Annotated in this window: 91 protein-coding genes and 7 pseudogenes; 54 read left to right on the forward strand and 44 right to left on the reverse strand. The window is 60.3% G+C overall.

Annotation, left to right across the window (positions count from 1 at the left end):
- Positions 1-94 precede the first annotated feature (94 nt).
- The 6 genes from ABIA48_RS25220 (at position 95) to ABIA48_RS25245 (ending at position 8,628) form a co-directional block, all read left to right on the forward strand.
- Entirely contained in the window at positions 95-1,552 is a 1,458-nt protein-coding gene (locus ABIA48_RS25220; protein ID WP_429492120.1) for a serralysin family metalloprotease, read from the forward strand.
- A gap of 74 nt (positions 1,553-1,626) precedes the next feature.
- On the forward strand, positions 1,627-2,010 hold the full coding sequence (locus tag ABIA48_RS25225) for an AprI/Inh family metalloprotease inhibitor (RefSeq protein ID WP_429492122.1): 384 nt from the start codon (positions 1,627-1,629) through the stop codon (positions 2,008-2,010).
- Between the two features lie 98 nt (positions 2,011-2,108).
- A complete protein-coding gene (locus tag ABIA48_RS25230) occupies positions 2,109-3,869 on the forward strand; it encodes a type I secretion system permease/ATPase (RefSeq protein ID WP_429492124.1) in 1,761 nt (586 codons plus the stop codon).
- The gene (locus ABIA48_RS25235) at positions 3,866-5,200 is read left to right on the forward strand and encodes an HlyD family type I secretion periplasmic adaptor subunit (RefSeq protein ID WP_429492125.1); all 1,335 of its coding nucleotides are present in this window, start codon (positions 3,866-3,868) and stop codon (positions 5,198-5,200) included. The genes ABIA48_RS25230 and ABIA48_RS25235 overlap by 4 nt, the downstream gene beginning before the upstream one ends.
- Positions 5,201-5,202: 2 nt before the next feature.
- Entirely contained in the window at positions 5,203-6,570 is a 1,368-nt protein-coding gene (locus tag ABIA48_RS25240; protein WP_429492127.1) for a TolC family outer membrane protein, read from the forward strand.
- A gap of 204 nt (positions 6,571-6,774) precedes the next feature.
- A complete protein-coding gene (locus tag ABIA48_RS25245; protein WP_429492129.1) occupies positions 6,775-8,628 on the forward strand; it encodes a polyurethane esterase in 1,854 nt (617 codons plus the stop codon).
- Between the two features lie 121 nt (positions 8,629-8,749).
- On the opposite strand, the gene ABIA48_RS25250 is transcribed toward ABIA48_RS25245, so the two are convergent.
- Positions 8,750-9,430: an SOS response-associated peptidase family protein gene (locus ABIA48_RS25250; protein ID WP_429492131.1), complete on the reverse strand. Its 681-nt coding sequence runs from the start codon at positions 9,428-9,430 to the stop codon at positions 8,750-8,752.
- Positions 9,431-9,628: 198 nt separating this feature from the next.
- Between ABIA48_RS25250 and ABIA48_RS25255 the strand changes: the two genes are divergently transcribed.
- Positions 9,629-10,528, forward strand: coding sequence for a polysaccharide deacetylase family protein (locus tag ABIA48_RS25255; protein ID WP_429492133.1), 900 nt, complete (start codon positions 9,629-9,631; stop codon positions 10,526-10,528).
- Between the two features lie 61 nt (positions 10,529-10,589).
- On the opposite strand, the gene ABIA48_RS25260 is transcribed toward ABIA48_RS25255, so the two are convergent.
- Positions 10,590-11,477, reverse strand: a complete 888-nt coding sequence (locus ABIA48_RS25260) for a LysR family transcriptional regulator (RefSeq protein ID WP_429492135.1) — start codon at positions 11,475-11,477, stop codon at positions 10,590-10,592.
- A 124-nt stretch (positions 11,478-11,601) separates the two neighbouring features.
- On the opposite strand from ABIA48_RS25260, the gene ABIA48_RS25265 reads away from it, so the two are divergent.
- The 10 genes from ABIA48_RS25265 (at position 11,602) to ABIA48_RS25310 (ending at position 20,348) form a co-directional block, all read left to right on the forward strand.
- Positions 11,602-12,750, forward strand: a complete 1,149-nt coding sequence (locus ABIA48_RS25265) for a muconate cycloisomerase family protein (RefSeq protein WP_429492137.1) — start codon at positions 11,602-11,604, stop codon at positions 12,748-12,750.
- Between the two features lie 10 nt (positions 12,751-12,760).
- Complete coding sequence (catC, locus tag ABIA48_RS25270) at positions 12,761-13,051, forward strand: muconolactone Delta-isomerase (protein ID WP_008000516.1); 291 nt, start codon at positions 12,761-12,763, stop codon at positions 13,049-13,051.
- 55 nt (positions 13,052-13,106) lie between these two features.
- On the forward strand, positions 13,107-14,036 hold the full coding sequence (gene catA / locus ABIA48_RS25275; RefSeq protein ID WP_429492140.1) for a catechol 1,2-dioxygenase: 930 nt from the start codon (positions 13,107-13,109) through the stop codon (positions 14,034-14,036).
- Between the two features lie 196 nt (positions 14,037-14,232).
- Positions 14,233-15,192: an AraC family transcriptional regulator gene (locus tag ABIA48_RS25280; RefSeq protein ID WP_429492142.1), complete on the forward strand. Its 960-nt coding sequence runs from the start codon at positions 14,233-14,235 to the stop codon at positions 15,190-15,192.
- 272 nt (positions 15,193-15,464) lie between these two features.
- Entirely contained in the window at positions 15,465-16,829 is a 1,365-nt protein-coding gene (gene benA / locus ABIA48_RS25285) for a benzoate 1,2-dioxygenase large subunit (RefSeq protein ID WP_429492144.1), read from the forward strand.
- Positions 16,826-17,314, forward strand: a complete 489-nt coding sequence (benB, locus tag ABIA48_RS25290) for a benzoate 1,2-dioxygenase small subunit (RefSeq protein WP_429492146.1) — start codon at positions 16,826-16,828, stop codon at positions 17,312-17,314. The genes benA and benB overlap by 4 nt, the downstream gene beginning before the upstream one ends.
- A 10-nt stretch (positions 17,315-17,324) precedes the next feature.
- Positions 17,325-18,338: a benzoate 1,2-dioxygenase electron transfer component BenC gene (gene benC / locus ABIA48_RS25295; protein WP_310064919.1), complete on the forward strand. Its 1,014-nt coding sequence runs from the start codon at positions 17,325-17,327 to the stop codon at positions 18,336-18,338.
- 178 nt (positions 18,339-18,516) lie between these two features.
- Positions 18,517-19,290 carry a 1,6-dihydroxycyclohexa-2,4-diene-1-carboxylate dehydrogenase gene (locus ABIA48_RS25300; protein ID WP_429492148.1) on the forward strand — a complete coding sequence of 258 codons (774 nt, stop codon included), beginning with the start codon at positions 18,517-18,519 and terminating at the stop codon, positions 19,288-19,290.
- Between the two features lie 41 nt (positions 19,291-19,331).
- On the forward strand, positions 19,332-20,030 hold the full coding sequence (locus ABIA48_RS25305; protein WP_429492150.1) for an alpha/beta hydrolase: 699 nt from the start codon (positions 19,332-19,334) through the stop codon (positions 20,028-20,030).
- Positions 20,031-20,147: 117 nt separating this feature from the next.
- Complete coding sequence (locus tag ABIA48_RS25310) at positions 20,148-20,348, forward strand: DUF2188 domain-containing protein (protein WP_429492152.1); 201 nt, start codon at positions 20,148-20,150, stop codon at positions 20,346-20,348.
- A 140-nt stretch (positions 20,349-20,488) separates the two neighbouring features.
- Here ABIA48_RS25310 and osmE read toward each other — a convergent pair whose 3' ends face one another.
- Together osmE and ABIA48_RS25320 are read right to left on the reverse strand one after the other, a co-directional pair.
- Positions 20,489-20,839, reverse strand: coding sequence for an osmotically-inducible lipoprotein OsmE (osmE, locus tag ABIA48_RS25315; RefSeq protein WP_429492154.1), 351 nt, complete (start codon positions 20,837-20,839; stop codon positions 20,489-20,491).
- 13 nt (positions 20,840-20,852) lie between these two features.
- Positions 20,853-21,092, reverse strand: a complete 240-nt coding sequence (locus ABIA48_RS25320; protein WP_057396004.1) for a hypothetical protein — start codon at positions 21,090-21,092, stop codon at positions 20,853-20,855.
- 270 nt (positions 21,093-21,362) lie between these two features.
- Between ABIA48_RS25320 and ABIA48_RS25325 the strand changes: the two genes are divergently transcribed.
- The 4 genes from ABIA48_RS25325 (at position 21,363) to ABIA48_RS25340 (ending at position 25,151) form a co-directional block, all read left to right on the forward strand.
- Positions 21,363-21,698, forward strand: coding sequence for a hypothetical protein (locus ABIA48_RS25325; protein WP_429492155.1), 336 nt, complete (start codon positions 21,363-21,365; stop codon positions 21,696-21,698).
- Between the two features lie 216 nt (positions 21,699-21,914).
- Positions 21,915-23,204 (forward strand): NAD(P)/FAD-dependent oxidoreductase, encoded by a 1,290-nt coding sequence (locus tag ABIA48_RS25330; protein WP_429492157.1) that lies wholly within the window; start codon positions 21,915-21,917, stop codon positions 23,202-23,204.
- Positions 23,205-23,229: 25 nt separating this feature from the next.
- On the forward strand, positions 23,230-23,784 hold the full coding sequence (locus ABIA48_RS25335) for a helix-turn-helix domain-containing protein (RefSeq protein WP_007982493.1): 555 nt from the start codon (positions 23,230-23,232) through the stop codon (positions 23,782-23,784).
- Positions 23,785-23,804: 20 nt separating this feature from the next.
- Complete coding sequence (locus ABIA48_RS25340; protein WP_429492159.1) at positions 23,805-25,151, forward strand: glutamine synthetase family protein; 1,347 nt, start codon at positions 23,805-23,807, stop codon at positions 25,149-25,151.
- A 183-nt stretch (positions 25,152-25,334) separates the two neighbouring features.
- Here ABIA48_RS25340 and ABIA48_RS25345 read toward each other — a convergent pair.
- The 4 genes and pseudogenes from ABIA48_RS25345 to ABIA48_RS25360 all read right to left on the reverse strand — a co-directional run.
- Positions 25,335-25,658 (reverse strand): annotated as a pseudogene (locus ABIA48_RS25345) (cytosine permease); the annotation flags it as partial.
- Between the two features lie 112 nt (positions 25,659-25,770).
- Positions 25,771-25,911, reverse strand: coding sequence for a hypothetical protein (locus ABIA48_RS25350; protein WP_429492161.1), 141 nt, complete (start codon positions 25,909-25,911; stop codon positions 25,771-25,773).
- 108 nt (positions 25,912-26,019) lie between these two features.
- The gene (locus ABIA48_RS25355; protein ID WP_007982502.1) at positions 26,020-27,063 is read right to left on the reverse strand and encodes an LLM class flavin-dependent oxidoreductase; all 1,044 of its coding nucleotides are present in this window, start codon (positions 27,061-27,063) and stop codon (positions 26,020-26,022) included.
- A 231-nt stretch (positions 27,064-27,294) separates the two neighbouring features.
- On the reverse strand, positions 27,295-27,780 hold the full coding sequence (locus ABIA48_RS25360; RefSeq protein ID WP_057715451.1) for a flavin reductase family protein: 486 nt from the start codon (positions 27,778-27,780) through the stop codon (positions 27,295-27,297).
- A gap of 324 nt (positions 27,781-28,104) precedes the next feature.
- Here ABIA48_RS25360 and ABIA48_RS25365 point away from each other — a divergent pair, with 324 nt between their 5' ends.
- A complete protein-coding gene (locus ABIA48_RS25365) occupies positions 28,105-29,511 on the forward strand; it encodes a purine-cytosine permease family protein (protein WP_429492164.1) in 1,407 nt (468 codons plus the stop codon).
- Between the two features lie 70 nt (positions 29,512-29,581).
- Here the strand turns inward: ABIA48_RS25365 and ABIA48_RS25370 are convergent, their stop codons facing one another.
- A complete protein-coding gene (locus ABIA48_RS25370; protein WP_429492166.1) occupies positions 29,582-30,202 on the reverse strand; it encodes a glutathione S-transferase family protein in 621 nt (206 codons plus the stop codon).
- Positions 30,203-30,557: 355 nt separating this feature from the next.
- Between ABIA48_RS25370 and ABIA48_RS25375 the strand changes: the two genes are divergently transcribed.
- Both ABIA48_RS25375 and ABIA48_RS25380 read left to right on the forward strand, forming a co-directional pair.
- Positions 30,558-31,883 (forward strand): OprD family porin, encoded by a 1,326-nt coding sequence (locus ABIA48_RS25375; protein WP_429492168.1) that lies wholly within the window; start codon positions 30,558-30,560, stop codon positions 31,881-31,883.
- A 384-nt stretch (positions 31,884-32,267) separates the two neighbouring features.
- A complete protein-coding gene (locus ABIA48_RS25380; RefSeq protein ID WP_204933928.1) occupies positions 32,268-33,368 on the forward strand; it encodes a polyamine ABC transporter substrate-binding protein in 1,101 nt (366 codons plus the stop codon).
- A gap of 522 nt (positions 33,369-33,890) precedes the next feature.
- Here the strand turns inward: ABIA48_RS25380 and ABIA48_RS25385 are convergent.
- Positions 33,891-34,679, reverse strand: coding sequence for an AraC family transcriptional regulator (locus tag ABIA48_RS25385; RefSeq protein WP_429492170.1), 789 nt, complete (start codon positions 34,677-34,679; stop codon positions 33,891-33,893).
- 85 nt (positions 34,680-34,764) lie between these two features.
- Here ABIA48_RS25385 and ABIA48_RS25390 point away from each other — a divergent pair, with 85 nt between their 5' ends.
- Positions 34,765-35,763, forward strand: a complete 999-nt coding sequence (locus tag ABIA48_RS25390; RefSeq protein WP_429492171.1) for a bile acid:sodium symporter family protein — start codon at positions 34,765-34,767, stop codon at positions 35,761-35,763.
- Positions 35,764-35,806: 43 nt separating this feature from the next.
- Here ABIA48_RS25390 and ABIA48_RS25395 read toward each other — a convergent pair whose 3' ends face one another.
- The 6 genes from ABIA48_RS25395 to ribBA all read right to left on the reverse strand — a co-directional run bounded on the left by ABIA48_RS25395 (position 35,807) and on the right by ribBA (position 43,154).
- On the reverse strand, positions 35,807-37,522 hold the full coding sequence (locus ABIA48_RS25395) for an amidase (RefSeq protein WP_429492173.1): 1,716 nt from the start codon (positions 37,520-37,522) through the stop codon (positions 35,807-35,809).
- Positions 37,523-37,787: 265 nt separating this feature from the next.
- Positions 37,788-38,942 (reverse strand): ABC transporter ATP-binding protein, encoded by a 1,155-nt coding sequence (locus ABIA48_RS25400; RefSeq protein ID WP_429492175.1) that lies wholly within the window; start codon positions 38,940-38,942, stop codon positions 37,788-37,790.
- Between the two features lie 16 nt (positions 38,943-38,958).
- Positions 38,959-39,768 (reverse strand): ABC transporter permease, encoded by an 810-nt coding sequence (locus ABIA48_RS25405; RefSeq protein ID WP_007976227.1) that lies wholly within the window; start codon positions 39,766-39,768, stop codon positions 38,959-38,961.
- A 6-nt stretch (positions 39,769-39,774) separates the two neighbouring features.
- On the reverse strand, positions 39,775-40,719 hold the full coding sequence (locus tag ABIA48_RS25410; protein ID WP_429492178.1) for an ABC transporter permease: 945 nt from the start codon (positions 40,717-40,719) through the stop codon (positions 39,775-39,777).
- A complete protein-coding gene (locus tag ABIA48_RS25415; protein ID WP_007991905.1) occupies positions 40,716-41,741 on the reverse strand; it encodes an ABC transporter substrate-binding protein in 1,026 nt (341 codons plus the stop codon). The genes ABIA48_RS25410 and ABIA48_RS25415 overlap by 4 nt, the downstream gene beginning before the upstream one ends.
- A 303-nt stretch (positions 41,742-42,044) precedes the next feature.
- Complete coding sequence (gene ribBA, locus ABIA48_RS25420; protein ID WP_429492180.1) at positions 42,045-43,154, reverse strand: bifunctional 3,4-dihydroxy-2-butanone-4-phosphate synthase/GTP cyclohydrolase II; 1,110 nt, start codon at positions 43,152-43,154, stop codon at positions 42,045-42,047.
- Between the two features lie 71 nt (positions 43,155-43,225).
- Here ribBA and ABIA48_RS25425 point away from each other — a divergent pair, with 71 nt between their 5' ends.
- Positions 43,226-43,522: a DUF1330 domain-containing protein gene (locus ABIA48_RS25425; RefSeq protein WP_429492182.1), complete on the forward strand. Its 297-nt coding sequence runs from the start codon at positions 43,226-43,228 to the stop codon at positions 43,520-43,522.
- Positions 43,523-43,645: 123 nt separating this feature from the next.
- On the opposite strand, the gene ABIA48_RS25430 is transcribed toward ABIA48_RS25425, so the two are convergent.
- The 11 genes from ABIA48_RS25430 to ABIA48_RS25480 form a co-directional block, all read right to left on the reverse strand.
- Positions 43,646-44,209, reverse strand: coding sequence for an NUDIX hydrolase (locus tag ABIA48_RS25430; protein WP_429492184.1), 564 nt, complete (start codon positions 44,207-44,209; stop codon positions 43,646-43,648).
- A gap of 1 nt (position 44,210) precedes the next feature.
- Positions 44,211-44,963, reverse strand: coding sequence for a GntR family transcriptional regulator (locus ABIA48_RS25435; RefSeq protein WP_429492186.1), 753 nt, complete (start codon positions 44,961-44,963; stop codon positions 44,211-44,213).
- 88 nt (positions 44,964-45,051) lie between these two features.
- Positions 45,052-45,441, reverse strand: a complete 390-nt coding sequence (locus ABIA48_RS25440) for a carboxymuconolactone decarboxylase family protein (protein WP_429492188.1) — start codon at positions 45,439-45,441, stop codon at positions 45,052-45,054.
- 19 nt (positions 45,442-45,460) lie between these two features.
- Positions 45,461-46,912, reverse strand: a complete 1,452-nt coding sequence (locus ABIA48_RS25445; protein ID WP_429492190.1) for an NAD-dependent succinate-semialdehyde dehydrogenase — start codon at positions 46,910-46,912, stop codon at positions 45,461-45,463.
- 135 nt (positions 46,913-47,047) lie between these two features.
- On the reverse strand, positions 47,048-47,533 hold the full coding sequence (locus ABIA48_RS25450; protein ID WP_007991923.1) for a flavin reductase family protein: 486 nt from the start codon (positions 47,531-47,533) through the stop codon (positions 47,048-47,050).
- Between the two features lie 12 nt (positions 47,534-47,545).
- Positions 47,546-49,027, reverse strand: a complete 1,482-nt coding sequence (locus tag ABIA48_RS25455; RefSeq protein WP_429492191.1) for an aldehyde dehydrogenase — start codon at positions 49,025-49,027, stop codon at positions 47,546-47,548.
- Positions 49,024-49,857, reverse strand: a complete 834-nt coding sequence (locus ABIA48_RS25460) for an alpha/beta fold hydrolase (RefSeq protein ID WP_429492193.1) — start codon at positions 49,855-49,857, stop codon at positions 49,024-49,026. The genes ABIA48_RS25455 and ABIA48_RS25460 overlap by 4 nt, the downstream gene beginning before the upstream one ends.
- A gap of 44 nt (positions 49,858-49,901) precedes the next feature.
- Complete coding sequence (locus tag ABIA48_RS25465; protein WP_007978708.1) at positions 49,902-50,492, reverse strand: amino acid synthesis family protein; 591 nt, start codon at positions 50,490-50,492, stop codon at positions 49,902-49,904.
- Between the two features lie 230 nt (positions 50,493-50,722).
- Positions 50,723-51,163 (reverse strand): phage infection protein, encoded by a 441-nt coding sequence (locus tag ABIA48_RS25470; protein WP_277536887.1) that lies wholly within the window; start codon positions 51,161-51,163, stop codon positions 50,723-50,725.
- Between the two features lie 225 nt (positions 51,164-51,388).
- On the reverse strand, positions 51,389-52,021 hold the full coding sequence (locus tag ABIA48_RS25475; protein WP_007991952.1) for a response regulator: 633 nt from the start codon (positions 52,019-52,021) through the stop codon (positions 51,389-51,391).
- 33 nt (positions 52,022-52,054) lie between these two features.
- Positions 52,055-53,419, reverse strand: a complete 1,365-nt coding sequence (locus ABIA48_RS25480) for a cache domain-containing protein (RefSeq protein ID WP_429492196.1) — start codon at positions 53,417-53,419, stop codon at positions 52,055-52,057.
- A gap of 357 nt (positions 53,420-53,776) precedes the next feature.
- On the opposite strand from ABIA48_RS25480, the gene ABIA48_RS25485 reads away from it, so the two are divergent.
- Both ABIA48_RS25485 and ABIA48_RS25490 read left to right on the forward strand, forming a co-directional pair.
- Complete coding sequence (locus ABIA48_RS25485; protein ID WP_429492198.1) at positions 53,777-55,834, forward strand: carbon starvation CstA family protein; 2,058 nt, start codon at positions 53,777-53,779, stop codon at positions 55,832-55,834.
- A gap of 14 nt (positions 55,835-55,848) precedes the next feature.
- On the forward strand, positions 55,849-56,046 hold the full coding sequence (locus ABIA48_RS25490) for a YbdD/YjiX family protein (protein ID WP_007976534.1): 198 nt from the start codon (positions 55,849-55,851) through the stop codon (positions 56,044-56,046).
- A gap of 64 nt (positions 56,047-56,110) precedes the next feature.
- On the opposite strand, the gene ABIA48_RS25495 is transcribed toward ABIA48_RS25490, so the two are convergent.
- The gene (locus ABIA48_RS25495; RefSeq protein WP_429492200.1) at positions 56,111-56,317 is read right to left on the reverse strand and encodes a hypothetical protein; all 207 of its coding nucleotides are present in this window, start codon (positions 56,315-56,317) and stop codon (positions 56,111-56,113) included.
- 309 nt (positions 56,318-56,626) lie between these two features.
- Between ABIA48_RS25495 and katG the strand changes: the two genes are divergently transcribed.
- The 4 genes and pseudogenes from katG to ABIA48_RS25515 all read left to right on the forward strand — a co-directional run bounded on the left by katG (position 56,627) and on the right by ABIA48_RS25515 (position 60,511).
- A complete protein-coding gene (gene katG, locus ABIA48_RS25500; RefSeq protein WP_429492202.1) occupies positions 56,627-58,840 on the forward strand; it encodes a catalase/peroxidase HPI in 2,214 nt (737 codons plus the stop codon).
- A 61-nt stretch (positions 58,841-58,901) separates the two neighbouring features.
- The gene (locus ABIA48_RS25505; protein ID WP_429492204.1) at positions 58,902-59,558 is read left to right on the forward strand and encodes an OprD family outer membrane porin; all 657 of its coding nucleotides are present in this window, start codon (positions 58,902-58,904) and stop codon (positions 59,556-59,558) included.
- Positions 59,559-59,627: 69 nt separating this feature from the next.
- Positions 59,628-59,705 (forward strand): annotated as a pseudogene (locus ABIA48_RS25510) (TetR/AcrR family transcriptional regulator); the annotation flags it as partial.
- 29 nt (positions 59,706-59,734) lie between these two features.
- Positions 59,735-60,511, forward strand: coding sequence for a hypothetical protein (locus tag ABIA48_RS25515; RefSeq protein WP_429492206.1), 777 nt, complete (start codon positions 59,735-59,737; stop codon positions 60,509-60,511).
- 181 nt (positions 60,512-60,692) lie between these two features.
- On the opposite strand, the gene ABIA48_RS25520 is transcribed toward ABIA48_RS25515, so the two are convergent.
- Both ABIA48_RS25520 and ABIA48_RS25525 read right to left on the reverse strand, forming a co-directional pair.
- Complete coding sequence (locus ABIA48_RS25520; protein WP_429492208.1) at positions 60,693-62,048, reverse strand: amidase; 1,356 nt, start codon at positions 62,046-62,048, stop codon at positions 60,693-60,695.
- A 13-nt stretch (positions 62,049-62,061) separates the two neighbouring features.
- The gene (locus ABIA48_RS25525; protein ID WP_429492210.1) at positions 62,062-63,393 is read right to left on the reverse strand and encodes an MFS transporter; all 1,332 of its coding nucleotides are present in this window, start codon (positions 63,391-63,393) and stop codon (positions 62,062-62,064) included.
- A 212-nt stretch (positions 63,394-63,605) separates the two neighbouring features.
- Between ABIA48_RS25525 and ABIA48_RS25530 the strand changes: the two genes are divergently transcribed.
- Positions 63,606-64,643 carry a LacI family DNA-binding transcriptional regulator gene (locus ABIA48_RS25530; RefSeq protein WP_429492212.1) on the forward strand — a complete coding sequence of 346 codons (1,038 nt, stop codon included), beginning with the start codon at positions 63,606-63,608 and terminating at the stop codon, positions 64,641-64,643.
- Positions 64,644-64,703: 60 nt separating this feature from the next.
- Here ABIA48_RS25530 and ABIA48_RS25535 read toward each other — a convergent pair whose 3' ends face one another.
- The 5 genes from ABIA48_RS25535 to ABIA48_RS25555 form a co-directional block, all read right to left on the reverse strand.
- On the reverse strand, positions 64,704-66,920 hold the full coding sequence (locus ABIA48_RS25535; protein WP_429492214.1) for a DUF3604 domain-containing protein: 2,217 nt from the start codon (positions 66,918-66,920) through the stop codon (positions 64,704-64,706).
- Between the two features lie 39 nt (positions 66,921-66,959).
- Positions 66,960-67,958, reverse strand: a complete 999-nt coding sequence (locus tag ABIA48_RS25540) for a HupE/UreJ family protein (protein ID WP_429492216.1) — start codon at positions 67,956-67,958, stop codon at positions 66,960-66,962.
- Complete coding sequence (locus ABIA48_RS25545) at positions 67,958-68,866, reverse strand: peptidyl-prolyl cis-trans isomerase (protein WP_429492218.1); 909 nt, start codon at positions 68,864-68,866, stop codon at positions 67,958-67,960. The genes ABIA48_RS25540 and ABIA48_RS25545 overlap by 1 nt, the downstream gene beginning before the upstream one ends.
- Before the next feature lie 250 nt (positions 68,867-69,116).
- The gene (locus tag ABIA48_RS25550) at positions 69,117-70,250 is read right to left on the reverse strand and encodes an ATP-binding response regulator (protein WP_429492220.1); all 1,134 of its coding nucleotides are present in this window, start codon (positions 70,248-70,250) and stop codon (positions 69,117-69,119) included.
- 117 nt (positions 70,251-70,367) lie between these two features.
- Positions 70,368-75,191, reverse strand: coding sequence for a HAMP domain-containing protein (locus tag ABIA48_RS25555; RefSeq protein WP_429492222.1), 4,824 nt, complete (start codon positions 75,189-75,191; stop codon positions 70,368-70,370).
- A gap of 321 nt (positions 75,192-75,512) precedes the next feature.
- Between ABIA48_RS25555 and ABIA48_RS25560 the strand changes: the two genes are divergently transcribed.
- The 3 genes from ABIA48_RS25560 (at position 75,513) to ABIA48_RS25570 (ending at position 77,280) form a co-directional block, all read left to right on the forward strand.
- Positions 75,513-76,154, forward strand: a complete 642-nt coding sequence (locus ABIA48_RS25560; RefSeq protein ID WP_429492224.1) for a response regulator — start codon at positions 75,513-75,515, stop codon at positions 76,152-76,154.
- A gap of 252 nt (positions 76,155-76,406) precedes the next feature.
- Positions 76,407-76,955 carry a response regulator gene (locus tag ABIA48_RS25565; protein WP_429492226.1) on the forward strand — a complete coding sequence of 183 codons (549 nt, stop codon included), beginning with the start codon at positions 76,407-76,409 and terminating at the stop codon, positions 76,953-76,955.
- A gap of 25 nt (positions 76,956-76,980) precedes the next feature.
- Positions 76,981-77,280, forward strand: coding sequence for a hypothetical protein (locus ABIA48_RS25570; protein WP_429492942.1), 300 nt, complete (start codon positions 76,981-76,983; stop codon positions 77,278-77,280).
- Positions 77,281-77,409: 129 nt separating this feature from the next.
- Here ABIA48_RS25570 and ABIA48_RS25575 read toward each other — a convergent pair whose 3' ends face one another.
- Positions 77,410-78,075 carry a LuxR C-terminal-related transcriptional regulator gene (locus ABIA48_RS25575; protein ID WP_429492228.1) on the reverse strand — a complete coding sequence of 222 codons (666 nt, stop codon included), beginning with the start codon at positions 78,073-78,075 and terminating at the stop codon, positions 77,410-77,412.
- Positions 78,076-78,279: 204 nt separating this feature from the next.
- Between ABIA48_RS25575 and ABIA48_RS25580 the strand changes: the two genes are divergently transcribed.
- The 7 genes and pseudogenes from ABIA48_RS25580 to ABIA48_RS25610 all read left to right on the forward strand — a co-directional run bounded on the left by ABIA48_RS25580 (position 78,280) and on the right by ABIA48_RS25610 (position 94,375).
- The gene (locus ABIA48_RS25580; RefSeq protein WP_429492230.1) at positions 78,280-78,567 is read left to right on the forward strand and encodes a PilZ domain-containing protein; all 288 of its coding nucleotides are present in this window, start codon (positions 78,280-78,282) and stop codon (positions 78,565-78,567) included.
- Between the two features lie 589 nt (positions 78,568-79,156).
- Positions 79,157-79,846, forward strand: a pseudogene (locus ABIA48_RS25585) (VCBS domain-containing protein); the annotation flags it as partial.
- Positions 79,847-79,975: 129 nt separating this feature from the next.
- Positions 79,976-87,466: pseudogene (locus tag ABIA48_RS25590) on the forward strand (VCBS domain-containing protein); the annotation flags it as partial.
- A gap of 33 nt (positions 87,467-87,499) precedes the next feature.
- A pseudogene (locus ABIA48_RS25595) lies at positions 87,500-89,263 on the forward strand (beta strand repeat-containing protein); the annotation flags it as partial.
- Between the two features lie 45 nt (positions 89,264-89,308).
- Positions 89,309-90,733: pseudogene (locus ABIA48_RS25600) on the forward strand (beta strand repeat-containing protein); the annotation flags it as partial.
- 45 nt (positions 90,734-90,778) lie between these two features.
- Positions 90,779-92,221: pseudogene (locus ABIA48_RS25605) on the forward strand (VCBS domain-containing protein); the annotation flags it as partial.
- Positions 92,222-94,024: 1,803 nt separating this feature from the next.
- On the forward strand, positions 94,025-94,375 hold the full coding sequence (locus ABIA48_RS25610) for a calcium-binding protein (protein WP_429492944.1): 351 nt from the start codon (positions 94,025-94,027) through the stop codon (positions 94,373-94,375).
- 446 nt (positions 94,376-94,821) lie between these two features.
- Here ABIA48_RS25610 and ABIA48_RS25615 read toward each other — a convergent pair whose 3' ends face one another.
- The 5 genes from ABIA48_RS25615 to ABIA48_RS25635 form a co-directional block, all read right to left on the reverse strand.
- On the reverse strand, positions 94,822-95,133 hold the full coding sequence (locus ABIA48_RS25615) for a hypothetical protein (protein WP_429492232.1): 312 nt from the start codon (positions 95,131-95,133) through the stop codon (positions 94,822-94,824).
- A gap of 204 nt (positions 95,134-95,337) precedes the next feature.
- Positions 95,338-96,297, reverse strand: coding sequence for an alpha/beta fold hydrolase (locus tag ABIA48_RS25620; protein WP_429492234.1), 960 nt, complete (start codon positions 96,295-96,297; stop codon positions 95,338-95,340).
- A gap of 16 nt (positions 96,298-96,313) precedes the next feature.
- Positions 96,314-97,726: an NAD(P)-binding protein gene (locus tag ABIA48_RS25625; RefSeq protein ID WP_429492236.1), complete on the reverse strand. Its 1,413-nt coding sequence runs from the start codon at positions 97,724-97,726 to the stop codon at positions 96,314-96,316.
- Positions 97,727-97,926: 200 nt separating this feature from the next.
- A complete protein-coding gene (locus tag ABIA48_RS25630) occupies positions 97,927-98,412 on the reverse strand; it encodes an adenosine-specific kinase (protein ID WP_429492238.1) in 486 nt (161 codons plus the stop codon).
- Positions 98,413-98,577: 165 nt separating this feature from the next.
- Complete coding sequence (locus tag ABIA48_RS25635; protein WP_429492240.1) at positions 98,578-99,900, reverse strand: DUF1329 domain-containing protein; 1,323 nt, start codon at positions 99,898-99,900, stop codon at positions 98,578-98,580.
- Positions 99,901-100,245: 345 nt separating this feature from the next.
- Here ABIA48_RS25635 and ABIA48_RS25640 point away from each other — a divergent pair, with 345 nt between their 5' ends.
- From ABIA48_RS25640 to ABIA48_RS25665, 6 genes are all read left to right on the forward strand, one after another.
- The gene (locus ABIA48_RS25640; protein ID WP_429492242.1) at positions 100,246-100,491 is read left to right on the forward strand and encodes a hypothetical protein; all 246 of its coding nucleotides are present in this window, start codon (positions 100,246-100,248) and stop codon (positions 100,489-100,491) included.
- 237 nt (positions 100,492-100,728) lie between these two features.
- Complete coding sequence (locus ABIA48_RS25645; RefSeq protein WP_429492244.1) at positions 100,729-101,070, forward strand: hypothetical protein; 342 nt, start codon at positions 100,729-100,731, stop codon at positions 101,068-101,070.
- Positions 101,071-101,169: 99 nt separating this feature from the next.
- The gene (locus ABIA48_RS25650; RefSeq protein WP_429492246.1) at positions 101,170-102,426 is read left to right on the forward strand and encodes a TolC family protein; all 1,257 of its coding nucleotides are present in this window, start codon (positions 101,170-101,172) and stop codon (positions 102,424-102,426) included.
- Positions 102,423-103,907: an efflux RND transporter periplasmic adaptor subunit gene (locus ABIA48_RS25655; protein ID WP_429492248.1), complete on the forward strand. Its 1,485-nt coding sequence runs from the start codon at positions 102,423-102,425 to the stop codon at positions 103,905-103,907. The genes ABIA48_RS25650 and ABIA48_RS25655 overlap by 4 nt, the downstream gene beginning before the upstream one ends.
- Positions 103,904-107,062, forward strand: a complete 3,159-nt coding sequence (locus ABIA48_RS25660) for an efflux RND transporter permease subunit (protein WP_429492250.1) — start codon at positions 103,904-103,906, stop codon at positions 107,060-107,062. Before ABIA48_RS25655 ends, ABIA48_RS25660 begins: the two co-directional genes overlap by 4 nt.
- On the forward strand, positions 107,059-107,409 hold the full coding sequence (locus tag ABIA48_RS25665) for a copper-binding protein (RefSeq protein WP_429492252.1): 351 nt from the start codon (positions 107,059-107,061) through the stop codon (positions 107,407-107,409). The genes ABIA48_RS25660 and ABIA48_RS25665 overlap by 4 nt, the downstream gene beginning before the upstream one ends.
- 94 nt (positions 107,410-107,503) lie before the next feature.
- On the opposite strand, the gene ABIA48_RS25670 is transcribed toward ABIA48_RS25665, so the two are convergent.
- The gene (locus tag ABIA48_RS25670; protein WP_429492254.1) at positions 107,504-108,760 is read right to left on the reverse strand and encodes an MFS transporter; all 1,257 of its coding nucleotides are present in this window, start codon (positions 108,758-108,760) and stop codon (positions 107,504-107,506) included.
- 135 nt (positions 108,761-108,895) lie between these two features.
- Between ABIA48_RS25670 and ABIA48_RS25675 the strand changes: the two genes are divergently transcribed.
- The 4 genes from ABIA48_RS25675 (at position 108,896) to ABIA48_RS25690 (ending at position 112,837) form a co-directional block, all read left to right on the forward strand.
- The gene (locus ABIA48_RS25675; protein WP_429492256.1) at positions 108,896-109,354 is read left to right on the forward strand and encodes a winged helix-turn-helix transcriptional regulator; all 459 of its coding nucleotides are present in this window, start codon (positions 108,896-108,898) and stop codon (positions 109,352-109,354) included.
- 46 nt (positions 109,355-109,400) lie between these two features.
- Positions 109,401-109,835, forward strand: coding sequence for a GFA family protein (locus tag ABIA48_RS25680; protein ID WP_429492258.1), 435 nt, complete (start codon positions 109,401-109,403; stop codon positions 109,833-109,835).
- Between the two features lie 521 nt (positions 109,836-110,356).
- On the forward strand, positions 110,357-111,304 hold the full coding sequence (locus ABIA48_RS25685) for a lactate/malate family dehydrogenase (protein ID WP_429492259.1): 948 nt from the start codon (positions 110,357-110,359) through the stop codon (positions 111,302-111,304).
- A 54-nt stretch (positions 111,305-111,358) separates the two neighbouring features.
- Positions 111,359-112,837, forward strand: coding sequence for a DASS family sodium-coupled anion symporter (locus ABIA48_RS25690; RefSeq protein WP_429492261.1), 1,479 nt, complete (start codon positions 111,359-111,361; stop codon positions 112,835-112,837).
- A gap of 296 nt (positions 112,838-113,133) precedes the next feature.
- Here ABIA48_RS25690 and ABIA48_RS25695 read toward each other — a convergent pair whose 3' ends face one another.
- Positions 113,134-113,616, reverse strand: coding sequence for a GNAT family N-acetyltransferase (locus ABIA48_RS25695; RefSeq protein ID WP_429492263.1), 483 nt, complete (start codon positions 113,614-113,616; stop codon positions 113,134-113,136).
- A 235-nt stretch (positions 113,617-113,851) separates the two neighbouring features.
- A complete protein-coding gene (locus tag ABIA48_RS25700) occupies positions 113,852-114,034 on the reverse strand; it encodes a hypothetical protein (protein ID WP_429492265.1) in 183 nt (60 codons plus the stop codon).
- 411 nt (positions 114,035-114,445) lie between these two features.
- On the opposite strand from ABIA48_RS25700, the gene ABIA48_RS25705 reads away from it, so the two are divergent.
- Positions 114,446-115,144 (forward strand): hypothetical protein, encoded by a 699-nt coding sequence (locus tag ABIA48_RS25705; RefSeq protein WP_007981927.1) that lies wholly within the window; start codon positions 114,446-114,448, stop codon positions 115,142-115,144.
- Positions 115,145-115,343 lie beyond the last annotated feature (199 nt).

Raw genomic sequence — 115,343 nt, forward strand, 5'->3', positions numbered from 1 at the left:
TTTCGCCTTCAATGGGCGAGTGATAGGACGATCTCGCCAGGGATCGTCGTTATCTGACAAAAACTGTTCCATAGCTAAACAAGGAAGTGTGTTTATGTCGAAAGTAAAAGATCACGCTATTGATTCCGCCGAACAGGCGTTTCAGCCAGTCAATGCATTGGCAGCCAGTAGTTCTGCATTCAATCAAATCAATAGTTTCAGCCATCAGTATGATCGGGGCGGCAACCTCACGGTCAATGGCAAACCCTCGTTTTCCGTCGACCAGGCCGCTACCCAGTTGCTGCGCGACGGCGCTGCTTACCAGGACAAGGACGGCAGCGGCAAAATCGAATTGACCTATACCTTCCTGACTTCGGCATCGTCGAGCACGATGAACAAGCACGGGATTACCGGGTTCAGTCAGTTCAGCGCGCAGCAGAAGGGCCAGGCGGTGCTTGCCATGCAATCCTGGGCCGATGTGGCCAATGTCACCTTCACCGATAAGACTAGCGGCGGCGACGGTCACATGACCTTCGGAAACTACAGCGGCGGCCAGGATGGTGCGGCGGCGTTTGCTTACCTGCCGGGCACCGGGGCCGGATATGACGGGACTTCCTGGTACCTGATCAACAGCAGCTACACACCCAACAAAACCCCGGACCTGAACAACTATGGCCGGCAAACCCTGACCCACGAAATCGGCCACTCCCTGGGTCTTGCCCACCCTGGCGACTACAACGCCGGCGAAGGCGCTCCGACCTACAATGACGCTTCCTACGGGCAAGATACCCGCGGCTACAGCGTCATGAGCTACTGGAGTGAAAGCAACACCAGCCAGAATTTCAGCAAGGGCGGGGTCGAAGCCTATTCGTCCGGCCCGCTGATGGACGACATTGCGGCCATTCAGAAGCTCTACGGTGGCAACACCACCACCCGCACGGGCGACACCACCTACGGATTCAACTCCAACGCGGGACGTGATTTCCTGAGCGCGACCTCGTCAGCGGATAAAGTGGTGTTTTCCGTGTGGGATGCCGGCGGCAAGGACACCCTGGACTTCTCCGGATTCACCCAGAACCAGAAGATCAATCTCAATGAGGCCTCGTTCTCCGACGTTGGCGGCCTGGTGGGCAACGTCTCCATTGCCAAGGGTGTCACCGTCGAGAACGCCATTGGCGGTGCCGGCAATGACCTGTTGATCGGTAACAGCGTGTCCAACGAGCTGAAGGGCGGTGCCGGCAACGACATCCTCTACGGTGCCGGTGGTGCGGACAAACTGTGGGGCGGCGCCGGTTCCGACACCTTCGTGTTTGCCGCCAGCAGCGACTCCAAACCCGGGGCTGTCGATCAGATCCTCGACTTCGTCAGCGGTCTGGACAAGATCGACCTGACGGGTATCACCAATGGCGCTGGCCTGCATTTCGTCAGCGCTTTCACCGGCACGGCCGGCGATGCGGTGTTGAACACCTCGGGGGGCAACAGCCTGTTGTCGATCGACTTCTCCGGGCATGGCGCGGCTGACTTCCTGGTCAGCACCGTAGGCCAGGCGGTGTACTCGGACATCGTGGCCTGATTCAAGGCGTAAGGAGGGCGGCGCCGATGCGCCGTCCTTTGTCCCTTGAGCCGCGACCAAGAGTAAAGCGCCCCATGATTCGCAATGCGTTTACCTGCAAGACAACCGCGTGGCTGATAGCGACGCTCATGATGTTTTTTGGAGATGTAGCCATGGCTCGCAGCCTGAAATTGGCGGACCCGTCGGAACTCGCGGGAAAGTGGCAGGTGACACTGCAGGACAAACCGCTGGATGTTTGCACCATCGAACTCAACGCCAGCCAGACCGTGGACGGTGCCGAATGCCTGGGCGACTGGTTAAGCGAGCAACCAGCCGGTTGGTTCACGGAGCCGGACGGAATCGCGCTTACCGGTAAGGAAGGCGCAAAAATCGTGTTCTTCAGTCGGCAAGGAGAAGGGCTGTATCGGGGCACTTCCAAGTCCGGGCTGATCATTATTCTAAAGCGCAAAGTTCAATAGCCTGGACACATTGCCGGTGTCAGAAAGTTGCAATTAACGTGCAAGTAACGACCTCGCCAGGCAGGCGAGGGATAACACCTCAGGAAGAGCCCAAGAAGATGGCGAAGAACCCGGCCACCGCCCCGTTAATCAAGACGCTGGGTGACTACAAGAGCACTCTGCTCAGCGTTGGTTGTTTCACTGCGCTGATCAACATTCTGATGTTGGCGCCCTCTATCTACATGCTGCAGGTCTATGACCGGGTATTGTCTTCGCAGAATGAAACGACATTGGTCATGTTGTCGTTGATGATTGTCGGCTTCTTTGCCTTTATCGGTTTGCTGGAAGCAGTTCGTAGTTTCATCGTTATCCGTATTGGCAGCCAGTTGGAGCGACGCTTCAACCTTCGGGTCTATCAGGCGGCGTTCGAGCGCAATCTGTTCCAGGGCGAAGGCAACGCCGGACAATCGCTGGGCGACCTGACGCATATTCGCCAGTTTGTCACCGGCCCCGCGCTGTTCGCATTCTTCGATGCGCCGTGGTTTCCGGTTTACCTGTTCGTGATCTATTTGTTCAACGTCTGGCTCGGTGTGTTTGCCACCGCAGGCGCGGTCCTGTTGATCGGACTGGCGTGTCTCAACGAGGCGATGACCAAAAAACCATTGGGCGAGGCCTCGTTGCTCTCCCAGAAATCCAGCCAACTGGCCACCAGTCACCTGCACAACGCCGAAACCATTCAGGCCATGGGCATGCTGGGGGCGTTGCGCAATCGCTGGTTCCAGGTGCATTCGCGTTTCCTCGGCCTGCAGAACCAGGCCAGCGACACCGGCGCCGTTATCAGCTCCTTGAGCAAAACCCTGCGCCTGTGCCTGCAATCGCTGGTGCTGGGCCTTGGCGCGCTGCTGGTGATCAAGGGTGACATGACCGCCGGAATGATGATCGCCGGCTCGATTCTGATGGGGCGCGTGTTGAGCCCCATCGATCAATTGATTGCCGTGTGGAAACAGTGGAGCGGCGCCAAACTCGCTTATGGCCGTCTGAATGCTTTGCTGCAAGCCTTCCCGCCGGGTGACGACGCCATGGCGCTGCCGGCGCCGAAGGGCCAGATCACCTTTGAGCAGGTCAGCGCCGGACCTCCGGGCCAACGCGCTGCAACCTTGCACCTGGTCAGTTTCAGCCTGGCCGCCGGGGAGGTGATGGGCGTGCTCGGTGCTTCGGGTTCCGGTAAATCCACACTGGCGCGGGTACTGGTGGGCGTCTGGCCGACCCTGGGCGGTACGGTGCGGCTCGACGGTGCGGACATCCATCGCTGGAACCGTGACGACCTCGGGCCTTACATCGGTTATCTGCCGCAGGACATCGAGTTGTTCAGCGGCAGCATCGCGCAAAACATCGCGCGTTTTCGTGAAGCCGATCCCCAAAAAGTCGTGGCCGCCGCACAGCAGGCCGGCGTGCATGAGCTGATCCTGCGCCTGCCACAGGGTTACGACACCGTGCTCGGTGAGGATGGCAGCGGTCTGTCCGGCGGGCAGAAACAGCGCGTGGCCCTGGCCCGCGCACTGTACGACCAGCCGAGTCTGGTGGTGCTGGATGAGCCCAATTCCAACCTCGACACCGTGGGCGAAGCGGCACTGGCCAGCGCGATTGCGCAAATGAAAGCCCAGGGAACCAGCGTGATTCTGGTGACCCATCGCTCCTCCGCGCTGGCCCAGGCTGACAAGTTGCTGGTGCTCAATGACGGGCGCCTGCAGGCGTTCGGGGCGAGTCAGGAGGTGCTCAAGGCGCTCTCGGGTGCCCAGCAGGAAAAGGCAGCGCACCCGTCGGGCGGGCTCAGCATGAGCCGGCAGTATCAGCCCGCGACAAGGAGTTCGGGCGTATGAGCCACATCAATGAAGCCAGCATGGAACAGGTCTGCATCGCCGAGCGCCCCGAGCGCGACGCCCGCTATTTCGTCCGCCTGGGCTGGATGCTCGCCCTGGTCGGCGCCGGCAGCTTCTTCATCTGGGCCAGTCTGGCGCCGCTCGATCAGGGCATTCCGGTACAAGGCACGGTAGTCGTTTCGGGCAAGCGCAAAGCGGTGCAATCGATGAGCAACGGCGTGATCAGCCAGATTCTGGTGCGCGAGGGGCAGTCGGTGAAACAGGGGCAGCCGTTGTTCCGGCTCGACCAGACCCAGGTGGCCGCGGACGTGCAATCGCTGCAAGCGCAGTACCGCATGGCCTGGGCCAGTCTGGCGCGTTGGCAAAGCGAGCGGGACAACCTGAAACAGGTGAATTTTCCCGCCGGGTTGAGCAACGACCCCGACCCGCGTCTGGCATTGGTGCTCGAAGGCCAGCGCCAGTTGTTCAGCAGCCGCCGCGATGCCTTCGCCCGCGAGCAGTCGGCCTTGCGCGCCAGTATCGAAGGCGCCGCTGCGCAACTGTCCGGTATGCGCCGTGCCCGCACCGACCTGAACGCTCAGGCCGATTCCCTGCAACAACAACTGAGCAATCTGACGCCTTTGGCGGAAAACGGCTACATCCCGCGTAACCGTTTGATGGAGTACCAGCGGCAGCTGTCGCAAGTGCAGCAACTGTTGGCAGAAAACCTCGGTGAAAGCGGTCGGGTAGAGCAGGGCATTGTCGAATCGCGCCTGAAGTTGCAACAGCACATCGAGGAGTACCAGAAGGAAGTCCGCACGCAACTGGCCGATGCGCAGCTCAAAAGCGTGACCCTGGAGGAGCAACTGACCTCCGCCGGGTTCGACTTGCAGCACAGCGAGATCATCGCCACGGCTGATGGCATTGCCGTGAATCTGGGGGTTCACACCGTAGGCGCGGTGGTGCGCCAGGGCGACAACCTGCTGGAGATCGTGCCTCAGGACACGCGCCTGGAAGTGGAGGGACGCCTGCCGGTCAACCTGATCGACAAGGTTGGGGCGCATTTGCCGGTGGACATCCTGTTCACCGCGTTCAACCAGAGCCGCACCCCGCGGGTACCGGGCGAAGTTAGCCTGATCTCCGCCGACCAGATGGTCGACGAGAAAACCGGCGCACCGTACTACGTGCTGCGCAGTAGCGTCAGCGATCAGGCCATGGAAAAACTCAATGGCCTGGTGATCAAGCCCGGCATGCCGGCGGAAATGTTTGTGCGCACCGGTGAACGCTCACTCCTCAACTATTTGTTCAAACCGCTGCTCGACCGGGCAGGCTCCGCGTTGACCGAGGAATAAGGATGTTCGGCTGTATGAATAAGCTTTCCAGGCTCGGGGCGGCGTTGATGCTGCTCGTGGGCAACCCGGCGGTAGCGGCCATGGGACCGTTCGATGTCTACGAACAAGCGTTGCGCAATGACCCGGTGTTCCTCGGCGCCATCAAGGAGCGCGATGCCGGCCTTGAGAACCGCGCCATCGGCCGCGCCGGGCTGCTGCCGAAACTGGGTTACAACTACAACAAGGGCCGCAACAGCTCCAAGGTCACCTACCTCAACGAGCGAGGGCAAAACCAGAGCGATGACCGCAATTACAGCAGTTACGGTTCCAGCCTGACCCTGCAACAGCCGCTGCTCGACTACGAGGCCTACGCGGCTTATCGCAAAGGTGTGGCGCAGGCGCTGTTCGCCGATGAAAGCTTTCGTGGCAAAAGCCAGCAATTGCTGGTGCGGGTGCTGGAAAACTACACCAAGGCGCTGTTCGCCCAGGACCAGATCGACATTGCCCTGGCCAAGAAAAAAGCCTACGAGCAGCAGTTCCAGCAAAACGAGCAGATGTTCCGTCAGGGCGAGGGCACGCGCACCGACATTCTTGAAGCCGAATCGCGCTACGAACTGGCCACCGCCGAGGAAATCGAGGCGCGTAACGAACAGGATGCGTCCCTGCGCGAACTCGGGGCGCTGATCGGCGTGCCGACTGTCGACATCGTCGATCTCGCGCCGCTGGATCAGCACTTCCAGAGCTTCACCCTGCAACCGGCCAATTACGACACCTGGCACGAATTGGCGGTGGCCAACAACCCAAACCTGGCCTCCCAGCGTCAGGCTCTGGAAGTGGCGCGCTATGAGGTCGAACGCAACCGTGCCGGGCACTTGCCCAGGGTCAGCGCCTACGCCACGGTGCGCCAGAACGAGTCGGAGAGCGGCAACACCTACAACCAGCGCTATGACACCAACACCATCGGCATCGAAATCAACGTGCCGTTATATGCCGGCGGCGGTGTCTCGGCATCGACCCGTCAGGCCAGTCGAGCGATGGAGCAGGCCGAGTACGAACTGGACGGCAAGACCCGGGAAACCTTGATCCAATTGCGCCGGCAATTCAGCGCCTGCCTGTCCGGCGTGAGCAAATTGCGCGCCTACCAGAAAGCCCTGATCTCCGCCGAAGCACTGGTGGTATCGACCAGGCAAAGCATTCTGGGTGGCGAACGGGTCAATCTCGATGCGCTGAACGCCGAACAACAGCTCTATACCACACGCCGCGACCTGGCCCAGGCCCGCTACGACTACCTGATGGCCTGGACGAAATTGCACTACTACGCCGGAACCCTGAATGAGCAGGATCTGGCCAGGGTTGATGAGGCATTCGGACAAGGCCCGAGGCCCCACTAACCCCACCTTTTTCCGTAGCAGCTGGCGAAGCCGGCGTTCGGCTGCGCAGCAGTCGTGAATTCAGACAATGCGGTCGCCCAGGTAGATCGCGTGTACAGGTTTTACGACTGCTGCGCAGCCGAACGCCGGCTTCGCCAGCTGCTACACGGATGCGCCGGTTGTGAGCGATCTCTGACAATTCCAACAACGAGAGAGGTAATACCCATGGGTGTGTACGACTACAAGAACCTCGGCGCAACGGATGCCAAAGCGCTGTTTTCCGACGCGATGGCAATCACGCTGTATTCCTATCACAACCTCGATAACGGCTTTGCCACCGGTTATCAGCACAACGGATTCGGCCTTGGCCTGCCGGCGACGCTGGTGACGGCGTTGATCGGCGGCACCGATTCCCAAGGCGTGATCCCCGGCATTCCGTGGAATCCCGATTCGGAAAAAGCCGCACTCGACGCCGTGCAGAAAGCCGGTTGGACTCCCGTCACCGCCGCGCAGTTGGGCTATGACGGCAAAGTCGACGCCCGGGGAACCTTCTTCGGTGAAAAGGCCGGCTACACCAGTGCTCAGGTGGAGATTCTCGGCAAATACGACGCCCAGGGTCACCTCACGGAAATCGGCATCGCCTTTCGCGGTACCAGCGGTCCACGGGAAAACCAGATCAGCGACTCCATCGGCGACGTGATCAATGACCTGCTGGCGGCGCTGGGCCCGAAGGATTACGCGAAAAACTACGTGGGTGAAGCATTCGGCACGTTGCTGGCAGACGTTGCCGCATTTGCGCGGGCCAACGGTCTGTCCGGCAAGGATGTGCTGGTCAGTGGCCACAGCCTCGGCGGCCTGGCGGTCAACAGCCTGGCGGATTTGAGCAGCGAAAAATGGGGCGGTTTTTTCCAGGACTCAAACTACATCGCCTACGCCTCGCCGACTCAAAGCAGCAGCGACAAAGTACTGAACGTCGGCTATGAAAACGACCCGGTGTTCCGCGCCCTCGACGGCTCGGCGTTCAACCCGTCATCGGTCGGCGTGCACGATGCCGATCAAGCCTCGGCCACCAACAACATCGTCAGCTTCAATGACCACTACGCATCGACCGCCTGGAATCTGTTGCCGTTTTCCATCCTCAACATTCCGACCTGGATTTCGCATTTGCCCACCGCTTATGGCGACGGTATGAACCGGGTGATCGAGTCAACGTTCTACGACCTCACCAGCAAGGACTCGACCATCATCGTGGCCAACCTCTCGGACCCGGCACGGGCCAATACCTGGGTGCAGGATCTCAATCGCAACGCTGAGACCCACAAGGGCAGCACGTTCATCATCGGCAGTGACGGCAATGACCTGATCCAGGGCGGCAAGGGCAACGACTATCTGGAAGGTCGCGACGGCAACGACACCTTCCGGGATGCCGGTGGCTACAACATCCTGTTGGGCGGCAAGGGTTACAACGTGCTCGACTTGCAGCAGTCAGTGAAGAATTTCGACTTTGCCAACGATGGCGCCGGCAACTTGTACATTCGCGATGCCAATGGCGGTATCTGCGTGACCCGCGACATTGGCAGCATCGTGAGCAAGGAACCGGGCTTCCTGTGGGGGATGTTCAAGGATGACGTGACCCACAGCGTCACAGCCAGCGGGCTTGCGGTGGGCAATCAGTTGACTGACTACGCGTCATCGGTGAAGGGCGGAGCGGGGAATGACACCTTGAAGGCGCAGGCAACCGGCGACTGGTTGTTCGGCCTCGACGGCAATGATCATTTGATCGGCGGCAAAGGCAACGACGTGTTCGTCGGTGGGACAGGCAACGACCTGTTGGAATCGGGTGGCGGGATCGATACATTCCTGTTCAGCGGCGCGTTTGGCCACGACCGGGTACTCGGCTATCAAGCGAACGACAAGCTGGTGTTTCTCGGGGTGCAGGGCGTGATGCCGAACGACGACTTCCGGGCCCACGCCACGGCAGTGGGGCAGGATACCGTGCTGACGTTTGGCAATGATTCGGTGACGCTGGTGGGGGTGGGCCTGGACAGTTTGTCGGGAGCGGGGATTGTGATTGCCTAAGGGTAATGAGGCGCCGGTAAGGGCCTCTTCGCAAGCAGGCTCCCTCGGCACAGATACAGGGTTCGTCCTTAGGTGAACAGCATCACGCCTTTCAGGCGGTGCTTTGTCGTTACTGACAGGTTCATGGCACTTTATTGATTAGCGCAGCACCCTGGTTCCTGACATTGCCAACGGCCTTGTCAACCTTGTACCACTCAAATACGTCACTGACCTCGCCCTGGGATAACGCCATTTCCTCGGCTCGTTCCTTGGGCGTGTCCGGGTCCAGCCATTCCCGCGCCAGCTTGGGCGAGAACACCACCGGTCGTCGGTCGTGCACGTCAAGCATCCCACCTGCGCTGTCGGCCGTGATGATCACGAAGCCGTCGTGCTCCCGGTGAGGGGCTCCGCCGATGGGGTACTGGCCGATGGCCGCGCAAAAAATCGGTGCGTGATCCCGTCGGCGGATCAGCCAGGGTTGCTTCGTCGAGTCGTCGCTATCGACCCATTCGAACCAGTTATCAATCGGACAGATTGCGCGATGGGGCCAGATTGTCCGGAAGTACGGGCCGTGGGCGGCTTTCTCGACCCGGGCATTGATCGGTTCCGTGCGATCCGTCGCCCAGTGCGGACGCCAGCCCCAACGCACCGCGTCGGCGTGCAGGCGCCCATTCTCCAGATGCAGCAGGGCGAGTTGCGTGGTGGGCGCGGCGTTATAGTGCGCCAGGGGTTCGTTGCCAACGTGGTTGATCAGCGCGTCGGGGATGCTCAGCACCGCCACGAAGTCGTGAATCCCGCGGTATTGCGACAGTCGTCCGCACATGGCCTGACACCCTGGTTGAGCATTTTTTTTCAGTTTAGTTGGTGGCAACGAAACAAGCTTGGCAGGCACTGGAACCAAACTCTGTGTACGTTATCCAACCTCGGCCCGCCGTCTCGATGCGGGCCGACGACGGATGGACGGGCAAAGGATTCCTGCCAGTTGAAGTATCGACCGTGATGGTCTGGCCCAAGGCAAACGATGAAACAGTTGTTCAAGTGTTTAACGGTGTGCGCCTTGGCAGTGAGTCTGCTGGGTTGTATCGCTGCACCGATTGAAATGACTCCGCAGACCGAACAGCGTCTAAGTGCGCAGCCACCGATCCGGTTTCTGCTGACCTTCGATGACGGTCCCAGCGCATCGAACTGGTGGAATCCGACCGTCACGGTGCTTGAGAGCCTGGCGCAAAACCCGCTGCAACCGGGCATCAAAGCCGTGTTCTTCGTGCAAACCCGTGCTCCGCGGGCCGGTGGCAGCGAGTTGGGCCGGGACATCATGCGTCGCGAACATGCCGAAGGTCATATCCTGGGTTTTCACACCGCCACGCCCTGGCACACCAATCATCGGTCCCTCGACCCGCCAGAACTGGAGCAGGCCCTCACTGATGGCAGCGCCGACATTGCTGCCATCACCGGCGCCCCGCCAATCCTGCTGCGCCCGCCATTCTGGAACTACGACAAACGCACCTTTGCCGCTTATCAGCAGCATGGCCTGCATGTGCTGTTGACGGACTTGAGCGCCAATGACGGCAAGATCTGGGGCTTCAACGCCAGCCCCCGGCGCCGGTCGCACATGCTGCGCTCGATGTCCGAAGTACGCGAACGCATTGCCCGTGGCGAGTTGCCGGTGGTCGATGGGGTGATTCCGGTGGTGGTGACGTTCCACGATCTCAATCGCTACACCGCCCGGCATACCCGTGAATACTTGCAGATTCTGCTCGACAGCGCCCGGGAGACCGGCGTGAAAACCGCCGACAAGCCGTTTTATGACGATCAGTCCGCGCTGCTGCGGGCTGCCATGGCGCGTACCGTGCGCGATGATTCACAACCGGTCGAGTTGCCGGGCTTCTGGAACTGGATCTGGGGCGCAAACGCCCATTGAAAAAAAACGTGCAGAAATGAGCGCTGGATAACACTGACCTGTGGCCAGTCGCTCTATCTGCTCAGGAGGTCGGCGGCAGCAGTTCATCAATCATCCGCAAACAATGGTTCAATCCCGGCGAAACATCGCCCACCCGTCGGCTGAGTATGATCGGCGATGTCGCATTGTCTTCCAGAAGCGGGGTGAAGCCGATGTCGTCGCGGTGCAGCAATTGCACCGAGGCCGGTACCAGCGTCACCCCGATTCCTGCCCCCACCAGACCGATCGCCGTTTGCAGCTCGTTCGTCCATTGCGCGACGTGGATGCTCACGCCGTAGGATTCGAACAGGGCAATCACATGGTCGGCGTAACTCGGCCGTGGATTGCCGGGGTACAGCACAAAGGGCTCCTTCGCCAGTTCCCGCAGGCTGATGGGACCGGCGAGCAACGGGTGGCCGGCGGGCAGGGCGGCGACCAGGCGGTCTTCGGTCAGCACGGTCTGGACGATAGCGGGGTCGTCAATGCGGATGCGGCCGAAGCCGATGTCGATGCGTCCGGCCTTGAGCGCCTGCACCTGCTGCAAGGTGGTCATTTCCGACAGCCCCAGCTCCAGCTCCAGCGGTTCGCCGCTGCGTAACCGGCGGATCAGTTCCGGCAGTACGCCATACAAGGTCGACGGCGCAAAACCGATACCCAGCCAGGTTTTCTCGCCCAACCCGATACGCCGCGTGTTGTCGCAGACCTTGTTCAGTTGTTCGAGCAGGGCGGTGGAGTGCTCATGGAAGAATCGCCCGGCGTCGGTCAACTTCAGCGGGCGGCCGCGCTCCAGCAACATCACCCCCAGTTCGTCCTCCAGTTGCTGGATCTGCCGGCTCAGCGGCGGTTGGGCAATGTGCAAGCGCTCGGCGGCGCGAGTGAAGTTGAGGGTTTGAGCCAGCACCTGAAAGTAACGCAGGTGACGCAGTTCCATGGGGCCTCCGGATTTTCAATTGAATACCTTTTAGGTATCAAGCCAGACCAATTCTATATTGGCCGCCCGGAAAAAGCCGTATGAGAATCCGACTCAGAACTTCAAGAACCTGACGGGTATCGAAATGCTTGCAACAGCCATTGAATCGATCGAGACGATCATCGTCGATCTGCCGACCATCCGCCCGCACAAGCTGGCGATGCATACCATGCAGAACCAGACCCTGGTGATCATTCGCGTGCGTTGCGCCGACGGCATCGAAGGCATCGGCGAATCCACCACCATCGGTGGCCTGGCCTACGGCAATGAAAGCCCGGACAGCATCAAGACCAACATCGACACGCACTTCGCAGCGCTGTTGATCGGCCAGGACAGCAGCAACGTCAACGCCGCCATGCTGCGCCTGGAACGCAGCATCCGTGGCAACACCTTCGCCAAATCCGGTATCGAAACCGCGCTGCTCGACGCCCAGGGCAAACGCCTCGGCCTGCCGGTCAGCGAATTGCTTGGCGGCCGTGTTCGCGATGCGCTGCCCGTGGCCTGGACCCTGGCCAGCGGCGACACCGGGAAAGACATCGCCGAAGCGGAAAAAATGCTCGACCTGCGCCGCCACCGCATCTTCAAACTGAAAATCGGTGCCGGCGAGGTCAATCGTGACCTGGCCCATGTGATTGCGATCAAGAAAGCCCTGGGTGACCGCGCCAGTGTGCGGGTCGACGTCAATCAGGCCTGGGACGAAGCGGTGGCGCTGCGGGCTTGCCGGATTCTGGGAACCAACGGCATCGACCTGATCGAACAACCCATCTCACGCAACAACCGCGCCGGCATGGCTCGCCTCAACGCCATGAGCCCGGCGCCGATCATGGCCGACGAATCCATCGAGTGCGTGGAAGATGCGTTCAACCTGGCCCGCGAAGGCGCGGCCTCGGTGTTCGCCCTGAAGATTGCCAAGAACGGTGGCCCGCGTGCTGTGTTGCGCACAGCCTCCATCGCCGAAGCGGCCGGTATCGCCCTGTACGGCGGCACCATGCTCGAAGGTGGAGTCGGCACCATGGCCTCGGCCCATGCCTTCATCACCCTGAACAAACTGGCGTGGGACACCGAACTGTTCGGCCCGCTGCTGCTGACCGAAGACATTCTCAGCGAGCCGCTGGTGTATCGCGATTTTGAACTGCACGTGCCGAAAACGCCGGGTCTGGGCCTGAGCCTGGATGAAGAACGCCTGGCGTTCTTCCGCCGCGACAAGACATCCAACGCCATTCAGCAAGCCTGAGGAGAGCATTATGCTGTTCCACGTAAAAATGACCGTGAACCTGCCGGTCGACATGAATCCGCAAGCGGCCGCCACACTCAAGGCTGACGAAAAAGCCCTGGCCCAGCGCCTGCAAGAACAGGGCAAGTGGCGCCACTTGTGGCGCATCGCCGGGCACTATGCCAACTACAGCGTGTTCGATGTCGACAGCGTTCAGGAATTGCATGACCTGCTGATGCAATTGCCGTTGTTTCCGTACATGGCCATCGAGATCGACGCGATGTGCCGGCATCCTTCTTCCATCCGTGACGATGACCGCTGAGCCCAGCCTGTTCAGCGCGCTACGCTAATAATTACAAGATGAGGAACCCAGCAAAATGAACGTCAAGATTTCCCACACTGCCGAAGTCCAGAAATTTCTCGAAGAAGCCAGCGGCCTGCTCAACGACGCCGGCAACCCACGGACCAAGGCACTGGTCTACCGCATCCTGCGTGATTCGGTGAACATCATCGAAGACCTGGCCGTGACCCCGGAAGAATTCTGGAAAGCCGTCAACTACCTCAACGTGCTGGGCGCACGCCAGGAAGCCGGGTTGCTGGTGGCCGGTATTGGCCTGGAGCATTACCTCGACCTGCTGATGGACGCCGAAGACGAGCAGGCCGGCAAATCCGGCGGCACGCCGCGCACCATCGAAGGCCCGCTGTACGTGGCCGGTGCGCCATTGTCCGAGGGCGAGGCGCGCCTCGACGATGGCGTCGATCCGGGCGTACCCCTGTTCATGCAGGGCCGCGTGTTCAACACCGCTGGCGAACCCCTGGCCGGTGCCGTGGTGGATGTCTGGCACGCCAATACCGGTGGTACTTACTCGTACTTCGATGCCACGCAGTCGGAGTTCAACCTGCGTCGCCGTATCGTTACCGATGCCGAAGGCCGCTATCGTTTCCGCAGCATCGTGCCGTCGGGTTATGGCTGCCCGCCGGACGGTCCGACCCAGCAACTGCTCGATCAACTGGGCCGTCATGGCCAGCGTCCGGCGCACGTGCACTTCTTCATTTCCGCAGCGGATCATCGCCACCTGACCACCCAGATCAACCTCGATGGCGATCAATACCTGCACGACGACTTCGCCTACGCCACCCGCGATGAACTGATTGCCAAAATCACCTTCAGCGACGATCAGCAGCGTGCGGCGGCCCATGGTGTGAGCGGTCGCTTTGCCGAAATCGACTTCGACTTCACCTTGCAGCCGTCTGCCCAGCCTGAGGAGCAACAGCGCCACGAGCGGGTCCGCGCACTGGAAGACTGATAGCGCAGCCCTGTGGGAGCGGGCTTGCTCGCGAAGGCGGAATCAGCCTCAACATCAACGTTGACGGACACTCCGCTTTCGCGAGCAAGCCCGCTCCCACAAGGGTTTCGGTCAACTGTCCGGAAATATCTCAAGTGCCTGACACACTGTTCTAGAATGGCCCGATACAACACATAACAACAACGAGAGTGACCTGATGATGCAAGCGCAACTATTGAGTCAGCGCAGCCGGGTGTTCGACCACGCCGACCCTTACGCGGTGTCGGGCTACGTCAATCAGCACGTCGGCAACCATTGCATCCTCATGCCCCGTGCGGGACGGCCACTGGCCAGTCTCGACCACCGCAAATTCGCCAGCCTCGACCTGTGCCGCATCAGCTACGGCGCCAGCGTGCGGGTGACGTCGGGCGCACTGGAGAACATCTATCACCTGCAAGTGTTGCTGCGCGGCAATTGCCTGTGGCGCGGGCATGGCCAGGAACATTACTTCGCCCCCGGCGAGCTGCTGTTGATCAATCCCGATGATCCGGTGGACCTGACGTACTCCAACGATTGCGAAAAATTCATCCTGAAGATTCCCACCCGGTTGTTCGAGTCCGTTTGCGATGAGCAGCGCTGGCAATATCCAGGGCAGGGCGTGCGGTTCCTGGAGAACCGTTATCAACTGGGCGAGCTGGAAGGTTTCGTCAACCTGCTGGCGATGATTTGCCAGGAGGCCGAGGCCAGCGAGCAGATCCCCAGGGTGCAGGAGCATTACGCGCAGATCATCGCCAGCAAGATGCTGAGCCTGATGAAAACCAATGTCTGCCGCCTCGAACCGGGCTCGCAGACGGCCACGTTCGAAGCGATTGCCGATTACATCGCCAACAACCTCAAGCAGGACATCGACAGCGAAGAGCTGGCGCGCCAGGCCCACATGAGCCTGCGCTCGCTGTATGGCCTGTTCGAGCGCTATGCCGGCCTTACGCCGAAAAACTACCTGCGCCAGAAACGCCTGGAGCGCATCAACGCCTGCCTGAGCGACCCGACCTGCAACGTGCGCAACGTCACGGAAGTGGCGATGGACTACGGCTTCCTGCACCTGGGCCGGTTCTCCGACAGCTATCGCAAGCAGTTCGGCGAGTTGCCGTCGGACACCCTCAAACGCCGACACTGATGCATTCAACATCGATGTCGCCTGATCCGACGCCATCGCGAGCAAGCTCGCTCCCACAGGGATTTCGGTTGAGCGAAAAAATCGCATCCAGCCAATAACACTGTGGGAGCGAGCTTGCTCGCGATGGGGCCGGCACCTTCACCATTGATGGCGCCTGACACACCGCCAGTGACTGCACAAAACGGATAAAGGTCTGCACCCCGCGGATATTCCAGTCTGCCGCCCCGTCCTAGCATGGCCCTGCCTGAACAATAACAATGGAGGCGGTGGCCATGACCCTGCGACCCGAATATTTGCATTCCCTGCTTGAAGACGATCCCGAGCAAGGCCTCTATCGCTGCAAACGCGAGATGTTCACCGACCCGCGGTTGTTCGATCTGGAGATGGAACACATCTTCGAAGGCAACTGGCTGTACCTGGCCCACGAAAGCCAGATCCCCAACATCAACGATTTCTACACCACCACCATGGGGCGCCAGTCGGTCTTCATCGCGCGCAACAAGGACGGTGTGCTCAACGCCTTCATCAACGCCTGCAGCCACCGTGGCGCGACGCTGTGCCGGCACAAGTCCGGCAACAAGAGCTCCTACACCTGTCCGTTCCACGGCTGGACCTTCAACAACTCCGGCAAGCTGCTCAAGGTCAAGGATCCGGCCAACGCCGGTTATCCCGCGAGCTTCAACTGCGAAGGCTCCCACGACCTGACCCGCGTCGCGCGGTTCGAGTCCTATCGCGGCTTCCTGTTCGGCAGCCTGAAAGCCGATGTGCTGCCACTGGTCGAGCACCTCGGCGAGTCGGCGAAGATCATCGACATGATCGTCGACCAATCCCCCGATGGCCTGGAAGTGCTGCGCGGTTCGTCGAGCTACATCTACGAAGGCAACTGGAAGCTCACCGCCGAAAACGGTGCCGACGGCTACCACGTCAGCTCCGTGCACTGGAACTACGCCGCCACCCAGAACCAGCGCAAGCAACGCGAGGCCGGCGACAGCAACCCGACCATGAGCGCCGGCAGTTGGGCCAAGCAGGGCGGTGGTTTCTACTCCTTCGACAAGGGCCACATGCTGCTCTGGACCCGTTGGGCCAACCCCGAGGACCGTCCGCTGTACGAGCGCCGCGATGAGCTGGCGCAGGATTTCGGCAAGGCCCGCGCCGACTGGATGATCGAGAATTCGCGCAACCTGTGCCTGTACCCCAACGTGTACCTGATGGACCAGTTCAGCTCGCAGATCCGCATTGCCCGGCCGATCTCGGTCAACCGCACGGAAATCACCATTTACTGCATCGCCCCCAAAGGCGAAAGCGACCACGCGCGTTCGAGCCGGATTCGTCAGTACGAGGATTTCTTCAACGTCAGCGGCATGGCCACGCCGGACGATCTGGAAGAGTTCCGCTCCTGCCAGACCAGCTACCAGGGCAGCGTCACCACCTGGAACGACATGTCCCGTGGTGCCGAGCACTGGATCGAAGGCGCCGATGAGGCGGCCAGGGAAATCGATCTGCATCCGCTGCTCAGCGGCGTACGCACCGAAGACGAAGGCCTGTTCGTGCTGCAACACAAGTACTGGCAGCAGACCATGCTCAAGGCCCTTGCCGCCGAGCAGTCGAAACTGATCGCCGTGGAGGACGTGCAATGACGATTTCCCATGACACCGTGCGCGACTTTCTCTACCGCGAAGCGCGCTACCTCGACGACCGCCAGTGGGACGAATGGCTGGAGCTGTACGCACCGGAGGCGACGTTCTGGATGCCTTCGTGGGACGATAACGACGAGTTGACCGAAGATCCACAGCGGGAAATCTCGCTGATCTGGTACGGCAACCGCACCGGCCTGGAAGACCGCGTCTTCCGCATCAAGACCGAGCGCTCCAGCGCCAGCGTGCCGGACACTCGCACCTCCCACAACATCAGCAACATCGAGCTGCTCGAACAGGCCGACGGTTTGTGCAAGGTGCGTTTCAACTGGCACACCCTGAGCTTTCGCTACAAGACCGTCGACAGCTATTTCGGCAGCAGTTTCTACACCCTCGACGTGCGCGGTGAAAACCCGCTGATCCTGGCCAAGAAAGTGATCCTGAAGAACGACTACGTTCGTCAGGTCATCGATGTTTACCACCTGTGAGGCGGCCGTCATGACCCATTCCATTGCGTTCAATTTCGAAGACGGCGTCACCCGGTTCATCGACGCCAATGCCGGCGAAACCGTGGCCGATGCCGCGTACCGCCAGGGCATCAATATCCCGCTGGATTGCCGCGACGGCGCCTGCGGCACCTGCAAGTGTTTTGCCGAAGCCGGCACCTACGATCTGGGCGAGGAGTACATCGAAGACGCCCTCAGCCCTGAAGAGGCCGCGCAGGGTTTTGTCCTGACCTGCCAGATGCGTGCCCGCAGCGATTGCGTGGTACGGGTGCCGACGTCCTCGGAAGTCTGCCGTACCCGCCAGTCCAGCTACGACGCGACCATCAGCGCCGTGCGCCAACTGTCCGACAGCACCATCGCGCTGTCGATCAAGGGCGAAGCGCTGAGCAAACTGGCGTTCCTGCCGGGGCAATATGTGAACCTGGGGATTCCCGGCAGCGAGCAGACTCGTGCCTATTCGTTCAGTTCGTTGCAGCGCGACGGCGAGGTCAGTTTCCTGATTCGCAACGTGCCGGGCGGGTTGATGAGCAGTTTCCTGACTGGCATGGCCAAGGCCGGCGACAGCATGAGCCTGGCCGGGCCGTTGGGCAGTTTCTACCTGCGCGACATCCGTCGGCCGCTGTTGCTGCTGGCCGGTGGCACCGGGCTGGCGCCGTTCACCGCGATGCTGGAGAAAATCGCCGAGCAGGGCAGTGATCATCCGCTGCATCTGATCTATGGCGTGACCCACGATTTTGATCTGGTGGAAATCGACCGCCTTGAAGCTTTTGCCGCGCGCATCCCCAACTTCACCTTCAGCGCCTGCGTCGCCAGCCCCGAGAGCCAACATCCGCTCAAGGGCTACGTGACCCAGCACATCGAGCCAAAACATTTGAACGATGGCGACGTCGATGTGTACCTGTGCGGCCCGCCGCCGATGGTCGAGGCGGTCAGCCAGTTCATTCGCGAGCAAGGCATTGCGCCTGCGAACTTCTACTTTGAGAAATTCGCCGCCAGCGCGGCTTGAGTCGTGCACAAATTCCCTGCCAGGCAACTACCCAATGTGGGAGCGGGCTTGCTCGCGAAAGCGGTCTGACAGGGGGCACTGTTGTTGAATGTTACGGCCTCTTCGCGAGCAAGCCCGCTCCCACAGGACCGCGTTTGGCCTGCATTTTCTTGATTGGCCGGAATTATTTGAGGTACACATGAACCGATTTCACGAAAAAGTCGCACTGATCACCGGCGCCGCCCAAGGCATCGGGCAGCGGGTGGCCGAGCGCATGGCCGCGGAAGGGGCGAAGCTGATCCTGGTGGACCGTTCCGACCTGGTGTTCGAAGTGCAGCAACAGCTGGCGTCGACCACCCAGGTTTTGGCCCTGACCGCCGACCTTGAGCAATACGAGGAGTGCAGTCGGGTGATGCAAACCGCTGTCGAGCGTTTCGGTCGCCTCGATGTGCTGGTCAATAACGTCGGCGGCACGATCTGGGCCAAGCCGTTCGAGCATTACCAGGCGTCGCAGATCGAGGCCGAGGTTCGCCGTTCGCTGTTCCCGACCTTGTGGTGTTGCCATGCTGCGCTGCCGTTCATGCTGGAGCAGGGCAGCGGGGCGATCGTCAACGTATCCTCCATCGCCACCCGCAGCCTCAACCGCGTGCCCTACGGTGCGGCAAAAGGCGGGGTGAATGCCTTGACCGCTTGTCTGGCGTTCGAAACCGCCGGTCGTGGTGTGCGGGTCAATGCCACCGCTCCTGGCGGCACCGAAGCACCGCCGCGACGCATACCCCGCAATGGTGCCGAGCAGAGTGAGGAGGAAAAACTCTGGTATCAGCAGATCGTCGACCAGACCCTCGACAGCAGTTTGATGAAACGCTACGGCACCCTGGATGAGCAGGCGGGGGCTATTCTGTTCCTGGCCAGCGACGAAGCGTCCTATATCACCGGCATGGTCATGCCCGTGGGCGGCGGCGATCAAGGCTGACGCGAGCGACAGACATCCCATCCGCAAACGGAGTCAAGGTGATGAGTGACAAACCCACGATCGTGCTGGTCCATGGTTTCTGGGGCGGCGCTGCCCATTGGAACAAGGTCATCGTCAAATTGCTCAGCCGGGGCGACACGCACATTCGCGCCGTCGAGTTGCCGCTGACTTCGCTGGCTGATGATGCCGAGCGCACGCGCAAGATGGTCGCCCAGGTGCCCGGTCCAGTGCTGCTGGTGGGGCATTCCTATGGCGGCGCGGTCATCACTGAAGCGGGTGATTTGCCGAATGTGGTCGGGCTTGTGTACATCGCCGCGTTCGCGCCGGACGCCGGTGAAAGCCCAGCGGGCATCACGCAACGGCATCTGCCAGCGGCGGCGGCCAACCTGGTGCCCGATAGCGACGGTTACCTGTGGGTCAAGCCAGAGCTCTATCACGAAAGCTTCTGTCAGGACCTGCCGGCGACCGAAGGGTTGGTCATGGGCCTTACCCAGAAAGCGCCGCTGGCGAGTACCTTCGGTGACACTGTTGGCACGGTGGCCTGGAAGAAAAAGCCATCGTGGTATCAGATTTCGACCGGGGACCGGATGATCGCTCCACAAAACCAGCAATGGATGGCTGAGCGGCTGAACGCCCGGGAGATTCTGACCTTGACTGCCAGCCATGCGTCCCTGGCGTCGATGCCCGCTGAAGTGGCGGCATTGATCGACAGGGCTGCGACGGCGTTGGCCAAGGGGTAGGATCCAGGTTCAATCGGATTCGGGAATCTTCATGGCGATATCTGGTCGGTATTTTGGAAAAGGGCGGGTGTAAGGTAAGCAAGCCAACCTGATATCACTGCCCAAAAGGAGGTGACTATGAGCGTTCCGATTCTGAACAAAATGCACATGAACGGCTATGACGTACTCAGAGTGAGCAATGGGCCCTGGCGGGTATGTACCCAGGGTGACCGACTGGGTTCATTTGACACTCGGGAAGAAGCACTGGCGTTTGCCGCGTCGCTGCCCGGCTACAGGGCTCGCGCCGGCAGGCCTGCGCGCAGTCATCAAGCTAAGTGAAGCCCAACCGAAGCCCCGGTTCTACGGCAATCTCCTGTAGGAGCGAGCTCGCTCGCGATGGTCGCTAACGATAACGCGTGTTTCCTGGCTAAACTCGGCGCGCTTGAGTCCATCGCGAGCAGGCTCGCTCCTACAGGGCGCTAATAGCCACCGCCACCGCTGGGGCGTGAGGGTTCTCGGGCCTTTTGCTGCATGTGGCTCCATTCCGCGCACGTCATAAAGCTTTTGTGGTCGACCATGCCCCGGCCGTCAAAGCTGACGTTGTAAGCTTGTTGATGGCCGGACTGAGTCAGTTTGTAGTCAAAGCACGTACCGGGTTCGACGGTACGATCGCTGATCGCCAGCGGCTGGCCGCCGATTTGCCGGACTTGCTCCTGGGTCATGCCGGTGCCGACCTTCGCCACCAGCGGCTGGTTCTGGTAGATCGAGTTGGTGCTGCAGCCTGCCAACGCGGTCAGTGTGACAACCAGCGTGAATAGAGGCCTGTTCATGGCAGCGCTCCCGCTATTGAGCCTTGTTGCGGCTAATGACCTTGGCTTTTACTTCCTCGGCATAGCCGGACAGTTTTTCTTCATCGCCCTGAAACAAAGCACACAGTTTTTGAACGGCTTGCGCGTCGATTTCGTTGCCGAGCAGGCGCAATTGCTGCTCGATACGCAAAAGCTCGACGGCCGACCAGCGCAAATCTGACGCAAGTCCCTGCAGATCACGCCGAAGTTCCTGTTCCGATTCGTTAAGCCACATGATGACCTCCTGAATACTGCACACCGAAATTTTAGACCTGTTTACCAGACCGGATGTTGTGTTCGTCTGAATCAGCGGGGTTTCCTTTGGTCGGGAAAATAAACGCGAACGTGAAAGTACGCTGTCCTACTCAAGAAAGATGGATGGCTTATCTGAACTCAAGGAACTAACCAGGGGAGCCGATATCAATGACAGTCGCTGAATCGTCGGGGATGGATGTACGGACGACGGCGGGCTACATTTTCTTTATTTCGAATTTAAGGAAGCAGCATGCGAATGTTGATGGGGGGAGTCGTGCTGGCGTTGCTGGCCGGATGTTCATTGCCGGCTTCGCTGGTGCCGGGCGAGCCAAATGTCAGCAAGCACAGCGCGAAGGCGCCAAAAGAGTATGCGGCGTGCGTTTTGCCAGCCTGGCAAAAGGAAGTACCGAATACGACCCAGGTTTCGATATCCAACGGATTCCGGATCACCGCGCCCAGCGTGATCACGGCCGACGAAGTGCTGGATATTGTGAAGTACAAAAACGGCAGTCAGGTTTCGCTGTACCAGGGGCCACCTTGGGCCAAATCCGGCGACCTGCGTAAAATCGTGCGCGACTGTTTGTAAGAACAGGAAAACGAAAATCGGGGCGTCACGCCGGCAATAACGTGGCGGTGCTGCGGCCTCGCTGATCCCGATTGCCTGATACGTTCGCCGACGCGTCTGCACAAAAAATCCCGTCCAGGTCTTCCTGGACGGGATTTTTTTGCGCGCCATTTGCCTGCATGAAATTTACCGTGTATTTTTTCATGAAATTAAAAATACAAAATTTCACGAGGCCATATGTTTCAGCAATCCACTCAGCATGTCGCCAGTTACTACGCCCATTCCTGTGCCGGTCGTCTGTTCAATCGAGCCGCGCTGGAAGGTGAGCAAGACACTGAGGTGCTGATCATCGGGGCCGGTTTCAGTGGGTTGCACACGGCGTTGCGCCTGGCACTGGCCGGCAAGCGCGTGACCTTGCTCGAAGCCAGCCGGGTGGCCTGGGCCGCTTCGGGACGCAATGGCGGCCAGGCGATTCTCGGTTGGTCGTGCGACATGCCACCGCTGGAAGCGGCGCTGGGTTATGAACGGGCGCGGCGACTGTGGGAAGGTATGCGCTGGGCCGCGCGCGAACTGCGTGATTTGCCCGGCCGGCATGAGTTCGATTGCGACTACCGCGCCGGTCATCTCTGGACGTCGGTGATGCCGCGTCGGGTAGGCCTGCTGACGGAGTGGCAACACGAGGCCAGCCACAAATGGGGCCACGACAAACTGCAATTCATCCCACGGCAACAGTTGCCGGAATGGGTGGCCAGCGAACGGTATCAGGCCGGCCTGTTCGATCCCGAGGGCGGGCATTTGAATCCGCTGAAACTGGCCCTCGGCCTCGCGGATGCAATTGAGCGGGCGGGTGGCCGCATCCATGAGCAAAGCAAGGCGCTGAGCTATGGCGAGGAGGGCGACGGGTTTGTGGTGACGACCGAACGCGGTCGTATTCGTGCCGATGTGCTGGTGCTGGCGTGCAACGCCTACCTCGATCGGCTCGACCCGCAACTGGCGAGTTGCGTGTTGCCGGTCGGCACGTATCAGGTCGCGACCGCGCCGCTGACGAAGGAGCAAGCCACTGCGCTGCTGCCGAGCAACGTATGTGTGACCGACAACCAGTTCGTGCTCGATTATTTCCGCCGCACCCCGGATAACCGCCTGCTGTTCGGCGGCGGTTGCACTTACCTGGGCGGAATGCCCAAGGACATCGCCGCGGCGACCCGGCCGTTCCTGGAGCGCGTGTTCCCGCAGCTCACGGGCGTCGAGCTGGAGTTTGCCTGGGGCGGACACATCGACCTGACCCTCAAGCGCACGCCGGATATCGGACGGCGCGGCGATCTGTACTGGATGCAGGGGTATTCGGGGCATGGCGTGCTGCCGACACTGGCCGCAGCGCGGGCAGTGTCCGACGCGGTACTCGGTCAGCCCGACGAACTGTCCCTGTACCAGGGCCTGAACAACGGCAGTTTTCCCGGTGGCAAATACCTGGCCGCGCCGCTGGAAGCCATCGGCAAAGCCTGGTATCGACTGCGCGACAGTATTTGAAGCGACACTTTCAGGAAGCCTCTGGATGGACATGCAAGAAGAAATATCGGCGCTGGCGATCCTGATCCAGGACCTGCGCAAACACAAAAAATACACCCTGAAGGAACTGGCGGACAAAATCGGTCGCTCGGTCGGTTTTCTGTCACAGGTCGAGCGCGGTCTGTCGCGTCCGACGGTGGCGGACTTGACCGCCATCAGCGAAACCCTTGGGGTGCCGACCACCTATTTCTACAGCCTGCCCAAACCCATGGCGTTGTCCTGGGTCACCCGCCCGGACGAGCGCCGCACGCTGTACTACGCCGATGGAATTACCGACATCCTCGTTTCGCCAAAAATGCGTGCGTCCTTTTCGATGCTCGAAAGCCAGCTTGAGCCCGGCGCCAGCAGCGGCGACCGGCACATGAAGGACAGTTCCGAGCAGGGTGGTTATGTCCTGGAAGGGGAGTTGACCCTGTGGCTCGATGATAACGAACCGGTGACCCTGCGTCCCGGCGACAGCTTTCAACTGGCCAGCCATGCACACTGCCGCTACGGCAACCTGTCCGACCAACTGACCCGCGTGCTTTGGGTTTACACCTGATAACAACAAGGAACAAAACGATGGATGCTGTGTGCTCTGATCTGCTGGCCGAGGTTCGCAACTTTCGCCACTGCAACCCTGAAGTGCGTTACGTCGACCTGATCTCCCTGGACATTCCGGGGCACTTCTACGGCAAGCGCTACCCGATCGAGATGCTCGAAAAAGTGGCTGCCGGCAGTGTGCTCAAGCTGCCGCAGAACTGCGTGCTGCTCGGCACTCAGGGCGGGTTGTTCAAGATCGGGGATTACTGCTTCAACGACGGTGACCCGGATGCACCCCGTCGCCTGGTGCCTGGCACGTTGAAACGGGTGAACTGGGAAAAGCAGCCGTTGGGCCAGATGCTGATCACCTCCGACGGCACGGAAAAACCCATCGAATTCGAACCCCGCGAAGTGCTGGCACAAGTGCTGAACCGGCTCCATCGCAAGGGTATTTTTCCGGTGGTGGCCTTCGAGCTGGAGTTTTACCTGTTCGACAGCCGCTTGCAGGACGGCTTGCCGCAGTTCCCCCGTGATGAGTTGACTGGCGACGCCGATGATCAGCCGAACATGCACATCGAACGCTTGTCGCGATTCGCCCCGGTGCTCGATGAAATGGTCGAGACGGCACGAGCGCAAGGCATCGATGCCACGGTGATCACCGCCGAACTCGGCCCGGGTCAGTTCGAAATCAACTTCGGTCATTGCGATGACGGCCTGCGCGCCGCCGACTGGGCGGCCCTGTTCTGCCGCAGCACCCGGGGCGTGGCGCTCAAGCACAACTATCGCGCCAGTTTCATGGCCAAACCCTACTTGCAACACCCCGGCAGTGGCATGCACGTGCATGTCAGCCTGTATGACCAGGCCGGCAACAATCTGCTGGCGGCGAACGGCCAGCGGGCGCTGCGTCATGCGGTGGCCGGTTGCCTGGATGTGTTGCCGCACTGCATGCCGATTTTTGCCCCGAACCACAACGCTTTGCGCCGTTTGAGCGGCACCGTGAACGTCGCGTCCCGCGCCAGTTGGGGCTTTGAGGATCGTGATGCCTGCTTGCGTATACCGGAGTCGGACGTCAAAAACCTGCGTATCGAACATCGCCTGGCGGGTGCCGATGCCAATCCGTATCTGGCGTTGGCGGCGATTCTGGTGGGGTTGGAGCAAGGTCTGGAAAGGGAGCGTGAACCGATTGCACCGCTCAATGAAGACCGCAGCAGTGGCATCGATTTTCCGTTGGAAATGCTCGAAGCGGTGCAGTCCATGCAAAGTCATGCATCGCTGCGCGAAGGCCTGGGGGCGGAGTTTGTGGATGTCTATTGCGAAAACAAACGTCAGGATCATCTGGCATTTCTGCATGACATCAGCGCGAGGGAGTATCGCTGGTTCTTGTAGTCTCCCTTAGAAAAAGTGTGGATATTTAATGAGTTAGAAAGATTAGTAACTGGATAGTGAATAAAAATATCTTGTTACAGGCTGAAATATTCCGTAGTATTCGCGCCGCGTTCACCACCACGGTTTATGCATTTTTAAATCCCAGGCGTCCATCAGCTGCCTGGGATTTTTTTTGCCTGGAATTTAGTCGGCCATTGACTCCATCACTGGCGCTCGCTTGCCGAGTTTCATCAGCCAGTAGTAACTCAGCGCAGGCACCAGCAACCCGACGATCCATGCCAGATCCACCCCGTCCAGCGCCGTGGCCACCGGGCCGACGTACAGCGTGGTGTTCATGAACGGAATTTCCAGGGCAATCGCCAACAGGAAACTGCCGCAGGCAATCCGGTTGACTCGCCCGTAGATCCCGTTCAGGTCGAAGATGTCGTCAATCCGGTATTGGCCTTTGCGCAGGCAGTAGTAGTCCACCAGATTGATCGCCGTCCACGGGATCAGGAAGTAGCTCATGAGCACGCTGTTATTGTTCATTGGGCAAACCTGATCAAAGGCGAAACACGATGCACCGCACGCGCCATGCAATGGCGAGACGCGAGGGGCGTGATTGGCTGTTCGGGTGGGCTCAGTGAACTATTTGCCAGAAGCCGTTCTGCTTGGCCGAAACGCTGGCGCGCAGGCGCTTGAAATGCAGGTGCGAAGCGGTCCATTCACCGCGCAGGCACATCAATCCCTGTGGGAGCGGGCTTGCTCGCGAAGGCGTCATCACAGCCAGCATCCATGTTGACTGCCCCGGCGCTTTCGCGAGCAAGCCCGCTCCCACAGTTGAGGTGTGCCGACCCCCGGCCTCGCATCCAGGCGCAGGGTGGCGCACTCAGCGGAACGCTGGCACCACGTGTTTGATAAACAGCTCCAGGGATTTTTTCTTCTCCGCGTGGGGCAGGCTGTTATCGCACCAGAAGCTGAACTCGTCTACACCCAGTTCCTGGTAGTACTTGATGCGCGGAATGATTTCTTCCGGGGTGCCGATCATGGCGGTTTTGTGCAGGCTCTCCAGTTCGAACTCAGGGCGGCCGGCGAATTTCTCTTCCGGGCTCGGCGCGAGGAAACCGTTGACCGGCGTGGTCTTGTTGCCAAACCAGGCATCGAACGTGCGATAGAACTTCGAGATCGCCTTGGCCCCGACTTCCCAGCCCTGCGGATCGTCGGCGGTGTGCACGTGGGTGTGACGCAGCACCATCAGTTGCGGGCGCGGCACGCCCGGGTTGTTGTCCAGGGCGGCCTGGAATTTGTTCTTCAGGTCGAGGACTTCTTCGTCGCCTTTCATCAGCGGCGTGACCATCACGTTGCAGCCGTTGGCCACGGCGAAGTTGTGCGAGTCCGGGTCGCGGGCGGCGATCCACATCGGCGGGTTCGGCTGCTGGATCGGCTTGGGCACGCTGGTGGAGGTCGGGAACTTCCAGATGTCGCCGTCATGGGCGTAGTCGCCGTTCCACAGTGCACGCACCACCGGAACCATTTCCCGCAACGCCTGGCCGCCGGAGGACGCTGGCATGCCACCGGCCATACGGTCGAATTCAATCTGGTAGGCGCCACGCGCCAAACCGACTTCCATGCGTCCGTTGCTGATCACGTCGAGCAATGCGCATTCACCCGCTACCCGCAGCGGATGCCAGAACGGCGCGATGATGGTGCCGGCGCCCAGGTGAATGGTGGTGGTCTTGCCCGCGAGGTAAGCCAGCAGCGGCATCGGGCTTGGCGAGATGGTGTATTCCATGGAGTGGTGCTCACCGATCCACACGGTGCTGAAACCACCGGCCTCGGCCATCAGCGTCAGTTCGGTCAGGTCTTCGAACAACTGGCGGTGGCTGACGCTTTCGTCCCAACGTTCCATGTGTACGAACAGGGAAAACTTCATGACGCTTACCTCGGATCTATTGTTATTGGCCCGTCGACTGCGGGTTCGCGGTCTATTGGTATACCATAATACATATTTTCCGCAAATGACTTCTCTTCGCGGCTGACGCTAACCAGTGTGGGAGCGGGCTTGCTCGCGAAAGCGAACTTCCAGGCGGCATATGTATTGACTGACACTCCGTCTTCGCGAGCAAGCCCGCTCCCACAGGGGGATGCGGTGATATCAGCGGGATCAGGCCAGCACGGGCAGGGCGCCCATCTTGCCGTGGCAATACACCAGTGGCCCGCTGCTCTGCCGGGGCACGATCAGGTTTTTCACCGCGCCGACCATGATGGCGTGGTCGCCGCCTTCATATTCGCGCCACAGCTCGCATTCTATGACCGCCGTGGCGTTGGCCAGAATCGGGTTGCCCAACTCGCTGAGCGTCCACTCGATCCCCTGGGCCTTGTCCTTGCCTTTGCGCGCGAAAGCATAGGCTTCGCTTTGCTGGCCGCCGGAAAGCACGTGGATGGCAAAACGTTTGTTTTTGATCAGGACCGGGTAGGAATCGGAGCTGTAGTTCGGGCAGAACAGCACCAGGGCCGGGTCCATCGACAGCGAACTGAAGGCACTGGCGGTCAGGCCGACGATTTGCCCGTCGTCATCCAGGGTGGTGATCACGGTCACTCCGGAGGGGAACGAACCCATGACTTGTTTGTAGATGGCGGCATCGATCATTGGACGGTCCTCGGCAGGTGTGACGCGTTTTTTATGTGTTTATAGGTCTGATGGTATACCGTAATACATCGATTGCAAGATCTTTTTAGGTGAACCGATAAACGTACGGCTTTCGTCGGAAACTCAATGATTACGGGGCTTTAAGATAGCCAGAGTTGATGTGAGTCGGGCAGGATGCCGGCTCAGATGCTTGTTCAAAGACCGGATCAGCCTTGTTTAAAGTTTGGAATACCATAATATGGTTCGCATCTGAGGGGTGGCCAAAGAGTCCCCCCGGTTTGGCTTCATACAAAGATAAGAACAGACAAACTCGAGTTCATGCACATGTCCCAGATGTCCCGGCAAGATCCGTTGATCGAGAACCATACGGTCGACTACGTTCCACTCGCAGAGCGCCACGGGAAGGCCCGCGATCTTTTCACCCTGTGGTTCAGCACCAACATCGCGCCACTGCCCATCGTCACCGGCGCGATGGTGGTCCAGGTGTTCCACCTCAACCTGTTCTGGGGTTTGCTGGCGATTGCCCTCGGGCACATGGCCGGCGGTTTGGTGATTGCCCTCGCGTCGGCCCAGGGGCCATGCATGGGCATTCCGCAGATGGTGCAGAGCCGTGGTCAGTTCGGCCGCTATGGCGCGCTGCTGATCGTGTTCTTCGCTGCGCTGATCTACATCGGGTTCTTCATTTCCAACATCGTGCTGGCGGGCAAATCGATTGTCGGCATTGCACCGTCGGTCCCTGTGCCGGCCAGCATTCTCATCGGTGCCCTCAGCGCCACGGCCATCGGCGTGATCGGCTATCGCTTCATCCATACCCTCAACCGCATCGGTACCTGGGTGATGGGCAGCGCCTTGCTCGCCGGTTTCCTCTATATCTTCGCCCATGACTTGCCGGCAGACTTCTTCACTCGCGGTGGGTTCAACCTGTCCGGCTGGCTGGCCACGGTGTCGCTGGGCATCATCTGGCAAATCAGTTTCTCGCCGTATGTGTCGGACTACTCGCGCTACCTGCCGGCGGATATCGGCATCGCCCGGCCGTTCTTTGCCACCTATCTGGGTGCGACCCTGGGCACGATCCTGTCGTTCACCTTCGGCGCCGTTGCAGTACTGGCAACCCCGGAAGGTACCGAGGCGATGGCGGCGGTCAAGCAGTCCACCGGTTGGCTGGGGCCGATCCTGATGGTGTTGTTCCTGCTCAACATCATCAGCCACAACGCGTTGAATCTGTATGGCGCGGTGTTGTCGATCATCACTTCGATCCAGACCTTCGCCAGCCAGTGGACGCCCAGCATCAAGGTGCGCGTGGTGTTGTCGAGCATCGTGCTGGCGGGTTGCTGCGTGGTGGCGCTGGGGGCTTCGGCGAATTTCATTTCGCAGTTCATCGGCCTGATTCTGGCGCTGTTGCTGGTGCTGGTGCCGTGGGCGTCGATCAACCTGATCGACTTCTACCTGATCAAGCGCGGCCGCTACGACATCGCGTCGATCTTCCGCGCTGACGGCGGCATCTACGGTCGTTTCAACCTGCATGCGATCATTGCCTACTTCATCGGCATCATCGTGCAACTGCCGTTCGCCAATACGTCGTTGTATGTCGGGCCATACGCCAATCTGGTCGAGGGCGCGGACCTGTCATGGCTGGTTGGACTGGTGGTGACCTGTCCGTTGTATTTCTGCCTGGCCACGCGGGGGCAGGCTCCGGAAATCCGTTCGGCGAAACTCGGCTACACCGACTGAGGCAAAAACCTTTCGTTTTTGTCTGAAAATGCCCGGTGCGTCGCCGGGCATTTTTGTTTGCGGTGATTGTTCAGCGGTTCTGGAACGCCGCCCGGGCCCGCTGTATCGACGGTCTGGATTCAACGGTGTCGAACCAGCGCGATAGCTGAGGAAGCTGTTTCCAGTCCAGTCGATCACGGAACGCCGTGACGATGGTGAACGCCGAAATGTCGGCCATGGAGAACTGTTGTCCGGCCATGAAGTCGTCTGTCAGAAAGCTTTCCGCGTAGGTGAGCTGCTCGATCACGCGCAGATCGATGATCGCTGCCGCCTTGTCCTGCCCCGCCTGGTGCAGAAAAAACGCAGCATGGCTGGGGGCGATGACATCGGTCACGAAAAAAAAATAGCGGTCAATCACCCGGATGCGCTCAGGTCCGGGTTGCGCCGGTGCCAGCCGTCCGGGGGCCTTGGCCTCGGCGTACTGGATAATGGCGTTGGACTGGTTGATGACCAGCGCCGGCGTCATCCCGTGATCGATCAGGGTCGGCACTTTTCCGGCCGGGTTCAGGGTCAGATATGCCGGGTCCAGTTGCTCACGTGCATGCAGGTCCAACCAGCGTGGCGAGTAAACAATACCGGCCTCCTCAAGAGCAATGGCAGCCCGTAGCGTATTACCGGTGTTCGCGCCGTACAGTTCGATTTGATCGCTCATGGGTCATTGCTCTTGTTGGGACATACAGGCAGCCACTGCACACCGCCAATGATGTCAGTATGGTGAAAATTCGCCGCACTGATATTCAAAAACAGTGATCGTCCATACCCCTGCGCGACAAGCCTTATCCCTCCACGAAAACTACTTTCACCTCGTTTGATAATAGCGTCTCGAAATGTTTTAAGAGTTTCACAAGCCATTCAGTCATCCCTCACTTCGAACTTCTGCTGCTCCTGTCGCTCAGCGGGCGTGCTTGATTGCGCACTCGTATTGAGAGCGGTCTCGTGGGCGGCAATCGGGTTCTGACTGGCGGTTAAACCTTCAAATAACGATAAGAAACACCCAGGAGCACCGTATGTTCAAACGAGCCATCCCCGCCGCCGTCCTGCTGGTCACCAGTTCGATGGGCGCACAGGCTGCAGACTCTGTCGCCCACGGATTTCTGGAGGACAGCAAAGCCAGTCTTTCGATGCGCACCTTGTACTTCAACAGCGATAACCGCGACGGCGCCGCGGCCCCTTCGAAAACCGAGGAGGCAGCCCAGGGGTTCTTGCTGCGCTATGAGTCGGGGTTCACACAAGGCTCGGTGGGGTTCGGGCTCGATGCCCAGGCGTTGCTCGGCATCACACTGGACAGCGGGGCAGGGCGCCACGTCGGTAGCGGCATGATTCCTTCCGACGGCGACGGCGCTGCCGACGCCTGGAGCAGTTTCGGTCCTACAGCGAAGATGCGCCTTGCCAGGACTGAATTTCGCTACGGCACCTTGCTGCCCAAGTTGCCGATCCTCCTGGCGAACGATGCGCGTGTGTTGCCGCAATCGTTTACCGGTGCGCAGATTACTTCGAACGACATCGATGGCCTGACGTTGACCAGCGGTGTACTTGAGCATGCGGTAGGGCGCGCCTCGACGGACCGCACAGGCTTGTCGGTCGCCGGCAGCACTCAGGACAGCAACAAGTTCTACTACGCCGGTGCTGACTACAACCTCACCAGGAATTTGAAAACCCAGTATTACTTCGCGCAGCTGGAAGATTTCTACAACCAGAATTTCCTTGGCCTGACGCACATCCTGTCCATCGACAGCGCGAGCTCACTGATCACCGACCTGCGTTATTTCCGTACCACGTCGAGCGGTGCCAACAGCTCTGCTTCCGGCCGCGCACAAGGCTATCGGGTATCGGGTTACACCGACGACAACGACGGTGAAATCGACAACAGCACCTGGTCTGCGACGGTCACCTATACCCAGGGTGGGCACGCGGTGACGGTGGGGCATCAGCGCGTGGGCGATGGCAGCAATTTCGTCCAGCCCAACCAGGGCAGCCTGGTGGACAAAGGGGCGGGCGGCGGCAGTGTCTACCTGCCCACCGACAAGATGATCCAGAACTTTGCCCGGGCCGGAGAACAGACGAATTTCGGTCAATACACCTACGACTTCGCGCCCTTGGGCGTGCCGGGACTGAAAGCCTCGATCGTGTATTTGAAGGGTACGGACATCAAGGCGCAAAACGCCAGTGATCAGTCCGAGTGGGAGCGCGACATGACCCTGGATTACGTGTTGCAATCGGGCACGTTCAAAGGGCTTGGGTTCACACTGCGTAATGCCAAATCGAACACTGACGCCGGCCGCAATGTGGATCAGAGCCGGTTCATCATCAATTACACCTTGTCACTGCTGTAATCACGCACCTCCTGTGGGATCGGGCTTGCTCGCAAAGGCGGTGTGTCAGGCGACATTGATATTGAATGTGCCGGCCTTTTCGCGAGCAAGCCCGCTCCCACAAAAATCGATGTATGGGCTGGCCGCCGCACTGTCGGCGAAACGTCCCGCAACGCTAATCAATGCGGACACGTATTTTGGCCGTTTCGATCTCCTTTTGGCCTGCCTCACGCTGTGAACCGACCACACTCTCAGCAAGAATCAGACGCGGGTTGCCGAGTCAGCAATCCAAGGTGAAACCACAACCAGAATCTCCACTTCCTTGCCCTTGGCTATTTTCAAGGCTGCTGCCGTGTACAGAACATAAAAACCATCGAACTCACGCCACACTTGGGGAAAAGATCCATGGACTCAATGAAACGCATGCTGGGCGCCACCGTTTGCGGACTGTCGCTGCTGGCCAGCGCGGTGCACGCCGAACCGCGCGAGTTGCGGGTGTACAACTGGGCGGACTACATCCTGCCGTCCGTGCCCAAGGATTTTGCCAGGGACACCGGGATCAAGGTGACCTGGGACACCTTCGACACCAACGAATCCCTGGAGGCCAAACTGCTCACCGGCAACTCGGGCTACGACCTGGTGGTGCCCTCGAACCAGTTCATCGAAACCCAGATCAAGGCGGGCGTGTTCCAGAAACTCGACAAGTCCAAACTGCCGAACTGGTCGCACCAGGATCCGGCGCTGCTCAAGCTGCTGGACAAGAACGACCCGGGCAACCAGTACGGCATGCCCTACATGTACGGCACCGTACTGATCGGCTTCAACCCGGCGAAGGTCAAGGCGGCGCTGGGCGAGAATGCGCCGGTGGACAGCTGGGATCTGGTGTTCAAGCCCGAGAACATGGAGAAGCTCAAGGCCTGTGGCGTAGCCATGCTCGACTCACCCTCGGAGATTCTGCCGTTGGCCCTGCATTACCTGGGGCTGGACCCGAACAGCCAGAACCCGGATGACTACGAAAAAGCCAAGGCGTTGATGCTCAAGGTTCGCCCCTACGTCACCTACTTCAACTCCGCCAAGTACATGACCGACATCGCCAACGGCGACATCTGCGTGGCCATCGGTTACTCCGGCAGCTTCTATCAATTCGGCAACCGCGCCAAAGAGGCGGGCAACGGCGTGGTCGTCGACTGGCGCCTGCCGAAAGAAGGCGCGCCGATCTGGTTCGACACCTTCGCCATTCCGAAAAGCGCGAAGAACGTCGCCGAGGCCCATGAATTCCTCAACAACCTGATGGACCCGAAAGTGATCGCGCCGATCAGCGACTTCCTCGGTTACCCGAATGCCAACAGGGACTCGCTGGCACTGATCAACAAGGACATCACCGGCAACCCGAACCTGACACCGACCAGCGAGGCATTGAAGACGCTCTACGTCGTACAGCCATTGCCGCAGAAGCTTGAGCGGGTCCGTACCCGGGTCTGGACCAGCATCAAGTCCGATCAGTAACACCGGAAACTGGTGGGAGCGGGCTTGCTCGCGAAGGCATTGTGTCAGTCAATGCAGGTGTCGACTGACCCACCGCCATCGCGAGCAAGCCCGCTCCCACCGTTGATTGATGCCGAACACAAATCCTGCGGATGACAAAGATCCATTGTGGGAGCGGGCTTGCTCGCGAAGGCGGAGTGTCAGTAAAGCAGGTGTCGACTGATCCACCGCCATCGCGAGCAAGCCCGCTCCCACCGTTGATTGATGTCGAACACAAATCCTGCGGATGACAAGGATCCAGTGTCGGAGCGAGCTTGCTCGCGAATGCGGAGTGTCAGTAAAGCAGGTGTCGACTGATCCACCGCCATCGCGAGCAAGCCCGCTCCCACCGTTGATTGATGCCGAACACAAATCCTGCGGATGACGAACATCCATTGTGGGAGCGGGCTTGCTCGCGAAAGCGGTGGGTCAGTCAATGCAGGTGTCGACTGACCCACCGCTTTCGCGAGCAAGCTCGCTCCCACAGGTTGTACGGTGCAGGGCTCAGCGGAAGAATTCTCCGGGTGTTTCGCCGAACTGCTGACGAAACGCGGCGATAAACGCCGATGTCGAGTCGTAGCCGCAGGCCAGTGCGACGTCGGTCACTCGCTGGCCCTGTTCCAGGGGTGTCAGGGCGCCGAGCAGGCGCAAACGCTGACGCCAGGCGCGAAAGGTCAGGCCGGTGTCGCGCAGGAACAGGCGACTGAGGGTTTTCTCGGTGACACCGAATTTGTCGCTCCAGTGGCTGAGCGTGGTTTGTTGCTCCGGGTGCGATTCCAGGCTTTGAGCGATTTGCCGCAACCGGCTGTCCTGGGGCAGGGGCAGCATCAGGTCGATCTGTGGCGCCTCAGCCAACTGATCGAGAATCACCTGGGCCAACCGACCGTGCGGGCCGCTCTGATCGTATTCCACTGGAATCTGACTGAAGGCACGGATCAACTCGCGCAACAGATCGCTAACCCCCAACACATGACAGCCTGGCTGCGCCCAGGTCGAGACGCTGCAATCGATGTACAGGCTGCGCATTTCCGTGCGCGGTGAACTGAACACCCGGTGCGGCATGCCCGCCGGAATCCACACCGCACGTTCCGGCGGGGCGACGAAACGTCCAACGCCGGTCTGTATTTCGAGCACGCCCTGAATCGCATAGGAAAGCTGCACCCACGGGTGGCTGTGGCGCCGGGTCAGAGCGCGATTGGGCAGCGATTCGGTACGGCCGTAGAGCGGCCGTGGCAGGCTGGACAGCCCGGGAATACTGCGCCGGATACTTTTTTCATGTCCTTTTGGCGGCATCTGCTGGCTCATCGGCGTTAGTCGGTAATTTCCAGTCACGTTAGAGTCGCTTCCACGTACTGGCAACCCCCGGATGATCAAGCCCATGACTCGCCCCCGTTTGTTACCCGACAACTTCACCCTGACCCTGATCGGCGTGGTCACGCTTGCCAGCCTGCTGCCCGCCAGCGGTCAGGTCGCGGTCGGTTTTGGCTGGTTGACCAACATCGCCATTGCGCTGCTGTTTTTCCTGCATGGTGCCAAGCTGTCTCGCGAATCGATCATTGCCGGCGCCGGGCACTGGCGCCTGCATTTGCTGGTGTTCAGCCTGACCTTCGTGCTGTTTCCGTTGCTCGGCCTGGCGCTCAAGCCGCTGCTGTCGCCGCTGATTGGCAATGACCTGTACATGGGCATGCTGTATCTGTGTGCGCTGCCCGCTACGGTGCAGTCGGCGATTGCCTTTACTTCGCTGGCGCGGGGCAACATCCCGGCGGCGATTTGCAGTGCGGCGGCGTCCAGCCTGTTCGGGATTTTCCTCACACCGTTGCTGGTGACCCTGCTGCTGAATGTGCACGGCGAAGGCGCCTCGACCCTCGACGCCATTTTCAAGATCAGCGTGCAATTGCTGCTGCCGTTCATTACCGGGCAAATCGCGCGGCGCTGGATCGGCAACTGGGTGGCGCGCAACAAGAGCTGGTTGAAATTCGTCGATCAGGGCTCGATTCTGCTGGTGGTCTACGGCGCGTTCAGCGAGGCAGTGATCGAGGGCCTCTGGCACCAGATTCCGCTGCTGGATCTGGTTGGGCTGGTGGTGGCGTGCTGCGTGGTCCTGGCGCTGGTGTTGGCGGCCTCGACCGTACTGGGCAAGGCGTTCGGTTTCAATCAGGAAGATCGCATCACCATTCTTTTCTGCGGTTCGAAGAAAAGCCTGGCGACCGGTGTGCCGATGGCGCAGGTATTGTTTGCCGGTAGCACCATTGGCGTGTTGATCCTGCCGTTGATGCTGTTCCACCAGATTCAACTGATGGTCTGTGCGGTGCTGGCGCAGCGTTTTGCCAATCGGCCGGAATCGATTCCGGAACTGATGGCTCAGGTCGATCCCTGAAAATCCGGGACTGGAGCGGTAATGGCTCCAGTCCCGGAGTTGATTACCGCTTGTCAGCCGCCAATGGCGGGGTGCGCGGCGGGATCATGCGCTGGTTGCCGGTCGATTCGAACGCCGACGCCAGGTGCAGCAACGACGAGTCGTCATAGGCGCGCCCGGCAAACGTCAGGCCGACCGGCATGCCGATGTCCGGCATCACGCCCATTGGCACGGTGACCGTTGGCACGCCGAGGTGACGGATGGCGAGGTTGCCGTTGGCGACCCATATACCGTTGCTCCAGGCGATATCCGCCGAATGCGGATCGACATCGGCATTTGCAGGCGCTACATCGGCGACCGTCGGGAACAGCACCGCGTCGAGTCCCAGGCGATCCATCCAGTCTTCCAGATCGATCTTGCGGGTCTTCTCAAGCCCGCGCAGGCCGTCGGGTACTGTGCTGATCTGGTCCCACGGCGTGATGCCGCGTTCGGCCATGCGCACGTATTCGTCCATGCCGGCGACCAGGTCACCCTCGCGGTTGGGCAGGGTGCCCGGGTCGTGAGGGAAGATCAGCGGGCCGTCGACATCGACCAGGCGATTCAATTTCGGATCGCCGTTGGCCTGCAGGAAATCATCGAACGCCCAGGCGGTCAGGTCCCACAGTTCGTGGTGCAGGAATTCCTTGGAGACGATGCCGCGATTGAACACGGTCGGCGCGCCAGGACGATCGCCTTCGCAATTGGAGACCAGCGGGAAGTCCACTTCGAGCACTTCGGCGCCAGCGGCTTCGAGGGCCTTGCGCGCCTGTTCCCAGAGACCGATCACCGACGGGCGGGTAATGATGCGCTGGCCGGTCGGGCCACCGATGCCCGGCGCTTCGGACGTGCCGGCTTCAGGGTCGGCGTTGATGTACATGCGCGGAATGCCGAACTTCTTGCCTTTGAGCGCTTCGCTGTTCGCCGCCAGCGCGGCATAGGACTCCGGGCGTACCTCAGACGATTTCGGAATGGGCACCCAAGGCTGCAAGCGCCACAGGTCACCGCGAGTGTCCGGGTCATCGGCCACCACTACGTCGAGCACTTCGAGCAGGTCGGCCATGGTCCGGGCAAACGGCACGACCACGTCCATGGTCGGGGTCAGCGGCCAGTTGCCGCGTACCGAGATCACGCCGCGCGAAGGGGTGTAGGCGCACAAACCGTTGTTCGACGCCGGGCCGCGGCCGCTCGACCAGGTTTCTTCCGCCAGGCCAAAGGCCGCGAAACTGGCCGCGGTGGCCGTGCCGGCACCGTTCGACGAGCCGGAGGCGAAAGGGGCGGTGAGGTAATCAGCGTTGTACGGACTCTCGGCGCGGCCGTAGACGCCACGCTGCATCCCGCCGTTGGCCATCGGCGGCATGTTGGTCTTGCCCAGGCAGATCGCCCCGGCGGCGCGCAGGCGCTCGATGGTGAACGCATCGCGATAGGCGATCAGGTCCTTGAAAGCCGGGCTGCCCGACGCAGCGGTCAGCCCTTTGACCAGATAACTGTCCTTGGCGGTGTAAGGGATGCCATCCAGCGGACCCAGCGTCTGGCCCTTGGCGCGACGGGCGTCAGACGCCTGGGCCTCGGCGAGCGCCTCGGGGTTGCGAACCACCACCGCGTTCAGGGCGGTGGAGGTTTCGGGGCCATCGTAGGCGTCAATGCGGGCGAGATAGGCCTGGACCAGTTCAACCGAGGTGGTCTGGCCGGATTCGAGCGCTGCGCGCAGTTGGGCAATGGAAACTTCGGTAACTTCGATCATGCTGCCACCGCCGCTGGCAGGTGGAGGGTCCCAAACACTTCACTTTTCTCGAAATGGACTTTCATATCGTTATTCTCGTTGCACTGTGTGGCACGACAGGGTCGGGTGTTAAAAATACTGAGCACTATTTAGCATTAAACCGGGATTTTAGGAATCCGTTGTCCAATTTATCTTACAGGCGACAGAAAAAAGGCCACCACAACCCGACGTTGTGGTGGCCCGAGGGTGACACTTTAGCAGCGGCCCACCGTTGTGGGCCATGGGATCAATGCGCGCCGGCAGCCTTGTTCAGGTCGCTTTCGGCCCATTCGGTGTAGACGCAGGCATCGGCCGTGGCCCAGCGCACGCGCACCGGGTCGCCCGCCTTGAGCGGCATGCCGGCGGCGGAAAGCGCCTTGACCGTCATCGAGGTGCCACCCGAAGTGACCACGCTGCAGGTCTGGCTTTCACCGAGAAACAACACTTCCACGACCTTGGCCGAGACTTCGTTCCAGCCGGCGGCCAGCGGTTCGGCAAGGGCTTGTTCGTTACTCAGGGCCAGGGCTTTTTCCGGACGCACCATCAGCAGCACGTCCTGATCGGTATGCAGGCCGGCTGTGAGGCGGATCGACAGCGCCTGGCCTTCAAAGGTCGCCACCGCATTACCCTGAGCCTTGAGCTTGAGGAAGTTCGAGTTGCCAAGGAACGAGGCGACAAAGGCGTTCGGCGGATTCTGGTACAGGTCATAACCGCTGCCGAGGCCAACGATCTTGCCGTGGCTGAAAATCGCGATGCGCTGGGACAGGCGCATGGCTTCTTCCTGATCGTGGGTCACGTAGACGATGGTGATGCCCAGGCGCCGATGCAACTGGCGCAGTTCGTCCTGCAAGTCTTCGCGCAGTTTTTTGTCGAGTGCGCCCAGCGGTTCGTCCATCAGCAGGATGCGTGGCTCATAGACCAGCGCCCGGGCGATGGCGACGCGCTGCTGCTGGCCACCGGACAGTTGCGAAGGGCGGCGATGGGCAAATTGTTCAAGCTGCACCAGCTTGAGCATCGCATCGACCCGGCGTTCGCGCTCGGCGGCAGCCAGTTTGCGGATGGCCAGCGGGAAGGCGATGTTGTCGCGCACGGACAGGTGCGGGAACAGCGAGTAGCGCTGGAACACCATGCCGATGTCACGTTTGTGCGGCGGCACGTTGATCAGCGACTGGCCGTTGACCAGGATCTCGCCGCTGCTCGGCGTTTCGAAGCCGGCGAGCATCGACAGCGTGGTGCTTTTGCCCGAGCCGCTGGAGCCGAGGAAGGTGAGGAATTCACCGTCCTTGATGTCCAGCGAGATGTTGTCCACGGCGGCAAAATCGCCATAGTGTCTGTTCAGGTTACGCAGGCTGACCAGGGGTTTGTCATTTTGCTGCGCGGAATCTTTGATCACTGCACTCATGTCGTACTCCTGGCGCTCAAGCGCTGATTTCGTTGCGCCGGCGCAGAGCGGCGGCGATCACCATGACCAATACCGAGAGGCCGATCAGCAGCGTCGAGGCGACGGCGATCACGGGCGTCAGGTCCTGGCGCAGGGTGGTCCACATTTTCACGGGAAGGGTTTGCAGGGTCGGGCTGGCCATCATCACGCTCAGCACCACTTCATCCCACGAGACGAGGAAGGCGAAGAGGGCGCCGGCGACCATGCCCGGGCGGATCGCCGGGAAGGTCACCTTGAACACCGCCTGCAGGCGCGAGGCGCCACAGATCACCGCCGCGTCTTCAATCGACTGATCGAACAGCTTCAGCGAGTTGATGATCGAGATGATGGTGAACGGCAACGCCACGATCACATGGCTGACCACGAACGCGAACATGGTCCCGGTGTAGCCCAGTTTCAGGAACAGCGCGTATACCGCCACAGCGATGATCACCAGCGGCACGATCATCGGCAGGGTGAACAGGCCGTAGAGCATTTCCCGGCCGGGGAAGCGGCCGCGCACCAGGGCGAACGCGGTCGGCAGGCCCAGCGCGACGGCGAAGAACGTCGTCAGCACCGCGACCTTGAGGCTGGCCATCGCCGCGTTCATCCAGTCGGCGTTGGAGAAGAACTGGCCGTACCATTTCAGCGTCCAGCCCGGCGGCGGGAACACCAGCCATTGCGACGAGCCGAACGACAGCAGCACGATGAACACGATCGGCAGCAGCAGGAACAGACCGATCAGCCCGGTGGTGGCATACAGGCCGAAGCGCATGCGCCGGCTCATGGCATTGGGAGTCAGGAGCATGACGGTTTACCTCGCGTTGCTGGCGCCAACCGGGGATTCCGGCTGAAGCTTCAGGTAGAAGTAGAACAGCACCAGCGTGATCACGATCAGCAACGCGGCACCGGCGCTGGCCAGGCCCCAGTTGAGGAACGACTGCACCTGCTGAATGATGAACTCGGGGAGCATCATGTTCTGGGCGCCGCCCAGCAGGGCTGGGGTCACGTAGTAACCGAGGGACATCACGAACACCATCAAGCCACCGGAGAACAGCCCCGGCCGGCACAGCGGCAGGAATACCCGGAAGAAGTTGGTCCAGGGGCTGGCACCGCAGATCGAGCCGGCCTGCAGAATCATCGGGTCGATGGCCTGCATGGTCGCCTGCAACGGCAACACGATGAACGGGATCATGATGTAGCTCATGCCGATCACCACGCCGGTGAGGTTGTGCACCATCTCCAGCGGTTGATCGATGATGCCCAGCGCCATCAGCGCCTTGTTGATCACCCCGGAGGCTTGCAGCAATACCAGCCAGGAGTAGGTGCGGGCGAGCAGACTGGTCCACATCGACAACAGCACGATGTTGAGGATCCAGCGACCCCAGCCACGCGGCACCAGGGTGATCGCCCAGGCCAGCGGGAAGCCCAGCAGCAGGCTGAACAGCGTGACCAGCCCGGCCACCGAGAAGGTGTTGAGCAACACCCGTGCATACGCCGAGTTGGCGAACAGTTGCTCGTAGTTGCCCAGCCCCGGCACCGGTTCCAGCACGCCGCGCAGCAGCAGGCCAATCAACGGTGCCAGAAAGAACAGACCGAGGAACAGCAGGGCGGGGACCAGGTTACTGGCGCCACGCCAACGCTGCTTCAGCGTCGGTGAGGGTTGCTTCGCAACGCTCTGGCCGACTGCAGAACCGGCAGCGCCGGTGGCGCTCCCGGAGACCGTGGACGGACGAGACGCGGTTACCGTCATTTTCATTTGACCAGCCATTCGTTCCACCGTGTCGCAATGGCCGGACCGTTCTTGGCCCAGTATGCGAAATCAAGAGTGATCTGATCCTTGGCGTAGGCCGTCGGCAGGTTCGGGGCCAGTACCGAATCCAGGCGCGCCACGCTGTCGACGTTGACCGGGGCGTAGGCGGTCAGGTTGGAGAAGTCGGCCTGGCCCTTGGCACTGCTGGCGTTGGCCAGGAACTTCATCGCCGCGTCCTTGTTTTTCGAACCCTTTGGAATGACCAGGATGTCGGCCATGACCAGGTTCTGTTTCCAGCTTACGCCGACCGGGGCGCCGTCTTCTTGCAGGGCATGAATCCGGCCGTTCCAGAACTGGCCCATGCTCGCTTCACCGGAGGCCAGCAGCTGCTGCGACTGCGCACCACCGCCCCACCAGACGATATCTTTCTTGATGGTGTCGAGTTTTTTGAACGCGCGGTCCAGGTCCAGCGGATAGAGCTTGTCGGTCGCCACGCCATCGGCCAGCAGGGCCAGTTCGAGCACGCCAGGGCTCGGCCATTTGTAGAGGGCGCGTTTGCCGGGGTAGGTCTTGGTGTCGAACAGCGCGGACCAGTCCTGAGGCTTGCTGGCGCCAAGCTTGCCTTCGTTGTAGCCGAGGACGAAGGAGAAGAAGAACGAGCCGACGCCGTGGTCGGAGACGAAGCGCGGGTCGATCTTGTCGCGTTCAATGACTTTGAAGTCGAGGGGCTCAAGCAAGCCTTCGGAGGCGGCGCGCAAGGCGAAGTCGGCTTCGACGTCGACCACGTCCCACTGCACGTTGCCGCTTTCGACCATGGCCTTGAGTTTGCCGTAGTCGGTCGGGCCATCCTGCACAACGGTGATACCGCTGGCCTTGCTGAACGGATCGGCCCAGGCCTGCTTTTGCGCATCCTGGGTGCTGCCGCCCCAACTCACGAAGTTGACGCTTTCAGCCGCCATCAACGCCTGGCTGGTCACGCTCAGCAGTCCTGCAAAAAGAACCGCGGTCGCACGTTTGTTCAACACCATTTTCACGCCCTCATTGTTGTGTTTATGAGCGGGGCTTTCGAATGCCCGCCTATCGGGAGCAGTAGGTCCGTCGAGTCAGCTTCGACTGTCCGGTCTATGGAATATCATATTATGGTATTCCAAACTTTGTGCAAGCATTTTGCCGTACCGGCTATCAGCCAAAAGTGGTTTTTCAGTGATGACGCATTCCCCTGTGGGAGCGGGCTTGCTCGCGAAGAGGGAGTGTCAGTCGGCATCTCGCTGTCAGACATACCGCCTTCGCGGGCAAGCCCGCTCCCACAGGGGATTGCATTCAGCCGAGGATCATTCGGTGAATGGGATGCTTTCCACCACTTCCAGGTCGTACCCGGTCAAGCCCGCATATTTCAGCGGCGGCCCGAGATGGCGCAATTTGCCGACACCCAGGTTCTGCAGGATCTGCGCACCGGTGCCGACTTCCGAATAAATCCGTGACTGCGAACGGCTGAACTGCCGGGGCGGCTGGGTCAATTGCGGCACGCGTTCGAGCAACGCCTGCGAGGATTCATGATTGGCCAGCACCACCACCACGCCGTGGCCTTCGGCGGCGACACGCTGCAAGGCGGCCCACAAGGTCCAGTTGGTTGGCCCGCTGTATTCGGCGCCGACCAGATCGCGCAACGGATCGATCACATGCACGCGCACCAGCGTCGGTTGCTCGCGACGCAAATCGCCCATGACCATGGCCATGTGGACACCACCTTCGATGCGATCCTCAAAGGTGATCAGCCGGAAGGTGCCGTGCACAGTCGGCAGATCACGTTCACCGATGCGCACGATGGTGTGTTCCGTGCTCAGGCGATAGTGAATCAGGTCGGCGATGGTGCCGATCTTGATCCCGTGCTTGCGTGCGAACACTTCCAGGTCCGGGCGCCGGGCCATGGTGCCGTCGTCGTTCATCACTTCGACGATCACCGAGGCGGGTGTATGACCGGCCAGGCGTGCCAGGTCGCAGCCGGCTTCGGTGTGGCCGGCGCGGGTCAGCACGCCGCCTTCCCGGGCGCGCAGCGGGAAGATGTGGCCAGGTTGCACAATGTCGGCGGGGCCGGCATGGGCGGCGACGGCGGCGGCCACGGTGCGTGCCCGATCCGCTGCGGAGATACCGGTGGTCACGCCGACGGCCGCTTCGATGGACACGGTAAACGCGGTGCTGAACACGCTGCCATTGCTCGGCACCATCTGCTCCAGACCCAGGCGTTTGCAGTGTTCGTCGGTCAAGGTCAGGCAGATCAGGCCGCGGGCTTCACGGGCCATGAAACTGATCGCCTCGGGTGTGCAGCAGTCGGCGGCCAGCAACAGGTCGCCTTCGTTTTCCCGGTCTTCATCGTCGACCAGCAGGACCATTTTGCCGAGGCGGTAATCTTCGATGATTTCTTCGATGCTGTTGAAGGCCATGATGGACGCTCAGTGTGTTGGCTGGATTGAATTGTGGTATACCATAATACAAAATTAACCAAGAGGTCACTATGAAGGCGTACTGGATTGCTCACGTGGATGTCACCGACCCCGATCAATACAGCCAATACACTCAGCGGGCGCCGAAGGCATTCGCTGCCTATGGTGCACGGTTTCTGGCTCGCGGCGGGCGCAGCGAAGCACTGGAAGGCCGAGCGACACCGCAACGCAGCGTGGTGATCGAGTTCGATTCCTACGAGCAGGCGCTGGCGTGCTACCACTCGGCGTTGTATCAGGAGGCGAGGGGACACCGCGAAGGCGTGGCGAAGGCCGATATCATCATAGTCGAGGGCATGCCGCAGCTCTGACCAACACCACTAAACCCTGTGGGAGCGGGCTTGCTCGCGATGAGGGAGTGTCAGTTGACATCTATGTTGGTTGATACACCGCCATCGCGAGCAAGCTCGCCCCCACAGGGGGAGTGGGAACTGTCAGCGGATGAAATGAATCTTCCCGCTGTCGTCATTGCCCATGTAGATGCCATAGACACCGGCCTGGCGTTCCTCGATGTAGCGTTCGAGGATCTGCCGGATCGCCGGGTAGTAGATGCTGTCCCAAGGGATGTCCTCGGGCGCGAAGAATTTGTAGTCGAGGGTTTCCGGGCCGTACTGGCCAGTGATCTCCAGCGCGATGGCGCGGAAGATGATGTACACCTCGCTGATTTGCGGAACGCTGAAAATCGAGTAGGGCGAGAGGATTTCCGCACGCACGCCACTTTCTTCCCAGACTTCACGCAGGGCTGCCTGCTCGGTGGTCTCGCCGCTTTCCATGAAGCCTGCGGGCAGGGTCCAGGTGCCGGGGCGCGGTGGAATCGCGCGCTGGCACAAGAGGTACTTGCCGTCCTGCTCGATGATGCAGCCGGCAATGATTTTCGGATTGACGTAATGGATGTAGCCGCAACCGCGGCACATCAGGCGCTCGTGCGTATCGCCCGGCGGCAGCTGTGACCTGAGATCAGCGCTGCCGCACTTGGGGCAAAAGCTCGGGCTGAACATCTCAGCGACCTATGCGCGGTTCTTTCAGCGCGATGGGCAGGGTGATCGCCGGGACGTCGCCGGTTTCTTCCTGCTTGCGCTTGAGGTAGTCCAGGGCCACGGCAGCGGCCGCGCGCACGTGGTCGACGCAAGCCTGGTGAGCGGCCAGTGGATCACCGCTCTTGATCGCCTCGACCATGCGCTCCATTTCCTGGTTACTGGCACCGCGACGGTTTTCCTGGGACACCGAGGTTGCGCGCAGGTAGCTGATGCGCGCCTGCAACTGGCGCAGCTGAGTGGCCGCGACATGGTTGCCCGAACCTTCGAGCAGCACGTCGTAGAAACCCTGGACCGAGTCGATGACCTGTTGCAGTTCGCCGTCCTTGAGCGCCTTGCGGTTTTCTTCGAGGGCTTTTTCCAGGGCTTTGATGTCCTTGGCTTTGGCGCGCAGGGTGAACAGTTGCACGATCAGCCCTTCGAGCACGCAGCGTAGCTCGTAGATGTCCACGGCGTCGGCCAGGGTAATGATCGCGACACGCGGGCCCTTGGCATCGGCGAATTCCACCAGGCCTTCGGATTCGAGGTGACGCAAGGCTTCACGCACGGAAGTACGGCTGACGCCCAGGCGATCGCACAGATCGCGTTCGACCAGACGGTCTCCCGGCAGGAGCTGGAAGTTCATGATGGCGCTTCGCAGTTTATCCAGCACGATTTCGCGCAGGGTAACGGGGTTGCGATTGACCTTGAAGCTGTCGTCGAGTGGCAGGCGTTTCATGGGGTCCGCTCTGATTGTGGCTGTCCATGCAAAAAGAACACTTCGATTACGGGAATCTACGTGCCCGGTCAGATCAAACAGCCAAGGGTTAACTGGAGGCCTCGGCATCGGCTTCGGCGAAGGCTTCACGGGCGAGCCGGAAACTGTCTACGGCAGCGGGGACACCGCAATAAATGCCGACCTGAAGCAATATTTCGCGTATTTGCTCACGACTCAGGCCGTTACGCAAGGCACCGCGCACATGCAGCTTGAGTTCATGGGGCCGGTTGAGGGCCGAGATCATCGCCAGGTTGATCATGCTGCGTTCCTTGAGCGACAAACCCTCACGGCCCCAGACATGACCCCAGCAATACTCGGTGACCATTTCCTGCAGTGGCCGGGTGAAATCGTCGGCGTTCTCGATGGAACGATGGACGTAGGCTTCGCCCAGCACCTGGGTGCGGATCTTCAGGCCTTTTTCGTATTTTTCGTTGTTCATTTGCGTAGCTCCCGCGGGCTCAAAGGCCGCCCATCAAGGTGTATTTGAGTTCCAGGTAATCCTCGATGCCGTACTTCGACCCTTCACGGCCCAGCCCCGAGGACTTGATGCCACCAAACGGCGCGACTTCGGTGGAAATCAGCCCTTCGTTGATCCCGACCATGCCGTACTCCAGCGCCTCGCTCATGCGCCAGGCGCGGTCCAGGTCGCGGGTGTAGCAGTAGGCGGCGAGGCCGAATTCGGTGTCGTTGGCCATTTCAATGGCCTGGGCCTCGGTGTCGAAGCGGAACACGGCGGCCAGTGGGCCAAAGGTTTCATCGCGGGCGACTTTCATCTGCGTGGTGACGCCGGTGAGCACGGTCGGCTGGAAGAAACCGTTGCCCAGCGCATGGCGTTCGCCACCGCACAGCAACTGTGCACCATAGGCCAGGGCGTCTTGCACGTGGTCTTCGACCTTGGCCACGGCACGCTCGTTGATCAGCGGGCCCTGGGTGACACCTTCTTCGAAACCGCTGCCGACCTTGAGCTGCGAAACCCGTTCGGCCAGTCGAGCGACAAAGGCATCATGGATACCGGCCTGCACCAGGAAGCGATTGACGCAGACGCAGGTCTGTCCGGCGTTGCGGAACTTGGCGATCAGCGCCCCGTCGACGGCACGCTCCAGATCGGCATCATCGAACACGATGAAGGGTGCGTTGCCCCCCAGTTCCAGCGAGACTTTTTTCAGCGTCGGCGCACATTGAGCCATCAGCAGCTTGCCGATGGCGGTGGAGCCGGTGAACGACAGTTTGCGCACCAGAGGGCTGCCGGTCAGCTCGCCACCGATGGCAATGGCATCGCCGGTGATTACATTGAAAATGCCCGCTGGAATGCCGGCCTGTTCCGCCAACACGGCCATGGCCAGTGCCGAGAACGGCGTTTCCGGGGCCGGTTTGACGATGCACGGGCAACCGGCCGCCAGCGCAGGACCGGCCTTGCGGGTGATCATCGCCGCCGGGAAGTTCCATGGCGTGATGGCCGCGACGACGCCAATCGGCTCCTTGCTGACCACGATGCGCGCATCGCCCTTGTGGCTGGGAATGGTGTCGCCGTAGATGCGTTTGGCTTCTTCGGCGAACCACTCGATGAAGCTCGCGGCGTAGAGGATTTCACCCTTGGCTTCAGCCAGTGGCTTGCCTTGTTCGAGGGTGAGGATTTCGGCCAGGGCGTCGGCGTTTTCCAGCATCAAGGCATGCCAGCGCTTGAGCGTATTACTGCGCTCCTTGGCGGTCAGTGCACGCCAGGCCGGCCAGGCTTTGTTGGCGGCCTCGATAGCCAGGTGCGCGTGTTCAGCGCCGAGGTTCGGCACCTGGCCGATACGCTCGCCGGTGGCCGGGTTGAAGATGTCCTGACAGGCGCCCTGCGGCGCGTCCAGCCATTGGCCGTTGATGTAGGCCTGCTGGCGGAACAGTAACGAGGCTGCTGGGCTCATGCCGGCTCCTGAAAAAAGTGATGAACCTGTGGGAGCGGGCTTGCTCGCGAAAGCGGTGGGTCAGTCATATTAATGTCGACTGACACTCCGCCTTCGCGAGCAAGCCCGCTCCCACAGGGGGATTGTGTTGAACCATCAAGCCAGGGCGGGCAGTGGGCCCAGCTTGCCTTTGTGGTAGATCATTGGTGTGACCGGTTGCTCGGGCAGGATCAGGTTCTTCACCGCGCCGACGATGATCGCGTGATCACCGCCGTCGTATTCGCGCCACAGTTCGCACTCGATGATCGCCGTGGCCTTGGCCAGGATCGGGTTGCCCCGTTCGCTCAAGTGCCACTCGATGCCTTTAGCCTTGTCCTTGCCTTTACCGGCGAAGGCATAGGCTTCGGCGGTCTGGTCGGCGGACAGCAGATGAATCGCGAACTGCTTGCTGTCGCGCAGCACCGGGTAGGTGTCGGAGCCGTAGTTGGGGCAGAACAGCACCAGTGCCGGGTCGATCGACAGCGCACTGAAGGCGCTGGCGGTGATGCCGACGATGCCGCCGTCCGGGTCCAGGGTGGTGACCACCGTGACCCCGGACGGGAACGAGCTCATCACGTCTTTGTAAATGCCGGGTTCGATCATTTTCCAGGACTCCTAGCGCATCACGAATGGATCAGGCATCGGTGCCTGGGACAGGTTGATCCACACCGTTTTCAGCTCGGTGTAGGCCAGCACCGAATCGATGCCGCTTTCGCGTCCATAGCCGCTGTTCTTGAAACCGCCGATCGGCGCCATGGCCGAGACGGCGCGGTAGGTGTTGACCCAGATGATCCCCGAACGCACGTCCCGGGCCAGGCGATGGGCACGGCCCAGGTCGCGGGTCCAGATGCCGGCGGCGAGGCCGAACTGCGAGTCGTTGGCAATTGCCAGCGCTTCGGCTTCGTCCTTGAAACGGATGACCGAGGCCACCGGACCAAAGACTTCTTCCTGCATGATCTTCATCGAGTTGCGGTCGCACTCGAACAGCGTCGGTTCGTAGAACCAGCCGTCGCCCAGATTCTCAGGGCGCTTGCCGCCCAGGCGCAGGCGCGCACCTTCGGCGATGGCATCGGCCACCAGGCCTTCGACTACGGCCAGTTGCTGCGCGGTGGCCATCGGGCCCATTTCACTGCTGTCGTCCTGGGGGTTGCCGATGCGGATGCGCCGGGCGCGTTCCACCAGGCGAGCGACGAACTCGTCGTAGATTTCGTCCTGCACCAGCAAGCGCGAACCGGAGACGCAGCTCTGCCCGGAGGCGGCGTAGATCCCGGCGATGGCGCCGTTGATCGCGCTATCGAGGTCGGCGTCGGCGAAGATGATGTTCGGCGATTTGCCGCCCAGCTCCAGCGACAGCTTGGCGAAGTTCTCCGCGCTGCTGCGCACCACATGCCGCGCCGTGGCGGCACCGCCGGTGAAGGCAATCTTGCGCACCAGCGGATGGCGGGTGAGGGCGGCGCCGGTGCTCGGGCCGTAACCGGTGACGACGTTGACCACCCCCGGCGGAATCCCGGCTTCCAGTGCCAGACGCGCCAATTCAAGGATGGTCGCCGAGGCGTGTTCCGACGGCTTGATTACGATGGTATTGCCCGCGGCGAGCGCCGGGGCGAGTTTGATCGCGGTCAGGTACAGCGGGCTGTTCCACGGAATGATCGCGGCGACCACACCCATGGCTTCGTGCACGGTGTAGGCAAACAGGTCCGGCTTGTCCAGCGGCAGGGTACCGCCTTCAAGCTTGTCTGCCAGGCCTGCGGTGTAGTGGAAGAACTCCGGCAGATAGCCAACCTGGCCGCGGGTTTCGCGGATCAGCTTACCGTTGTCGCGACTTTCCAGCTGCGCCAGCTGCTCCTTGTTTTCGGCGATCAGGTCGCCCAGGCGACGCAGCAGTTTGCCGCGAGCGGTGGCCGTCAGACCGCGCCATGCCGGGCTGTCGAAAGCGCTCTGCGCCGCCTGCACGGCGCGTTCGACGTCGGCTTCGTCGGCATCGGGCAATTCGGCCCAAGGTTCGGCCAGCGCGGGGTTGAGACTTTGAAAGGTCTTGCCGGACAGGGCATCGACCCATTCACCGCCGATGCACATCTGGAAGCGTGCGAGTGTCATGCAACGATCCCCTTGATCTGGTTTTGTTGGGAGTGCGCGGCCTGCAGAAACTCCAGCAACAGCTGGTTGACCAGGCGCGGCGATTCTACGGGCATCATATGCCGTTGCTCGGCGAGGACGGCAACGGTCGCATCGGGAATGCGTTCGGCCAGTTGTCTGGCCATTTCCGGGGTCGAGCCGGGGTCCAGTTCACCGGTGGCGATCAGCGTCGGCACCCGGATGCTGCCCAGGTCGTCGGCGCGGTACATGTCCTGGGTGGCGAACAGTTCGTAAGTGGTCAGGTAACCCTGCGGGTCATTGCCGGCCAGGGTCTGGCGAATCGCGGCGATCTGCGCCGGGTTCGCGGCCTGGTATTCGCGGCTGAACCAGCGCGACAGCGCCGCTTCGGCATTGGCGTCCGGCCCGTGTTCGGCGGCCTGGCTGGTGCGGGCGATGACCCCCGCGCGCTGTTCGGCGCTGCGGTTGAACACACTGTTGAGCACCACCAGGCCTTCCAGGCGTTGCGGGTAGTGCAGGGCAAACGCCCGCGCTACCAGCCCGCCCATGGAAAAGCCAATGACCGTTGCCTTGGGCAATTGCAGGTGGTCGAGCAACTCCAGCAACTGGTCGGCATAGCCGAGCAGCGGCGTGCCGATCGAAGGGCGCGGGCTGGCGCCATGGCCGAGCATGTCGTAGGCGATGACGCGGTACTTCGTGGCCAGGCCAACGATCTGGCCGCCCCACATTTCTTTGTTCAGGCCCACGCCGTGGATCAAGACCACGGGCTGGCCTTGGCCGGTCGCCAGGTAACTGGTGCCAGCCGGGGTGAGTTCAGCGGTGAGCCGAATCATGGAGCGCTCCTGCAATGCCTTCTTGTTGTCGTTCTGCTGGCCGGTTACTGGGCTTTTTCGGCGGCCAGTTCTTCCAGGTCGATGTAGCGGTTGCCGATGCGCGGGTGCAGGCGGCCGCCGTCGGCGCAACCCAGGACCACGACGATTTCGTCGGCACGCGGGGCGTCTTCGATTTGCATTTCCAGGGTGATGTAGTGCGAACGCAGGCCTTCGTCGTCCTTGTGCATCATCGGGATCTGGATCGAGGTGCCCGGGCCGCCGCGCTTGTTGGTGAAGCTCAGGTAGCTCTTGGCCTTGACCGCTTCGCGGTAATGGTTGCCGAAGCGCAGGGTGTGGATCACCGCAGAAGCGTGTTCGATTTCGCCATCGGCGCCGACCACGGCAGCCTTGCCGTAGGCCTCGATTTTTTCAGCACCGCCAATGATGCCCACCAGACGCTCAACCATCAGTGCACCGAGGTCGGAGCAGTTGGCGCGGATCTGCGGTTTCAGGTCTTCGACGAAACCGTTGCCCAGCCAGGGGTTTTTCATCACCACGGCCAGACCGACCATGGTCACGGGCTTATCGGTGGCTTTGCCGCCTTCAATAAAGGTTTCTTCGACATAGCTGACGATCTTGCGGATTTCGAAACTCATGAGCTGCTCCGTAGAGGTTTTGGGTGTCTGTGCGTCTGATGGTATACCATAATACCTTAAGCACAAGTCCCTCGGACGGAGTTTCTGGTCGGACGGCGATAAAAGGGTGTCGCTGACTGGCATTAGCCAGGCGAGGCGCTACTTGTGGTGGGGGAAGACTTTTAAAAGACGTAAAAAAACCCGGCTGATGAGGCCGGGTTCTCGTCGGGTCTTGCGGTACCGCCCTGCATTCAGGCAGTACGGTTCTGGATCAGGCGATCGGAACCACCTTCGGCAACGCGGTTTTGCAGCAGTTTGTCGGAGCCACCCTCGGCAACGCGGTTCTGCAACAGTTTGTCGGAACCACCCTCGGCTACGCGGTTCTGCAACAGTTTGTCGGAACCGCCTTCGGCGACGCGGTTTTGCAGCAGTTTGTCGGAACCACCTTCGGCGACGCGGTTTTGCAGCAGTTTGTCGGAGCCACCTTCGGCAACACGTTTTTCCAGCAGGCGATCCGAACCACCTTCGGCCACACGATTCTCGATCAGGCGATCGGAGCCACCCTCAGCCACACGGCTTTCAATCAGACGATCCGAGCCGCCCTCAGCGACCACAGGTTGAGCAGAAGTTGCGGCGAAAGCGTTAACGGCGAAAACCGAGAAAGCGATGCTGAGAAGGGTTTGGCGTTTCATGATGGTGTGCTCCGGGGTGTCATGGGTTGGTATGGAGCAGATGTTACGCCGGGGATTTTTTAAGAGAACTTCATTGAGTCAATGGTGACTATCGACGCAGTCAATGGATGATTCGCTGACCCTTGTGGGAGCGGGCTTGCTCGCGAAGGCGGTGTGTCAGTCGCCATCAATATTGAATGTGCCGGCCTCTTCGCGAGCAAGCCCGCTCCCACAGGGTTTTGGGTGTTAGCGGGAAATGAGCCCATGATCGATGGCGTATTTGACCAGCGCCGCCGGCTTGTCGATGTTGAGCTTGCGCCGAATGCTCAAACGGTGTGTCTCCACCGTGCGCACGCTGATATCCAGTTCCCGGGCCATTTCCTTGTTGTTCAGCCCTTGCGCCATCTTCGACAACACCTGGCTTTCCCGCGGTGTCAGCTCGTTGTCGGAGTTCTTGTCGGCGATCAGCCGTTGGGCGATTTCGGCGCTGTAGAAGGTTCCGCCGCTGCTGATGGCTTCGATGGCCGCGATGATTTCCCGTGACGGGGCGTTCTTCAGCACGTAGCCGCTGGCGCCGGAGCGCACCGATTCACTGACGTACTCGTAATTGTCGTACATGCTCAGCACCAGCACCTTGAGCGACGGGTACTGGCTACGCAGCACGCGGGTCAGTTCCAGGCCGTTCATGTCCGGCAGGCTGATGTCGACCAGCAGCAGGTCCGGTTGGCAGCGGCCGACCATCTCGATGGCCTCGGCGCCGTTTTCCGCTTCGCCGACCATTTCCAGGGGCGACATCACGGCCAGCAGCGCCTTGATGCCGTCGCGCACCAGGGAGTGATCGTCGACCAGGGCGACGCGGATCGGGGAGGGCAGGTTCATGCGAGGTTTCACTCTTGTGATTTTTGGGCCGGCTCAGTGTTTTGCGTCAGGTTTCATTGGCAGCAGTACGTCCAGCTCACTTCTGCCCGGCATCGAGATCAAATCGAAGCGCCCGCCAAAATGCTCGACGCGTTCGCGGATGTTACGCAAGCCAATGCCGGCCTGACGACGTTCGACCTGGGCGACGTTGAAACCGATGCCGTCATCGACCACGGTCAGCCGTACGGACTCGTCGCAGCCGCGCAGGGTGATGGATACGTTTTTCGCCTGGGCGTGGCGTTCGATGTTGGTCAGGCCTTCCTGGACGATGCGGAACAACGCGACAGCGGCACCATCGACCAGTTGGCAATCGAATTCATTTTCGTCATAGGTCACGGTCAGCCCGCTGCGCTGCTCGAATTCCGCGGCCAATTGGCCGATGGCCGCCGGCAGGCCGAGGGTGTCGAGCAAGGATGAGCGCAGGTCGTGGGAGAGACTGCGGACCTCACCGATGGCATCGCCCAGACGTTCGGTGGCGTCTTTTAACGTGTTCAAACCCTTTTCGTGGGCTTGTCCGCGTTCCAGCAGATGGCTGGCCAGTTCGAACTGAAACTTGATCGAGACCAACACCTGGCTGATGCCGTCGTGCAACTCGCGGGACACCCGTGATCGTTCTTCCTCCTGCAGGCTGACGATGCGCTGGGTCAGACGCTGCAGTTTTTTGTCTGCCAGGCGATGCTCGCTGACATTGAGGGTCATGCCGGTGGCGAACACGAACAGCACCGCGACGAGGGCGACCACGGCGATGGCCATCATGGTCTTGCGGATGCCCTGGGCTACTTCTGCGCGAGCCTGCTGGGTGGCGCGTTCGACGTCTTCGAGGTAGATGCCGGTGCCGAGCATCCAGCCCCAGCGATCGAGCATCACCACGTAGGCGAGCTTGTCGGTCACCTGACCGGAGGAGGGTTTGTTCCAGGCATAGCGTTGAAAGCCTTCGCCGGATTGCGCACTTTGCAGCAGCGCCTGAATCACCGGCAGGCCGTGGGGATCTTTCATGTCCCAGAGGTACTTGCCCACCAGCTCCGACTGGCGCGCGTGCATCAGGCTGCGGCCTTCGCGGTCGTAGACGAAGAAGTAGCCGTTGATGCCGAAGCTGAGTTTGCGCAGTTCTTCCAGCACTTGCTGCTGGGCACGGGCGTCGCCATGGCCGTCGTCGTACAGCGGCGCGATCAGGCTCTGGGCCATTTCCACGTAGTTTTTCAGTTCGGCGCGCTTGCTCGCCAGAATGCTGTCTTCGATCAGTTGCGCCTGCTGATCGCCCAGTTGGCGGTTGAGGGAAATCACCAGCGCGCAGATGACGGCAATGGCCAGCACCAGCGGCAGAATTCCGAGGGCGACGATTTTGTGTTTGAGCTGCATGTTGACTCCTGCCCGCGCGAAGGCTCGGCATCATATGCCAAAGAGGCGTTCGGCCAGTAGCGTTGCTGGACGGAATGACCGGTGGCCGGGATGAAATGCAAAACCAGTGTGGGAGCGGGCTTGCTCGCGAAGGCGGCGTGTCCTTCAACATAAGTATTGACTGATACACCGCCTTCGCGAGCAAGCCCGCTCCCACAGGGAGATCGTGGCATCTACGTAGAACTACGTAGACGCCACGTACGTAGTAACGCGGATTTATTTGTGGACGCCATGCGCAGATATTGGGCCAGCTCCGCACCGCGGACACAATTATAAAAATTACCGCCGCAGTCTCTGGCTGTCGGCAGGAGACACACTATGCCCCGTCTGGCTAAACACCTCGCCTGGTTTGCCGTGGCTGTCCTGGGAGCGATTGCGCTAAGTGTCGTGGCCCTGCGCCGCGGTGAAGCGATCAACGCCCTGTGGATCGTCGTCGCAGCAATCGCTATCTACCTCGTAGCCTACCGCTATTACAGCCTGTTCATCGCCAACAAAGTGATGCAGCTCGACCCCAATCGAGCCACTCCGGCTGTGCTCAATAACGATGGTCTGGACTACGTGCCGACCAACAAACACGTGCTGTTCGGTCACCACTTCGCGGCCATCGCCGGTGCAGGGCCGCTGGTCGGCCCGGTGCTCGCGGCGCAGATGGGTTACCTGCCCGGCACGCTGTGGCTGATTGCCGGCGTGGTGCTGGCCGGTGCCGTTCAGGACTTCATGGTCCTGTTCATGTCCACCCGCCGCAACGGCCGTTCCCTCGGCGACATGGTCCGCGAGGAAATGGGCCGCATCCCCGGCACCATAGCGCTGTTCGGCTGCTTCCTGATCATGATCATCATCCTCGCAGTGCTGGCGCTGATCGTGGTGAAAGCCCTGGCCGAAAGCCCTTGGGGCATTTTCACGGTGATGGCGACCATCCCGATCGCGATGTTCATGGGCATCTACATGCGCTACATCCGCCCGGGCCGCATCGGTGAAATCTCCGTCATTGGCGTGCTGTTGCTGCTCGGTTCGATCTGGCTCGGCGGGCAGATTGCTGCGGATCCGGTGTGGGCCAAGGCCTTTACCTTTACCGGTATCCAGATCACCTGGATGCTGATCGGCTACGGTTTCGTCGCGGCGGTACTGCCGGTGTGGCTGATCCTGGCGCCGCGTGACTACCTCTCCACCTTCCTGAAAATCGGCACCATCGTCGCCCTGGCCATCGGCATCCTGGTGACCATGCCCGAGCTGAAAATGCCGGCGCTGACCCAGTTCATCGATGGCACTGGTCCGGTGTGGAAGGGCGGGTTGTTTCCGTTCCTGTTCATCACCATTGCCTGTGGCGCGGTCTCCGGTTTCCACGCGCTGATTGCTTCCGGCACCACGCCGAAGTTGCTCGCCAGTGAAGGGCATGCCCGCTACATCGGTTACGGCGGCATGCTGATGGAATCGTTCGTGGCGATCATGGCGATGGTCGCGGCTTCGGTGATCGATCCGGGCGTGTATTTCGCCATGAACAGCCCGGCCGCTGTGGTTGGCGCCGATGCAGTTGCCGTCGCGCAAACCGTCAGCAGCTGGGGCTTTGCCATCACGCCGGACGCTCTGCAAGCGGTGGCCCATGACATCGGTGAAACCACCATCCTGGCCCGTGCCGGCGGTGCGCCGACCCTGGCGGTCGGGATTGCGCAGATCCTGCACCACGTATTGCCGGGCGAGAACACCATGGCGTTCTGGTACCACTTCGCGATCCTGTTCGAGGCGTTGTTCATCCTGACCGCGGTCGACGCCGGTACCCGTGCCGGGCGCTTCATGCTTCAGGACTTGCTCGGCTCGTTCGTGCCGGCCCTGCGCCGTACCGAATCCTGGACCGCCAACCTGATCGCCACCGCCGGTTGCGTGGCCATGTGGGGGTATCTGCTGTACCAAGGGGTGATCGACCCGTTGGGCGGCATCAACACCTTGTGGCCGCTGTTCGGTATCTCCAACCAGATGCTGGCCGGTATCGCGCTGATGCTCGGCACCGTGGTGCTGATCAAGATGAAGCGCCAGCGGTATGTCTGGGTCACCCTGCTGCCAGCCGTGTGGCTGCTGATCTGCACCACCACCGCCGGTTTCATCAAGCTGTTCGATGCCAACCCGGCGATTGGCTTCCTGGCGTTGGCCAGAAAGTACAGCGACGCCCTGGCCAACGGTCAGGTGCTGGCCCCGGCCAAGAGCATCGACCAGATGCAGCACGTGATCTTCAACGCCTACACCAACGCAACGCTGACCGCGCTGTTCCTGTTCGTGGTGTTCAGCATCCTGTTCTTCGCGCTCAAGGTTGGTATCTCCGCCTGGGGCAGCAAAGAGCGTACGGATAAAGAAGCGCCATTCCAGGCCGTGCCAAACGCGTAGTCGAGGAGGGCAGCATGTTCAATGACCTGAGTCGCCTCGGTAAATACCTTGGTCAGGCTGCGCGCCTGATGGTCGGCATGCCCGACTACGACAACTATGTCGAGCATATGCAGACCAAACACCCGGACAAACCGGTGATGGACTACGAGGCGTTCTTCCGCGAACGCCAGGAGGCCCGTTACGGCAGTAAAGCCGGACCGAAGTGCTGTTGAGTGAAATAAAAAAACCGGCTGGAATGGCCGGTTTTTTATTGCGTGCAGGAACGCCCTGAATGGCTCAGGCCGCGTGGTAATCCGAATCGTCGCTGCCATCTTTGTCCCGGGTCATGGAGGCCTTGTCAGGCTTTTGTCCCTGAGGCTGATGATCCGGCCTGGCGATTTTGAGCGCCCGGTCGGCGACCTTGGCGTTATGCATCAGGCGACAGAACACGGCGGCGGTGATGATCGACAGCAATGACCAGATGACAATGGCTTTGAAGAACATGGCGAAACCTCTTGCGGCAAACAATTCTTACGATCGCCAGCATCCTTGCAGCAAATGCTAATTATCCATTGTGGCATGGGTTCATGATCTTGCATTTCCTTGCTGATTTGAGCTGTTTATCAGCTATCTCCCCAGATGAAGCGACAGTTTCCCGGACCGGTACTTTAATGGATGTTCTGGAGCGACTGATCATGGGGCTGTCATAGCCTTAAGGCTATGGATCTCATACCGAAAAGCTATTTCATCAATCGGTGATCCGGATCCACGCTCAAGGATGGTTAGCTGAAAACAAAATCAAGAGGAGATGCCATGTCAACTGAATCGAAATGCCCGTTCAATCACGCCGCTGGCGGTGGCACGACGAACCGCGACTGGTGGCCGAACCAACTGAACCTGAGGATCTTGAGTCAACACTCGCCCAAGTCTGACCCGTTGGGGGGCGACTTCAATTATGCCGAAGCCTTCAAAAGCCTGGACTTCCAGGCGCTGAAAAAAGACCTGACTGCGCTGATGACCGATTCCCAGGATTGGTGGCCGGCGGACTTCGGTCACTATGGGCCTTTTTTTATCCGCATGTCCTGGCACGCCGCAGGCACCTATCGCACCGGTGACGGCCGGGGCGGCGCCGGCACCGGCCAGCAACGCTTTGCACCGCTCAACAGTTGGCCGGACAACGTCAGCCTCGACAAGGCTCGTCGGCTGCTCTGGCCGATCAAGCAAAAGTACGGCAACAAAATCTCCTGGGCCGACCTGATTGTCCTCGCCGGCAACGTTGCATTGGAGTCCATGGGCTTCAAGACCTTTGGTTTTTCCGGTGGCCGCCCGGATGTCTGGGAACCGGACGAAGACGTCTATTGGGGCTCGGAAAGCAAGTGGCTGGGTGGCGACGTGCGTTATGGCAAAGATGCCGGGCAAGCTCCCGCCGAGCGCAATCTGGAAACCCCGCTCGCAGCCGTGCAGATGGGCCTGATTTACGTAAACCCCGAAGGCCCTGAAGGCAACTCTGATCCGGTCGCCGCCGGGATAGACATCCGTGAAACCTTTGCGCGTATGGCAATGAACGACGAGGAAACCGTTGCGCTGATCGCGGGCGGTCACGCCTTCGGCAAAACCCACGGTGCCGGTCCTGTCGAACATGTCGGACCTGAGCCCGAAGCCGCCGGCCTCGAACTGCAGGGCCTGGGCTGGAAGAGCACGTTCGGTACCGGTAAAGGTGCCGACGCCATCTCCAGTGGCCTGGAAGTGACCTGGACAACCACGCCAACGCAGTGGAGCAACAACTACCTGGAGAACCTGTTCGGTTATGAATGGGAACTGACCAAGAGCCCGGCGGGGGCAAACCAGTGGAAGCCGAAAAACGGCGCTGGCGCCGGCACCATTCCGGATGCCTTTGATCCGTCCAAACGGCGTGATCCGACCATGCTGACCACGGACCTGTCGCTACGCTTCGACCCGATCTATGAGCCGATTTCGCGGCGCTTCCTGGCCAATCCAGACCAGTTGGCCGACGCCTTTGCCCGTGCCTGGTACAAGCTGATTCACCGTGACATGGGGCCACTCTCACGCTACCTCGGCCCGGAAATGCCCAACGAAGAGTTGCTGTGGCAAGACCCGATCCCTGCCGTCGATCATCCGCTGGTCAGCGACAGCGATGTGGCGGACCTGAAAAGCAAAGTGCTGGCTTCCGGCCTGTCGGTTTCGCAACTGGTATCGACGGCGTGGGCGGCGGCTTCCTCCTTCCGTGGCTCCGACAAACGTGGCGGCGCCAACGGTGGGCGTCTGCGCCTGGAGCCGCAGAAGTCCTGGCAGGCCAACCAACCGGAGCAACTGGCCAATGTGCTGGCCAAACTCGAAGGCATTCAGAAGGCGTTCAATAGTGCGCAAACCGGCGGCAAGAAAATCTCCCTGGCCGACCTGATCGTGCTCGCCGGTGGTGCGGGTGTCGAACAGGCTGCGAAAAATGCCGGCCACAGTGTGACGGTGCCATTCAGCCCGGGACGCATGGACGCCAGCCAGGAACAGACCGATGTCGATTCCTTCGGTTACCTTGAACCGATTGCCGATGGTTTCCGTAATTACCTGAAGCAACAGTACCGTGTGCCGGCCGAAAAATTGCTGATCGACAAGGCGCAACTGCTGACGCTCAGCGCGCCGGAAATGACGGTGTTGCTGGGTGGCTTGCGCGTGTTGAACACCAATGTCGGCCAGAGCAAACACGGTGTGTTCACCACGCGTCCGGAAGCCTTGACCAACGACTTCTTCACCAACCTGCTGGATATGGGCGTGGAGTGGAAGCCGGTATCGGATGCCCAGCAAGAGTATGAAGGTCGCGATCGCAAAACCGGTGCCGTGAAGTGGACGGGGACGCGGGTTGATCTGGCCTTTGGTTCCAATGCGCAGTTACGCGCCCTGGCCGAATTCTATGCCTGCGCCGATGCGCAGCAGAAGTTCGTCAACGACTTCGTCGCAGCTTGGACCAAAGTGATGAACCTGGATCGTTTCGACTTAAACCGCACTGTCTAGAGGAGATTTTGTCATAACGCTGGAGCCGGCAAAAAGTGCCTCGGCACGACTGCCGGCTCCAATGTCCAGTAGACGCGATGGGCTTCAGTCAGGCGCTTTCAAGAACGTATCGCTGCATTGGCGTAACGCAACCATGCACTCGAACTTCACTGATGCGGCGGATGAAAACCGGATCATCGTGGGTTACACAAGAGTTAAGGGGTTGCCCGGTTTTCTGGAGCGGCATGCTTCACCAGACAATTTCCCGAATCAGAAACTGGCCCGTCCGCGGATCGAACTGACGCACAAAGTGAACGTGCCTGGAACCGAAGGGCTGATTGCTGAACCCGGGCCCTCTGATCACCTCGAAGTTGTTCATCCGGTGGATCGGTATGAAGTGCCGGTTATCCATTGGCACGAAATGCCGGTTGTGCATTGGTACGAAGTGCCGGTTATCCATTGGCACGAAATGCCGGTTGCGCATTGGTACGAAATGCCGGTTGTGCATTGGTACGAAATGCCGGTTTTGCATATGAAACGGGCCCCTGTTGAAATGTTGGAATTGCCCGCATTGCTGTGGCTGCCCACTGACCAGAACGGCCGAGTGAGGATTTTGATCGAGACCGCCACCGCTGATTGCCTCCAGGGAGAGGCCGCTTGCCAGAAGCCCCGCAACCAAGAGCAGGAGTTGCTTGAAGATACGCATAGCGCCACCTCCGACGGTCCCCCCCCACACTAAATTATAGTAGGCCATCGACCCCGGCCTGGCCTTGGCGCTGAAGTAGAGGCGGTCACCCACGCTTTGACTAACCGTCAAGACGACATCGAGCTTGGAGACCTGATGCACAAACTGTACGATCGCCATTTCGGACTGCCGGTACTGCCCAGACGCAACGCATAACAAAGGGGATATCAATGCATCAAGTTGCGCAACGTTATCTTGGCGTATGGAAGCGGCGTTTGATCCAGTACCGCTCAGGGCGTTCGGACAGCGAAACGGCCGTGTATTGGCTACAGACACCACGACTGTTTGCCGACTTGCGAATCCCCTCCAATCCGCTCCCTGGTCTGGCGCTTGAAGAACTCAGCCACTCTCACCATCTGGCGTTGTGTGAACAGAAAGGTTTCGCCGGGGTGACCCAGACAGATGTCGACATTTGCCAATGGCATCGCAAAATGGACTATCAGCCGGTCAGTGGCGCTGAAGACATTGGTCGCATGCACTTTGAAACCAGTGAGTGCCTGATCGAAACCGCTCTGGACGAAAGCTACTACGAAATATGGGAACGCTTGCCCGACTCCCTCGGCGCTTGTCGTGGCCAATGGTTGCAAGCGATGGATGATCCATCGCGTCAGGGCTGTCTGCTATTGGCCGGGGACTATTTTCTGTTCGCCGCCAGCCGCCCCACACCGCTGACACCGGGCACTCATTTGCGCGAAAAGCTCAGCCAACCCGAAAGCTCAATAAACCCTGCTTCCCTGTTTGCCTGCGAACTGTCATTTGGCCGGCATCACGCCGGAGAAACTCCATGGAAAATCGAGTGCTCAACGCTCCCCGCCAAAACCGGTCAATGCCTGCTGCCATCATCGGTGGACCCATTTGCCCCGGATATTTTCGCCAATGAAGCCGTCATGTCTTCACTCGGCACATTCATTCCAGCTGGTGGTTGGCGCTGTGCGCCTGATCCGTGACATACAGCGGGCCGCCGATCAGTTAAGCCAAAACGCGATCCGTGTAGCAGCTGGCGAAGCCTGCGTTCGGCTGCGAAGCAGTCGTAAAGTCAGCCTATGCGGTGCGTCAGATCCACCGCGCACTCAGGGTTTACGACTGCTGCGCAGCCGAACGCAGGCTGCGCCAGCTGCTACAGGCCCACTAGTCCCGTACGAATCGCTGCGCCATAACCCGCAACAAACGATCATCCTCTCCCGCGGCGCCAATCACCTGTAGCCCCACCGGCATCCCCCTTACCAGCCCCACCGGCAGGCTGATCGCTGGCAGCCCGGTGAGATTCCAGGCACTGGTATGGCTGAGCAACGCGGTGCGCACATCGATGTCCTGGTCACCAATCCGGACTTCGCGCGCATCGACCGCTGGCGCGGTAATCGGCACGCTGGGCGAGACAAGAAAGTCATAGCTCTCGAATAAGCGCGCCATCGCCACCTTGAACCGTGCTTGGCTGGCTTGTGCGCGGATGTATTGCCAGCCCCTGACTTCACGCGACAACTCGAGGCGCTCGCGCACCTCCTGCTCGAACTTGTGCGGTGCATCCTGCATGCGCTCGGCATGCAAATCGAAGGCCTCGGCGCGTTGCAGCATCAGCAAGGTGTCTTTCATTCCGGCCGCCAGCGGTTCCAGTTCAGCAGTATCCTGCAGCGCCTCGCCAAACAGCTGCTGTGCCGCCTGGTATACCTGCCGATCCAGCTCGGCGTCGACCGGGCCGAAGCTGCCGGTGGTGATCCAGCCAACCCGCAACGGTCGAGGGTTGGCCTGCGGCGCGCAAGCTCGCCCAGCCACCACTTCGAACAGTAGTCGTGCATCCTCGACGTGGTTGGCGATCGGGCCCACGTGGTCGAGGCTCGACGCCAGCGGGAACACCCCCTCCAGCGGCACACTGGCAAACGATGGCTTGAAGCCGACCACTGCGCACAACGCCGCCGGAATACGGATCGATCCGCCGGTGTCGGTGCCCAGCGCCAGCGGCACCATGCCGCTGGCCACCGCAGCGGCGCTGCCGGCGCTGGAGCCGCCAGTGATGCAACTGGCATCCCAGGGGTTACGTGCCGCGCCCTGCAGCGAGCGGTCGCCGGTCGGGCCGTAGGCGAATTCGTGGGTCAAGGTCTTGCCGACAATCACCGCACCGACCTCGCGTAGACGTTGCACGCACAGCGCATCGCGGCTCGGCTTGAAGCCTGCGAAATGAGCAGAGCCGTAGGTGGTGACATAGTCGAACGTGTCGATATTGTCTTTGACCGCCACCGGTATGCCGTGCAGCGGGCCCAGGTCCAGGCCCCGGGCGAACAGCTCGTCGGCCTTGCGCGCCTGGGCCAGCGCCACGGGTGCATCGACATGAACGAAGGCGTTCAAGGTCGGATTCAGGCGCTCGATGCTGTCCAGGGCTGCTTGGGTCAGCTCGACGCTCGTCAGGCTGCCCGTGCGCAGGCGTTCGGCCAGCGCGATGATCGATTGACCAAAAAAAGATCCAACATGAGTAGGTTCCGCCAGGCTCATACAAACAACTCCATCAAACTGCTTCGGATAAAGGGGAAGGGCTGGATTGCCGACTGCCGGGACGCACCATCAGCATTGCGCTCATGCCCAGTGCAGTGGCTACCGCCGCTGCCACGAACATCGACGAGTAGCCATAGCGCACGGTCAGGTAGCCGGTCAGCATTGGCGCGATGAACGAAGCGGTGTTGGCGATGAAATGGGTCATGCCGCTGTAGGCACCGACCCGGTTGGACGGCGCGGTGTCGATCACCACGGCCCAGTAAACCGAGTTGGGCAGCGCGTTGAGGGCGTTGGCCAGGGTCATCAGGGCAATCACACCCCACACGGTCTGGGCCTGCGAAACCAGTATGAAACAGAGCGTGGTCAACAGCAGACAGGTCGCGGCCAGCCAGCTGCGTGCTACCTTCAGGTCGCCGGTGCGGCGCAACAGCAGGTCGGAGATCTTGCCGCCCAGTAGCACGGTGAAGCAGGCGCCGGTCCACGGAATCATGCCCATGTACCACAGCGACGACAGGTTGTAGTGAAACTCGTCCTGCAGGTATTTGGGGGTCCAGGTCAGCAGCAGGAACGTCACGTACACGAACGAGAAGTAACCGACCGCATTGAGTATCAGGTCCTTGTTCTTGAAGAAATGCCATACCGGCGCAACGCTAGTGGTCGGGGTTGAAGCATTGGCTGCCGCTGCGCGTTCCCGTCGCAGGAAGTCGAGCTCGGCCTTGGACACCCGCGGGTTCTTATCGGGGGTGTTGGTGAAGCGCGTCATGAAGAAAATCAGCAACGCCAGGCTGACCACGCCCAGCACCACGAACATGCTGCGCCAGCCGCCAGTCAGGGTTTGCAGACCTACCGCTACCGGAGCGGTGAGCAGCGCGCCCAGTGGTGTGCTGAGCAGTCCAACCGAGACCACGAAGCCGCGCTCCTTGGGCGTGGCCCAGTTGGCCACACTCTTGTTGATCACCGAGTAGGCCGGGCCTTCGGCAAAGCCGAACAGCACGCGGATAGTGGCGAAACCGGCCATGGCCGAGCCGCCCATGAATGCCAGCCCGAGGTCACCGGCAAACGCGGTGGCGATCTCGAAAATCGACCAGGTGGCACCCGCAATCAGCCAGATGCGCTTGGCGCCAAAGTGGTCGGCCAGGATGCCGCCGGTCAACGCCCCGAGGATGTAGCCGTAACCGAAGTAACCCAGGACCTTGCCCCAGTCGGCCTTGTCGAAACCGTACTCCGGAAGAATGCTCGCCGAGGCATAGGCGATCGCGCCGCGGTCAATGTAGTTGAGCAGTGCCATCAGCATGATCAGGAAGAAAATCTGGTAGCGGAAAGACGGAATAGCTGCGCTGTTCATAGGGATCTGACTCTTCAAATGATTGGCAGAAGTCAAAAAGTCGGCCGCGTCCGGCGTATTTTTATTGTGTTACCCAAACGTTTGGGTTGGCGAAATGTAGAGACAGAAAAAGTTTTAGTCAATCGTTTGGGTAAAGGTTTTTTTTCGAGAGGAGGTGCTGTATTGAGGTAGAATCGCGCGCTGAATAATGCACGGTTGGAAGACTCTCAGACATGCCGAATCAATCCCGCCCCGCCACCCTGAAGTCCATGGCGACTGCACTCGGGTTGCACGTCTCCACGGTGTCACGGGTGCTCAATGGCGACCCGACCGGGGTTGAGCGCGCGGCGTCGGCCGAGGTGGTGGCGCGCATTCGCGCATTGGCCAAAGAGCTGGATTATCGGCCGAACACGCAGGCATCCAACCTGAAATTGCGTAAAAGCCAGGAGATCTGCGTGCTCATGCCGCGCCTCACTGACCTGGTAATGGCGACCATTTACGACAGCATCGACAGCGCGGCGGAGCAGGCCGGCTACCTCACCTTCGTCTCCAATACCGACGACCAGCAGCCGCGCCAGATGGCGCGTGCCGAGCACGCCTTGCGCCGCTCGGTGGCCGGGCTGATCGTGGGTGACTCGCATGTGGGTGAAACCCAGCCCCTACTCGATCTGCTTGCACGCAAGAACATTCCCTACGTGCTGGTCAGCCGACAGATTGCCGGGCATCTGTCGGCGGCCAGCGACGACGAATTGGGCGGCTGGTTGGCGGCTGAGCATCTGTATCGGCTGGGCTGTCGCGATGTGGCGATCCTGGCTGGCGAACGACATGCGTCCACCGGGGCTGATCGTACCCGCGGGTTCATCCGTTATTACCGCGAACAAGGCCTGACCCTGCGCCCCGAGTGGATACTCAATGGTCCTTTCGACAGCCACACCGGACACCAGCAAGGCGAGTATCTGTTGGGGCTCAACCCACGCCCGCAGGCGTTTTTCGCGGTCAACGACTTCCTTGCCATTGGCCTGATGGGCGCCGCACGCGACAAAGGGTTGCAGCCGGGCAAGGACATTGCCGTCGTCGGCTTCAACGACATCCCGCTAGCCAATGAACTCATCGTTCCACTGACCAGCGTGCGCCTGCAGATGGCACAGATGGGGCGGCATGCGGTGGAGTTGCTGCTCAAGCGCATCAGAGGTGAGGCCGCCGAGTCGATCATCCTTGCGCCGCAGTTGCAGGTGCGGGCGAGTTCCTCGCTGTTGGGTCGCGCTGACTGAGGGGCGGCCCATTAATCTGCCAGTACCGATGCATACACAGCACCGGTACTGGCCTCGACGCTACTTGATCTCCTCAACCTCGTAATTCACATAACCGAATTCGTTGCTGCGAGCCGCCACGTACTTGCCGTTCTGCTCGAATACCGTGGCCTCGAAGGGCGTGCCGCCGAGTGTTGTCAGCAGATGCCCGTCCTTGATTTCGTATTTGGCCGGCACGCCGAACTGACCGCCATGCAGCATGTTCAGGTATTCCCCTTGCGCAGGCGGCTTGCCATCGACGCTGGCGACCAGGCGCTGGCCGTCGGTGCCATAGACGATTTCATACGTTTGCCCGGTGACGGTATTGCGCACCTTGATGGTTTTGCCCACCACGAAGGCTTGCAACTGCTCGTTGGTGAGCGCTTTGGCGCCTTCGGTTTTCAGTTGATCGATGGTTTTGCCGCCAGCGACAGACTTGCTGTCCTCGGCTGTCGGCGTGTACCAGATCGGTGAGGTCCACGCGCGCTCCTGGACGGTGGGCGAGACGTCGGACGGTGGCGGTACTTGCAGCTTGGCCGCGTCATAGGTGCTCCAGCGCGGTGTCGGAATCTGTAGCGCGCGAGCGTAGTAGAACGCGTGTTGGGCCGGATCGAAATCCGGATCGACCCAGACTTTTTTCAGTTCGGTGGCACCGATGGTATTGGTGTAAGTCGCCTTGGAAACATCGACCGTCGAGCCCACCGGTGGGACTTTGCCGGTGACCGGGTCCGGTTGGCGATCACCGGCCCAGGCGACGTCGTAGATCTTCTCGAAGGTCTGGCCGTTTTTGGTCCAGCCCTTGATGATCTGGATTCGGTCAAGGTTGCCATCGTCGGTATCCTTGACGGCCCACACCACGAAGGAAGGCGCCTGTTTACCCTGTTTTGCCGGCAAGTCACCGCCCATGGGAACGCCCTTGGCGTAGGCGGCATGCACCCAGTCTTTTTCGTTCCACAAACTGCCGTCGAAGCCCCAGCCGCCAAACATGCGCACGGGGATGCGCACACCGCTGGTGCCATAGACTTCTTTACGCTTCATGGCATCGAAAATCGATTCACGGGTGTTTTCTTCAGCCCAGACGCCGGCCAGCCCCGAGGTGCTGGTTTGCAGGGCCATCATGCCCGAGTTCTGTTTGCCGGAGAGACGCGCCGCCGGGGTGCTGTCGGTGAAACCGTGGGAGCCGAAGTTGTTGCTCTGCGAATAGGGAATCACCCCGTTGTGCGAGTCGCTGGCGCCGACCACGCCCATTTTGTAGGGGTTGTAGCCGCGGGCTTCCTGCAAGGCCATGCCGTTTTGCCAGGCCTGCCTGATGTAACTGCCATTGAGCTTCGAGGTGCTGTTGTCGATGCCGATCAGGAAACTCATGATTTCGTAATTGGCGAATTCGTCGGTCGGCGACAGTTCGGGGTGAGTTTCGGAAGTGCCTTTTACCTGGTGAATTTCGGTGAGCGATTCATTGCGCATCCGCGTTTCGGCCCACGCCGCATCGATGGGGCGGCCACGGTCATCAACGTCCACCGGAAACATCAGGCCGTTGCTGAGGTTGGCATTGTGGGAGATCGCCAGCACCTCGTTGCCCTTTTTCCGTTGATCGTCCATCCAGCCCCACAAATCTTCGGGTTTGTTCGAGTCGAGGGCCGTGAAGGGCAGGTCCGGCACCTTCTTCGAGTCGCGGAAAAACACGTTGCGGTGCATGTTCTGATTGTTGGGTGCCGAGGTCCATTCATAGGCGACGAAGGTGGTGAACTTGCCGGGTTTGTAATACTTGTCGGCGATGGCGATGTTCTGCTGCCAGATGTTGCCGGCCACCTTCGGATCAATCAGCTCCTTGATGGGATTGTTCAAGCTGCCGGCGATCCATTTGAACACCCGGTTGAAATCCTCCGGAGTCTTGGCAATCAGTTTTTGCGCGATGGGCAGTTTGCTGAAGTCTGACTTCGGATCATTGGCCAGCGCGATCACGCCCACGTACTCCGAATGATCGGTCACGCCATGGAAATCCAGCGGTCGGCCTTTGAGCTGCACTTCAAACCCCATCGGATGCTTGACCGGCATGCCAAGCGAGTATTGGTAGGCCTGTTCGGGATCGACCTGATGGTTGCCGATCAGGTAAGCATCAATCGACCAGGAGCTGTGCGAGTGCGTCTGGCCAAAGTAAACCTCGCGATCCGGGTTGCCCTCCGCCAATGCCAATGTGCTGACAGTCAGCACGGCGCAACCGAGCAGTGACGGCGTGGTGAAGTGTGTAAGGGTTTTCATATTCCACGTCTCCGGAATTCGGCAGTGACAAGGTGAAGTTCAGGCCCAGAAACTCGCGACCCGTTCGAAAAACCAGAAGGCCGCCAGCGTTCCCAACCCGTAAGAAGCAATCGGTCGGGCATACAAGAGCGCGGGCCGTGGCAGCCGACAATGCAGCAACAGCGCTCGCAGGCTCAGCACGGCGGCGACGAACATCAACTGGCCGATTTCGACGCCGACATTGAAAGTGAACAGCGCCAGCGGCAGGTCGCGTTGGGGCAAGCCGATTTCCGCCAGCGCACCGGCAAAACCAAAGCCATGCAACAAGCCAAAACAGAACGCCACCATCCATGGCCATTGGAGGGTGAAGCTGACGTCGCCACGGTTCTTGCGGGCGATTTCCACCGCCAGCAACAGAATGCTCAGCGCAATCGTCGCCTCCACAGGCGGGCCGGGAAGCCGCACCGCACCCAATGTTGCGAGCGCCAGGGTGATGGAGTGGGCGAGGGTAAACGCGGTGATAGTCTTCACCAGCATCCAGCCATTACCCACCAGCAGCAGGAGCCCGAAGACGAACAGCAGGTGATCGAAACCACCCAGAATGTGCTGGATGCCATGGACCAGAAACGCACCGGCCACCGAGAACGCTCCCGGCGTGGCAGCGATTTCTATCCAGGGTTGCGCAGGGTGGACGAGGGTGGTCGTCAGGCTGCCGTCCAGGCGCGAGACGCGCACCAGCACATCGGTGATGCTCGCTTGCAGGCCGATGAATTCGATACGCTGCCCGACCAGGCCGGCGGGGCCTGCATCAATGCCCCGGCGCTCGATCTGCGAATCGTTCAGCGTGCTTTCCAGCGGATCAACGACAGTGCGCACACTGTCGGCAAACCGCAGCGCAATCGGCAATCGCATGCCTGAAAGCACCGGCGTGCGCCACAGTACGTCATAGCGCCCGGCGGCCGTTTCATTGAGTTCCAGGTACGCGGGACGCGACTCATGGGCCATGGCGGTCAGCCCCATGAACCCGAGCAGCAACAGCAGCCAGACCGTGCGTCTCATTACTGCCGCTCCATTTGTGTGGCGGCAATGCCACCGGCGGAAGCAGGCATCATCACCACGACTTCATAGCGTGCTTTGAGCGCATCGAAATTCGCGCGTTTCGATTCGCTGCGTTGCTCGGACAGCCAATCGGACTTGACCTGCCGGGCCACGGTTTCGAAGGGCGGTGCCGGTGGCTTGGCCAGCGCATCGATCCACACCAAATGCCAGCCAAAACCTGACTCCACAGGCCCGACCCAACGTCCGGGAGTTTGTTCGAATAACGAAGTGGCAAACTTTGAACCAAAGACCCGCGCCACCTGATCTCGGGATTGCTCTGTGTAGGCGCTTTTAAACATGAACGTATCGCCCTCACCGCTGTTTTTGTCGGTCAGGCCACTTAACGCAGCCTGAGCCTGGGCTTGTGTATCAACACCACGTTTGTCCAGGGCAAAGAACAGATGGTGGAAAGTTGCAAGTGGCAGTGGGGCATATTGCTCTTGATGCCGCTTGTACCAGGCCTCTAGTACACTGGGTGCCGGTTCGCGAAGCGACGCTACATCTTCGGCGAGGAAGTCCATTTTTTGCGCCAGTCGGCGGCGAATGATGGTGTCGTCTTTATCCAGGCCAAGTTTCAGCGCTTCGCGATAAAGGATTTCCTCTTTCACATAGTCATCAATCATGCCCTGCATCTGTAGTTCCGATGCGGGTCGTTGCCATCGTGCCAGCCAGGAAATCGCGATCCGCTGAACAACTTCAGGGGTGATTTCGATGCGTTGCGGATCTTGATTGACCGCTGAACGGTGCAATCCTCCGTACAGCACAAAGAGTGCGAAACCGGCGATTAAAAAGTGCAGTAACGGCTGGCGAAGGCATCGCTTGATTAACGAAAGTCGAGACGCTTTTACCCCACCGACACTTAAGTTCATGACTTATTGCCCCACGCTATACTCGAATGGTTTTCAAAGCAGAGTGGAGTATTGCTGCAGAATCGGAACTTTCCAACAAGGCTAATCACGATAAGCACTAATTGTTAGTCACTATTGGATTAAACAATTTCCCCGGGCAAGTTCAGCATTCCCAATAAACCCGTTGGCGGCTGCACCGCCATCAAAAGGGTGGTTGCAGTCGTTGGCTCGCCCGATGGGCCCGGGCCATAGCCTTTCAATGCTATCCGGGTCAGTCGGATGGCAGCGATATCGTTAATCTCGTTCCTTTGTCCGGTGCGCTGTCGATCGTGAACTCCCCGCCCAGCATGTTGATGCGCTCCTTCATCCCCACCAAGCCGAACGAATTCAATTTTTTGCCATCAGTCATGCCTATGCCATTGTCTTTGATCTGCAGGTAAAGCCGGCGACCGTCCCTGTAGAGTTCGATATGCACCTGTGTCGCTTGTGCGTGCCGGGCAATATTCGACAGCGATTCCTGCACGATGCGGAACAGCGTCGTGGCGGATTTTTCATTCAGATCGCAACGCAAATCCTGGTCGTCCACCGACATCGTGCAATCGATCGCGCTGCGCTGCCGGAACTCTTCAAGTTGCCACTCGATCGCTGCCTGCAATCCCAGATCGAGTACGGGCGGCCGAAGATCATTGATGATACTGCGGACACTGCGGATGGCTGAATCGAGGTGATTCAGAGCATCGCTGGCCTTCTCGTTGAGCTTGGGGTGCATGGTACTGGTGCGCGCCTGCAACATGGAGACATCGATTCGTAACGCCAGCAGACTCTGTCCCAGCTCGTCATGGATGTCGCGTGCGATGCGCTTTCGCTCTTCTTCCTTGATGTGCTCCTGATAGGCGGCCAGCTCACGCAGCAGCCGCTTCGATTGCAGCAATTCTTCGGCCTGCATCGTCAGTTTGCGCTGCAGATAGAACAGGTCGACAAACACCCGGATCTTGGCGCGAAGAACCTCGGCCACAATCGGCGAGAAGATGTAATCCACTGCGCCGGACGTATAACCGCGGAAACGCTCGGAATCCGTATCGGCCTCAGCGGTGACGAAGATAATGGGCGTGTGGGCCGACTTCGGGCGGCCGTGAATGAGTGCCGCGGTTTCAAAACCGTCCATTACGGGCATTTTCACGTCGAGCAGAATGACTGCGAAGTCGCGCTGCAATAGCAGGCGCAGCGCCTCGCGCCCGGAAGTCGCCGTGGCAATATCGAGGCCCATGTCGGCAATCACCGCGGCAAGCGCCGTCAGCTTGGCGGGATTGTCATCCACCAGCAACACGGAGGCTGGCACGCCATCAGGCGGGAGCGGTTGCCGCACCTGGGCTCTCTCTTTGAATACCGGGGGTTCCTGCTGCATATTTATGCCACTTCGGTTTGCGCTAGCGCATCTTGCCGTAACGGCAGCACCGGTAAAGTCGAGCCGGTCTTGCGCACATTGCCACCTTTGCTGTCGCGCAATGAGCGCGGTACAGAGTCATCGATAGAGCCATTTGCGAATCAGTGACAGCAGTTGGTCGGTATCCACCGGCTTGCTGACATAGTCCGATGCTCCTGCCTCGATGCATTTTTCACGGTCACCCATCATCGCCTTGGCTGTCAGCGCAATCATGGGCAGGGTTTCAAATCTTTTGAATGTACGGATCTGGCGCATGGTTTCAAAGCCATCCATCTCGGGCATCATGATATCCATCAGCACGATGTCGGTATCGGGATGCTGCTGTAGCAGTTCTATGGCGGTTCGGCCGTTTTCGGCTGTGGCCACCAGCATTTTGTTGCACTCGAGCACGCTGGTCAGGGCAAAAATATTGCGCACGTCATCGTCGACCACCAGGGCCTTTTTACCTTCGAGACTGTCCGAGCCCTCATAGAGTTTCTCCAGCATCCTGCGCTGGGTCTGCGACAGCCTGGCTACGACGCGGTGTAGAAACAGTGCGGTTTCGTCGAGTATGCGCTCGGGGGATTGAACGGCCTTGATGACGCCCTTGCCGAGCAATGTCCTGAAGCGCTCGTGTTCCGGCTTGGTCAGTGTTTCTGCACCATAGACGACGATCGGCAATTCACGCATTGCGTGGTCTTCCTGCAACGCCTCGAGAAACCCAATACCGGATGCGTCGGGCAGATTGAGATTGATGGCCATGCAGTCGTAGCGTTTCTCTGCCAGTTTCTTCAAGGCTTCAGCGCTGCTGTCGGTCGTTGTGATCTTCACGTCGGTGTTGCCAAGTAGATCGAGGATGCGGGCGCGGTTCCCTTCGTCGCCGTCGATCAGCAGCAGGCTTCTGGTCTTGCGCCGTGCGAATGCCACGATGCCGACCAGCGCATTTTGAATCTCGTCGGCTGTGACCGGCTTGAGCAGATAGTCGAAAGCGCCATAGCGCAGCCCGCGTGTGCGGTCGTCAGCGATCGAGATGATCTGGACCGGGATGTGACGCGTGGCGAAATTTCGCTTCAATTGCTCGAGTAGCAACCAGCCGTCGATGTCCGCCAGGCCTGGGTCCAGCGTGATCGCGGCGGGTTTGTAGCGCTCGACCAGCTCCAGTGCATCCGCGCCACGGGGCGTGACGATAGCCCTGAACCCCTTCTGGTGCGCGGCCTCGAGCAGGATGCCGGCAAATCGGGCGTCGCCCTCGAGCATCAGCAGCACTTGGTCCCCGGGTTGGACAGACTCGCGGTCGTCCAGTATCTGAGCAGAGGGGCCTGACATGAGATCGCGCTTGACTTGGCCAGGTACTGTTTCTGTCGCTGATTCGTCTGGCGCCGGACGCTGGGCATCCTGTGTACGCAAGGGCACGTACAGCGCGAACGTACTGCCCTTGTCCTCACCGGGGATCAGCCGCAGCTCACCACCCAGCCGGTGTGCGAGCTCGCGGCTGATCGACAGCCCGAGGCCGGTGCCGCCGTATTTTCGTGAGGTTCCGGTATCTGCTTGCTGGAACGCCTCGAAGATGAGCTTCTGCTTGCTGTCAGCTACGCCAATGCCGGTGTCGGTGACCACAAAGGCAACCACCTCATCGGCGCGACTCAGTTCGCTGTGATCCACGCTCCACCCGGACACAGCGGGCGCGATGCTGAGCTTGACGCTGCCTTGCTCAGTGAATTTGAACGCGTTGGACAACAAGTTCTTGACCACCTGCAACAGGCGCTTTTCGTCAGTCCAGATGACAGGGGGCAGGGTAGGCGCCAGTTCAATCGTGAAGGTGAGGCCCCGGCTTTCGGCGACCGGCCGGAAGGTGCGTTCGATCTGGTCGTGCAGATTGGCGAACAGCGCTTCATTCAGATCCAGTGTGACCGTACCCGACTCGATCTTGGACAGATAGAGAATCTCGTCGATCAGCTCCAGCAGGTCTTTGCCCGCGCTACGGATGGTCCTGGCATATTCGACCTGCCGGGGAGTGAGATTGTGTTCCGCATTGTCGCTGAGCTGCTGGGCCAGGATCAGCAAGCTGTTCAATGGCGTTCTGAGCTCATGGGACATACTGGAGAGGAATTCGGACTTGTACTTCGAGGTCAGCATCAGCTGTTCCGCCTTCTCCTCCAGCGACAGCTTGGTGATTTCGACTTCGCGGTTCTTGCGCTCGACTTCGGCTTTCTGCTCGGCCAGCATTCCGGCCTTGTCCTCCAGTTCTTCGTTGGTCTGGCGCAATTCCTCTTGTTGCCTTTGCAGCTCCTGCGCCAGCGATTGCGACTGCTTGAGCAGTTCTTCGGTACGCATATTGGCTTCGATCGTGTTGAGCACGATACCAATCGATTCAGCAAGCTGATCAAGGAAGGTTTGATGAATGATGCTGTAGCGCGTGAACGAAGCCATTTCGACGACGGCCTTGACCTTGTTCTCGAACAGGATCGGCAACACGATGATATTCAGCGGGGCCGCCGCACCCAGTCCCGATGAAATCGCGACGTAATTTCCGGGGACCTCGGTCAGCAGGATGCGCCGCTTCTCGTAAGCGCATTGCCCGACCAGGCCCTCGCCGAGCCGCCACTCATCATTCACATTGATGTTTCCCTTGTACGCATAAGCCGACAGCAGTTTGAGTTTCGCAGGGTCGGGCGGACTCTCGTTCATCATGTAGAACACACCGTGCTGGGCGTTGATCAGCGGAGCCAGTTCTGACAGCACCATTTTGGAGACTGCCGCCAGATCGCGCTGGCCCTGCAGCAGGCGGGTAAATTTCGCGAGATTGGTCTTGAGCCAATCCTGTTCCGCGTTTTGCCGCGTGGTTTCCCGCAGGTTGCGGATCATCTCGTTGACGTTGTCCTTCAATTCCGCCACTTCACCCTTTGCTTCCACCTCCACGTAACGCGTCAGATCGCCCTTGGTCACGGCAGTCGCCACGTCGGCAATTGCACGCACCTGATTGGTCAGGTTGGCGGCCAGACCGTTCACGTTGTCGGTCAGATCGCGCCAGGTGCCGGCAGCACCCGGCACGTTGGCCTGGCCGCCCAGCTTGCCCTCGACACCCACTTCACGCGCCACCGAGGTCACCTGGTCGGAGAACAGCGCCAGCGTATCGGTCATGCCGTTGATGGTGTCGGCCAGTTCGGCGATCTCGCCCTTGGCTTCCAGTGTCAGTTTCTTCTTCATGTCGCCGTTGGCGACAGCGGTCACCACTTTCGCGATGCCTCGCACCTGGCTGGTCAGGTTGGCCGCCATGAAGTTCACGTTTTCGGTCAGATCCCTCCAGGTGCCGGACACGCCTTGCACCTGTGCCTGCCCGCCGAGCTTGCCTTCGGTGCCGACTTCGCGCGCCACCCGCGTCACTTCGGCGGCAAAGCTATTGAGCTGGTCCACCATGGTGTTGATGGTGTTCTTCAGCTCCATGATTTCGCCCTTGGCTTCCACGGTAATCTTGCGCCCCAGGTCGCCTTTGGCCACCGCCGTCGTCACGTCGGCGATGTTGCGCACCTGATTGGTCAGGTTGGCCGCCATGCTGTTGACCGAGTCGGTCAAATCTTTCCAGGTGCCACCGACGCCCGCCACCTTGGCCTGGCCACCGAGCTTGCCGTCAGTCCCCACTTCGCGTGCCATGCGTGTCACTTCGTCGGCAAAGGTCGAGAGCTGGTCGACCATTGTATTAATGGTTTCCTTGAGTTGGAGAATTTCACCTTTCGCTTCGGCTGTGATCTTGCGCGACAGGTCGCCGTTGGCCACCGCCGTCGTCACGTCGGCAATGTTGCGCACCTGGGTGGTCAGGTTGGCCGCCATGCCGTTGACTGAATTGGTCAAGTCCTTCCAGGTACCGGATACGCCGGTCACTTCGGCCTGTCCGCCCAGTTTGCCTTCGGTACCGACTTCCAGCGCGACGCGTGTCACCTCCGCGGCGAAGCTGGAGAGCTGGTCGACCATCGTGTTGATGGTGTTTTTCAGTTCGAGAATTTCGCCCTTGGCTTCAACGGTAATTTTCTTGCCGAGGTCGCCGCGTGCCACCGCCGTCGTCACCTGTGCGAGGTTGCGCACCTGGGTGGTCAGGTTGGCCGCCATGCCGTTGACCGATTCGGTCAGGTCGCGCCAGGTGCCTGATACGTCGCGCACTTCCGCCTGGCCGCCCAACTTGCCTTCGGTACCGACCTCCAGCGCCACGCGGGTCACCTCCGCAGCGAAGCTCGAGAGCTGGCCGACCATCGTGTTGATGGTGTTTTTCAGCTCGAGAATCTCACCCCTGGCTTCGACGGTAATCGTCTTGCCCAGATCGCCTTTGGCCACTGCGGTCGTCACGTAAGCGATGTTGCGCATCTGGGTGGTCAGATTGGCGGCCATGTCGTTGACGGAGTCGGTCAGGTCTTTCCAGGTGCCGGACACCCCTTTGACATTGGCCTGCCCACCGAGAATCCCTTCAGTGCCGACTTCGCGCGCCACGCGGGTCACCTCGGAAGCGAAGGAGCCCAGTCGCGTCACCATGGTGTTGACGATCTCGGCGGACTTGAGGAACTGGCCCCGCAGTTTCAGGCCGTCGAGCACCGGCGGTACCTGCTGGCTCAGATTACCCTCGGCAACCGAACCGACAACACGAATGATCTCGTTCATCGGGCTGATCAGGTCGCTGGTGAGCGCATTGCTCGAGTTGACGATCTTTTGCCACGAGCCTTTCATCATCGGCAATTCGATACGCTCATCGACCTTGCCCTGCTTGCCGATCAGTCGCGCCACGCGTTCGAATTCGGTGGTGGTGTCGGCTGCCATGTCGATGATTTCGTTGAGCGTGTCGGCGATCTTGCCCGGCATGCCGGTCCAGTCTTCCGGCATACGCTTGGTGAAGTCACCTTTGCGCAACGACTTCAGCGCTGCCAGTAACGTCTTCATGTCGAAAACTTCGATTGGTGTCGTCACTGTGGCCATGTCTCTGTCCCAGTCAAATTTTATGCCACGCGCAAGGCATTACCCATGGGCGTGCAGGCACACCTGAGAGCTTAGGCGCCGCTAACGCCTGAAGCAAAAGTGCAAGTGCGCTACCTGCCTGCTAACGTAAAACCCTGCAGCAGATTCCATGGCTTGCTGGCAAGCTGGCCGCAGGGTTAGTGTGGGGATGCAAGAGCGTGCGCCACTGTGCCGGCGGGTTCAACATCATCTGTACATCGAGACACGATACGGCCAGGGCCTTGTGGGTGCGAATGGAAAATACAGATGACTGAGCACAAAATCAGAGTCTTGCTGGTGGATGATCACAGCATCGTGCGTAACGGCGTACGACGCATGCTGGAGACTGCCAACGAGATCGACGTAACGGGTGAAGCAGAGACGGCACAAGAAGCAATGCTCCTGGTCCGGGAGCAAGATTTCGACGTGGCGCTGGTAGATATTCAGCTGCCCGATAAGACCGGCCTGCAACTCCTCAAGCTCATGCGTGCGGAGAAACCCAAGCTCGCCATTCTGATGTTGAGCATGCATTCGGTCGAGGCCTATGCGTTACGCGCAATCAAGCACGGCGCTGCGGGATACCTCACCAAAGATATTTCCGCAGCCACCCTGGTTGCGGCAGTTCGCAAGGTGGCCTCAGGCGGCAAGCACGTCAGTCCTGAACTGGCAGAAAAACTGGTCAACGCTATCGGCAGAGGCGACGCGGCACCCCACGAAGCGCTATCCGACCGGGAACTTGAAGTACTAAAGCTCCTCGCTGCAGGCGAGAGAATTGTTCGCATCGCTGAGATATTGCACTTAAGCCCAAGTACCGTCACGACGTACCGGGCACGTATCCTGGAAAAAACAGGGATGGACAGCAACGCGAAACTGGCCCGCTATGCACTCGAAAACGGCTTGTTAACTTAGAACGCCCTGCCATCATTGTAATGCTGCTCACTTAAGAGATAGAGCGAACAATAAGCTCCCTCGCCACAGTTCCTGCTTGTAGTGGAATCACTACAAGCTTTTGGCCGATATCTCCACAAAGAAGTCCTGCTAACGTCGATAGTGCAGGCGGCTCCACTCAAGCATAGTGACCTCTCGCAAGATTCCGTCCGCTGAATGGAGTTGTCTTCGTCAGCATCTTGCACAGCTATGTCAAAAAAGAGAGGTCAAATCATGCAGGTCACCAACACAGAACCATTGACTGCACTGATACCAACCAGAGACTCAGGCCCTTTGCGCCTGTTTGTCGTTGAGGATTTGAACGCCGTACGAGTGTTGTGGGGCACGGCGTCGCCGCGGATCGCGGGCCTGTCACTTGCCGGGGCGTTCCACTGCGCATCGACCGCTATCGCCGCCATCCGGCGTGAACCACCCGATGTCGTCTTGCTGGATGTCAACCTCAGCGACGGTCATGGCATGGAAGTATTGCGCGTGGTCGCAGCTGAGTATCCGCTGACAAAAGTCATAGTGGTCAGCAATTGTGCTGGTCCGAGACATTGGAAGTACTTCACAAATGCGGGAGCCTACGCCTCCTACGACAAGATCAATGAACTTGCCGCCATGCGCCGTATGTTGGAGCGTTTAGCCAAGTCCCTGTTACCGGCCGCTCGAACCTTCTCGCCTGCTTCAGGATATGCAGGAGAGCAAATTGCGCGAGTCAGAGAAGACACTGGAGTCGCTATTCGTCAGTTGAGCGCGGAGTGCGCGCTGCATTCACGTTGAATCAATGTTCTAACTAGAGGACATCATAATGATAGGTTATTGGTTGTGTGCGTTACTGTGGGGTGTGGTGCTGCTGGAGGAAATCCAGAGCATGCCCCTTCAAGAATGGAAAGACGAAGGTCTGAAAAAGGTTCTGCTGCTGCGCCGGACTAGAACCCGGACCGGCTACTTTTTTGCGTTGATCGCGGGTGCCTTGTGCCTTTATAGCGAAATCCTGGTGGCGCCGGTCGATCAGAACATTTTCAATCCGGAGCTGATACTTGCTGTATGTGGTGTTCTTTGGGGTGCATATCTTTCCGTAGTCAGCATGAAAGGCAAGCGATAGATGTCTACCTCCAGGACTACTCCAGGTGATTGATATTTCACTATCGTCGGCTGGCAAGGAACTTCCCCCGGTCAGGCGCTCGACTCCGCATCTGAACAGCCGCAGCCTCGCTGGCAGCGGCTTCAGTCCTCAATCAACTGTGGAAAGCCCATGCTTGTGTGCGTAGGCGTACAGATCTACGCGATTCGTCAGGCCCAGCTTGCTATAGATTGATGTTAAATGGTTGCGCAGCGTGTGCTCGCTGATGTGCAGCTTCTCGGCCACCAACTTGCCAGGCGCTGAGGGGTCACTGGCCAGCGATGCAATGGTTTGCTGCTCGCGACGCGTTAGCTTGGCGATTTTTTCTTGCTCCGGGTCCATTTCGCGCTCGGCTTTCTTGCGCGCCAGTTCAAGGAAGATACGGCTGGTTGCATTGCGGTCAATCCAGAGTTCGCCGTCATGCACTTTTTCTATGGCTTTGAGCAGTGTTGATGCAGACGCCGACTCCCGCTTATCCACCACGCCACGTGCGCCCGCCAGCACCGCACTGTCATGCAGCGCCACGTCACTCGACCCTGTCACTACCAGAATCTTGGCTTTGGTCTGGCGGTGCAAGTCGGCCAGCGACTCGATACAGTCCTCGCTGTCCAGGTCCAGTACCACCACATCTGGCGCGTATTGGTGCTGCGAAAGCAGGTATTGCGCCACCGACGCCACCGAACCCGCCAGCATCAACCTCGGCTGAGCGCTTTCCACCAGACGCTCAAGGCCCCAGGCCACGAGCGGCAGAGCTACTAACAGAACTTGAATTGGCATGCAGGTCGCTGCCTCTTTAGGCGGGTTGTGTTAGTTGCTCATGATAGCAATCGTTGCAGCCTGTAGCTTTTTTCTATAACGCTTCAGGCCACCCCTCCCATGACATTTGCCCTGTAAAGCACTGTTTTCATGGCTGATTGACTCCCAGAAAAAAAGGGATAGCGCACTCATGTAAAAAACAGCAGCCGTTTTTAGACTGCAACCATGAAAGGCGCATACCGAGTTGAGCCCCGCGAACAAATCACCCTATTGCTGCGACTGACCGGCGGGAGCAACGGTGTCACCCGTGACATCAGTGCCTCCGGTTTGTATTTCGAAACCGATAGCGAGCAGCAGGTGGGTAGTTTGATTGACTTCGAGATCGAACTCGACACTCCCGGCGGCCCCATGAAGTTTATGGCGCAAGGACAAATTGTGCGCATTGAGCCACAAGGTGGCAGGACCGGGGCGGGCGTGAAGCTGCTGGCCAGTCGGCTGGTGCCGGTGGAGTGAGGTGTTCGTGGGTTGAGGAAGAATCGGCTTGTGGCTGTTAGCGGCTCACAGCGGCTTTTTGCTCAGAGTGACTTCTTGGGAGAAAGACATGGCTAGCACCACAACTACCAGCGACGGAACCGTAACTTCGTTTTCCAACACGCCTCAGGCGAAGGATGACGTCTTCAGCACCACTGAAAATCTGCTGGGGGTCGTGTATTGGGACGTCATGTCCAATGACCTCGGCGGCAACGCGAAGACACTCTGGTCACTCGACAACGCGGACAGTCTTTCTACTGCCACCAAGGTTTATGCACCGGCCGACCTCCTGACCCAGGATACGGCGAGGGCTGAGGCGACGAGTTCTGACACCAGTTTGAATGGTGCAAAGATCTGGATCACCTCGGACGGAAAAGTCGGCTACGACGTCGCTACTTTTTCGTCTGCTTTCAAGGCTCAACTCCAGGCGCTTGCTACTGGCGAGCTCCTGACGGACAGCTTTACCTATGCGATTCGTCTTGGTAACGGAACGCTCAGTTGGGCCACCGCGACAGTGCAGTTTTCGGGCGTGAATAATGGTGTGACGATCAGCATTGGCGCGCAGGCCGGCATGGTGACCGAAGACGCCGACACCACTGCGAGCGCGACCGACTCACTGACGGCCAGCGGCACGATTGTCTTTAACGACGTCGACCTGAGTGACACGCACCTGGCGACATTCGCGCCGGCGGGGGGCAACACTACTCATCTTGGTACGTTCCTGCTCTCGGCGGTAAGCGAAGCTGCGAACGCAGCCAACGGTTCGGTGCAGTGGACGTACAACCTGAACAATGCGGCGGCGCAGTACTTGGCCCAGGGACAGACAGTAACCGAAACTTACCTGGTCACCATCAGTGATGGTCATGGTTCGTCGGTAACGCAGAATGTGACCATTACCATCACCGGCACCAATGACGGACCGACGGTGACGGCGGCAGAAGTCGAAAGCGGGGCGGTGGCCGAAGACGGCACCACGCTGGCCAGCGGCAGCTTCGCCTTTGGCGACGTGGACCTGGCCGATCACGCGCATGTGGCCAGCGTCAGCGCGCCGTCCGGTGCGCTGGGTACGTTGGTGGCCAGTGTCAGCGACGAGAGCACCGGCGACGCGACGGGCAGTGTGGGCTGGAGCTATACGCTGAACAACAGTGCGGCGCAGTACCTGGCCGAGGGCCAGACCAAGACCGAAGTGTTCACGGTGACGCTGACCGACGACGTCGGGGCGACGGTGACCAAGAACGTGACGATCACCGTCACTGGCAGCAATGACGGGCCGACGGTGACGGCGGCAGAAGTCGAAAGCGGGGCGGTGAGCGAAGACGGCACCACGGTGGCCAGCGGCAGCTTTGCCTTCGGCGACGTGGACCTGGCCGATCACGCGCATGTGGCCAGTGTGAGCGCGCCGTCCGGTGCGCTGGGGACGCTGGTGGCCAGTGTCAGCGACGAGAGCACCGGCGACGCGACGGGCAGTGTGGGCTGGAGCTATACGCTGAACAACAGCGCGGCGCAGTACCTGGCCGAGGGCCAGACCAAGACCGAAGTGTTCACGGTGACGCTGACCGACGACGTCGGGGCGACAGTAACCAAGGACGTGACGATCACCATCACTGGCAGCAATGACGCGCCGACGGTAACGGTGGCAGAAGTCGAAAGCGGGGCGGTGGCCGAAGACGGCACCACGGTGGCCAGCGGCAGCTTCGCCTTCGGCGACGTGGACCTGGCCGATCACGCGCATGTGGCCAGTGTCAGTGCGCCGTCCGGTGCGCTGGGTACGCTGGTGGCCAGTGTCAGCGACGAGAGCACCGGCGACGCGGCGGGCAGCGTGGGCTGGAGCTATACGCTGAACAACAGTGCGGCGCAGTACCTGGCCGAGGGCCAGACCAAGACCGAAGTGTTCACGGTGACGCTGACCGACGACGTCGGGGCGACAGTAACCAAGGACGTGACGATCACCCTGACCGGCAGCAACGACGCGCCGGTGCTCAGCTTCGCGACGGGCAATGCTGCCGGCGCGGTGCAGGAAGACACCACGCTCAGCGTCAGCGGCCAGTTCAGCTCGGCCGACATCGATCACGATGCCACGACCAGTTGGACCATCAATGGCTCGCCAACTGGAACCTACGGCTCGATCGCCGTGGACAACAGCGGCCAGTGGACCTACACGCTGGCCAATGGCACCGATGGTGTCGCCAGCGCGGTGCAGTCACTGAAGGCGGGCGAGAGTCACAACGACGTGTTCAGCGTGCAGGTCAGCGACGGCCTCGGCGGCGTGGACACCCAGCTGGTAACCGTCACCGTCACCGGCAGCAATGACGCGCCCGTGCTCAGCTTCGCGACCGGCAACGAGGCCGGTGCGGTGCAGGAAGACACCACGCTCAGCGTCAGCGGCCAGTTCAGCTCGGCCGACATCGATCACGATGCCACCGCCACTTGGAGTATTGCCGGGTCAAATACCGGCACCTACGGCTCGATCGCCGTGGACAGCAACGGCCAATGGACCTACACCCTGGCCAACGGCACCGATGGCGTTGCCAGCGCGGTGCAGTCGCTGAAGGCGGGCGAGAGTCACAACGACGTGTTCAGCGTGCAAGTCAGCGACGGCTTGGGCGGTGTCGACACCCAACTGGTGACCGTCACCATTAGCGGCAGCAACGACGCGCCGGTGCTCGGCTTCACGACCGGCAACGAGGCCGGCGCGGTGCAGGAAGACACCACGCTCAGCGTGCATGGCCAGTTCAGTTCGGCCGACATCGATCACGACGCCACCGCCACTTGGAGTATTGCCGGGTCAAATACCGGCACCTTTGGCTCGATCGCTGTCGACAGCACTGGCCAGTGGACCTACACCCTGGCCAACGGCACCGATGGTGTCGCCAGTGCGGTGCAGTCGCTGAAGGCGGGCGAGAGTCACAACGACGTGTTCAGCGTGCAGGTCAGCGACGGCCTCGGTGGCGTCGACACCCAGTTGGTGACCATCACCGTCACCGGCAGCAATGACGCGCCCGTGCTCAGCTTCGCGACCGGCAACGAGGCCGGCGCGGTGCAGGAAGACACCACGCTCAGCGTGAGCGGCCAGTTCAGCTCGGCCGACATCGATCACGATGCCACCGCCACTTGGAGTATTGCCGGGTCAAATACCGGCACCTACGGCTCGATCGCCGTGGACAGCAACGGCCAATGGACCTACACCCTGGCCAACGGCACCGATGGCGTTGCCAGCGCGGTGCAGTCGCTGAAGGCGGGCGAGAGTCACAACGACGTGTTCAGCGTGCAAGTCAGCGACGGCTTGGGCGGTGTCGACACCCAACTGGTGACCGTCACCGTCACCGGCAGCAACGACGCGCCGGTGCTCGGCTTCACGACCGGCAACGAGGCCGGCGCGGTGCAGGAAGACACCACGCTCAGCGTGAGTGGCCAGTTCAGTTCGACCGACATCGATCACGATGCCACCGCCACTTGGAGTATTGCCGGGTCAAATACCGGCACCTTTGGCTCGATCGCCGTGGACAGCAACGGCCAGTGGACCTACACCCTGGCTAACGGCACCGATGGCGTTGCCAGTGCGGTGCAGTCGCTGAAGGCGGGCGAGAGTCACAACGACGTGTTCAGCGTGCAAGTCAGCGACGGCTTGGGCGGTGTCGACACCCAACTGGTGACTATCACCGTCACCGGCAGCAACGATGCGCCCGTGCTCAGCTTCGCGACGGGCAACGAGGCCGGCGCGGTGCAGGAAGACACCACGCTCAGCGTCAGCGGCCAGTTCAGCTCGGCCGACATCGATCACGATGCCACCGCCACTTGGAGTATTGCCGGGTCAAATACCGGCACCTTTGGCTCGATCGCCGTGGACAGCAACGGCCAATGGACGTACACGCTGGCCAATGGCACCGATGGTGTCGCCAGTGCGGTGCAGTCGCTGAAGGCGGGCGAGAGTCACAGCGAAGTGTTCAGCGTGCAAGTCAGCGATGGCCTCGGCGGCGTCGACACCCAGCTGGTGACCATCACCGTCACTGGCACCAATGACGCGCCAACGGTGACGGCGGCAGAAGTCGAAAGCGGGGCGGTGGCCGAAGACGGCACCACGGTGGCCAGCGGCAGCTTTGCCTTCGGTGACGTGGACCTGGCCGATCACGCACATGTGGCCAGCGTCAGCGCGCCGTCCGGTGCGCTGGGTACGCTGGTGGCCAGTGTCAGCGACGAGAGCACCGGCGATGCGGCGGGCAGCGTGGGCTGGAGCTATACGCTGAACAACAGCGCGGCGCAGTACCTGGCCGAAGGCCAGACCAAGACCGAAATGTTCACCGTGACGCTGACCGACGACGTCGGGGCGACAGTGACCAAGGACGTGACGATCACCCTGACCGGCACCAACGACCAGCCGACGCTGACCATCGACGACACGACCGGGGCAATGAACGAAGGCAACGGCGGGGCGACGCTGAGCGACAGCGGGGCGCTGAGCTTCGCCGACCTGGACAGCCACGACACGGTGACGCTCAGCCAGACGGCCAATAACGACCTCGTCTGGAGCGGCGGCACCCTCGGTGCGGCGCAGGCCGCGGCGCTGGTCGCCGGCTTCTCGGTGGATCAGGCCAGTTGGCACTACAGCAGCAGCGAGAACCTGGACTTCCTGCGCGCCGGTGAAACCATCAGCTTTTCCTACACCGTACTGGCCACTGACGATAGCGGTGCGGGCAACGCGGTTTCGGCGCCACAGACGGTGACGATCACCCTGACCGGGACCAACGACCGGCCGACGCTGACCGTCGACGACACGACCGGGGCGATGAACGAAGGCAACGGCGCGGCGACGCTGAGCGACAGCGGGGCGCTGAGTTTCGCCGACCTGGACAGCCACGACACGGTGACGGTCAGCCAGACGGCCAATAACGACCTCGTCTGGAGCGGCGGCACCCTCGGTGCGGCGCAGGCCGCGGCGCTGGTCGCCGGCTTCTCGGTGGATCAGGCCAACTGGCACTACAGCAGCAGCGAGAACCTGGACTTCCTGCGCGCCGGTGAAACCATCAGCTTTTCCTACACCGTGCTGGCCACCGACAACAGCGGTGCGGGCAACGCGGTTTCGGCGGCGCAGACCGTCACCATCACCATCACCGGCAGCAACGATGCGCCCGTGCTCAGCTTCGCGACCGGCAATGCTGCCGGCACGGTGCAGGAAGACACCACGCTCAGCGTCAGCGGCCAGTTCAGCTCGGCCGACATCGATCACGATGCCACGGCGACCTGGAGCATTGCGGGGTCAAATACCGGCACCTTTGGCTCGATCGCCGTCGACAACAGCGGCCAGTGGACCTACACCCTGGCCAACGGCACCGATGGCGTTGCCAGTGCGGTGCAGTCACTGAAGGCGGGCGAGAGTCACAACGAAGTATTTACGGTGCAAGTCAGCGATGGCCTGGGCGGCGTGGACACCCAGCTGGTGACCGTCACCGTCACCGGCAGCAACGACGCGCCGGTGCTCAGCTTCGCGACGGGCAATGCTGCCGGCGCGGTGCAGGAAGACACCACGCTCAGCGTCAGTGGCCAGTTCAGCTCGGCCGACATCGATCACGATGCCACGACCAGTTGGACCATCAATGGCTCGCCAACTGGAACCTACGGCTCGATCGCCGTCGACAACAGCGGCCAGTGGACCTACACGCTGGCCAATGGCACCGATGGTGTCGCCAGCGCGGTGCAGTCACTGAAGGCGGGCGAGAGTCACAACGACGTGTTCAGCGTGCAGGTCAGCGACGGCCTCGGCGGCGTGGACACCCAGCTGGTGACCGTCACCGTCACCGGCAGCAATGACGCGCCGGTGCTCAGCTTCGCGACCGGCAACGAGGCCGGTGCGGTGCAGGAAGACACCACGCTCAGCGTCAGCGGCCAGTTCAGCTCGGCCGACATCGATCACGATGCCACCGCCACTTGGAGTATTGCCGGGTCAAATACCGGCACCTACGGCTCGATCGCCGTGGACAGCAGCGGCCAGTGGACCTACACCCTGGCCAACGGCACCGATGGCGTTGCCAGCGCGGTGCAGTCGCTGAAGGCGGGCGAGAGTCACAACGAAGTGTTCAGCGTTCAGGTCAGCGACGGCCTCGGCGGCGTCGACACCCAGCTGGTGACTATCACCATTAGCGGCAGCAACGATGCGCCGGTGCTCAGTTTCACGACCGGCAACGAGGCCGGTGCGGTGCAGGAAGACACCACGCTCAGCGTCAGCGGCCAGTTCAGCTCGGCCGACATCGATCACGATGCCACCGCCACTTGGAGTATTGCCGGGTCAAATACCGGCACCTATGGCTCGATCGCGGTCGACAGCAACGGCCAGTGGACCTACACCCTGGCCAATGGCACCGATGGTGTCGCCAGTGCGGTGCAGGCGCTGAAGGCGGGCGAGAGTCATGAGGACGTGTTTACGGTGCAAGTCAGCGACGGCCTCGGCGGCGTCGACACCCAGCTGGTGACCGTCACCGTCACCGGCAGCAACGACGCGCCGGTGCTCAGTTTCACGACCGGCAACGAGGCCGGCGCGGTGCAGGAGGACACCACGCTCAGCGTCAGCGGCCAGTTCAGCTCGGTGGACATCGATCACGATGCCACCGCCACTTGGAGTATTGCCGGGTCAAATACCGGCACCTTTGGCTCGATCGCCGTGGACAGCAACGGCCAGTGGACCTACACCCTGGCTAACGGCACCGATGGCGTTGCCAGTGCGGTGCAGGCGCTGAAGGCGGGCGAGAGTCACAACGAAGTGTTCAGCGTTCAGGTCAGCGACGGCCTCGGCGGCGTCGACACCCAACTGGTGACTATCACCATTAGCGGCAGCAACGATGCGCCGGTGCTCAGTTTCGCGACCGGCAGCGAGGCCGGTGCGGTGCAGGAAGACACCACGCTCAGCGTCAGCGGCCAGTTCAGCTCGACCGACATCGATCACGATGCCACCGCCACTTGGAGTATTGCCGGGTCAAATACCGGCACCTTTGGCTCGATCGCCGTGGACAGCAACGGCCAGTGGACCTACACCCTGGCCAATGGCACCGATGGTGTCGCCAGTGCGGTGCAGGCGCTGAAGGCGGGCGAGAGTCACAACGAAGTATTTACGGTGCAAGTCAGCGATGGCCTCGGCGGCGTCGACACCCAGCTGGTGACCGTCACCGTCACCGGCAGCAATGACGCGCCGGTGCTCAACTTCGCGACCGGCAACGAGGCCGGCGCGGTGCAGGAAGACACCACGCTCAGCGTCAGTGGTCAGTTCAGCTCGGCTGACATCGATCACGATGCCACCGCCACTTGGAGTATTGCCGGGTCAAATACCGGCACCTTTGGCTCGATCGCCGTGGACAGCAACGGCCAGTGGACCTACACCCTGGCCAATGGCACCGATGGCGTTGCCAGTGCGGTGCAGGCGTTGAAGGCGGGCGAGAGTCACAACGAAGTGTTCAGCGTTCAGGTCAGCGACGGCCTCGGCGGCGTCGACACCCAACTGGTGACTATCACCATTAGCGGCAGCAACGATGCGCCGGTGCTCAGTTTCGCGACCGGCAGCGAGGCCGGTGCGGTGCAGGAAGACACCACGCTCAGCGTCAGCGGCCAGTTCAGCTCGACCGACATCGATCACGATGCCACCGCCACTTGGAGTATTGCCGGGTCAAATACCGGCACCTTTGGCTCGATCGCCGTGGACAGCAACGGCCAGTGGACCTACACCCTGGCCAATGGCACCGATGGTGTCGCCAGTGCGGTGCAGGCGCTGAAGGCGGGCGAGAGTCATGAGGACGTGTTTACGGTGCAAGTCAGCGACGGCCTCGGCGGCGTCGACACCCAGCTGGTGACCGTCACCGTCACCGGCAGCAACGACGCGCCGGTGCTCAGTTTCACGACCGGCAACGAGGCCGGCGCGGTGCAGGAGGACACCACGCTCAGCGTCAGCGGCCAGTTCAGCTCGGTGGACATCGATCACGATGCCACGACCAGTTGGACCATCAATGGCTCGCCAACTGGAACCTATGGCTCGATCGCCGTTGACAGCAGCGGCCAGTGGACCTACACCCTGGCCAATGGCACCGATGGTGTCGCCAGTGCGGTGCAGTCGCTGAAGGCGGGCGAGAGTCACAACGACGTATTTACGGTGCAAGTCAGCGATGGCCTGGGCGGCGTGGACACCCAGCTGGTGACCGTCACCGTCACCGGCAGCAACGATGCGCCGGTGCTCAGCTTCGCGACGGGCAATGCTGCCGGCGCGGTGCAGGAAGACACCACGCTCAGCGTCAGCGGCCAGTTCAGCTCGGCCGACATCGATCATGATGCCACCGCCACTTGGAGTATTGCCGGGTCAAATACCGGCACCTTTGGCTCGATCGCGGTGGACAACAGCGGCCAGTGGACCTACACGCTGGCCAATGGCACCGATGGTGTCGCCAGTGCGGTGCAGGCGCTGAAGGCGGGCGAGAGTCACAACGAAGTGTTCAGCGTTCAGGTCAGCGACGGCCTCGGCGGCGTCGACACCCAACTGGTGACTATCACCATTAGCGGCAGCAACGATGCGCCGGTGCTCAGTTTCACGACCGGCAACGAGGCCGGCGCGGTGCAGGAGGACACCACGCTCAGCGTCAGCGGCCAGTTCAGCTCGGTGGACATCGATCACGATGCCACGACCAGTTGGACCATCAATGGCTCGCCAACTGGAACCTATGGCTCGATCGCCGTTGACAGCAGCGGCCAGTGGACCTACACCCTGGCCAATGGCACCGATGGTGTCGCCAGTGCGGTGCAGTCGCTGAAGGCGGGCGAGAGTCACAACGACGTATTTACGGTGCAAGTCAGCGATGGCCTGGGCGGCGTGGACACCCAGCTGGTGACCGTCACCGTCACCGGCAGCAACGATGCGCCGGTGCTCAGCTTCGCGACGGGCAATGCTGCCGGCGCGGTGCAGGAAGACACCACGCTCAGCGTCAGCGGCCAGTTCAGCTCGGCCGACATCGATCATGATGCCACCGCCACTTGGAGTATTGCCGGGTCAAATACCGGCACCTTTGGCTCGATCGCGGTGGACAACAGCGGCCAGTGGACCTACACGCTGGCCAATGGCACCGATGGTGTCGCCAGTGCGGTGCAGGCGCTGAAGGCGGGCGAGAGTCACAACGAAGTGTTCAGCGTGCAGGTCAGCGACGGCCTCGGCGGCGTCGACACCCAACTGGTGACCATCACCGTCAGCGGCAGCAACGACGCCGCCGTGCTGTCCTCGGCCGGCGTTACGCTGAGCGAAACCAATGCTGCGCTGACTACCGGCGGCAGCCTGACCATTAGCGATATCGACAGCCCGGAAAGCTTCCAGGCGCAGTCCAACACCGCCGGCAGCTACGGCCAGTTCTCCATCGGCACCGGCGGTGCCTGGACCTACGTCGCCAACTCCGCCCACAACGAGTTCGCCGCCGGTACCACCTACACCGACACCTTCGCGGTGAGCAGTGCCGACGGCACCCTCACGTCGGTCGCCGTGCAGATCCTCGGCACCAACGATGCCGCGGTGCTGTCCGCCGACATCGCCAACCTCACCGAGACCAATGCTGCGCTGACCACCACCGGCACCCTGACCATCAGCGACGTCGACAGCGCCGCCACCTTCGTCGCCCAAACCAACACCGCCGGCAGCTACGGTCAGTTCTCCATCGGCACCGGCGGTGCCTGGACCTACGTCGCCAACTCCGCCCACAACGAGTTCGCCGCCGGTACCACCTACACCGACACCTTCGCGGTGAGCAGTGCCGACGGCACCCTCACGTCGGTCACCGTGCAGATCCTCGGCACCAACGATGCGGCCGTGCTGTCCGCCGACATCGCCAACCTCACCGAGACCAATGCTGCGCTGACCACCGCCGGCACCCTGACCATCAGCGACGTCGACAGCGCCGCCACCTTCGTCGCCCAAACCAACACCGCCGGCAGCTACGGCCAGTTCTCCATCGGCACCGGCGGTGCCTGGACCTACGTCGCCAACTCCGCCCACAACGAGTTCGCCGCCGGTACCACCTACACCGACACCTTCGCGGTGAGCAGTGCCGATGGCACCCTCACGTCGGTCAGCGTGCAGATCCTCGGCACCAACGATGCCGCCGTGCTGTCCGCCGACATCGCCAACCTCACCGAGACCAATGCTGCGCTGACCACCGCCGGCACCCTGAGCATCAGCGACGTCGACAGCGCCGCCACCTTCGTCGCCCAAACCAACACCGCCGGCAGCTACGGCCAGTTCTCCATCGGCACCGGCGGTGCCTGGACCTACGTCGCCAACTCCGCCCACAACGAGTTCGCCGCCGGCACCACCTACACCGACAGCTTCGCGGTGAGCAGTGCCGACGGCACCCTCACGTCGGTCAGCGTGCAGATCCTCGGCACCAACGATGCCGCCGTGCTGTCCGCCGACATCGCCAACCTCACCGAGACCAATGCTGCGCTGAGCACCGCCGGCACCCTGAGCATCAGCGACGTCGACAGCGCCGCCACCTTCGTCGCCCAAACCAACACCGCCGGCAGCTACGGCCAGTTCTCCATCGGCACCGGTGGTGCCTGGACTTACGTCGCCAACTCCGCCCACAACGAGTTCGCCGCCGGTACCACCTACACCGACACCTTCGCGGTGAGCAGTGCCGACGGCACCCTCACGTCGGTCAGCGTACAGATCCTCGGCACCAACGATGCCGCCGTGCTGTCCGCCGACATCGCCAACCTCACCGAGACCAATGCTGCGCTGACCACCGCCGGCACCCTGACCATCAGCGACGTCGACAGCGCCGCCACCTTCGTCGCCCAAACCAACACCGCCGGCAGCTACGGTCAGTTCTCCATCGGCACCGGCGGTGCCTGGACCTACGTCGCCAACTCCGCCCACAACGAGTTCGCCGCCGGTACCACCTACACCGACACCTTCGCGGTGAGCAGTGCCGACGGCACCCTCACGTCGGTCGCCGTGCAGATCCTCGGCACCAACGATGCCGCGGTGCTGTCCGCCGACATCGCCAACCTCACCGAGACCAATGCTGCGCTGACCACCACCGGCACCCTGACCATCAGCGACGTCGACAGCGCCGCCACCTTCGTCGCCCAAACCAACACCGCCGGCAGCTACGGTCAGTTCTCCATCGGCACCGGCGGTGCCTGGACCTACGTCGCCAACTCCGCCCACAACGAGTTCGCCGCCGGTACCACCTACACCGACACCTTCGCGGTGAGCAGTGCCGACGGCACCCTCACGTCGGTCACCGTGCAGATCCTCGGCACCAACGATGCGGCCGTGCTGTCCGCCGACATCGCCAACCTCACCGAGACCAATGCTGCGCTGACCACCGCCGGCACCCTGACCATCAGCGACGTCGACAGCGCCGCCACCTTCGTCGCCCAAACCAACACCGCCGGCAGCTACGGCCAGTTCTCCATCGGCACCGGTGGTGCCTGGACCTACGTCGCCAACTCCGCCCACAACGAGTTCGCCGCCGGCACCACCTACACCGACAGCTTCGCGGTGAGCAGTGCCGATGGCACCCTCACGTCGGTCACCGTGCAGATCCTCGGCACCAACGATGCCGCCGTGCTGTCCGCCGCCATCGCCAACCTCACCGAGACCAATGCTGCGCTGACCACCGCCGGCACCCTGAGCATCAGCGACGTCGACAGCGCCGCCACCTTCGTCGCCCAAACCAACACCGCCGGCAGCTACGGCCAGTTCTCCATCGGCACCGGCGGTGCCTGGACCTACGTCGCCAACTCCGCCCACAACGAGTTCGCCGCCGGCACCACCTACACCGACACCTTCGCGGTGAGCAGTGCCGACGGCACCCTCACGTCGGTCAGCGTGCAGATCCTCGGCACCAACGATGCCGCCGTGTTGTCCGCCGACATCGCCAACCTCACCGAGACCAATGCTGCGCTGAGCACCGCCGGCACCCTGAGCATCAGCGACGTCGACAGCGCCGCCACCTTCGTCGCCCAAACCAACTCCGCCGGCAGCTACGGCCAGTTCTCCATCGGCACCGGCGGTGCCTGGACCTACGTCGCCAACACCGCCCACAATGAGTTCGCCGCCGGCACCACCTACACCGACACCTTCGCGGTGAGCAGTGCCGATGGCACCCTCACGTCGGTCAGCGTGCAGATCCTCGGCACCAACGATGCCGCGGTGCTGTCCGCCGCCATCGCCAACCTCACCGAGACCAATGCTGCGCTGACCACCGCCGGCACCCTGAGCATCAGCGACGTCGACAGCGCCGCCACCTTCGTCGCCCAAACCAACACCGCCGGCAGCTACGGCCAGTTCTCCATCGGCACCGGCGGTGCCTGGACCTACGTCGCCAACTCCGCCCACAACGAGTTCGCCGCCGGCACCACCTACACCGACACCTTCGCGGTGAGCAGTGCTGATGGCACCCTCACGTCGGTCAGCGTGCAGATCCTCGGCACCAACGATGCCGCGGTGCTGTCCGCCGCCATCGCCAACCTCACCGAGACCAATGCTGCGCTGACCACCGCCGGCACCCTGAGCATCAGCGACGTCGACAGCGCCGCCACCTTCGTCGCCCAAACCAACACCGCCGGCAGCTACGGCCAGTTCTCCATCGGCACCGGCGGTGCCTGGACCTACGTCGCCAACTCCGCCCACAACGAGTTCGCCGCCGGCACCACCTACACCGACACCTTCGCGGTGAGCAGTGCCGACGGCACCCTCACGTCGGTCAGCGTGCAGATCCTCGGCACCAACGATGCCGCCGTGTTGTCCGCCGCCATCGCCAACCTCACCGAGACCAATGCCGCCGTCGACATTTCCACTGCCGGCACCCTGAGCATCAGCGACGTCGACAGCGCCGCCACCTTCGTCGCCCAAACCAACACCGCCGGCAGCTACGGCCAGTTCTCCATCGGCACCGGCGGTGCCTGGACCTACGTCGCCAACTCCGCCCACAACGAGTTCGCCGCCGGCACCACCTACACCGACACCTTCGCGGTGAGCAGTGCCGATGGCACCCTCACGTCGGTCACCGTGCATATCGCCGGCAGCAACGACTCACCGACGATCACTTCCAACGGTGGTGGTGCAACGGCTTCGGTCAACGTGGCGGAGAACACCACGGCGGTCACGACAGTGGCGGCGACCGATGTTGATCTGCCTGCACAAACGCTGAGCTACAGCGTCGTCGGCGGAGCGGATGCCGCGAAGTTCTCGATCGTTTCAGGCACAGGCGTGCTGAGCTTTATCTCTGCACCCAACTTTGAAGCACCGACTGATTCGGGGGCGAACAACGTCTATGACGTGATTGTGCGGGCATCGGACGGCACGCTGTTTGACGACCAGGCGATCGCGATAACCGTGACGGGCGTCAACGACAACTCACCGGTGATCAGCTCCAACGGAGGTGGTGCAACGGCTTCGGTCAACGTGGCGGAGAACACCACGGCGGTCACGACAGTGGTGGCGACCGATGCTGATCTGCCAGCGCAGACGCTGAGTTACTCGATCCTGAATACGGCCGGGACGGACTTCAGCAAGTTCTCGATCAGTTCGAGTGGGGTGCTGACGTTCACTTCGGCGCCCGACTACGAGAATCCCCAGGATATCGGTGGCACCGACGGCGACAACGCCTACGTTGTGGACGTTCAGGTGGCCGACGGCAATGGCGGAACCGACACGCAAACCATTACGGTAAACGTGCAGAACGTCGTTGAGACGCCAGTTGATACCGTGGCTCCAACAGTGACTTCCATTACTGCGTCCCAAACGTTAGGGAACGACGGTAGCGGAAAACTAACCATCACGTTCAGTGAAGCTGTGATTAACTTCGATATCAGTGATTTCAGTGTCACCGCAGGCCGCGGAACCCTCAGCAACTTCTCCGGTAGCGGCACTACTTATACAGTGGACTTCACCAGAACCAGCAATGGCTCTGTAAAAGCCAGCGTTGCAAACACCTACACGGACTTGGCTGGTAATACGGGTGTTGCGTACACCTCTAGCTCAAATCTCCCGGCAGGTGTGGCTGGCGAACCCATCAATCTAGCCCTCAGCGTTCCGTCGACCAATATCAGCGGCCCAATAACGGTGGCCATCAGCGGTGTTCCCTCGGGATGGACGTTCAATGCAGGAACCGACAACGGCGACGGCACCTGGACAGTGCAGACCAGCGATCCCGCCGCATTGACGGTAACAACTCCAAGCGACTTCGCCGGTGCGTTGGTGCTCGATGTCAACCTGCACTGGAGCAACAGCGACGGCAGCCTAGCAAGCGCCTATGTGTTCAACAACGTCGAAGTCTATGCCCCGGGCACGCCGATCTTCGCCTTGTCCGCCGACGACAACCTGACCGGCTCGTCCGGTGCCGACACTTTCGTCTTTGCCCAGCCGATCGGCAACAACGTCATTTACAGCTTCGACGCGGCGGCGGACAAAATTGACTTGATCGGCTTCACGGGCGTCAACGATTTTGCGGATGTGAGTATCGCCAACGACGCGAACGGCAATGCCGTGCTCAGCATCAGCGCCGACCAGACGATCACGGTCAACGGCGTGGATGCGGCGGCGTTGAGCGGGGCCAACCTGCTGTTCGATGTAGACCCGGTCACGACCAATACGGGCACCATCACCATTGCCGACGGCGCGATCATGCCGTTCGGTGGCACCATCGACAACAGCGGCACCATAGCGCTCGGCTCCACCGGCCGCGGGACTGATCTCGAGATTCTGTTCCGTGGCGCGACGTTGACCGGTGGTGGGCAAGTGGTTCTGTCCGACAGCGTGCACAACGTGATCTTTGGTGGCAGCGCGGACACGGTGCTCACCAATGCCGACAACACCCTCTCGGGTGCCGGCCAGTTGGGAGCGGGGCAGATGATGCTGGTCAACTCGGGCCTGATCCTTGCCAACGGCGTCAACGCACTGGTGATCGATACCGGTAGCAACGCCGTCACCAACACTGGCGTGCTGCAAGCCAGCGGCAGCGGCGGATTGGTGATTGAAAGTGCGCTCGTCAACAGCGGTAGCCTGTGGGCGAACGATGGCAACATCACCGTCCACGGAGATGCCAGTGGCGCGGGAAGCGCGACTATCAGCGGTTCGGCAACGCTGGAATTCGGTGCTGCCTCCGATCAGCATGTGACGTTCGACAGCGGCGCGGCAGGCACGCTCAAGCTCGATGTGTCGGCGGCGTTCAGTGGCAGCGTCAGCGGTTTTGCCGCAGGTGACAAGCTGGACTTTGGCGATGTTGCGTTTGGCGCCAATACGCAGATCACCTATGCAGCCAACGACACAGGCACCGGCGGCCTGCTGATCGTGAACGACGGCGCGCATGCGACGCAGGTCGCGATCAATGGCCAATACGCGGCGGCGGGTTTGCAGGCGAACGCCGAGGGCAGCGGCAGTGAACTGGCCTACGATGCAGCGGCGGCAAACCACACGATGCTGGGCGGCCTGGCCAACGACACTCTGGTCGGCGGTGCGGGTGACGATCTGTTCTTCGGCGGGCTGGGCAACGACATGCTCAACGGCGGTCTCGGCAACGATACCTTCGCGTTTGCCGCTGCAGGCTTCGGCAATGACTCGATCCAGGGCTTCGATGTCGATCCGGCCGGAGGGCAGGACCTGCTCAATATCGCGGGGCTGGGGATCAGCAGCGAGACGTTCGCTGCCAACGTGAGCATTGCGGCTGACGGGGCGGACACGGTGATCGGGATCGGAATGGACTCTATTCGCCTTGTCGGTGTCAGCAGTGCAGGTATCGATCAAGCGGACTTTATCCTGTCGGCATGATGCTTTTTCAGCTGGCCGTACGTTGCTACGCGGTTGCCGACCCCATCGCGGATAAATCCGCGATGGGGGGCTCTGCGAGGTGTTTTTTGCGTGAGGTGCAGGGTGGGGGACATTCTGCTAATCCCATTTATGGCGAGAGTAGCGACCCTGTTTCACCGACGTTTTTGGCAGGATCTGCTTGCCCTGAGACGACATGAGTTTAACGGGGCGAGAAGGGTAATGCCGATCAGTCAGGCCACAACGCAATCCGTAGCAGCTGGCGTAGTCTGCGTCCGGCTGCGCAGCCGTCGTAAAATCAGCGTTCGCGGTACGTCAGAGAGATCGTGCAAGCCGGATTTACGACTGCTGCGCAGCCGGACGCAGCCTTCGGCAGCTGCTACAAGGAAGGCGTAGCGGGTTCGCCTGATTGATCGGCAGGCCGCTTTTGGCGGTGAATGGGTCAGGTTTCAGGCTTTCGCCAACCACGCCTGCTGACGAGCGCGAACGGAAGCGGACATGTCGGATTCGCCAACCAGTTCGGCATAGACACCTGGAGCTGTGGCGCCCTCAGTGCTTATCAAAAGAATCCGTGACTGAGCGTCGATGCCGACTTCAGCGGCACGGCTTGGCGAGTCTGTGATGCGTATCAGGCCTGCAAGCCCCGCAACGGCCGATTCACCTGCTTCCAGTGGAATGTCCCGCTGGCTGCCGGCCGCGAGGCGACGCATAGCATTGACCGCTTCGTGGTCTTGAATCGTCATGAAAAAATCGACAGCCATGCACTACTCTCATTGGCTTTCTCGACGCTCATAATGTTTTTTAGGGTGTCGGGATGGGCCTGGAATTTTGCGTCAGGGTTGGCAATCAACATAGCGGTTTCCTTTGTGCAAAGCAGGGCCGTCGCCACCGGGTCTGGCCGGTGGCGGGTGAGTTTTTTGGGGAGATGGCGTGATTCTCAAGGGTGCCATACCGTAACCTCCCGATCAGAGTTCTTTCAGGAAGCCCAGCAGTAGCTCATTGACCTTTGTCGCGCGTTCTTGCTGTATCCAGTGGCCGGCCTCTTCGAGGATATGACACCCGCGCAATCCCGGCAGTGTCTGCGCGAAGGCTTCGATTTGCCGCGGGGAACTCGGAAACTTCAGTACGTCATCGCGCTGCCCGGCAATGAACATCGACGGCTGCCGGATAATGCAACCGTGCCAAGGTGCCAGCAGTGTCCATGAGCGCGTTATGTTGCGGTACCAGTTCAAGCCGCCGCGAAATCCGCTGCGGGTGAATTCGCGGGTGTAGTAGGCAATATCCTCATGGCTCAGCCAGGCTGGCAAGGTCTCGGGCTCGATCATCCCTTCCAGGAAGCCCTGGCCCGGCTGCAGCAGGCCGAATATCGGCCGATCAGGCCCGTCACCCGAGCCACTGAAGTAGATGCGCCGGAGCGACGACTCGACGTCCCTTTCCAACTCGGCCTCGGCCACACCCGGCGTCTGGAAATACTGGATGTAGAAGTTGCTGATACCCCGCGAGGCAAGTGCGCTGAGGAACTCCACGTGCCCCCGTGGCGAGAAGGGAACGCTCATGCCGACCACTGCGCGGAACAGATCGGGTCGCAACAATGCTGCGCTCCAGGCCACCAGCGCGCCCCAGTCATGGCCGACGATCACGGCTTGCTGTTCGCCGAGTGAGTTGACCAACTCGACCATGTCGCCTACCAGATGGAGTGCGGTGTAGGCGTCGAGTTCGGCCGGCGCATCTGTGCCGCCATAGCCGCGCATGTCGGGCGCTACCGCTCTATAGCCGGCGGCCGCCAGCGCAGCAAGCTGGTGGCGCCACGAGTACCACAGCTCCGGGAAGCCATGGCATAGCAAGACCAGTGGGCCGGAACCTTGCATGGCTACCTGCATGCGGATGCCATTGATGTCGAGCATTTGGAGGTGTGGCTCGTTCATGTGCGCTTCCTGCAATTCAAGCGATGGCTTCCAGCAACCGCGGCAGACTCGCCAGAGCCTGCTGCCTGCTGACTGAGAGCCGATGCAGCTGTGCCAGTTTCTCGGTGTCGGTTTCTTGCAGGCCCCTGACCACCGTAGTCAGAAAGAATAAGCGCGACTGCTTGATCCAGCGGGTCAGGCCTTCATGCTCTCCCCAGCGTAGTTGGTTTCCCAGGTAGACCGCCCACATTCTTATCCAGTCCGTGGGAACGTGAGGCGGGGGGACCATGGTGCAAAGCGCATTCATTTCCGCTTGATCGGCCAGGTGGCTTTCCACGTAAGCGATCAAGGCCGCGCTGAACACGGGTTGGCAACTGCTTACCATCAACAGGTTAATCTTGCCGCCGTCGAACACCTTCATTTCAGGCAGTGACGGGATGGCACTGGCGCTGCAGTCAATGTGCAGGGCATCCGGGCTCGTGGCGATGCTGCCTTGCTCGAGCACGATGCGTGTTGGCTCGATAACCCGCACCCTTCCCAGGCGCACAATGTTGTCGATGCGTCGAAGCTCACGTAATTCCGCCTGTGTGACGGTGGCGCAGCGGTAAGCGGTGGGTTCGACGGACTTGTCCATGCGCAGGAGCTGGCCCGCCGCCTCAAGCCTGGAGAACAGGTCCGGGATCGAGTCTGCGGCGGCCATGGCCTCAAATTGTGCCGTGAGGCCGCGGATTGTTCGTTCGAAGCTGTCGAGACCAGGTTGCAGGTTGGCCCGGTCGATCAACCAAGGATCGTTCGGCACGATCCAGCAGATTTTTGCGGGTGCAATACCGTTTTGCAGACACCACAGGCAAGCGTCGATCCCGGTCTTGCCCGATCCCGCCACGACGTAGCTGGAGTGTGGGTGCTGGATCTTCGGCAGATTGTTCAGTGGCACGCATTGCACGCCGGGCTCCACCCTGTATTTGGGCGGGTGGGTCGAGGGAACCGCCGTCTGGGCATGGGTGGCGTCTACCACCTTTTTGTGCACCTGGACCTGATGCTTTGCGCCGCTGACCAGCGAGGAAAAGCGATGGTCGTCAATGCGGTCGCCGGTGTAGTTGCACATGGGGAAGTAACGGACTCGACCTGACGGCAGAAACTGCTGATTCATCACCTGGTCGAAGTAGCTCACTACCTCGGCGCCGGAGGCTAGCTCATACAAACCCTCGTTCAGCCCCGCCTGGTCCTTCGTTCCGCTGCCCAGTTCGCGTGAGTTGACGCCATAGAAGGCCGAGGGCTGGTGCAGCCGGACGAACGGGTAGGCATCATTCCAGTGTCCGCCCGGTCGGTCGTGTCGATCCACCATCACGATGCGTGCATTCGTTTCCTTGAGCAGCGTATCGACGAAAGCCATGGCCGTGGCGCCAGCCCCGATGATCAGGTAGTCGGTCTCGATCAGATTTGCGTCCATATGCTTTCGCCTTACTGAAGGTTGCCCCCCTCGAGCTTCCTAGATTAGCTACCTGTGCCGGGCCAAATAGAACGAATGCGCCTCACACGCATAACCAATGGAATTAATAGCTGCAGCCTGAGTGATGGCTCACCCGTCGTTCCAGGTTTTGCTGTTTCGATCCAGTCCCGGCTCCGGGCAGACCTCTGCCGCTCTGCAATTCACAGCTTGTAGCCAATCTGTCGCAACAGGTTTTTGCGCCACAGGATGTCTTCATCGCCTTCAATGTCATTGGCACAAAAACCGTCCACTACGCCCAGGATCGCTCGCCCTTGTTCCGTCTCAGCGAGAATCACTTCGGTTGGATTGGCTGTTGCACAAAAAATACGGCATACCTCTGGAACCATTTTTATGGTGTTCAACACGTTCAGCGGATAGAAACCGTCGCCCAGGAAAATGATGAAGCTATGGCCGGCGGCGATGGCTTTCGCATTCTTCTGCGCCAGTTCAATCATTGAGGTATCGGTGCCAGACCATCGCACCAGGCATTTGCCAGAGGCCTCACAAAAGGCCACGCCAAACTGGATACCTGGCACGGCATTAACCAGCGCTTCGTGGATGTCCTCGACGGACTTGATGAAGTGCGTCTGACCCAAAATGAAGTTCGTCGCATCCGGCTTTTCGATTTTCAACGTGATGAGTTGCATCTCAAACGCCTCCTTCCACGATGTTGCTAGCAGAGTCTGGCAACAAACCAAGCATAGCTACTCATTTGTTATTGCTCCGTCCACTGACTGCTTCTGGCTGTGGATCCAACCGGGGGATTTGTGATTGATCGGTCATGCGGGATTGGGGGGTGTATCGCGGTGGACCTAGCGAATGCCGGTACCTGCCATGGTCTCCGGCACCCACTGCGCCGTCGAAAGCGGCTCGATGTAGTGGATGCCGCCATGCGGGCCTACCACGCCATTGATGTTATAGGTGCCAAGCGACAGGTCATACGTCATGAAAGGGGTGGCATCCGGGACCTGCTGGTCATAGCTCTGGCTGAAGAATGCGAAGGAGCCACGGTAAAGCTGGCCACTGGTGTCGTACTGATCGGAGGCCAGGGCGGCCCAGGTATCTTCATCCAGGTAAAAGCGGCGTTTCTGGTAGATGTGCTTTGCCCCGGGTTTGAGGTTGCCCTCCACGACGTAGACCCGGTGCTTTTCCCAGCGTACGAAATCCGGGGCAATGAAATTTGGCGTGGTCAGCGATTTTGCATCGCGGACGTAGGTCAGTTTGTAGGTGTTGTAGGGCACGATCATTTCTTGCTTGCCCACCAGCGTCCAGTCATACAGCTCGAGTGCTCGGGCGGTACCGGGGTTGGGTGTGTCGTAGGCCAGGATCGAAATCTGTTTGACGCGGCGCTGGGCAGGCATGTACTGCCAGGCACGGCCAGGATACTGCACCGGGTTGCTGGCGTTCTTGAGCATGATCGACTCACCGGCCCGGCGCGCAGGTCCCGTATAGGACAGTTTCAACTGATGGTAAATGTCGGAGTTGTTGAAGGGCTTCGACAGGTTCTCGTAAATCGGGAAGGAGACGAATGCCTCGCCGGTGACAGCCAGGCTCGGCACCCCCGCCGAGTCGACGTTCCAGGAGTCGTACTTGGAGTGGATGTTGACACCCTGGTAGCGCAGCAGGAAGTTCCACATCGCTTCGGCGCCTGATTGCGGGATCGGGAATGGCACTCCGGGCATGACATTGTCGATGGCTATCCCGCCGTTGAGGGACTTGGCGTTGGTGGCATTAATGCGACTGTTGTCCAGTATCGCCTGGGGGAGCGATGCGGTGCGGTGGGTTGGATACACGTCGATGCGGTAGCCGGGGTAGCGTTTGGCCAACGCTACGGTGGTGGCGGTCAGCATGCCTTTGTACGAATCGACGTTCTTGCCGTTGATCACCAGCAACGGTTTTTCGCCCGCAAAGGGGTCCGGGCGCATGCTGTCGCCGGCCTTGAAGCTGGCCGGGGCAGTGGTCAGGCCACCGTTGTAGGGCGGAATGGAGCCATCGGCATTGCCGGTTTTTTCGGCACCCATCAACGTCAGGCTGGTGCCCAGCCGGGCGGCTTCCTGACTCGATACATAGGCTTGAGCATCAATGGCCAGCGCCATGAAGAGTGGGGCAGCCAAAACACTTTTCACGAATTTCATATTGTTATTCTCCTGCCTGGCGTACCAGGCAACTCGTGACTCAGGCGCATCTGTCGGCTCAAAGGCCAACCAGACCGGTTCAATCGCCAGAGGCTTTTTCAGTACTGCCATTAAAGAGCCCCCGTGTCGGGGGCGCTTTTCATTCGACGACAGTCTCTTGGCTATTCATGACAGGCCCGGAACTCCCCCGTGGGCACGGCAGGTGAGCGTGACCATCGTTTGGCTGTATTTCCCTGAGGAATCATTAGGTTACTAAATGGTCATAACCATACGGCTAAGCGCTGCCCGGATGAAAACTTCGAGCAGCCATACCCCTTCCAAATCTCTAACGTTTAGGACCTTCCTATGAATCGCGCAATCATCATGATCCTGGCTATTTTCAGCTCCGTCCTGTTGGGAGGCTGCGCCCCTCACTGGGATGATGGAGAAAGGTACGGCGGATATCACAACCATGATCATCGACGTGGTTACTACCAAGGGGATGACGATGATCAAGGCTATAACCGTCAATATGATCATCGTGACTATGATCGACGCGACTATGATCGCGATCACCGTCGCTACCGCGATCGCGACGACAACGACGACTGATGCATCAGCGTCCTGGTAAGGTGGGGATTGTTTGATCAGCTTCCGCGCCCACTACCGGAACGACCTCGTTTGCCTGGTAGCAATGGCATAGGACGACGGTGCGGCGAGGCGTTGTTTTTCGGTAATGCTGGCTTAATTCTGATTCGATGAGATCGCACGTTCCCGGATGCGTAAGGCAGCCGGGAACGTGTGTTCAACCGATTGTTTGTACGATTTGCGCCGACTACACTACTGCCCATGAAACGCTATCTGCGGTTTTTCCTCATTTTCATGCTTAGCCTGGCGCTTCCCCTCAGCGGGATGGCGGGCGTTCAGGCAGCGGCAGAACCGTGCCCGATGAAGACGATGGGCATGGCGATGATGGACGACATGGGGATGGACTGCTGCAACGATATGAAAAGTCCTTCCGAGCACGGCAAGCCTTGTAAGCCGGGCCAGGAATGCAAGACGGGAGGGATGCTGCAAGTCTCGATCCTCAAACCTCCTGTGACGATCTTCCGCCCCGAAGTGATTTCCTTTTTCAGCGACTCCCTGCCCGTACAAACCCCGTCCGGGGTATGGCGACCCCCTCGCGTTTGATTCCTGCACTCCATTGAGCCTTATTCCGCATTAGCGGGATGGACTGGCTGTGCGCATGTCTTTTGACGCGTGCAGTGGATGATTACAGGAATCGTAAACATGAACTCCAAGTGCTATTGCACAGGTTGGTCCCTTGTGGCCGGCCTGGCGGCAAGCGTACTGGCATTGCCGAGCCTCGCCGCCGCATTGACGCTCGATGAAGCGTTGCGACTTGCCGAAACCAATGCGCCGTCGCTGACCGCCCAAGACGCCAAAATTCAGGCTGCCAGCAGCGCAGCCATTCCAGCCGGTGAACTGCCTGACCCAAAGCTGCTACTGGGGGTGCAGAACTACCCCGTGGGTGGTCCTGATCGCTGGAGCATCGACCAGGACTTCATGACCATGCAAATGGTCGGGGTCAGACAAGAAATGCCGAACAGCGCCAAGCGCAAAGCGCGCATTGAAGTTGCCGATGCGGCTGTGGATCGAGCATCTGCGGAGCGTCGCGTTGAGCGATTGAACGTTCGCCAGTCCACCGCATTGGCCTGGATCAGCAGCTTTTCAATTGAACGTAAAGATGCGCTGTTCCAGGACTTCTACAAAGAAAACCGCCTGTTGGCCGAGACCGTCCGCGCCAGGATTGCCGGTGGCCGAGCTCAACCCGCCGATGCGGTAACGCCCAAGCAGGAAGCGGCTCAACTGGCAGAGCAGCAGGACGATCTGATTCGACAGAGATCACAGGCCCGGGCAGCCCTCAAGCGCTGGATTGGCGCCGCCGCTAACGACAAACCTGTGGGCCGCTTGCCTGAATGGCCTGTCGATACCTCAGACTATTCCCATAAGCTGCAACACCATCCAGAGTTGGCAGCCTATGCGCCGATGACCCGCGAAGCACAAGCCAAGGTGCGGGAAGCAGAAACGCAGAAGCAGTCGGACTGGAGCTGGGAACTGGATTACCAGCACCGTGGCCGTGAGTTTGGCGACATGGTCAGCGTGCAGCTTTCATGGGACCTGCCGCTGTTTCCTGACACTCGCCAAAACCCCAAAATTGCAGCTCAACAGGCTGAACTCGGTCAGCTTGAGGCCGAACGCGAGGCCCTGGTCCGCGAGCATACCCAGCAACTGGAGAGCGAACTGGCTGACTATGAGCGTCTGAATCGTGCTGTGCGCCGAAACCAGGAAAGCCTGGTGCCGCTGGCCAGGGAAAAGGTAGAACTCAGCATGGCCAGTTACCGTGCCGGTAAAGGCGAATTGAGCGCCGTGGTTGCCGCCCGACGTGAACTCATCGAGGCGCGACTCAAGCAGATCGACGCGGAAGAGCAGCGGGCGCTGAGCAGTGCGCGTCTGTATTTTGCTTATGGGGAGTCCAGCCAATGATCCTTAAAAAATGGAGTGGAGCATTACTGGTAGGCATCTCGCTGGCCTTGGGGGGTGCCGGTGGATACTGGTTCGCTCAACAGCGTGTGAGCACAGTACCCGTGACCGCCCCGGAGAAGGGCCCTGATTCACCGGATGAACGCAAGGTTCTGTACTGGTATGACCCCATGTACCCGCAGCAAAAGTTCGATAAGCCGGGTAAGTCTCCCTTCATGGACATGCAACTGGTTCCTCAGTACGCCAGCGGCGCGGGGGATCGTGCTTCCGTCAGTATCGATCCAGGTCTGAGCCAGAATCTCGGTCTGCGCTTTGCCACAGTCACCCGTGGCATCTTTGACTCCAGCCTCGAGGTGAGCGGTGTCCTGGCGTTCAACGAACGTGATGTCGCGGTGATCCAGGCACGCACAGCGGGTTTCGTGGAACGGGTCTATGCCCATGCTCCCGGTGATGTGCTCAAGGCCAATGCGCCGTTGGCGGATATCCTGGTGCCGGAATGGGCCGCCGCCCAGACAGAGTTCGTTGCCCTCAGGCGCAACGGTGATGCTGAGCTGTTGGCTGCCGCCCGCCAGCGACTGCGGCTCACAGGGATGCCGGCAACACTGATTACTCAGGTAGAGCGTGGCGGTAAGGTTCAGCCCTACCTGACGCTCACCAGCCCCATTGGCGGTGTGCTGCAAGAACTGAATATACGTGCCGGTATGACCGTGGCGGCTGGCGAGACTCTGGCCCGCGTCAATGGCCTGAGTAGTGTCTGGCTAGCCGTGGCAGTTCCCGAATCGGATGCCGGATCTATCACCGTGGGGCAGGCGGTCGAAGCGCGTCTGCCGGCCTTCCCCGGGAAAATACTCAGTGGCGAAGTCAGCGCGATTTTGCCCGAGACCAATCCGGACAGTCGCACCCTTCGCGTGCGGGTGGAACTGCCCAATCCGGACGGGCGCCTCAGGCCGGGTTTGACCGCGCAGGTACGCCTGAGCCGCTCGACTGAGAACGGTGTGTTGTGGGTGCCGAGCGAGGCGGTCATTCGCACTGGCCGACGTGCCTTGGTGATGCTTGCCGAAGACGTCGGTCGATACCGTCCGGTGGAGGTGCAGCCCGGGCAGGAAAGCGATGGCAAGACGGCGATACTGAAGGGGCTGGAAGAAGGCCAGAAGGTTGTTACGTCCGGCCAGTTTCTGCTCGACTCGGAAGCCAGTCTCAAGGGCATTGTTGCAAGCTCGCAGGAAGAGTCAGCACCCAATGCAGCAGCCCCCGGTTTGCATGAGGCGGATGGGCAGATCGTCGAGATCAACGACAAAGAAGTCACACTCGCCCATGGCCCCTTCAAGACACTGGGCATGCCTGGCATGACGATGACGTTCCCACTCGCCAGTCCGGCGCTGAGGCAGGGGCTCAAACCGGGCGACAAGGTTCGGGTTGCGGTGAGCCAGACGGATGACGGTTTGCGTGTCGAACGCCTGGAAAAATCGGGGAGCCAACCATGATCGCTGCCCTGATTCGTTGGTCGGTAGCCAACCGATTCCTCGTGCTGTTGGCGACCTTGTTCGTCACGGCCTGGGGTCTCTGGTCAGTGCAAAGCACACCCATTGATGCGCTGCCGGATCTCTCCGATGTGCAAGTGATCATCCGCACCCCTTATCCGGGACAAGCGCCGCAGATTGTCGAAAACCAGGTGACCTACCCGTTGGCCACCACCATGCTCTCGGTACCGGGCGCCAAGACCGTGCGTGGTTATTCCTTCTTTGGCGACAGCTTTGTCTATGTGCTGTTCGAAGACGGTACTGACTTGTACTGGGCCCGGTCGCGTGTGCTGGAATACCTGAGCCAGATACAAAGTCGCTTGCCGGCCAGCGCCAAACCGGCGTTGGGGCCGGATGCGACGGGCGTCGGCTGGATCTATCAGTACGCACTGGTAGATCGCAGTGGCGGACACGACCTGGCGCAATTGCGCGCATTGCAGGACTGGTTCTTGAAGTTTGAACTCAAGACTTTGCCGAACGTTGCGGAAGTGGCAACGGTGGGTGGCATGGTCAAGCAGTACCAGGTGCAACTTGATCCGCTCAAGCTGGCCAGTCTTGGCATCACTCTGGCAGAGGTGAGCGACGCTATCGGCAAAGCCAACCAGGAAACCGGAGGGGCCGTACTGGAGATGGCGGAGACCGAGTTCATCGTGCGGGCTTCCGGCTACCTGAAGACGCTCAATGACTTTCGCGCGATCCCGCTCAAGTTGGGGTCGGGGAGTGTGCCGGTGACCCTTGGCGATGTCGCCACGATTCAGTTGGGACCGGAAATGCGGCGCGGCATCTCCGAGCTCGACGGCGAAGGCGAGACGGTCGGCGGCGTGGTGATATTGCGCAGCGGCAAGAACGCTCGCGAGACCATTGCAGCAGTCAAGACCAGGCTCGACGAACTGAAAAGCAGTTTGCCGGCCGGAGTGGAAGTCGTCCCCACTTACGACCGCAGCAAGCTGATCGACCGCGCGGTGGAAAACCTCGGTCACAAGCTGATCGAAGAGTTCATCGTCGTCGCGTTGGTCTGCGGGGTCTTTCTCTGGCACTTGCGCTCATCCCTTGTGGCAATCATTTCGCTGCCGGTGGGGGTGCTGATTGCCTTCATCGTCATGCGCTACCAGGGAATCAACGCCAACATCATGTCCCTGGGCGGGATAGCCATCGCCATCGGTGCCATGGTCGATGCCGCCGTGGTGATGATCGAGAACGCCCACAAGAAGATTGAGGCCTGGCACGTGGCCAATCCAGGAGAGGAGCTGAGGGGCGAACGTCATTGGCATGTAATGACCGAAGCGGCGGCAGAGGTAGGGCCGGCACTGTTCTTCTGTTTGTTGATCATCACCCTGTCGTTCATTCCGGTGTTCACCCTGGAAGCACAAGAGGGGCGGCTGTTCGGTCCACTGGCTTTCACCAAAACCTATGCCATGGCCGCAGCGGCGGGATTGTCAGTGACCCTGGTGCCCGTGCTCATGGGCTACTGGATTCGCGGACGGATTCCCAGTGAACAACAGAACCCGTTGAACCGCTGGTTGATCAGGATCTACCAGCCAGCCCTGGACGCCGTCTTGCGTCGACCCAGGATCACGCTGCTGGTGGCGCTGCTGGTTTTTGTCAGCGCGCTATGGCCAATGTCTCGCCTGGGTGGCGAGTTTCTCCCGGCGTTGGACGAGGGCGACCTGCTCTATATGCCATCGGCCCTGCCGGGATTGTCGGCGCAGAAAGCGGCGCAACTGCTGCAACAGACCGATCGCTTGATCAAGACCGTTCCAGAGGTCGAACACGTCTTCGGTAAAGCTGGCCGTGCCGAAACCGCGACAGACCCGGCGCCACTGGAAATGTTCGAAACCACCATTCAGTTCAAGCCGCAGGAGCAATGGCGACCAGGCATGACCCAGGAAAAACTGGTGGAAGAACTGGATCGCGTGGTGCGCGTTCCTGGTTTGACCAACATCTGGATACCGCCGATTCGCAACCGTATCGACATGCTGGCTACGGGGATCAAGAGCCCCATCGGTGTGAAGGTTGCCGGCACCAACCTGACGGAGATCGATGCCGTGACTCAGGCGGTCGAGCGGGTGGCCAAAGATGTGCCCGGTGTCAGTTCGGCTCTGGCCGAGCGCCTGACCGGTGGTCGCTATATAGACGTGGACATCGACCGCAAGGCCGCCGCCCGCTATGGGCTGAACATCGCCGATGTGCAATCCATCGTGGCCGGTGCCATAGGGGGTGAAAACGTAGGGGAGACCATTGAAGGGCTTGCGCGTTTCCCGATCAACGTACGTTATCCACGTGAGTGGCGCGACTCGCCAGGTGCCTTGGAGCAATTGCCGATCTACACCTCGTCAGGCAGCCAGATCACCCTCGGCACAGTGGCAAAGATCAAGATTACGGACGGTCCGCCGATGCTCAAGAGCGAGAACGCGCGTCCTTCAGGCTGGGTGTACATCGATGTGCGAGGTCGGGACATTGCCTCGGTGGTCGCCGATCTGCGTCGAGTCGTCAATCAACAGGTCAAGTTGCAGCCAGGCATGAGCCTGAGCTACTCGGGGCAGTTCGAGTTTCTCGAAAGGGCAAACGCACGCCTGAAACTGGTGGTGCCTGCCACGCTGTTGATCATCTTCGTGTTGCTCTACCTGACGTTCGCTCGCTTCGATGAGGCCTTGTTGATCATGGCCACTCTGCCGTTTGCACTGACGGGAGGGGCGTGGTTCCTCTACCTGTTGGGGTTCAATCTGTCGGTGGCCACGGGGGTCGGTTTTATCGCGCTGGCCGGTGTTTCTGCCGAGTTTGGCGTCATCATGCTGCTCTATTTGAAGAATGCCTGGGCCGAACGTGAAGACCTTGGCGACAGCACTGAGCGCGGGTTGCTGGCAGCGATTCGCGAAGGCGCTGTGCAGCGCGTTCGCCCCAAGGCCATGACCGTCGCCGTGATCATTGCGGGTCTGTTACCCATCCTGCTGGGCAGCGGAACCGGCAGCGAGGTGATGAGCCGCATCGCCGCGCCCATGGTCGGCGGTATGGTCACGGCCCCCTTGCTTTCCCTGTTTGTCATTCCGGCAGCCTATCGCCTGATGCGCCGCCGACACCTGATTGCTGAACCCACTCACCACCAAGGAAAAGTCATATGAAACTGATCCGGATCGCCGTTGCAGGCACCCTCGTTACGCTGTCTCTTTCGGCCCTGGCAGAAGACATGCCGGGCATGAAAATGGACGGCATGGAAGGCATGCAGATGAAGCAGGAAACAAAGCAGACTCCAGTGGCCAACGCCAACGGAACGATCAAGGCTATCGATACGACGAAGCATACGGTGACCATCTCTCACGGCGCTGTACCAGCCGTGCAATGGCCACCGATGACCATGGCCTTCTCCGTAACGGAAGACCAACTGACAGGGCTGACGGCCGGAGACCGCGTAGCGTTTTCCTTTCGGCTAGAGGGCGGCAAAGCCACGATTGTGTCTATTCAAAAGTGAAACGACAGTGGTGAAAATGACCGACACGCTTTGTCGTGCCGGTCATTACCAATGGATCTACTCGCCAACCTCGGCAGCATCCACATCGGTATTGTCATGACCGCCATCCTCGAAGGGCTGCAATCGTGAGAAACCACAGGACCAAGGCAGTCGCACTTATCAACGCACCCAGCAGGCTGACTGCACTCCAGCCCCATAGCGCATAAACCTGCGTCGCGGCCGCGGCACCCAGCGCGCTGCCTACCGAGTAAAAGCACATATAGGCACCGACCATGCGACTTTGGGCGTCGGGTCGTGCAGCAAAGATGAGGCTCTGGTTTGTGACGTGCACGGCTTGCACCGCGAAGTCGAGCACGATGACTCCACACACCAGCGCGATCAGCGACGTCTCGGCATAACTGATGGGCAACCAGGAAAGCGTCAGGATCGCCAGGGAAATGCCGGTCACGCGTTGCCCGAAACCTTGATCGGCCCAGCGACCGGATCTTCTGGCAGCCAGGGCACCGGCGACGCCGGCCAAGCCAAACATGCCAATGGCCGTATGCGAAAGCGACAGTGGCGGGGCGCTTAACGGCAGGACCATAGAGGTCCATAGCACGGAAAAAGCGGCAAAGATCAGTAAGGCCAGCAGGCCTCTGATCCGCAACACCGGTTCGGTGATGAACAGCATGAACAGCGAGCGGATGAGCGCTGGGTAGGTGTATTGATTGTGTGGTGATACGACGGGAGGAAGCACTTTGCAGAACACCGCCGCGATGATCAGCATCAATCCTGAGGACACGAAATAGACGGCGCGCCAGCCCGCCAGATCGGCAATCAACCCGGAGGTAAACCGCGCCAGAAGAATGCCCAGGACAATACCGCTGGTGACGGTTCCTACAGCTTGTCCACGTTGTGACGGCGTTGCCAACACGGCGGTATAGGCCACCAACACTTGAACCACCACTGCCAACAAGCCCACAGCGATCATGGCTGCCAACAGGGTCAGCCAGTGCTGTGCGGCGCCGGCCCCTGCCAACGCAACCGCAGACAACAGCACTTGGGTCAGAATCAGCCACTTTCGGTTTAACAAGTCGCCCAGAGGAACGATGAACAGCAACCCCAACGCGTAACCCACCTGAGTCGCCGTCACCACAACCCCAATCATCGAAGTGGCTACATCCAGGCTCTGAGCCATTGAATCGAGTAGCGGTTGTGCGAAGTAAACGTTGGCGACCGCGAGCGCGCAGGTGACAGAAAATAAAAGCGTGAGTGATGGAGAAAGCCCCGGAGACCGGGCTGCATTGCTGATCTCTCCGCTATTGGCATGCCTGGCTGAAGGTTGGGTGATTGAGTCGGTCTCTGCTGTCATGTGAGCCTCCGTGGCGTTAAACTGGTTTCAATTAAAAACTTGATTCGATTGTTGTCGCATAAGGTTTCAAATTGCAACCACATTCCTCGGGGTTGAACGATAGACTTGGCAGTCCTTATCCAAAAGGTAAATACAATGGTTGAAGACGCTTCATCGCAAAGCACCGAATGCCCGGTAGCAAGAACACTGGAGGTCATTGGGGATCGATGGTCGCTCATGATCATCCGCGACGCGTTTGACGACATTCGCCGATTCAGCGAATTTCAGAAGAGCTTGGGGGTGGCCAAAAATATTCTGGCATCGCGACTGAAAACCTTGGTTGAAGTCGGTGTATTCGACGTTCGACCGGCATCAGACGGAAGTGCCTACAAGGAGTACGTCCTTACGGACAAAGGACGTGAGATATTTCCGGTTGTGGTCAGCATGAGGCAGTGGGGCGAGCGTTTCCTGTTCAAGCGGCAAGAGACGCGTTCTGTGTTGTTGGACAATGAACTCGGCCAGCCTCTGATGCCGATTGAAGTTCGCTCCTCGAGCGGTCAAAAGCTCGGACCCTCCGATTGCCACAGAGTCAGACTTGTTGCAGGCGAGCCGTGAATCAATCAAAAAATTACCGATGAATCGTTCTTCAAAGGAGGTATCCATGGCATCAGGACAATGTCTTTGCGGGGCTGTACGTTTTTCCCTGGGGGTTGAACCAGGATTTTATTATCGCTGCCATTGCACCTTATGCCGCAAGCAAACCGGGGTCGGCCATAACCTCGCCACGCTGGTCAAATCCAGCGACTTTCGATGGGAAGAAGGGCAGGGTGCAATCACCAGTTGGCGCAAAGCCAGCGGGTACAGAAATGACTTTTGCTCTGGATGTGGCTCGACCGTGCCTAATGCTCTGCGCGAGACGCCTTACTACTGGATTCCGCTTGGACTTCTCGATGGTGAGCTGAGCATGGAGTGTGTTGGAGATTTCTGCACCGATGACGCTATGCCATGGGATGAGCAACGCTCGGAAAGAAGTCATCGCGCAGCCCCGGATTCACTTGAATTTCTTTTGCAGGAACTTCAGGTCAGCATTGATTGACTCAAGGGCCTGGTCGGCATAGGGACGAATGGGAAGCCTGGAGGGATCGCATGGCATACAACTACCCCGAAAAACTGCTCGATATACAAGCCCGGCTGTTCCGATTGGGCCTCACGCTAGCCTAATCACCATCCCTACCGTGATCGTTACGATTACCCGGAAAACCCTGGCGTTCGATTATTCCAAAATTTACGGGCATGCACCCAGTCGATGTTGAACTACTCTTTTCTTGCCAGTTCCCAATGAGGAGCTCGCCATGTGCGGCTAGCCGTTAACAAAGCCTGTTGAAAATTTTCCGTTTTTTGGCTCGCTCGCCTTGAAGGACACCCCCTTGGACCCTTGGGGGCGAGTGCGCTGTTCAATAATTACGCAAAAGATGTGTGTAACGAAATCGATTGAGAGCCGGCCCGAGTAGTCAGGCTGTCGGCTCATGTAGGTTTCGCGCCACTTCAAGGTTGACTGTCCACTGGCGGATGCCTGGTTCAGGTGTCCAATTCTCCTGGCGCGACGGGAGGCATGCGATGCGGCAACCCAAGATCGTAATCGTCGGTGCAGGATTGGTTGGCGGATCAGCAGCCCTGTTTGCGGCCGTGGCTATTCCGAGCGCCGAGATCGTCATCATCGATGTCGCGCGAGTACGGGCCGAAGGGCAGACGCTGGACCTCACCCATGCAGCAGCATTCTGGGGGCACAATCGCTTCTATGCCGGTGATTACGAGAACGCACGCGACGCGGACATCATCGTAATCACCGCTGGTGTAGGTCTGAAGCAAGGGCAGACTCGTCTGGACTTGGCCAGAACCAATGCGGCCATTGCAGCGGAAGTTGTGGATCGCACTGCACCGTTGGCCCCAGATGCGATCTACGTAATCGCGACCAACCCCTGCGATGTGTTGACCAGTGTCGTTTTTGACCGCCTGCGTTGCGCGCGCGAGCGCGTTATCAGCACCGGCACCTCCCTCGATACCGGGCGACTGCGATCGCTGCTCTCCGAGCGGCTGGGCGTCGTGGCGCCTGCGATTCACGCCTACGTTCTCGGCGAACACGGCGAATCCGCGGTGATCGACTGGTCCGGCGCGACGGTCTCCGGAATGCCCCTCGATATGTTCCTGATCAGGAGCGGTAAAGAGTTGGGGCCTGCCAGCCGCGATTTGATCCTGCGCTCCGTGCACGAGGCAGCCACGCTCATCAAGGAAGGCAAGGGCGCCACCCACTATGGAGTCGCCAGTGCGATTGGGCGAATTTGCCAGGCCATCGTACATAACACCGATCTCATTCTGCCGGTCGCTGTCGTGCATGCTGAAGTCGAAGGCGTACCGGAGGTGTGTTTGTCGCTGCCGATGGTGGTCAATGGCAGAGGTGCGCAGTTACTGGCTTATCCGGAACTCGGCCCCATCGAGCGCGAGGCCTTGCAGCGCAGTGCGTGCATCGTCAAAGAGGCAACCGACAGCGTGCTTCTCGCCCGTTAGGGAAATTGCGCACGCTCTGAATAAACCGAACAGTGCCGCCAAGAGGTTTATATCATGGCTGTATTACCCGCAAAGGATTCGCAACCTGCAAGCCCAGCCACGACGAAACCGACGCCATCGGAAGGGCATCTCAGTAATGTCTGGAAATTTCTCGTCCCGGTGGGCATGGGTATCGTCCTCTGGTTCCTGCCGGCGCCGGCTGGCCTCGACGTGAAGGCGTGGCACATGTTCGCCGTGTTCGTCGCCACCATCGCCGGCATCATGACCGCCCCTCTTCCGATGTCGGCGGTAGCCATCATCAGCGCCACGGTGGGCGTGCTGGTTGGCGTCGTGTCCTTTGCCGACGTCACCAAATCCACGGGGACGGACCTCGTCTGGCTGGTGATGCTCGCCTTCTTTATCTCCCGAGGCGTGATCAAGACAGGACTGGGGCACCGCATCGCACTCCTGTTCATGCGGCTGCTGGGCAAGCGAACCCTGGGGCTGGGTTATGGACTGGTCATGACTGAACTCCTGATCTCGCCCGCCATGCCCAGCATCACCGCTCGCGCCGGTGGGGTGATGCTGCCGATTACCCGAGCGATGTCGGAGGTCCTCGGCAGCCATGCCGATGACCCTGAATCGCGCGGCAAGGTGGGGAACTATCTGATCCTCTGTGCCTTCCACGCCAACATCATCACCGCAGGCATGTTCATCACGGCGATGGCAGGAAATCCCCTGGCCGTCAAGATGGCCGCAGACCAAGGCGTCTCAATCAGTTGGCTCGAATGGGCGGTGGCAGCATCAGTTCCCGGTTTGCTGTGCCTTGCCCTCATTCCGGTAGCCTTGCTGTGGATTGTCCGGCCGCAGATTCGCCAGACACCCGATGCGAAGGCCCTGGCACAGAGAGAACTCGTAGCAATGGGGCCCATCTCGGCCAAGGAAATCATCATGGCGGTGATCTTCGTTGGCTTGCTGGTGCTTTGGATTTTCGGTGAGGATCTGAAAATCGGAGCGACGCTGGCGGCGGCTCTCGGTGTCTCGTTGCTGTTCATCACTGGCGTACTGACCTGGCAGGATGCCCTTAATGAGAAATCCGCCTGGGACACCATGATCTGGATCGGCCTGCTGATCATGCTGGCCTCCAAACTCAATGAGTACGGCATGGTTTCGTGGTTCGGCAAGGAGTTCGGGGCACACCTGGAGGGTTTCCCGAGGCTGGCTGTCTATATGCTGGTGGCGGCGATCTATTGCTACATCCATTATTTCTTCGCTAGCGCCACGGCACATATCAGTGCTCTGTTTCCCCTCTGCATGGCGCTTATGGTCGCTGCCGGCATCCCGCCATTCACTGCAGCGGTCGCTCTCGGCATCCTGAGCAGCGTCAACGGTTGTCTAACCCAATACGGCATCGGTTCCGGGCCGGTCATGTTCGGTGCCGGTTACGTCACCCAGGGGGAATGGTGGAAGACCGGTTTCTTGATGAGCCTCATCTACATGGTTATCTGGCTGGTCGTCGGCCCGCTTTGGTGGCAGTTGCTTGGACATGTTTGAGACGGCACCGGAGAATAGAAGTAGCCAGCCACCTGATTGAGAAGAGCGGTACCGCGTTGCGACACTGGGTGCGCTATCTGTTGACACCTATGTACGGATACGCAGCAGTCGAGGAACTGGAGATGGATCAATCATCGCGCGTCGACCTGTTACCAGTCGGGTCAGGTCAGAGCCTCTACGGTGAAGGAGTATGGTAAAGCAACGTCTGCTCCTGGCCGATTCCTGCCTATCGTGAAGGGCAGAAATCGACCCGTAGCGGTCGCTCAAAACTTCTTTTCACTATGAAGGGAATCCCCCTACACGCGCATTCCCATCTCGAGTGCACGTGTCTCAAACCCCAACTCTGTGTACATGCGCGTGGCTCGTGCATTGAACGTCCACACAGACAGCCTTATGTCTTGGGCGTTGTTCTCGATTGCCCAATTTTGAACGAGTTGTACCAGGTTTCGACCAATGCCTTTCCCCCAAAAATGCTCGGCTACACACACCGATCCGATACGAACAATAGCCAGTGGTTGCATCAGCGGCCCGGAGCTTATCGACAGGCTGGCAGAAATGAAGGCTGCGACCTGGTGACCGACATTCGCAATGAATACAACCTGACCCGGCTTCTCGAAAAAACTCATCCAGTGAGGAAGGTCACGCGAAAAGTCTTGGGTGGCAGCTGCATAAATATCGGGTCGGGCAGCGTGATGTACCGCGTTAAGCAACTGGCCCAACTCACAAATGGTCAGTGCATCCTCTACGGTTGCCGTTCGGTACGTAATGACTTCATCCATGATGCGCAACTCTCCTTGAATGTGTTGGTGCTCCGCAAGACTCCCGGTCTTTGTCTCATAGCGAGGAGGAAATTCCAATGACTGCTCCTGGCCGTTTTCTGTCTGTTGCGACCGGCTGAAACACACCCAAAGGCGAACTTCGTTCCGGCTCGCCAGACGGTCGGAAAGCCGGCATACAAGGGGGGCGGCTGCTTGCATGCGCGGTGATTGTCGTGCGCGAACGAGCCGCCCACCTTTAGCCGAGTTGCTCGGCAAGCCCGACGATGATGCCCTCAGGCCCACGAATATAGGCGAGCCGATACGATTTCTCGTACTGCATCTGGCCAATGAGTTCTGCGCCATGGGTCTGCACCCGCGCAACGGCAGCATCGATGTCATCGACGGCAAACATGATGCGACGAAGACCCAAAGCGTTCACTGGCGCGTCCACAGGCCCAAACCTGACGTCTTTAGTCGGTGAGCAGCGTGAGCGGGCAGGCTCATTGAATATATCAGCCAGTCTGCTTTGGCATTTTTCATCGAGTTCTGCCGGTACTCACCGTCTGCTCTGGGTCCAGGCGGTGTGAAAACGTTTTGGAGCAGGTTTGACAGTCAGGACTGGAACGAAAAGCGCGTTCCTACGCAAATTTCCAGTCTGCTGGTTAACCAAGCGCTGGCAGATTTCACGTAGCAACGCACACTTCGAAACAGCGCATACGTTTTCACACAGCCTGGGCCGGAAGCTGCCTGTTGCCGCATTAGCAATCGCGACCAGCGCTCCTCATTCCCTTCAGAATCTCCTGCCGCTGACGACAACCTGTGCACATTCCCTTGGCGTCGTGAGTTATTCATGAAGAAGATTGCTGTCCTGATGTTTGCCGTTCTTTTCCTTGCCGGATGTGCCAACCAGAAATTCAAGCCCGAATACCGTACCCAGATCCATACCGTGAAAGTTCTCCCGGTTACATGGAAACCCAAAGAGATGACTTACATGGGCCGTGAGCAGGCATGGGGCGCGGCATTGGGCGCTGGTGTCGGCGCTGGCGCAGGAATGGCGGCAGGTGCATCGAACCTGACCAAGGCTGCTTTGGGTGGCGCCGGATTTGCCGCAGGTCTGAAGGCAGGCGACCTGGCCTCGATGTCGACGGTTGATGCGATTCTTTACAACATGGAGACGGCGGATATCAATCTGGGCGAGTTGGTCAAAAAGAGTTTCGAGGAGCAACTGACTGCCACCGGTCGTTACAAGATCGTGGGTGAAAACGAACCGGCCGATGCGCAGATCGAATTGACCGTCCTGAACTGGGGTTTCGCGCTGACGCAAGGCTTCAGCAGCGTGGTGTACCCGACGATTGCTGTCAGCGGTGTCATGAAACGCGGCGAGGAATTGATCTGGCAGCGCAATGAGCCAATCACCGCATTCAACGGCGCCAACACCTATGGCTACACGCCGTTGCGCTATCGCACCGAACCGGAGTTGCTGCGTACTGCGTTGACGGGCGTTTCGCAAATCGTAGATGGCTATCTGGTCAAAGACTTGAACGAGTGATCACCGGTCTGATTGCATCCATGTTCAAGCATTGTATCGCCTGGCAGACAATCAGCAGAGGCGGCAGGGCAGTCTAATCATTCATCCGCCACAGGAATGACCGTCTCTACGTGCGACGAAAGTCGTATGGCGGACGGCTCACGCACATGTTAATGAGTGCGCGTCTTGATAATGCAACTGCTAATTTGTATCATTCGTT

The organism is Pseudomonas sp. S30_BP2TU TE3576 (assembly GCF_050436025.1).
Taxonomy (GTDB): Bacteria; Pseudomonadota; Gammaproteobacteria; order Pseudomonadales; family Pseudomonadaceae; genus Aquipseudomonas.

Coding starts and splice junctions, on each gene's coding strand:
- ABIA48_RS25220 (WP_429492120.1), top strand. CDS start 95: ATGTCGAAAGTAAAAGATCACGCTATTGATTCCGCCGAACAGGCGTTT.
- ABIA48_RS25225 (WP_429492122.1), top strand. CDS start 1,627: ATGATTCGCAATGCGTTTACCTGCAAGACAACCGCGTGGCTGATAGCG.
- ABIA48_RS25230 (WP_429492124.1), top strand. CDS start 2,109: ATGGCGAAGAACCCGGCCACCGCCCCGTTAATCAAGACGCTGGGTGAC.
- ABIA48_RS25235 (WP_429492125.1), top strand. CDS start 3,866: ATGAGCCACATCAATGAAGCCAGCATGGAACAGGTCTGCATCGCCGAG.
- ABIA48_RS25240 (WP_429492127.1), top strand. CDS start 5,203: ATGTTCGGCTGTATGAATAAGCTTTCCAGGCTCGGGGCGGCGTTGATG.
- ABIA48_RS25245 (WP_429492129.1), top strand. CDS start 6,775: ATGGGTGTGTACGACTACAAGAACCTCGGCGCAACGGATGCCAAAGCG.
- ABIA48_RS25250 (WP_429492131.1), bottom strand. CDS start 9,430: ATGTGCGGACGACTGTCGCAATACCGCGGGATTCACGACTTCGTGGCG.
- ABIA48_RS25255 (WP_429492133.1), top strand. CDS start 9,629: ATGAAACAGTTGTTCAAGTGTTTAACGGTGTGCGCCTTGGCAGTGAGT.
- ABIA48_RS25260 (WP_429492135.1), bottom strand. CDS start 11,477: ATGGAACTGCGTCACCTGCGTTACTTTCAGGTGCTGGCTCAAACCCTC.
- ABIA48_RS25265 (WP_429492137.1), top strand. CDS start 11,602: ATGCTTGCAACAGCCATTGAATCGATCGAGACGATCATCGTCGATCTG.
- catC (WP_008000516.1), top strand. CDS start 12,761: ATGCTGTTCCACGTAAAAATGACCGTGAACCTGCCGGTCGACATGAAT.
- catA (WP_429492140.1), top strand. CDS start 13,107: ATGAACGTCAAGATTTCCCACACTGCCGAAGTCCAGAAATTTCTCGAA.
- ABIA48_RS25280 (WP_429492142.1), top strand. CDS start 14,233: ATGATGCAAGCGCAACTATTGAGTCAGCGCAGCCGGGTGTTCGACCAC.
- benA (WP_429492144.1), top strand. CDS start 15,465: ATGACCCTGCGACCCGAATATTTGCATTCCCTGCTTGAAGACGATCCC.
- benB (WP_429492146.1), top strand. CDS start 16,826: ATGACGATTTCCCATGACACCGTGCGCGACTTTCTCTACCGCGAAGCG.
- benC (WP_310064919.1), top strand. CDS start 17,325: ATGACCCATTCCATTGCGTTCAATTTCGAAGACGGCGTCACCCGGTTC.
- ABIA48_RS25300 (WP_429492148.1), top strand. CDS start 18,517: ATGAACCGATTTCACGAAAAAGTCGCACTGATCACCGGCGCCGCCCAA.
- ABIA48_RS25305 (WP_429492150.1), top strand. CDS start 19,332: ATGAGTGACAAACCCACGATCGTGCTGGTCCATGGTTTCTGGGGCGGC.
- ABIA48_RS25310 (WP_429492152.1), top strand. CDS start 20,148: ATGAGCGTTCCGATTCTGAACAAAATGCACATGAACGGCTATGACGTA.
- osmE (WP_429492154.1), bottom strand. CDS start 20,839: ATGAACAGGCCTCTATTCACGCTGGTTGTCACACTGACCGCGTTGGCA.
- ABIA48_RS25320 (WP_057396004.1), bottom strand. CDS start 21,092: ATGTGGCTTAACGAATCGGAACAGGAACTTCGGCGTGATCTGCAGGGA.
- ABIA48_RS25325 (WP_429492155.1), top strand. CDS start 21,363: ATGCGAATGTTGATGGGGGGAGTCGTGCTGGCGTTGCTGGCCGGATGT.
- ABIA48_RS25330 (WP_429492157.1), top strand. CDS start 21,915: ATGTTTCAGCAATCCACTCAGCATGTCGCCAGTTACTACGCCCATTCC.
- ABIA48_RS25335 (WP_007982493.1), top strand. CDS start 23,230: ATGGACATGCAAGAAGAAATATCGGCGCTGGCGATCCTGATCCAGGAC.
- ABIA48_RS25340 (WP_429492159.1), top strand. CDS start 23,805: ATGGATGCTGTGTGCTCTGATCTGCTGGCCGAGGTTCGCAACTTTCGC.
- ABIA48_RS25350 (WP_429492161.1), bottom strand. CDS start 25,911: ATGACGCCTTCGCGAGCAAGCCCGCTCCCACAGGGATTGATGTGCCTG.
- ABIA48_RS25355 (WP_007982502.1), bottom strand. CDS start 27,063: ATGAAGTTTTCCCTGTTCGTACACATGGAACGTTGGGACGAAAGCGTC.
- ABIA48_RS25360 (WP_057715451.1), bottom strand. CDS start 27,780: ATGATCGATGCCGCCATCTACAAACAAGTCATGGGTTCGTTCCCCTCC.
- ABIA48_RS25365 (WP_429492164.1), top strand. CDS start 28,105: ATGTCCCAGATGTCCCGGCAAGATCCGTTGATCGAGAACCATACGGTC.
- ABIA48_RS25370 (WP_429492166.1), bottom strand. CDS start 30,202: ATGAGCGATCAAATCGAACTGTACGGCGCGAACACCGGTAATACGCTA.
- ABIA48_RS25375 (WP_429492168.1), top strand. CDS start 30,558: ATGTTCAAACGAGCCATCCCCGCCGCCGTCCTGCTGGTCACCAGTTCG.
- ABIA48_RS25380 (WP_204933928.1), top strand. CDS start 32,268: ATGGACTCAATGAAACGCATGCTGGGCGCCACCGTTTGCGGACTGTCG.
- ABIA48_RS25385 (WP_429492170.1), bottom strand. CDS start 34,679: ATGCCGCCAAAAGGACATGAAAAAAGTATCCGGCGCAGTATTCCCGGG.
- ABIA48_RS25390 (WP_429492171.1), top strand. CDS start 34,765: ATGACTCGCCCCCGTTTGTTACCCGACAACTTCACCCTGACCCTGATC.
- ABIA48_RS25395 (WP_429492173.1), bottom strand. CDS start 37,522: ATGATCGAAGTTACCGAAGTTTCCATTGCCCAACTGCGCGCAGCGCTC.
- ABIA48_RS25400 (WP_429492175.1), bottom strand. CDS start 38,942: ATGAGTGCAGTGATCAAAGATTCCGCGCAGCAAAATGACAAACCCCTG.
- ABIA48_RS25405 (WP_007976227.1), bottom strand. CDS start 39,768: ATGCTCCTGACTCCCAATGCCATGAGCCGGCGCATGCGCTTCGGCCTG.
- ABIA48_RS25410 (WP_429492178.1), bottom strand. CDS start 40,719: ATGAAAATGACGGTAACCGCGTCTCGTCCGTCCACGGTCTCCGGGAGC.
- ABIA48_RS25415 (WP_007991905.1), bottom strand. CDS start 41,741: ATGGTGTTGAACAAACGTGCGACCGCGGTTCTTTTTGCAGGACTGCTG.
- ribBA (WP_429492180.1), bottom strand. CDS start 43,154: ATGGCCTTCAACAGCATCGAAGAAATCATCGAAGATTACCGCCTCGGC.
- ABIA48_RS25425 (WP_429492182.1), top strand. CDS start 43,226: ATGAAGGCGTACTGGATTGCTCACGTGGATGTCACCGACCCCGATCAA.
- ABIA48_RS25430 (WP_429492184.1), bottom strand. CDS start 44,209: ATGTTCAGCCCGAGCTTTTGCCCCAAGTGCGGCAGCGCTGATCTCAGG.
- ABIA48_RS25435 (WP_429492186.1), bottom strand. CDS start 44,963: ATGAAACGCCTGCCACTCGACGACAGCTTCAAGGTCAATCGCAACCCC.
- ABIA48_RS25440 (WP_429492188.1), bottom strand. CDS start 45,441: ATGAACAACGAAAAATACGAAAAAGGCCTGAAGATCCGCACCCAGGTG.
- ABIA48_RS25445 (WP_429492190.1), bottom strand. CDS start 46,912: ATGAGCCCAGCAGCCTCGTTACTGTTCCGCCAGCAGGCCTACATCAAC.
- ABIA48_RS25450 (WP_007991923.1), bottom strand. CDS start 47,533: ATGATCGAACCCGGCATTTACAAAGACGTGATGAGCTCGTTCCCGTCC.
- ABIA48_RS25455 (WP_429492191.1), bottom strand. CDS start 49,027: ATGACACTCGCACGCTTCCAGATGTGCATCGGCGGTGAATGGGTCGAT.
- ABIA48_RS25460 (WP_429492193.1), bottom strand. CDS start 49,857: ATGATTCGGCTCACCGCTGAACTCACCCCGGCTGGCACCAGTTACCTG.
- ABIA48_RS25465 (WP_007978708.1), bottom strand. CDS start 50,492: ATGAGTTTCGAAATCCGCAAGATCGTCAGCTATGTCGAAGAAACCTTT.
- ABIA48_RS25470 (WP_277536887.1), bottom strand. CDS start 51,163: ATGAAACGCCAAACCCTTCTCAGCATCGCTTTCTCGGTTTTCGCCGTT.
- ABIA48_RS25475 (WP_007991952.1), bottom strand. CDS start 52,021: ATGAACCTGCCCTCCCCGATCCGCGTCGCCCTGGTCGACGATCACTCC.
- ABIA48_RS25480 (WP_429492196.1), bottom strand. CDS start 53,419: ATGCAGCTCAAACACAAAATCGTCGCCCTCGGAATTCTGCCGCTGGTG.
- ABIA48_RS25485 (WP_429492198.1), top strand. CDS start 53,777: ATGCCCCGTCTGGCTAAACACCTCGCCTGGTTTGCCGTGGCTGTCCTG.
- ABIA48_RS25490 (WP_007976534.1), top strand. CDS start 55,849: ATGTTCAATGACCTGAGTCGCCTCGGTAAATACCTTGGTCAGGCTGCG.
- ABIA48_RS25495 (WP_429492200.1), bottom strand. CDS start 56,317: ATGTTCTTCAAAGCCATTGTCATCTGGTCATTGCTGTCGATCATCACC.
- katG (WP_429492202.1), top strand. CDS start 56,627: ATGTCAACTGAATCGAAATGCCCGTTCAATCACGCCGCTGGCGGTGGC.
- ABIA48_RS25505 (WP_429492204.1), top strand. CDS start 58,902: ATGTCCAGTAGACGCGATGGGCTTCAGTCAGGCGCTTTCAAGAACGTA.
- ABIA48_RS25515 (WP_429492206.1), top strand. CDS start 59,735: ATGCATCAAGTTGCGCAACGTTATCTTGGCGTATGGAAGCGGCGTTTG.
- ABIA48_RS25520 (WP_429492208.1), bottom strand. CDS start 62,048: ATGAGCCTGGCGGAACCTACTCATGTTGGATCTTTTTTTGGTCAATCG.
- ABIA48_RS25525 (WP_429492210.1), bottom strand. CDS start 63,393: ATGAACAGCGCAGCTATTCCGTCTTTCCGCTACCAGATTTTCTTCCTG.
- ABIA48_RS25530 (WP_429492212.1), top strand. CDS start 63,606: ATGCCGAATCAATCCCGCCCCGCCACCCTGAAGTCCATGGCGACTGCA.
- ABIA48_RS25535 (WP_429492214.1), bottom strand. CDS start 66,920: ATGAAAACCCTTACACACTTCACCACGCCGTCACTGCTCGGTTGCGCC.
- ABIA48_RS25540 (WP_429492216.1), bottom strand. CDS start 67,958: ATGAGACGCACGGTCTGGCTGCTGTTGCTGCTCGGGTTCATGGGGCTG.
- ABIA48_RS25545 (WP_429492218.1), bottom strand. CDS start 68,866: ATGAACTTAAGTGTCGGTGGGGTAAAAGCGTCTCGACTTTCGTTAATC.
- ABIA48_RS25550 (WP_429492220.1), bottom strand. CDS start 70,250: ATGCAGCAGGAACCCCCGGTATTCAAAGAGAGAGCCCAGGTGCGGCAA.
- ABIA48_RS25555 (WP_429492222.1), bottom strand. CDS start 75,191: ATGAAGACGTTACTGGCAGCGCTGAAGTCGTTGCGCAAAGGTGACTTC.
- ABIA48_RS25560 (WP_429492224.1), top strand. CDS start 75,513: ATGACTGAGCACAAAATCAGAGTCTTGCTGGTGGATGATCACAGCATC.
- ABIA48_RS25565 (WP_429492226.1), top strand. CDS start 76,407: ATGCAGGTCACCAACACAGAACCATTGACTGCACTGATACCAACCAGA.
- ABIA48_RS25575 (WP_429492228.1), bottom strand. CDS start 78,075: ATGCCAATTCAAGTTCTGTTAGTAGCTCTGCCGCTCGTGGCCTGGGGC.
- ABIA48_RS25580 (WP_429492230.1), top strand. CDS start 78,280: ATGAAAGGCGCATACCGAGTTGAGCCCCGCGAACAAATCACCCTATTG.
- ABIA48_RS25610 (WP_429492944.1), top strand. CDS start 94,025: ATGCTGGGCGGCCTGGCCAACGACACTCTGGTCGGCGGTGCGGGTGAC.
- ABIA48_RS25615 (WP_429492232.1), bottom strand. CDS start 95,133: ATGGCTGTCGATTTTTTCATGACGATTCAAGACCACGAAGCGGTCAAT.
- ABIA48_RS25620 (WP_429492234.1), bottom strand. CDS start 96,297: ATGAACGAGCCACACCTCCAAATGCTCGACATCAATGGCATCCGCATG.
- ABIA48_RS25625 (WP_429492236.1), bottom strand. CDS start 97,726: ATGGACGCAAATCTGATCGAGACCGACTACCTGATCATCGGGGCTGGC.
- ABIA48_RS25630 (WP_429492238.1), bottom strand. CDS start 98,412: ATGCAACTCATCACGTTGAAAATCGAAAAGCCGGATGCGACGAACTTC.
- ABIA48_RS25635 (WP_429492240.1), bottom strand. CDS start 99,900: ATGAAATTCGTGAAAAGTGTTTTGGCTGCCCCACTCTTCATGGCGCTG.
- ABIA48_RS25640 (WP_429492242.1), top strand. CDS start 100,246: ATGAATCGCGCAATCATCATGATCCTGGCTATTTTCAGCTCCGTCCTG.
- ABIA48_RS25645 (WP_429492244.1), top strand. CDS start 100,729: ATGAAACGCTATCTGCGGTTTTTCCTCATTTTCATGCTTAGCCTGGCG.
- ABIA48_RS25650 (WP_429492246.1), top strand. CDS start 101,170: ATGAACTCCAAGTGCTATTGCACAGGTTGGTCCCTTGTGGCCGGCCTG.
- ABIA48_RS25655 (WP_429492248.1), top strand. CDS start 102,423: ATGATCCTTAAAAAATGGAGTGGAGCATTACTGGTAGGCATCTCGCTG.
- ABIA48_RS25660 (WP_429492250.1), top strand. CDS start 103,904: ATGATCGCTGCCCTGATTCGTTGGTCGGTAGCCAACCGATTCCTCGTG.
- ABIA48_RS25665 (WP_429492252.1), top strand. CDS start 107,059: ATGAAACTGATCCGGATCGCCGTTGCAGGCACCCTCGTTACGCTGTCT.
- ABIA48_RS25670 (WP_429492254.1), bottom strand. CDS start 108,760: ATGACAGCAGAGACCGACTCAATCACCCAACCTTCAGCCAGGCATGCC.
- ABIA48_RS25675 (WP_429492256.1), top strand. CDS start 108,896: ATGGTTGAAGACGCTTCATCGCAAAGCACCGAATGCCCGGTAGCAAGA.
- ABIA48_RS25680 (WP_429492258.1), top strand. CDS start 109,401: ATGGCATCAGGACAATGTCTTTGCGGGGCTGTACGTTTTTCCCTGGGG.
- ABIA48_RS25685 (WP_429492259.1), top strand. CDS start 110,357: ATGCGGCAACCCAAGATCGTAATCGTCGGTGCAGGATTGGTTGGCGGA.
- ABIA48_RS25690 (WP_429492261.1), top strand. CDS start 111,359: ATGGCTGTATTACCCGCAAAGGATTCGCAACCTGCAAGCCCAGCCACG.
- ABIA48_RS25695 (WP_429492263.1), bottom strand. CDS start 113,616: ATGGATGAAGTCATTACGTACCGAACGGCAACCGTAGAGGATGCACTG.
- ABIA48_RS25705 (WP_007981927.1), top strand. CDS start 114,446: ATGAAGAAGATTGCTGTCCTGATGTTTGCCGTTCTTTTCCTTGCCGGA.